We start from the raw sequence: 115,343 nt of genomic DNA, 5'->3' as shown, positions 1-115,343 counted from the left end.
CGCGGGCCAGCCGGAGGCGGTTGCGCACCGTGTTCTCCTTCACGTCCAGGTCGCGCGCGATGTCGGCGGTCGTCAAATCGAGCAGATCGTGCATGATCAAGACCACGCGTCGCTCGGAGTCGAGCGCGCCGAGCAGCCTGCCGACGAGCTGGCCGCTTTGCTCGCGCGCGAGCAGCTGTTCCGAGGTCAAGCCGGGGTCGGCGAGCTCGAACGGCCAGCTCGCCCCGGCGCCGACCGCGATCTCTCGGCGGCGGTGGGCGCGCCCGCGATAATGGCCGACCTGTCGCCACGCGATGCCGAACAGCCAGCGCCTGAGGGGCTCGCCGAGCGGGCTCGCCGTCGGTGGCGCCCCGCGTTCCAGGCTCGGGGCGCGGTCGCAGGGGGGATGTCTGGCGCGCGCCTCGTCCGAGCAGCGCCTCGGATCGAAGCGATCCAGCGCGTGATACGCAGCGATCAGGACGTCTTGCAGGACGTCGTCGACGTCGCGCTCTGCCACCCCGAGCCAGCGGAGCGCTTGTCGGAGGAATGACAGCCCGACAGTGTACACGGTCTCGAAGCTGGGCCGCTCCAGGAGGGGCCCATGCTCAACAAGCTGTTGCATGCCTGAACTTACGTGCAGCAGCCCCCTCTGATTTGAAAATCGTCCACCCCTCCGACGCCACCATTAAAAAGTAATTTTTGTCACATTCTAGGCGGTGTCAGCCTGGTCCGGCTGCCCACGGAGAAGAACGGCGAGGCAGCGCGCTGGTCGACGTGCGGCGTGCGCTCGGTTTGCGCTCGGTTTGCGCTCGGTTTGCGCTCGGTTTGCGCTCGGTTTGCGCTCGGTTTGCGCTCGGTTTGCGCTCATTTGCCTTGGAACACCGGTTTCCGCTTCTCCATGTACGCGGCGAGCCCCTCGCGCGCGTCCTCCGACGTGAACAGCTCGGCCTGGAGCTCTCGTTCGAGGGCGAGCCCCTGTTCGAGCCCTACCTCGCAGCCCGTCTGAACGGCGCGCTTGATGCGCCCGACCGCCAGCGCCGCGCGGTCCGGCAGCGTGAACGTGTGGCTGTACGCGAGGATCCGGTCGATGAACTCGTCATGGGAGGCCGTCTCCCAGACGTCATTGATCAGGCCAACCGCGAGCGCTGTCTCGAAATCGAACGTCTGCCCCTCGCACATCAGCTGGATCGCGCGTGATTTGCCGATGAGCCTGGCCAGGCGCTGGGTGCCTCCGGTGCCAGGCAGGACGCCCAGCGTGACCTCGGGGAGGCCGATCTTGCCGGCGCCTTTTCGGGCGATGCGGAGGTCACAGGCCATCGCGATCTCGAGACCACCGCCCACCGTGTGGCCGTTCAGCGCGGCGATGCAGAGCTTCGGCGTGTGCTCGAGGCGGCTCAACGTCTCGTTCGCGTGGAGACAGAAGTAGTATTTGAACGTCGGGTCCGACTCGCGGAGCATGTTGATGTTCGCTCCTGCGCAGAAGAACTTTTCGCCGTGCCCGGTGATGACGATGACATGGACATCGTTGTCGAAGCGGGCCTCGAGGATGGCCGCGTCGAGGTCCTTCATCATCTCGTGGGTGTAGCCGTTGACGGGCGGATCATTGAGCGTGAGCAGCGCGACGCCTGCAGAGGTGGCGTAGTCGACGAGGGCCATGGGCGCTCTTTACCAAACCGTCAGAAAAAGCGCTGCCCCCTGGTGGAAAGGCGCGGGGTTGTGCTACCCCGCAGGGACGTGCTCATGAACGCGCAGGACGTGCGGCAGAAGTTAAAAGAACTCATGGTCGAGGAGCTGAACCTCGAGGGGAAGACGCCGGCCGACATCGACGACGCCGCGCCGCTGTTCGGCGCGGGGCTGGGCCTCGATTCGCTGGACGCGCTCCAGCTCGCCATGAGCGTGGAGGAGCGCTTCGGCGTCCGCATCCCGGAGGGCGACGAAGCGAGGCCGATCTTCGCATCGGTGGACGCGCTCGTGGCCCACATCGTCAAGTCGACCGCGGCGGCGTGAGCGCGCCGCAGAGGGCCGTTCGGGCGTGCGAATCTGGGTGACGGGCATCGGGGTCGTCTCGCCCCTGGCGCGCGGGGCGAACGAGACGATGGACCGGCTCATCGCAGGAGAACGGGCCTTCGCGCCGCTCTCCTTGTTCGAGATCCCCGGGACGCGCGGGCGCATCGCCGCGGAGGTCCGCGACCTCTCCCCCGAGGAGGTCGCTCCGCCCGGCGAGGCGGAAGGGTGGTCTCGGACCGACGCGATGGCCGTGCTCTCGGCCCGCGAGGCGCTCGCGCACGCGGGCATCGACCCGAGGGGTGTTCCGGTCGACCTGGTGGTCGGCGGGACGACCGCCGGGATGTTCGAGACGGAGGACTTGCTCGCCTGGCTATCGCACGACCCCAGCGCGATCGCCCCCCTGAAGCGGATGCTCTCGCATCCCCTCTCATCGACGGCCGACCACGTCCGCGCCGCCGTCGGTCCGTTCCGTCGGGTGAGGAGCGTCTGCAGCGCCTGCTCGAGCGGCGCGAACGCCATCCTGCTGGGCGCGGCCTGGCTCCGCGCCGGCCTCTCCACCCGCGTGCTCGCGGGGGGCGCCGACGGCCTGTGCCGGCTGACGTACACCGGCTTCGGCGCGCTCGCGGCCGTCGATCCGGAGCCGTGCCGCCCGTTCGATCGGCGGCGCGCCGGCCTGAACCTCGGCGAAGCGGCGGCGTTCCTGCTCCTCGAGTCCGAGGACGCCGCGCGCGCGCGCGGGGCGGAGCCGATCGTCGAGCTCCGCGGATGGGCGACCGGCGCCGAGGCGCATCACATCACCAACCCCGAGCGCGAGGGGCGCACCGCCGCGCGCGTCATGCGCGACGCTCTCCGGTGCGCGGCGCTCACGCCCTCGGATCTCGATTACGTCAACGCGCACGGCACCGCGACGCCGCTGAACGACGTCATGGAGAGCGCCGCCCTGCGCGCCTGCCTCGGCCCCGAGGTGGACCGCATCGCCGTCTCCTCATCGAAGGGGCAGATCGGGCACACGCTCGGCGCAGCGGGCGCGGTCGAGGCCGCGATCACCGCCCTCGCCATCGCGCGCGGCGTGATGCCCCCGACCGGCGGCCTCGAAGAGGTCGACCCGGACTGCCAGCTCGTGCACTTGAAGGAGGCGCGCGAGGCGCCGATCCGGTCGGCGATGTCGAACTCCTTCGGCTTCGGCGGCACGGACAGCGTGCTCGTGCTCGCGCAGCCAGGCCGCTTTCCGCCGCCGCTCGACGCCGGCAGCGCGCCCCGGCGGCGCTCGGTCGTCGTGACGGCGGCCGCGACGATCGGCCCGCTCGGCGTCCTCGCGTCCCGCGGCGGCGCCGCGTATCTCGAGCCTGGCCCTCCGCCGGCGGAAGGGGCCATCCCCTTCAACACGGCCGCGCACCTCGATCTCGCGCGGGCGAGGCGGCTCGACCGCGCTGGCCGGCTGACGACGGCCGCGATCCTCACGGCCCTCTCGGAGGCCGGGCTCGGCGGCGCGGTTCAGGCCGAGGCCGGCGCGGGCGATCCAGCGGCCGACGTCGCGCCGAGCCGCACCCTTCCAGGCGCCATCGTCGGCGCGTCCTTTGGCAGCGTCGACGCCTCGACCGCGTACATGCGGCGCATCTACGACAAGGGCGCGAAGTACGCGAGCCCCGCCGATTTTCCGAACCTGGTCCCCTCGTCGCCGGTCGGGCATGCCTCCATCTACCTGGGCCTCCGTGGCCCGGTGTTCGCGATGGCCGATCTCGGAGCGACCGCGGAAGCGGCCATGGTCACGGCCATCGAGCTCATCACGGCCGGGGAGGGGGAGGCGCTCGCCGCGGGCAGCGTCGAGGAGACGAGCCCGATGATCGAGCGGTGCCTCGGTCCGATCTGCTCGCAAGTCGTCAGCAGCGGTGTCCGCAGCGAGGGCGCTGCCGTGCTGCTCTTCGAGAGCGCCGCGCGCGCGCGTGAGCGAGGGGCGCGCCCGGTGGCGATGGTGTCCTGGTGGAACTCCTGGCGGGGTGACGGCGTGGGGATGCTGGCGGGAGCGCCAGCGCCGGCGCGCCTCGGCGCTCCGGGAGAGGTCGCCCTGCGAGCGCAGGCCACCGTCCCGTCGCCGGCCGCCGTCTTCGTCGGACGGGAGGAGGAGCGTCTCGTCGCCTGCCTGCAGGGCTCACCGTGGGCCGAGGTGCCGCGCTCCACGCTCGCGTCGCGCTCCGGCGATCACGAGGGCGCCGGCGGGTTCGCCGCTGCTGCGGCGGTCGCGGCGCTCGCCAGCCGCGACCTCGCGAGCGTGCTCGTCGTGGGCGGCGCACCCGACCGGGGATACGCCATCCTGCTGGTCGCTCCCGGCGACGCGTGACGACATCGCCGCCCGCTCCCCGCCGTCGTGCGCGGCGCCTCGTCAGCGCCGGGCGCCTCCTGCTCTTGCTCGCGAGCCTCCCGGCCTGCGCCGCGGGCGCCCCGCGGCGCGGCGGCGCGCTCGACGCCGAGCTGGCGCGCCTCCTGCCTGGCCCATCGGCGGGCACGTCCACGGCGCGGCTCGACCCCTCCGCGTGGCGAGAGGGGCGCGAGCGCCTCGCAGGTCTCCGCCGCGAGGTCGAGGGGGCTGGCCCGCGCACGCTCCGCGTCCGCCTGGCATTGCGGGAGCCGCGCACAGGCCACGTGCTCGAGGCGCGCGGCGCGATCGCGGTCTCCCCGCCGGCGATCGACGGGCGCGCACGCGCGGCGGGGAGCGACATTCTCGAGCCCGAGGGCGCGCTGCGGATGATCCTCCTCGGCCCCGGCGGCACCACCGCGCTCGACCTGTGGGCCCGCGGCGATCGCTTCCGTTTCGCCGTTCCCGCGCTCGATCTGCTGAGGCGCGGCGACGCCTCGACGCCACGGACCGCGCTCCGCGGTCTGCCGGTAGATTTTCTGCGCTGGTGGATGCTCCACCCGGCCGCGGGGACGCTGCTCTGGTACTCGCGCGCCGAGAGCACGGATTCCTTCGTCCTGCGCGACGGCGACGCCGTGATCGATCTGCGGGTCGACGACCGGGGCGTGATCGGCGCGCGCCGCACCACGTGGTCGACGGCGGAGGGCGCACGCCGGCGCCGGCTCGACGAGGAGGTCGTGATCGCCGAGGGCATGGGCTGCGGCAACGTCCGTTACGCGCAGGCCTCGACCGGGCTGCTCATCACGGTGATCTGCGAGGCCGAGGAGCGGGATCGCGCGCCGGATCCGCGCGCGTTCGTCGATCCCGACGCGCTCCGGCCGGGAGGCGGCCCATGAGCGACGCCTGCGTCATCGCCTCGGGCGCTGTCTCGGCGCTCGGCCTCGGCCCCCTCGCCTACCGCGTCCCTCGGGCCGGCGAGCCTGCGCCTGTCGCGATCGCGCGCGACGCGGAGCTGGCTCGCGCCGGCCTGCTGCGGCCCTTCGCCGCGCGCGCGCCCGCGGAGCTCGGCGTCGCTCCAGGCGCCGATCGCGCCGCGGACCTGCTGAAGGCGGCGCTCTCCCAGACCCTCGCGGCGCTGGAGGGCGTGCGTCCGGGCTTTCGTGGCGAGCGCATCGGCATCGCCCTCGGCACCTCCAGCGGCGGCATGCTCACCGCGGAGCGGTTCTTCGCCGCCCGCGCCGAGGGCGCCGACGCCGGATCGCTCGCCGCGCTGGCCTCGCGCGCGACCTATTTCGCGCCGTTCAACGACGCGCTCGCGGCGTTCGGGCTCGAGCGGACCCCGCTGCGCACGCACCTGCTCGCGGCGTGCGCGGCGAGCACCCTGGCGATCGGCCTCGGTCTCCGCTGGCTCGATCGCGACGCCTGCGATCTCGTGCTCGCCGGCGGCTACGACGCCCTCAGCATCTTCGTCGCCGCCGGCTTCGAGGCGCTCCGCGCGACCACGGCGTCCAGGTCGCGCCCGTTTCGGGTCGGCCGTGACGGCATGGCGCTCGGCGAGGGCGCCGCCGTCGTTGCCCTCGTCCGCGAGGACCGCCTCCGCGGCGCCCCGGTGATCGTCCGCGTCGCCGGCTTCGGCGCGTCCACGGACGCGGTGCACATCACCGCCCCGGATCGGACCGGCTCGGGGCTCGCGCGCGCCGGCGCCGCGGCGCTCGCTGACGCCGGGTGGCCTGCCTCGCGCGTCGGTCTGATCAGCGCCCACGCCACGGCGACGCCTTACAACGACGCGATGGAGTCGCGCGCGATCGCCGCGCTGCTCGCGCCGCGCGGCGCCGCGGAGGGCTCGGGCGCGCCGCCGGGCGCGGATGCGCCTCCGCCGGTGGTCCACCCGTTCAAGGCTCAGATCGGGCACACGCTCGGGGCCGCGGGCGTGCTCGAGGCGCTCGCCGCAGCAGCCGCCCTCCAGGCGTCCATCGCGCCGCCGGCGGCCTCCGAAGGCGAGCTCGACCCCGACGCGCCGGCTCACCTGCTCGAGCGCGCCGAGCCCCGCCCGCTCTCTTCGGCGCTCAAGCTCTCGGCGGCGTTCGGCGGCGCCAACGCCGCCCTCTTGCTCACGTCCTCCGCCAGCGGGCGCCGCCCGCGTCGCCCGCGCGCCGTGGTCCTCCGCGCGCACGCGCACGTGACGGGCTCCGATCTCGGGCGCCTCGCCGAGGCGACCGGCATCGCGCGCGATCGCCTCGCGCGCCTCGACGCGCTCTGCCGGCTCGGCCTGACCGCGGTGGCAGCCCTCGCCGCCATCGTCGGCGCCGATCGCTTGCGGGGCGCCGGCATCGTCGCGGGCCACGCGCTCGCCACGATCGACACCAACGACGTGTACGACGCCCGCCGCCGCGCCCGCGGAGCCCGCTTCGTCGAGCCGCGCCTCTTCCCTGCGACGTCGCCGAACGCGATCGCGGGCGAGTGCGCCATCGCGTACCAGCTCACCGGGCCGAGCTTCGCGGTAGGCGCCGGGCTCGGCGGCGCGCTGGAGGCGCTCCGCGCCGCGGCCGAGCTCGTCGCGTCCTCCGACGCCGACCGCATGGTCGTCCTCGCGGCCGACGACGCGGGGCCGGTCGCGCGCGAGCTGCTCGGCCTCACCGGCGCCCAGCACCGCGCGCTCGCCGGCGGCGCCGTCGCGCTCCTCCTGCAGGCGGATCCCGGCGACGAGGAGCGCCTGCGCAGGGTCGATCCGGACCTTCCTGTCGACCACGAGGGGCCGGTCGGCCATCTCGCGCTCCTCCGCTGGCTCGAGGAGCACGCGTAGCGGCGCGCCCGTCCCCGTCATCCTTCGGTGGTCGCGATCGCTTCGCTTGCCGATCCGCGCCTCGATCTGGCAAGGTTCCCAGCTGGAATCAGCTGCTTCCCCCGAGCGTTGTCCTGCCCGCGTATGTTCTGCCGCCAAACAAAAGCTGTCGCTTCGCTCCTCGTCGTTGCTTCGACCGTCCTCGCCGGGTGCGCGACGCACTACATCCCGAACACGGACGTGGAGGACAACGACGACAACCGCAAGATCATCTCGTTCTGCGAGAAGTACCGCAACGCGGTGGAGAGCAAGAACGTGGGCGAGCTGCTCAAGCTCGCGTCGCCCAAGTACTACGAGGACGGCGGCAACATCGATGCGGCGGACGATCTCGATTACGCTGGCCTGCGCGCGTACCTCACCGGCAAGTTCCAGGACGCTCGCGCCATCCGCTACGAGATCCGTTACCGGCGCGTCCTCAAGGGCGATGACGTCATCTACGTCGACTACACCTTCAGCGCGAGCTACCGCATCCCGGGGGGCAAGGGCGAGGAGTGGCGCCGCAAGGTCGACGACAACCGGCTGGAGCTGGTGGAGTACCAGGACGGGTACCGCATCGTCGCGGGGATGTAGCGGGCGGTCGCTGCGCGACGGCGCGGTCGACGTACGCCAGGGCGTGCGGCGGGAGCTCCGCCCGCTCTAGTTCAGCGCGCTCCTCGAGGAGGGGGCGTCGAACACGCCCTTCTCCTTCGCGGCGGCGAGTATGCGGAGCGCGGTGCGGTAGCCGCGCAGGACGAGCGGCTTGGCGGCGAACCGGTTCATGTAGCTGTACCGGCCGATCGCGGGCGCCACGTCCAGGAAGGTGACGTTCGGGTAGAGCTTGGAGAGGAGCTCGACGCCGCGGCGCTCCTTCTCGGCCAGAAGGATGCTGAGCGACTGCCGGACGACGCTGGGCGCGCCGCTCCTCGCGATCGAGCGCTGCGACTCATCGCGCTCCTCGGGACGGTAGATGTTGGAGATGATCACGATGTTCGCGCCGGCATTCACGGCCACGTCGGCGGAGAGCGTCCGGATCACCTCGCCGCTCAGGTGATAGCGGCCGTTGATGCGGTAGGGCCGGAACAGGCCGGGCACGCAGCAGCTGGCGGCCACCGCCTGGCTGATCGGCGTGGCCTCGTCGTGGCCCGGGCCGAACACGACGCGCTTGGCGCTGTCCACGTCCACCGCCGTCACGTAGACGGCGTGCGGCAGCTGCCGGAAGTCGTTGATCGGCAGCGTCCGGCGCACGTAGCGCTCGAGCCTGTCGATCGAGAACACCCCCGAGCAGAGGTATCCCGGGTCCAGCAGATCGCGCAGGGCGGGAGCGCCGAAGAAGCTCGACACGTGGAGGCGAGGCCCGCGGTGACGTCGTCTCCAGGGGAGGCGGTAGGCGTCGAGCAGCACATCGAGCGGGATGTCTTGCCCGTACGTCGCGCTGACCAGCGCGCCCGCTCCCGCGCCCACGTAGATCTCTGGATGGATGCCCAGCTCCTCGCAAGCCTTCAGCACGCCGAGGTGCGCAAGGCCGCGCGCCGCTCCCCCGGAGCCCACGAACGCGATCTTGAGGCGGCTCATCGAGCCCCGATCTTGTCGGAGAGTTGGCACAAGCGCAAAGCCTACTGTAACTGGAAGTCCTCGAGCAGCCGATAGATCCTGAATCGCGGGCCGTCGCGGCGCAGCCAGACGACGATCTCGTCGCCGAGCAGGCGATCCGTTGCGACCCGCGCGGTCGCGATCGGCACGCGGATCACGACGTCCTGGTCGTCGAGCGTCTCCGGCTGGATCGCGGGGTGTTGCGGCGTCGCGAGCACGTCCTCGGCGCGGAAGATCTGGAGCTCCGACTCCCGATAGAGCGGCTCTCCGGCGAGCTTTCCGTACTCGAGTCGCCGGAACCGCTGCTCCCACCAGAGCCCGGCGCTCGGCGGCTGCCCCGATCCACCCGAGCCGGTGTGGATCGCGAGGGCATCGCGCGTCAGCAGCTCGCTCAAGGCTTCGCTGTCCTCGGCGACCACCCGCCGGAAGAACTCGTCCACGACGTCCAGCGCGGCGCCGACGCCGAGCGGTGTCCGGAGGGTCACGACGCTGTCCTCGACGTCTGCCTGGTTCGTCGGTGGCGGCGGGGTGCTCGCCGGATCGAGCGCCACGCCGTCGGGGCGGCGGCGCTCGTCGGAGAGCTCGGCGGCGGTGGGAAAGGAGGCCGGTCCTCCGCGAGCGCACCCCAGGAGCGACCCGCCCGCGATCACGGCGACGAGCAGCGACGGACACGCTCGCGACGGCCGAGAGGTGTCCGGAGCGCCGGCCGGCGGCGCATGGGCCCTGGGCTCCTGCGGGCCCTCCGGGCGTTCAGAGCGGCTCGATCGCGGGAGCATCGGCGCGGGTGAACGTCACGATCGCACGCTCGCCAACGTGGGTCCACCCCGCGGGGGCCTGGTCGTCATCGAAGTCCGACGCGACGAGCGTCAACCGGCTCGCGGCATAGTCGGGCATGCGCATCCGGCCCAACCCGCCGTCGCTGAGCAGCCGCTCCATGTCGTCGCTGCCCTGGTAGATGCGGTACGCCATCGACGTGCCGCCGTGGGCGGCGAGCAGGTACTCGGGGTTCGTGACCACGATGTTCATCGCGCTCGGCCCCGCCCCTTCCTCCGCGCAGAGCCGGTCCACGAGCGCGATGGAGGACCGCAGGGCCGTCCGCGCGCTCGCCGCGTCCACGTTGGGTCGATCGAGCTGGCCGCTGTCGTGGAGGAAGGACAGGAACAGGTGGAAGAGGATCTCGCTGTCCGTCTCGCCGCGAACGTCGCGCTGGAGAAACTGCGGCAGCGAGTCGCTCAGCTGGCTCCGCAGGCGGGCGAACCCTTCGACCGTGCCCGTGTGGGCGAACAGCCACTGCCGATAGCGGAACGGGTGCGTGTTCTCGGTGCGCAGGCTGCCGACGGTCGCAGCCCGGACATGCGCCACGAGGATGTCGGCGCGCACGTCCTTGGTCATGTCGGTCAGGCTGATCTCGGGTCGATCGTCGATCGGCCTGCGCTTGAGGAGAATCTCTCCTCCCTGGTAGAAGCCGACCCCCCAGCCAGGGATCACGCCCTCCCTTCGGCGAACCGTGAGGGCACGTTCTTCGAGCTCGATCGCACGCGCGCCGAGATCCGGACGGTTACCGATAAAGCCGACGAGACGAGCCATAGCTTTGTCCTCGCGAGTTGGGTCGGGGAGGCGGGGGCAGGGTCCGGCTCGCCGGTAGAGCGCTCCCTCATCTGCAAGCAGGGGTGGCTCCGTCGGTCGGCCGAGTGAGCGTGGGTCGCGGGTTGCGCCCTATGCTTTCTTGATACGACAGAGTCGCCCTGCAAGCAGAGCAAAAACGGATCCCCTGCGGCGAGGCGGGGCGCGGGCACGGCCTGACCACACTGCCCGCCGTTGTCGCGCGTCGCGTGGGCTTGCCTATCGCGTGACCTCTTACTCACGCTCCTCGCACAGCGTCGCGATTCCGACGCGTGGGTGCGCGCGAGGAGCGGCTAGCCTCGTCTGCTCCTACGCTTCCACGCTTCCACGCTCCCACGCGTCGGCCCGCCGCGTCGGCGCCGTGGCGCATCGCGCCGTGAACGAGGCGCTGCCAAGCAGCGCCCGGGATTTCCCGCAGGATCTCTGACGCGCGGCACTAAGGCGAGAGCCGATTCAGCATGCGCGGGAACGGGATCGTCTCGCGCACGTGCGGCAGACCGCAGATCCAGGCGACGCTCCGCTCGACGCCGAGCCCGAAGCCCGCATGCGGGAAGGTGCCATACCGGCGCAGATCCAGGTACCAGCCGAACGCCTCGGGGGGCAGCTGATGCGCCTCGATTGCCCGCTCGAGGGTGGCGAGATCATCCTCGCGCTGCCCGCCCCCGATCACCTCTCCATAACCTTCCGGCGCCAGGACATCGACGCAGAGCGCGAGCCGGTCGTCCGTCGGATCGCGCTTCATGTAGAAGGCTTTCACCCGAGCCGGATAGCGGTGAATCATGACGGGGCGATCGTACCGGCCGGAGATGATCGTCTCGTCCTCGCCGCCGAAGTCCTCCCCCCAGGGAAAATCGGGAATTTCGGCTTCTCCGGCCATTTTACGTTTCTCCGCGCGCGCCTCGTTCAGGATGGCGACGGCCTCGTCGTAGCGGATGCGCGGGAACGGCTTCTTGACGGCCTCGAGCTTCCCGACGTCGCGCTCGAGCACCGCGAGCTCGGGGCGGCGCCGCTCGAGGACCCGCTCGACGATGAAGCAGAGGAAATCTTCCGCGAGGTCCATGTCGCCCGCGAGGTCCATGAACGCCACCTCGGGCTCGACCATCCAGAACTCGGCCAGGTGGCGGCGGGTCTTCGACTTTTCCGCGCGGAACGTGGGCCCGAAGCAGTACGCCTTCCCGAACGCGGCCGCTGCCGCCTCCATGTAAAGCTGCCCCGACTGGGTGAGGTACGCCTTCTCGCCGTGGTAGTCGGTCTGGAACAGCGTGCTCGTCCCCTCGCACGCGTTCGGCGTGAAGACCGGCGCATCGACGAGCGTGAACCCGCGCCCGTCGAAGAAGTCGCGGATGGCCTGGATGATGGTGTGACGAACGCGCAAGATCGCGTGCTGCCGCTTCGATCGCAGCCAGAGGTGGCGGTGATCCATGAGGAAGTCGGTCCCGTGCTCCTTCGGGGAGATCGGGTACTCGCCGGCGGTGGGGCCGAGCACACGGAAGCCGGATGCGGCGATCTCGTAGACCCCGGCGCGCTTCGGGTGCGCCTTCACCTCGCCGACGACATCGATCACGCTCTCCTGGGTGACCTTGTCGGCGGCCGCGAAGACCTCGTCGCCGACGTCGCTCTTCGCCATCACGCACTGGACGGTGCCGAAGCCGTCGCGCAGCTCGAGGAAGTGGAGCTTGCCGCTCGATCGCTTGTTGTAGAGCCATCCGCGGAGCACGACAGTGCTGCCGACGTGCGCGCTGAGGTCGCTGGTAGCAATGACGGGCTGATCCTGCATGGGCGCCCGAAATAGCACGGTTTAGTTGCGGCTGACGCCGGCTCCGGCCAAAAATGGCGCCATCTTGGTCCTCCAACGGCATCGCGCGCTATCGCTCTGCTTGCCCGCGTTCATTCTGCTGCTCGCTGCAGGTGGCACGCCGCTCGCCGCGGGCGGCTGCTCGGCGCTCTATCCCGAGCTCTCGACCCGCCTGCACGAGCCTCCTTCAGGCCAGGAGCTGCATCCTCCGCCGCCCGAGAACGTCCGATGGCTGCGGGTCGTCCGGGCGAGAATCCCGGAGCGCACTCGGGACGGCCGAGCCTGGGATTCCGGCGTCGGCGGCCTCCCGGACCCCTATGTCCGCGTCTTCGTCAATGGCGCGGAGATCTTTCGGACGGCGGAGCAAGCGAACACGCTCGAGCCGACCTGGCCCGAAGGACCCAGCGGCAACTTCCTGATCTTGCCCGAGGACCGGCTCCGGGTGGAGGTCTGGGAAGCGGATCCGCTCATCGACAGGCCGATCGGGGTGCGCGACATCGGCCGTCCGAGCGATACGCACCGGGCCGCAGGCGAGATCGAGATCGAGCTCGACGCAGGCGGCTCGCTCACGCTCGCGTTCGAGCCGGCGCACGCCAAGCTCGGCCTCGGCCTCTGGTACCAGCTGCACTCCGGCTCGGCATTCATCTCGCGGACCATGGAGGGCGGACCTGCAGAGCGCGCCGGGCTCCGCAAGGACGACGAGGTGCTGGAGATCGCCGGGCAGCCGCTGCGGCGCATGTCCGTCGCGGCGATCCGGGGCGCGCTCGACGCCGTGCCGCGCGCCGGGCTCGTGCTCCTGGTCAAGCACGCCACGGGCACGACCGAGCGGATCAGGGTCCACGAGGGGCCCATCTATCCGCTGTTCGATCGCTTCGCCGCCGAGTAGGGGAGCCAGCGCGCCGTGAAGATCCCGCCCTTCGGGCTCACCACCCGGGAGATCCGCGAAGAGCTCGCCCCCTTGCGGAACGACTTCTCCATCGCCGTCTGCCGCGCGAAGAACCCGTTCAACATCGGCGCCATCATCCGCGTCGCGCACTCGTTCCTGGTGCGGGAGATCTTCCTGATCGGGACCGAGCCCTACTACGAGCGCGCTTCGATGGGCATGCAGAAGTACGAGACCATCGTCGAGTGCCCCGACGAGGCGAGCTTCCTCGAAGCGGCGCGCGGCCGCCCGCTCATCGGCGTGGAGCGCGATCACGCGCGGCGCACCCTCTGGGAGGCGCCGTTCCCCCGCGGGCTCGTGTTCCTCTTCGGCAGCGAGGATGACGGGCTGCCGCAGGCGCTGCTCGACGCGTGCGAGGACGTGATCGCGATCCCCATGTACGGGATCAACCACTCGTACCCCGTGGCGATCGCGGCGGGCATGACCCTGTGCGAGTGGGCTCGTCGGCGCGACCCGCGCGGCGGCGTGAGCCGCGCAGGAGGGTGAGCGGCGCCGGGGCGGGCCCCCGTCCGTGGACGGAGGGGCGCTACTCGGGGTAGCGCTCGAAGACGAGGAGCTCGCCCAGGAGGTCGTGATCGAGCGTTCCAGCAGGGCGCATCCCGAGCTTCTCGATCACCCGGAGCGACGCGCGGTGCCAGGCCGGCGTGGTCGCGATGACGCGCCTCACGCCCGGCTGCTGCAGCGTCCAGCGCAGGACGGCGCGCGACCCCTCCGTCGCGTAGCCTTGGCCCTGGGACTTGCCCTCGACGCCGTAGCCGATCTCCACCGTGCCGGTCGCGTCGGGCCGGCCGTTCAGCACCACGCTGCCGACGACGACGCGCTCCTCCTGCTCGCGCGTCACCATCAGCCGCGTGCCCCACAGGAACGCCTCTGGATCGTCGCGCAGCCGGTCGAGCGGCGAGCTGAAGGCGCGCTCGACGAGCGCGCGCCCGGGCCAGGCGCCAGGGAAGCGCGCGCCGGACAGGGCCTCGGCCTCGGCGCGATCTCCGCGGATGACCGCCTCGAGCAGGGGCAGCGAGACCGGGGTGAGCGCCAGGCGCTCGGTAGTCAGGGTGCTCATCGCGAACCTGCGCCGGATCAGATCATGCGCCGCGGCTCGCCGGAAGTCGAAATGGCGAAGGGCCGACTTCCCGAGGAGGAAGCCGGCCCTCGCCCGCCGGGCTTAGCGGTCAGCGCGGCGCGTCGCGATCAGAAGTCGTGGCCGTGGCCCGCGTGGCCGCCACCAGCCGCCGCCTTCTCCTCCTTCGGCCGCTCAGCGATGAGCGCCTCGGTGGTGAGCATCAGGCTGGCGACGCTGGCCGCGTTCTGGAGCGCCGACCGGACGACCTTGACCGGATCGATGACGCCCATGTCGAGCAGGTTGCCGTAGTCGCCCGACGCGGCGTTGTAGCCGTACGAGTCCTTGCCCTCGCGCACCTTCTGCACGACGATCGAGCCCTCTTCCCCGGCGTTGGCCGAGATCTGGCGGAGGGGCTCCTCGATGGCGCGGCGGATGATGTTCACGCCGAACCGCTGCTCGTCGTTGACCTTGAGCTTCTCGAGCGAGCTCTGCGCGCGGATGAGCGCCACGCCGCCGCCCGGGACGATGCCCTCCTCGACGGCCGCGCGGGTCGCGTGGAGCGCGTCCTCGACGCGGGCCTTCTTCTCCTTCATCTCGGTCTCGGTCGCGGCGCCGACCTTGACGACCGCGACGCCGCCCACGAGCTTCGCGAGCCGCTCCTGGAGCTTCTCGCGGTCGTAGTCGCTCGTCGTGTTCTCGATCTGAGCGCGGATCTCCTGCTGCCGGGCCTTGATCTTGTCCTTCTTGCCCTGGCCGCCGACGATCGTGGTGTTGTCCTTGTCGATGATGACGGTCTTGGCGCGGCCGAGATCGCTGATCGTGACGTTCTCGAGCTTGAGGCCGAGCTCCTCCGCGATCACCTGGCCGTCCGTCAGGGTGGCGATGTCCTTCAGCATCTCCTTGCGGCGATCACCGAAGCCCGGCGCCTTGACGGCCGCGCAGTGCAGCGTGCCGCGGAGCTTGTTCACGACGAGGGTCGCGAGCGCCTCGCCCTCGACGTCCTCGGCGATGATGAGGAGCTGCTTCTGGCTCTTGGCGATCGCCTCGAGCACCGGGAGCAGGTCCTTCATGTTGGAGATCTTCTTCTCCGAGATGAGGATGTAGCAGTCCTCGAGGTTCGCCTTCATGGCCTCGGGATCGGTCACGAAGTACGGCGAGAGGTAGCCGCGGTCGAACTGCATGCCCTCGACCACGTCGAGGGTCGTGTCGGCGCTCTTGGCCTCCTCGACCGTGATCACGCCCTCCTTGCCGACCTTCTCCATGGCGTCGGCGAGGAGCTTGCCGATCGTCTCGTCGCCGTTCGCGCTGATCGTGCCGACCTGCGCGATCTCCTTCGCGTCCTTCGTCTGCTTGGCCGAGCTGTGGAGGTGCGCCACGATCGCCTCGACCGCCTTGTCGATGCCGCGCTTGATCTCCATCGGGTTGTGCCCGGCCGCGACGAGCTTGGAGCCCTCGCGGTAGATCGCCTGGGCGAGCACCGTCGCGGTGGTCGTCCCGTCGCCGGCGATGTCGCTCGTCTTCGAGGCGACCTCGCGGACCATCTGGGCGCCCATGTTCTCGAAGCGGTTCTCGAGCTCGATCTCCTTGGCGACCGTCACGCCGTCCTTGGTGACCGTCGGCGAGCCGAAGCTCTTCTCGATGACGACGTTGCGCCCCTTCGGGCCGAGGGTGACCTTGACCGCGTCGGCGAGGGCGTTGACCCCCGCGAGGATCATGCTGCGGGCGGACTCGTTGTAGATGATTTCCTTGGCTGCCATGGTGTCTCTCCTAAGTTCCTTCTGTCGCCCGCGTCACTTCTCGATCACGCCGAGGATGTCGTCCTCGCGGAGGATGAGGTGCTCCTCGCCGTCGATCTTGACCTCGGTGCCCGAGTACTTGCCGAAGAGGACGCGATCGCCCTCCTTGACGTCGAGCTTCCGCACGGTACCGTCCTCGGCGACCTTGCCGTTGCCGACGGCGACGACGGTCCCCTCGATCGGCTTCTCTTTCGCGGTGTCCGGAATGTAGAGACCTCCCTTGGTCTTCTCTTCTTCCTTCACGCGCTGAACGATCACGCGGTCCTGGAGCGGTCGAATCTTCATCTTTGCAAGTCCTCCGGGGACGAGCGCCGCGTCCCACGAACGGCGAGACCCAGCCGGCGCGACGGAGCGCGCCGGAAGGCCCCCTACGGTTGCAGTCTGGGCACTTTGCTAGCACTCACCTGAGGCGAGTGCTAGCGAGCGCGCGGAAGATAGCCACCCCCTGGAGGGTGTCAAGAGTGGCTCCAGGCCGGCACTTTGCGTGTTGGCAGCCAGGCGCAGAGGTGGCTGTAAGTTCTGGAGATCGCAGGGGAAGGTGCGTGGCGCAAGGCTGGGCTCGGCGGAGCCCCTCGGCTAAAATACGCTTATGAGGGCAAAGCTGCGGCAGCACAGTGACGCGATGCCCTCAGGGCCTCCAGCCCGAGGGAGGCCGTCAGGACGTGTCTGGTTGACCTGAGCGCGCGGTGGCCCGGGTTACGTCGGTATCCAGGGCACCCGCAGAGGTGAGGTGCCGCTGTGAGCCAAGCGATCTCTCTGTCCCCGAGCATGACCCGCTATTTCCAGGAGGTTGTGGACGAGGCGCTCCGAGTTCGGAACGTCGCCGCCACCGAGGCGGCGTCGAGCTACCTCGTCGGTCTGCTCTGTGCTTTTGCTCACCCGGACGAGCATGCCGAGTCTGCCTTCAACCAGCCCCTGACCTTTCTTCTGCGCGACGCGCTGGAAGCCTCCGGAGCCGAGCGCTTCCAGCGGCTGCGTAACCTGGGAGACAGCGTGCTCTACGTGGTCGGTTTCTTCGGCGGCCACATCGAGCTCAAGGGGGTCGATCGCGGCTACGTGGTCGGGGTCGGGTCGACCGCCTACCACCATGCGGCCGCTATGCTGCGCCTCAATGCGCGCGTCGGCCAGGGGCCCGATGTTCTTTCGGAGATGGCCGAGAAATTCGAGCGGTTCGTGAGCGTCCTGAACGATGTGGCCGACGGCACGCTCGCGTCGGGGGCCCGGGACGAGCGCTCGGTGCTCCGGCTGTACGAGCGCTGGGTTCGTACGGGATCGAGCCGCCTCGCGGATGAGCTCGGGGCACGAGGGCTCGTGCCGAGCCGTGGTACGGGCGGGCTCAACTGATGCGGGGGGCGACCTTCCCGTCCCGGATCCAGCAGCACCTGGCGCGCACCTATGCGCTCGATGACGCGCCCGCGGTCGACGATTTCATCCGGCTGACGGACGGCAGCGCACGCGAAGCGCTGCTGATCCGGTACGCCGACGGGGATATCGAGATCGCGCTGCACCTGCCCCGCCGGGCGATCGCGCGGGGGCGAGAGCGGACGTTCGACGAGATCTGCCAGATCGTCGAGGGCGTGAGCCACTTCCTCTATGTGGCCGAGCGGGCCCGCAGGGAGCTGCCGGCGACCCAGCTCGAGCTCGAGCTCCAGGCCGAGGTCGACAAATACGTGCTGCTCGTCCATGGCGATCTGGCTGACGAGGTCGAGCCGCCAGGCCCGCCGCTCCGGCGCCGCCACGAGGCGGCCCCGCCGGGGGCGGGGCGCTTCGAGCCCGAGCGCGCCGCGCGGATCCGCGCCCATCTCTTCGAGCGGGTCACCTTCATGGATCCGCCGGGCACGGAGACCGGCGACCGCTACCGGATCGCGAACGATCTGGCGGCGCGGTTCGCGGGCCGACTCGAGGCCGAGTTTGCCCGCCACGGGCGTCATGCCGAGCTGCTCGCGGCGCTGCGACGCTTCTACGCGGCGGGGCAGACGGAAAAGATCGCCCTCGCGCGCGCCGCGTGAGCGCATCCTCCCGGTCGCTCGGGGTCGCTCGGGAGGCCGGCGAACGGGCGGCGGCGACGAAGAGCGCTCGCCGCGGCCGCGCGCTCTCGTTCTCTCTTGACCGGTTCGCGCGCACGTACTCTCATCCGCATCCACGATGCCTTCCGCGAGCACGATGCCGCCCCGGGTGCTGGTGGCCGAAGACGAACCGGCGATGTTGAGCCTCGTTGCGCGTCACCTGAGGAACCTAGGGTTCTCTGTGATCGAGGCTTCCGAGGGCGATGCCGCCTGGGAGCTCGCGCGTGAGCACCGGCCGGATCTGGTGATCCTGGACGTGATGATGCCCGGCATGAGCGGCTGGGAGATCTGCAAGCGGCTGAAGAGCGACACGTCCGACGGACGGCCGTTCGCGAGCACCGGCGTCATCATGCTCACCGGGATCGGCGAGAACCTGAACGAGATGACCTCGCCGCTCTTCGCCGCGGACGCCTGGTTGAACAAGCCGTTCGATTTCGGGGAACTGGACGCGCGGGTGCGCGAGACGCTCGCGCGTTATGCGAAGCAGGTTCCCGATGCGAACGGCGCCAGGGCTCAGGCGAGCGCGGTTGGCGAGGAGCGTGAGGCCGCGGAGCTGCCGTCTTCCAGAGAGCGGGCGACGGGGGCGAAGAAGTCGGCGGCAAACGGTGCCATGGCGAGCAGGGCGGCTGCGAAGCGGTCGGCCGTGACGAAGAAGCCGGCCACCAAGGCGGCGAAGAAGCCGGCCGCCAAGGCAGCGAAGAAGCCGGCTGCGAAGGCGGCGAAGAAGCCGGCTGCGAAGGCGGCGAAGAAGCCGGCCGCCAAGGCAGCGAAGAAGCCGGTCGCGGCGAAGAAGCCGGCCGCGAAGGCGGCGAAGAAGCCGGCCGCCAAGGCAGCGAAGAAGCCGGTCGCGGCGAAGAAACCGGCCGCCAAGGCGGCGAAGAAGCCGCTCGCGGCGAAGAGGCCGGCCGCCACGAAGGCGGCGTCCAAGAAGAAGTCGATGAAGTGATCCAATCCGAGGCGGGCGCCGTGCGCAGTGGCCCGTCACCTCGTTCCCACGCAACGTACGCGTGCCGCCGCCGAGCCGGGCGCAGAAGAGCCGTCCGAGCAGCGCCCCGAGGGAAGACCCCACCCACCACCGGCAGCGCGCATCCATGCCGGCGGCGCGCTGAGCGCAGAGGCTGCCCTGCACGGGAATCATCAGGGCTCGCCGCGCGTCATTCGCACGTACGTCGCGCGCAGCCTCCCACGTACGTCGCGCGGAGCCTCCCAGGAACTTTCGGGCGCCTGACCCGTCAGCAGGTACAATGCTGCGACGTTTCCCCTTCGAGGGCCCCCGCGGGGGGCGCCCGGAGCGCTGAGCACCGTGAGCGACTCTCGCACGAAGCAACTGGACCGCATTCGCAGCGCCGCGCTCGCGGTTGAGCTGAGGCTCCGGTTCGGGCGCGCGCTGCGCGCGCTGCCGAGCGCGCTGACCCTCGCGCTCGCGCTCGCCGCCGGGACGCTCGCGGTGCACAAGGCGCTCCCGGCGTACCTCGGCGAGCCGCGCGCGCGCCAGCTCCTCCTCGGCGCGGGGTTGCTCGTGCTGGCCACCCTCGTCGTGGCGATGCTGCGCCGCTTGCCTCCCCGCGCCGGCACCATTGCCCTCGATCGGCACCACGGCCTCCACGACCGGCTGACGATCGCGCTCGCCTTCGACGCGCTGCCCGCAGCGCAGCGCACCCCCCTGATGGAAGCGGCGATCGACGACGCCTGCGAGCACGCTGCAGGGCTGCGCCCCGCCGGCGCCGCGCCGCTCGCGCTCCCTCGCGAGCTGTGGACCTCCGCCGCGGTCGGCCTCGGCGTGCTCGCGGTGGCGCTGCTGGAGGTGCGCACCCCGCGGAAGCAGGCGCCCGTCGCGGCGACCATCGACGCGCTCACCATGTCGCCCGACGACATCGAGCTCTTCAAGGACGCGGCGAAGGCGCTCGATCGACAGGACCAGAGCCCGGAGATGAAGTCCGCGGTCGAGCGGTTCAACCAGCTCATCGAGGACATCGCCAACAAGCGCCTCGATCGCACCGAGGCGTTCCGCCGCATGGAGGCGCTCGAGCGAGAGCTCCTCAAGGGCGCGGAGGCCGACCTGAAGGCGCTCGAGGAGGCGCTGAAGGAGACGGGGCTCGACCTCAAGAAGAGCGACCTGGCGAAGGGCGTGGGGGAGTCCCTCGAGAAGAAGGATCTCGAGAAGGCGAAGAAGGACCTGAAGGAGCTCGCCGAGAAGCTCCGCGACAAGAAGCAGAAGTTCGACAAGGCCGAGATCGAGCGGCTGCGCAAGGCGCTCGCCGAGGCGGCGTCGCGCCGCAAGGAGGCCCTCGCCGCGATCAACGAGAAGCGCGCCGAGGCGCGCGAGCAGCTCCTCAAGCAGAAGCAGAAGGCCTCCGCGAACGATCGGCAGCGATCCGAGCAGGAGAGGCTGCTCAAGAAGAAGGAGCGCGAGCTGGAGCGGCTCGACCGCGAGGCCGAGCAGAAGGAGCGGACCGGGCGCCAGCTCGACCGGCTCGATCGCGAGCTCGCCAAGGCCGCCGAGGATCTGATGCGCGACCTCGGGATGTCAGCGGACGATCTCGAGCAGGCGGCCGAGGACATCAACCGGATGCAGCAGGAGGAGATGTCCGAGCAGGAGAAGGAAGAGCTGCGCCAGCGGCTCGAGGAGCTCCGGGAGCTCGTGCGCCAGCAAGGGCAGGGGGGCAAGCAGCGGATGGCCAGGATGCTCCGCTTCGGAAAGCGCGCGCGCGGCAGCCAGGGCGGCGGCGAGGAGCAGCAGGGGCAGGGCCAGCAGGGGCAGGGCGACGGCGAGCAGCAAGGGCAGGAGGGCCAGCAAGGCCAGGGCGGTCAGGGCAAGGGCGGGCAAGGCCAGGGGCAGGAGCTGGTGATCGGGCCCGGCGGCAAGAAGATCCTGATGCCCGGCGGCGGGCAGGGGCAGGGGCAGGAGGGGCCGGGGAGCGGCCAGGGCAACAGCAACGGCGGCAACCAGCCCGGGGGCGACGGCGTCGGCTCCGGCCGTGGCGGCGAGATCGCGGGCAAGCGCACCGACCCGAAGATGGGGACCCAGGACGTCCAGGCGCAGGGGCTCGACACGCAGCAAGGGCCCTCGAACAGCGAGGTGATCCTCAGCGCGGCCGAGCGGGGGTTCAAGGGGACCGGCTACAAGAAGGTCTTCACCGACTATCACACGGTCGCAGAGCAGCAGATCAACAAGGACCAGATCCCTGATGGATACCGGTTCTACGTGAACCGGTATTTCCAGCTCATCAGGCCGCGCGAGTGAGTCGAGCCGGCGGCTCGAACGCGACCGCGCCTCACCAGGCGCCCCGCGACAGCGGGCGCGAAGCAGGAAGTCATGGCCGAGAAGACGAAGGAAGCAGCGCGGGCCGAGGTGGACGAGTTCCGCGCGAGCATCGGAGAGCTGCGCGAGGAGGTGGGGAAGGTCATCGTCGGCAACCGTGAGGTGGTCGACGGCGTGCTGACGTGCATGCTCGCGGGCTCGCACGCGCTGCTCGAGGGCGTGCCGGGGCTCGGCAAGACGATGCTCGTCCGCACCATGGCCGAGGCGCTCGAGCTCCAGTTCTCGCGCATCCAGTTCACGCCCGACATGATGCCCGCGGACATCATCGGCACCACGGTCATCGACGAGAACGCCGGCGGGCAGCGGTCGTTCTCGTTCCGCAAGGGGCCGATCTTCGCGAACATCGTCCTCGCCGACGAGATCAACCGGGCCACGCCGAAGACGCAGAGCGCGCTCCTCGAGGCCATGCAGGAGCACCGGGTCACGGTCTCGCGGCAGAGCTACACGCTGGAAGAGCCGTTCTTTGTCCTGGCGACGCAGAACCCCCTCGAGAGCGAGGGGACGTACCCGCTGCCCGAGGCGCAGCTCGATCGGTTCTTCTTCAAGCTGCACGTGCCGTTCCCCAGCCGCGACGAGCTGAACTCGATCCTCGAGCGGACGACCGGCACCGATGCGATCGAGGTGCGGCCGGTCCTGAACAAGGAGCGGATCATCGCCATGCAGCGGCTCGTCCGCGAGGTGCCCGTGGCGAAGCACGTCCAGGACTACGCGGTGCGGCTCCTCCAGGCCACCCACCCCGCCGAGGGAGGCAGCCTCGACGAGGTGAAGCGGTTCGTGAAGTTCGGCGGGTCGCCGCGCGGGGCGCAGGCGCTGCTGCTCGCCGCGAAGATCCGCGCCCTCTTCGAGGGGCGGTTCGCGGCGTCGGTCGACGACGTGCGCGCGTGCGCGCTCCCCGCCCTCCGGCACCGCGTGCTGCTCAACTTCGAGGGCGAGGCGGAGGGCGTGAAGACCGACGAGGTGCTGCAGGCGATCCTCAAGCACCTTCCGGAGAGCAAATGAGGCGCCGTCGAAGGTAGCATGGGGCTCTTCGACGCGTTCAAGAGGGCCGCCGCGCCGCTGCGCCGCTTCTCCGCGCTCTCCGCGAGCGCCCCCGACGAGGAGCTCTTCGACGACGAGTTCCAGCGCAAGCTCGACTACCTCGCGATGGTGAGCCGCCGCGTCTTCTCGGGGGCGATGCGCGCGGAGCGGCGAACCAAGAAGACCGGCTCCGGGGTCGAGTTCGCCGACCACCGCGACTACGCGCCCGGCGACGATTTCCGTTACCTCGACTGGGCCGCGTACCAGCGCTTCGACCGGCTCCTCATCCGGCTCTACGAGGAGGAGGAAGACCTCTCGATCTACTTCATCCTCGACACCTCGGCGTCGATGGCGTTCGGCGACGGCGAGAAGCTGCGGCACGCAAAGCGCCTCGCCGCAGCGCTGGCGTACGTGGGGCTCGCCAACCTCGACCGCATCGCGATCGTCACCGCGACCGACGAGATCAGCGGGCGCATGCAGTCGACCCGCGGCAAGGCGCGCATCTTCAGGATCTTCCGCTTCCTCGGGCAGGCGCGCGCCGAGGGCCCGACCGACCTCGGCGAGGCGATGAAGACCTTCGTGGCGCAGCACAAGCGGCGCGGCCTCGCCGTGATCCTCAGCGATCTCTATGATCCGGCGGGCTTCGAGCGCGGCATCAACGTCCTCCGGTACAACCGGTTCGAGCCGTTCGTGCTCCACGTCGTCGACGCGCGCGAGGCCCGGCCCGCGCTGCGCGGGGACGTGCGCGTCTACGACTGCGAGACCGGCGACGAGCGCGAGGTCACGGTGACCCCCAAGGTGCTCGAGCGCTACGCCGAGGCCTACGAGCAGTACCTCGACGAGATCCGCCGCTTCTGCACGTCGCGGCAGGTGAGCTACTTCCGCGCGGACGTGTCCGTCCCCTTCGATGAGCTGATCCTTCGCGTGTTCCGCAGAGGCGGCTTCCTCCGGTAGCGATGCTGCACTTCACCGGCGTTCCGCTGCAGACACTGCTCCAGATCGGCGCCCTCGCCGGGGCCGTGGTCGTCGTGTTCTACATCCTCAAGCTGCGCCGGCGGCCCGTCGCGGTCCCCTTCTCGAGGATCTGGGAGCGCATCCTCCGGGACAAGGAGGCGACGAGCCTGTTCTCGCAGCTGAAGCGGCTCCTGTCGCTGCTGCTGCAGCTCGCGCTCCTCGCGCTGCTCCTGCTCGCGCTGGGGGATCCGCGCCCGCAGGCGAACCTCGTCGAGGGGCGCAACATCGTCGTCCTCATCGACGCGAGCGCGAGCATGCAGGCCATCGACGTCGCGCCCTCGCGCATCGAGCTCGCGAAGGAAGAGGTCAGGAAGATGGTCCGCGGCCTCTCCGGCAGCGACCGCATGCTGCTGGCCCAGATGGACGCGGCCGTCACGCCCCTGTCGACGCTCACCGGAGAGATCTCGGAGCTCGAGGCGGCCGTCGCGGCGGTGAGGCCGACCGACGCCACGGCCGACTTCGCGCGCGCGCTCCGCTTCGCGAGCGACACCCTGAGCGGGCTCCCGTCGCCGGAGGTCATCGTCGTGAGCGACGGCGCGCTCGGCGAGCCGACCGACGCCGGCGGGCAGGTGCGCCTCGGCGACATCAAGCTCTCGTACCTGCCGATCGGCAAGGGATCGAGGAACGCTGCCATCACCGAGTTCTCGGTGCGGCGCTACCCGCTCGACAAGAGCCGCTACGAGGTGATGCTCGAGGTCACCAACACGAGCGACGAGCCCCTCGATCTCGAGCTGTCGCTGCTCGGCGACGGCCAGCTCACGGATCTGACGCGCATCCGGCTCAAGCCCAGGGAGAAGCTGCCCCGCTTCTACCCGAACCTCTCCGGCGCGTCGAAGACGCTCGAGGCGAAGCTCGCGCTGGCCGACGGCAGCTCGGACGACCTCCCCGCGGACAACCGCGCCTACGCGCTCCTCCCCGAGCGGCGCCGCGCGCGCGTGCAGGTCGTCTCCGCGGGGAACATGTTCCTCGAGGCGGCGCTGCTCCTCGACGAGTACCTCGACGTGACCTTCGTCGATCCGCAGCGGTACCCGGCGGCCTCCTCGTTCGACGTGACCATCTTCGACGGCGTGGCGCCGAGCGTCGCGCCGGGGAGCGGGAGCCTGCTCTACCTCAACCCGACAGGGACCAGCGTCCCGTTCGAGGTGGGCAAGGAGGTCCTGGACGACGACCCGAACTACCGCCTGGGCTTCGACGAGCTCGACGCGAAGCACCCGCTCCTGCGCTACACGGCGCTCAGCGACGTGAACGTCGCGCGCGCCCACGTGCTCAAGGGCAACAAGGAAGACAGGGTCGTCGGCCGGAGCTACAAGGGCCCGCTGCTGCTCGAGGGGCGGCGCAGCGGCGTGAAATTCGTCGCGCTCGGCTTCGACGTTCGCGAGAGCGATTTTCCGCTCCGCATCGCCTGGCCGCTCTTCCTGCTGAACGCGATCAACAACTTCGTCGAGGAGGACACGAGCTACATCTCCTCGTTCCGCACGGGCTCCGTCTGGCACATCCCGGCGTCCTCGTCCGCGGAGGTGGCCAGCCTGGAGCAGCCCGACGGGACGACGCGCGCGGTCCCCGTCCAGGAGGGGCGCGCCGTGTTCCTCGGGCAGCACGCTGGCTTCTACACGCTGCGCGTCGGCGCCGCGGGCGCGCAGGAGGAGAGCATGTTCGCCGCGAATCTCTCGGCGCCGGAGGAGAGCGCGATCGCCCCGGCCGCCGAGCTCAAGGTCGACGGCCGCGGCGCGGGCGCGGTGAGCGAGTTCAAGATCGGCGTTCGCCGTGAGCTCTGGGTCTACCTGCTCGCGGCGGTGCTCCTCGTGACCGCGATCGAGTGGTTCACGTACCACAGGAGGGTGACGGTGTGAGCGCGTTCCGTGGTCGCAGGCTGCGCATCGCCGCGTGGGCCATCACATGCGCCGCCCTCGGCGGGATCCTGTTCTGGGCGTACCGGAGGTATGTCCTCCTGCACCCGGATCCGACGCTGACGTGGGTGCGCGAGGGGGTGACGTACGAGCTCCTCAACCCGAAGATGCTCGGCGCGATCCTGCTCGCGCCCTGGTTCGTCGGGGTCCTCGCGGGATCCCTCGCCGACCTCCCCCTGCCGCAGCGCGTGCTCTCGGTGCTGCTGCGGGTCGCGTTCGTCGCGCTGATCGCGCTCGGGCTGTCGCGGCTCGCGAGGTCTGCGACCACGGAGAAGGTCGCCACCATCTACCTCATCGACGTCTCCGAGTCGGTCACGGACGAGGCGCTCGACGACGCGCGAGCGACGCTCGACAAGGCGTTCGCCGAGAAGCCCGAGGACGGCGTCATCAAGGTGATCACCTTCGCGCGGCGGCCGCGGCTCGCCGAGCGCGCGGCCGGCGGGGCGGCCGGTCGCGAGGAGGAGCGGCGCGCGCCGCCCATCGGCCGCCACGTCGACGCGAACGGGCAGCGCGGCGATCTCGGCGCGGGCTCGAACCTCCAGGCCGCGCTGCAGCTCGCGTACGGGCTGTATCCGCCTGGCTACCTCAAGCGCGCCGTGCTGATGTCGGACGGCGTGCAGACGGACGGCGACGTGCTCGCCGAGGCCAACCGGGCGCGCGACGTCGGGGTGCGGCTGTTCTCCATCCCGTACCGGCGGCCCGCGCCGCCCGAGGTCGCGGTGCGAGAGCTCAGGATGCCCGACCGGGTCAAGGTCGGGGAGACGTTCGAGATCCACGCCGACATCTACGCCAGCCGCGCCACCAAGGCGCGCGCGCGGCTCTTCCAGGGGGAGGCGCTGAACGGCCTCGAGGGCATCCGGGACCTCGAGCTCAAGGCAGGGCCGAACGACGTCGTGTTCAAGAGCGTCGTGCGCATCGCGGGGCAGGTGACCTACGCGCTCGAGCTCGACCAGATCGCGGACGACAAGTTCAAGGAGAACAACCGGTACGCGACCACCATCGACGTGCCAGGGCGCCCGTCGGTGCTCTACGTCGAGGGGACGCCGCAGCACGCCGGCCCGCTCTCGAGCGCGCTCACCGCGCAGCAGTTCGACGTCGACGTCAGGCCGCCTGCAGGCTTCCCCGGCTCCCTCAAGGAGATGGAGCGCTACGACTTCCTGATCGTGTCCGATACCCCGAAGGAAGCGCTCAGCCTGCAGGGGCAGGAGATCATCGAGAGCTACGTGCGGGATCTCGGCGGGGGGTTCCTCTTCGCCGGCGGCGAGTCGGGGTACGGCCTCGGCGGCTGGTACCGCACCACCATCGAGCGGATCCTGCCGGTGCGGATGGACAACGAGCGAAAGAAGGACATGCCGAGCGTCGCGATGGCGCTCGTCATGGACCGCTCGGGATCGATGACCGGGCTGCCCCTCGAGATGGCCAAGGCCGCGGCGAAGGCGACCGCCGGGGTGCTGTCGTCGGACGATCTGATCGAGGTGATCGCGTTCGACTCGGCGCCGACCCGCTACGTGAAGATGCAGCCCGCGCGCAACCGCTCCCGGATCGCCGGCGAGATCGCGCGCATCCAGCCGGGCGGCGGGACCGAGATCTTCTCCGCGCTCGACGCCGCCTACCAGGACATGACCGTCACGCAGGCGCGCAAGAAGCACGTCATCCTCCTCACGGACGGCAAGGCGTCGACGGGCGGCATCCGGGACCTCGTGTCCGCCATGATCGCCGAGTCGATCACCGTGACCACGGTGGGGCTCGGGAACGATCTCGACGAGCAGCTGCTCAAGATGATCGCCGACGTGGGCGGGGGGCGCTTCCACGCGGTCCCGGATCCGAACAACCTGCCGCGGATCTTCACCAAGGAGACCGAGATGGTGGCGCGCGCCGCCGCCGTCGAGGAGTGGTTTCCGGTGACCCAGGTCGGCGACGCGGCGTTCCTCCGCGGCGTCGACGTCCGCACGGCGCCCAACCTGCACGGCTATGTCTCGACCAAGCTGAAGCCGCCGCCAGCCCAGGAGCTGCTCACGAGCGACACCGAGGAGCCGATCCTCGCGCGCTGGCGCGTCGGCCTCGGGTGGACGCTGGCCTGGACGACCGACGTCAAGGCGCGCTGGGCCGTCGAGTGGCTGAGGTGGCCAGGCTTCGAGAAATTCTGGGGGCAGCTCGTCCACGAGCACATGCGCCAGAAGCACCGGCGCGAGCTCGACATGAAGGCCGAGATCGTCGACGGCGAGCTGCGCGCGTCCGTCGACGCGTTCGGGGCCGACGACCGCTTCGAGAACAACCTGACCTCCCGGCTCACCCTCATCGGGCCCGAGCCGGGCGGCGCGACGCGGGTCGTCGACATGCGTCAGACCGCGCCGGGGCGCTACGAGACGGCGCTTGCGCTGGATCGGTACGGCTCGTTCCTCTTGCGGGCGGAGCACCTGCGCGAGGCCGAGGACGGCTCGCTCCGGCCCGTCGCCGTCAGCTACGGCCACGTCTCGAACCCGTACCCCCGCGAGTACGCGAGCTTCGAGCCCGAGCTCGCGATCCTCGAGAAGGCCGCGACGTCGACGGGCGGGGCGGTCGATCCGAACGGCGTGGCGGCCATCTTCGACCCGGCAGGGGAGAAGGTGACGTTCCACGAGGAGCTCTGGCAGCAGTTCATCTACGCTGCGATGGTCGTGTTCCTGCTCGATCTGTTCGTCCGCCGGGTGCGGCTCTTCGACCGGAAGTTCGTCGCGCGCCGGGGCCGAGGGGTGGGGGGCCGGCGCCTCCCGGCCACATGACGGCTCATGGCAAAGCGGAGCCCCTTGTGACGGCCGATCCCCCGTTTCTCCCCGGTGCCGCGCCGAGCGCCGGTGCGCGTCCGTCAGGTTGTCCCCGACTCCGCTGCGTGGAACGCTGTGCTCCAGCCCGCTGGCCTGCACCATTTCGCGACGCGGAAGGGCCGTCTTGGGCTAGTTTCCCCTTATAGACCGGTGGTAGAGGAGCCCTGGAAAGCAGCGAAGGACGTGAATGCGCTCGAGGCCTCCACCTCTCGGCCTCCCGTGGGTCGTCCGCTCATCATCAGCGGCGATCCGCTCGCTTCGCTCCGTGGACGAGGCACCGCGGTCTCCTCCACCGCCGCCCTCGGCCGGCTGCTCCGCGAGTCGCCGCGGGCGATCGCTGAGCTTCACGAGCAGGAGATCGCGCTGGGGATCGACGTGGTCCGGGCGCTCACGTCCGCGACGACGACGCGCGCCCTGGCGCCCATCGGCATGGCGTTCCGCGCCGCCGCGCTGACCGGAACCGCGGTCGAGCTCGCTACGGAGGCGGCGGGCGCGGCCGCGCGCCGCGTGGCGGTGGCGGGTATCCTGGGCCACACTGCTGCCGCGCCCATGGCCGACCGGATCGCGGAGGATTACGCCGTCCATGCGGCCAGGCTGGCGGCGGCAGGCTGCGAGATCCTCGTCGCGTGCGGCTTCGATCCAGTCCAGGCAGCGAGCGTGGGCCCCACGGTCGCGCGGCTCGCGCGCCGCGCGGCGGTGGTCAGCGCCAGCACGACGCAGCTGGCGACGTGGGCGTTCGTGGAGCTCGACGGCGCAGGGCGCACCGCCGATGGCGAGGGGTTCGAGGAGGTCGCCCGGTCGGCCCTCGACAGCGGCGCGGACGCGTTGCTCTTCGAGGTGCCGTCGGCCGAGCTCGGGCTCAACGTGCTCCGGCGCCTCGAGGGCGTCGCGCACGAGGTTCAGGTCGGCGTGCTGCTCGGCGCGGAATCTGTGCAGGCGGACGGCGCCGAACGCATCGCGCCCGCCGAGATCTGCGATGCTTGGGCGGTGTCGGCGGCGCGGCTCATCGAGGCGGGCGCGCGAATGCTCGGGGGAGGGACGGGGACAACGCTGGCGCACCTGGGGGCGCTGGCGAAGATGCTCCGTACGACGCAGCGCGCGCCCCTTCTCAGGCGCGCGCTCTAAGCGAGAACGAAACCCAACCGGAAACGTGATGATGGCCGATGCAAGCCACGGGAGTGAGTCGAAGTCTCAATCGCTGGAGACGTTCGACGATCTGCTGTTTCCCTTCCACGAAGCTACGAAGCCAGAGGACCTTCACCGGATCGGCGCCGAGGCGGAGAAGTTCGGGGTCGACGCCAGGACGGGCGCTACCCTCCCGTACGAGGGCGAGCGGAGCGTCCTCACCGTGCTCCAGGCGCTCGTCGAGCGGCACGGGTGGACACCCGAGCACGAGACCCCCGGCGGTCCGCTGATCGCGCTCGCCCGGGCTGGCGCCTCGGTGACCCTCGAGCCTGGCGGGCAGCTCGAGCTGTCCGGAGCGCCCCTCGAGAACATCCACCAGATCTGTATGGAGATGAGCGGGCACCTCGCGGAGCTGCGCGACATCTCCGCCGAGCTCAAGCTGACCTGGCTCGGCATCGGGTTCCACCCCTTCGCGTCGCAAGCCGATCTCTCCTGGGTGCCCAAGGCGCGCTACGCGGTCATGCGGCGCTACCTGCCGACGCGCGGCGCGCACGGCCTCGACATGATGCGCCGCACCGCCACCGTGCAGGCGAACTTCGACTACGCCAGCGAGGAGGCGGCGATGCGCGCGCTCCGCGTGTCGCTCCGGCTCTCCCCGCTCGTGACAGCGATCTTCGCCAACTCCCCGTTCTACGAGGGGGCGCTGTTCGGCGGGCGGAGCTACCGCGCCAAGGTCTGGCTCGACGTCGACGCCGCGCGGCAGGGGCTGATCCGCAACGTGCTCGAGCGCGGGCGCCGCTTCTCGGACTACGTCGCGTGGGCGGTCGACGCGCCGATGTTCCTCTTCAAGCGCGACGGCGAGGTGATCGAGAACACGGGGCAGACCTTCCGCGACTTCCTGCAGCACGGCTTCGAGGGGCACCGGGCCACCCGCGGCGACTGGGAGATGCACCTCAACACCCTCTTCCCGGAGGTCAGGCTGAAGCGGACCCTCGAGGTCCGCGGCGCGGACTCGCTGCCGGCCAACCTCGTCTGCGCGCTCCCGGCGCTCTGGGCGGGCATCCTCTACGACGCGCGCGCGCTCGACGAGGCCGACGCCCTGTCCGAGAGCTTCAGGTTCGACGAGCTCGAGGCCGTGCGCCCGAAGATCGTCGAGCGCGCGCTCCGCGCCACGTTCCGTGGCAAGCCGCTCGCGGCGCTGGCCGAGCGGCTCGTCTCGATCGCCTCGGGCGGCCTCGAGCGGCGCGCGCGCCTGAACAAGAATGGCAAGGACGAGCGCGTCCACCTCGATCGGCTCAGCGCGCTCATCGCCAAGGGGCAATCCCCGGCCGATGCTCTCGTCGATGGACTCAGCAACGACGACCCGGACCTGCGAAGCAAGATCCTCGAACGTGCGAGGATCTAGCCGCGGCTCGTCGCCGAGGAGGCGCGGGGCGGCGGGCGCACCGGGGGGAGGACGTCGACCGGCATGACGCTCGTCTACCTCCTGGGCACCTTGCTCCTGGTGCTCCTCAACGCGTTCTTCGTCGCGTCCGAGTTCGCCATTGTCAAGATGCGGCCGACGCGGCTGGAGCAGCTCGTGCGCGAGGGGGACGCGCGGGCGCGGCTCGCGCTGCAGATGTCGCAGCGGCTCGACGCGTACCTGTCCGCCAACCAGCTGGGCATCACGCTCGCGTCCCTCGGGCTCGGCTGGATCGGCGAGCCGGCCATCGCCCAGCTCATCGAGCCGTTGCTCGCGCCGCTCGACGCCTGGTCGGGGATCGGCGCGCACGCCATCTCCATCGGCATCGCGTTCATCCTGATCACGTCGCTCCACACCGTGATCGGCGAGCTCGCCCCGAAGTCGCTCGCGATCCAGCGGACCGAGAAAGTTACGCTCTGGGCGGCGCGGCCGCTGCACGGGTTCTTCGTCCTGATGTGGCCGGTCATCTGGGTGCTCAACTCGATGGCGAACGGGTTCGTCCGGCTCTTCGGGCTCCGGCCTGTGGGCGAGGAGGAGATCGCGCACACGTCGGAGGAGCTCCGGCTGCTCTTGACCAAGAGCCCCGCGGGGCTCGATCCGGCGCTGCGCAGCATGCTCGTGCGCATCTTCGACCTGCGCCGGCGCACGGCGAGGCACGTGATGTCGCTCCGCTCCGACGCGGCGACCCTGCGCGCGAACATGACGATCGACGAGGCGGTGCGGATCGTGGCCGACGCCGGGTACTCCCGGTACCCGGTGCTCGACGAGCAGGGCAAGAACGTGCTCGGCTACCTGCACCTGCGCGACCTGTTCGACGTGCTGAGCCAGCGCCGCCGCGCGTCGCGCGTCGCCGAGCTGCTCCGCAAGCCGATCTTCGCGCGCGAGAACACCTCGGTCGAGCGCCTCCGCCTCGAGATGCAGGCGCGCCAGGTGCCGGTGGCGATCATCACGTCGGCCTCGGGCGAGTTCATGGGGCTCGTGACGATGGAGGACCTCATCGAGGAGATCGTCGGCGAGATCCGCGACGAGAACGACGAGGAGGTGCCGCCCATCCACCGCCGCGGCGGCGGCATCGTCGACGTCGACGGCCGCGTCCTGCTGACCGACCTGGAGCGCGACGCGCACATCGTGCTGCTGCCCGAGGTGAAGACCGTCGAGACGGTCGGCGGCTACATGCTCGGCCGGCTCGAGCACCCACCCGAGGCGGGCGAGCGCGTCGAGTGCGAGGGCTACACGCTCGTGGCGATGGACGTCGCCGGCCGGCGGGTACGGCGCGTCCGCATCGTCCCGACCGACGCGGCCGGGGGCGAGCGGTCATGACGAGCGCGGCTCCCCGCTCCGCGGAGCCGCGCGCCGGCGCCGTCCGTCAGGGGCGCCGCCTCCGAACGTACGCGGCGAGGCGCGCATCCTGGAATCCGTCGCCCCGGGGACGAGCGGCGCGCGGATCCAGGTACAAACTTCGGCGGACCGGTACTACCCTGGCTTCGTAAGTGGAAACGCTTGCAACTCGGATCTTGCGCGATGGCCCGGTGAACGAGCTCGACGCCGTCGGCTGGGCCATTCGTCTTGCGAAGCGGATCGAGGCGCTTCACGCCCTCGGCGTCGCGCACGGCGCGATCTCGCCGGAGTGCGTGCTCACGACCGCGGTCGATCGCACCTCGAAGGCGATCCTGGCCGACCTGCGCCAGACGCCGAGCCGCATCGCCTACCAGTCGCCCGAGCGGGTCGGGGGCGGGACGCTCTCGGCCGGCGACGACGTGTGGGCCATCGCGGCGACGCTCTACGAGGTGCTGACCGGGGCGAGCGCCTTCGGCGGCGGGAGCGACGCCGAGACGCGGCAACGGATCTCGAGCTCCTCGCCGGCGCCGCTCGCCGTCTTCGACGTGGGCGACGACGATCTCCAGCGGGTCCTCGACGATGCGTTCCAGCGCGATCGCTCCGCGCGCACGACGAACGCCGCCGCGTTCCGGCGCGCTCTCGAGGAGTGGCACCCCGATCCCGCGGTGCGCACGCTGCTCCCGCTCGACGACGAGGACGCGACGAACGACGAGGACGACGACGAGGTGCGCACGCTGATGCGGGTCTCGCCGTTCAGCTCGAGCCAGCTCGACGAGGTCATCGCGCAGCGCGCGGCGGCAGCGGCCGCGGGTCAACCGGCGCCGCCCCTCCCGGCCGAGCGCGCGCGGCCCCCGGCGGCGCAACCCGGCGCGCCGGCCCCCAGGCTGGGCGCCGCCCCGATCCCCAGGGCGCCCGCCGCGGCTCCGGCCGCGCAAGGGCGCGCCCCGGTCGCGCGAGCGCGCGTTCCTGGCGTGGGGGCGGTCCCGGTGACCCAGACGTCCGGCGACGCCCGCGAGGGCTCGGAGCCCAGGATGGCCACGCGGGAGGCGACGCCCCTGAACCTCCGCGGGCCCGCTGGGTCAGCGGCCGCAGCGCCTGCGCGCTCCGGAGGAGCGGCGCCCGCCGCGCTCCGCGCGCCCGACGCGGGGCGGCCCGCGCCAGGCGCCGCGCCGCCGGCTGGAGGGCCTCGAGAGCCGCCCGCGGTCGGGGCGCCGGCGCCGGCGTTCCCTGGGCGCGAGCGCCCGGACGCGGAGCCCGAAGCTGTCGCGAGGCCTCGGCCCCGGAGCGGCGAGCTACCTTTCCTCGGCGATCTCGACGGGGAGATGCTCGACGAGCCCACGCTCGATGCGCCCACGGTCGTCGACGACCGCGACGACCGCGACGACGATGACGACGACGTCCCCACGCGGACGCGGGAGGCTCCCACGCCGGTCGTTCCGGCCCCGGTCGACGCGACGCCGACGCTCGGCGCGCCCCTGGCGCTCGCCGATGCGGCGGCGACAGGTCGCTCCGCTGCGGCGCCGCTCGAACGAGCCGCGGGGGCGCCCGCGGCCGCGTCGTCCACGAGGGCCGACGCGGTCGGGCCGAGCGCCGCCGCGGCCGGCGCGCTCAGCCCGTCGCAGCAAGCCTCGGCGGCCACGCGCGGCGCCGTCGCCGCGCAGCAGAGCGCGGCGCCCGCTCGGAGCGCAGCGCAGGGCTCAGCCGCGCCGGCGCCGTCGCCCCTCGGCGCTGCCGACGGTTTCGGCCTGATCACCGACGCGCCGCCTGACCGCTCGGGGCGGCTCGGGATCATCATCGCGGTGGCCGTGGCGCTGCTCCTGGCGGGGGGGGCGATGCTGTTCGCCGCGCAGCTCGGCCTGCTGGGGGCCGCGCCCACCACCGCGCCCGGCAGGGGGGCGGTCGAGCCGGTCCCCGCGCTGGCCGTCGCGTCGATCGTGGCCCGCTCGCGGCCGGAGCGCTTCCTTGTGGAAGCTCTGGATCTGCGCGTCGAAGCCGCCCATGTCCACGCGCAGGAGCGTCTCGGGCCGGAGGCCTGAGCGGCGCGCGACGGCCTCGGTCCGCTCGGGGAACGGCGAGATCCACACCATCCTGCCGCCCGGCGCGAGCGCGCGCGCGGCGCCCTCGACGAAGCGCTCGAGCATGGCGTCGAGATCTCCCGTGCGCTCGACGCGCCGCCCGAGGGGCGGGTTCGTCAGGATCAGCGTGGGCGCCTCGCCCGGGGGCGGCGCGCCGCCCGCGTCGCGCTGGAGGAGCTCCGCGCCCCGCGCGCCCGCGGCGTCGAGGTTCTCGCGCGCGATCTGCAGGGCTCGAGGATCGCGATCCGAGCCCACGAGCCGCCGGTACGGTCCGAGCAGGGCGCGCTCGCAGAGCTCGAGGCCCGAGCCGACGAACGGATCCCAGACGACGTCGTCGCCGCGCGCCCCCGCGATGCGCGCGAGCGCGGCCGCGATCGTCGGGTGCGACGCCGCGGGCACGTCGCCCCGGCGGTACGCGAACCGTGGGTCGGGCAGGCGCGGCGCGAGCTCGACCCGCACCCGGCCCGCGCCCTCGTAGACGACCACGTCCCACGTGCTCTGGGTCGGATCGTTCACGAGCTCCGGGGCCTCCGCCTCCACGGCGGCCGCGGCGCGGAACACCGCTGCCCGGCGCTTGCCGCCGCCGGCCCAGTCGATGCGGTAACGGATCGCGCCCTGGGTGAAGCGGCGCAGGATCTCGCGCGCCTCCCGCGAGAGCAGCCGCTCCGCGACCGCCGCGGCGAGGTCGGCGCCCTGGTCGAGCTTCCGCAGCGGCAGCGGGAACGCGAACGACAGCATCGTGCGCGCCCCGAACAGGGCGTCGAGGCGGCCGCTCAGCACCGCCTCGACCCGCGCGCCGCCGCACGGATCGCTCCGGAGCTCGGGGACGAGCGCCCCGCCGGGAGAGCCCGCGTCGAGCGCCGCGAGCTCCTCGGCGAGGATCGCCTCGAGGCCGCGCCGGCAGCGCACCGCCACCCGGAGGGGGCGCTCCGGCGCGCGATCGCCGGCGATCTCGGACGGCTCGCCGCGCGTGAGGGTCCTCCTGGCCAGGAGCTCGGCGCGCGCGCGCACGCCGGCGATGTCGTCGCCGTCGAGCTCGGCCAGCGCCTCGAGCGCGGCGCCGCCGCCGACCTTGCCGAGCGCGTCGATCAGCGCGCGGCGGACGTCGGGCGAGCGCTCGCTGCGCGCCGCCTCGGCGAGCGCCTGCTCGACGAGCGATCGCCCGGCGTCCGCCGCGCGCGGCTTGCCGAGCGCCACCGCCGCCATGCGGCGCGTGCGGCGATCGTCGTCGCCGAGGCAGGCGAGCAGGTGGTCGCGCGCCCGCTCCGAGACCTCGGGATCGATCGGCCCCGCGGCCATCAGCTTGCCGACGAGCCGGGTGAGCGGCGCGCGCAGCGCGGGCGGCGCGCCGGCCGCGCGCTCGAGCGCGGCGGGCAGCGCCGCAGCGCCAGCGCGCCGCAGCGCCCGCTCCGCCAGCTCGGCGGGCTCGTCGGCCGTCTCGAGCAGATCCATCAGGGCGGCGAAGTGGCGGCGGCCCGGCGTGAAGCCCGGATCGGAGAGGGCGCGCCGGAGGTCGGGGTCGAGCGGGGCGGGGGGGGTCATCGTGGCTTGTAACTCCGCGTTTCTATGTGGATCCCGCGGTCACGGCGGACCGGGATCTCGGGGGACGCCTGCGCCGCTCTCCGAGCGCGCTCGACTTTCGCGACAAGCGCGGCGTTCCAGCAAGCTCTTTCGGCGCCGGGGCTCTCGGCGCTCTCGTTTTCGGTCGCCGGGTCGCTAGAGTCTCAATCATGCCGGATCTGAGCCAGGTCATCCCGAGGACGGCGTTCCCGCACGACGTGCTTCGGGCGGCCCTGGACGCGCTCGAGGCGGGGCGGCGGGTGGTGCTCGCCTCGGTGGTGGCGCGGCACGGCTCGGCGCCGTCGACGCCGGGGCAGAAGCTCTGCCTCTTCGACGATCTCACCGCGATCGGCACGATCGGCGGCGGCGCCGTCGAGCGGGCGGCGCTCGGCATCATGGGGCGCGCGCTCGACGAGCTCGCCAGCGCGCCGAAGCTCGAGACGTTCCGCCTGGGCCCGACGCTGGGCATGTGCTGCGGCGGCTCGGTCGAGGTCCTCATCGAGCCGATGCTGCCCGCCGTGCACGTCCTCGTGATCGGCGCCGGGCACGTGGGCGCGTTCGCCGCGCCGCTCCTCGCGTCGCTGGGCTTCCGCGTGACCCTCTGCGACGCGCGCGCCGCCGCCGCCGACCCCGCCCGCGTGCCGGCGGCGGCGCCGCTCGCCCGCGCGCCGTCGGCGTACGACGAGGCGCCGCGGGATCTCGCGCCGGCGCCCGGGGAGCAGGTGCGGCTCGTGCTCGCCGAGCACGACGACCCGGAGGTGCTGACGGGCCTGCCGAGGGAGCTCGGCGAGGCGGCGGCGCTCGTGATGACGCACGACCACGCCCTCGATCAGGAGGCGCTCGCGTGGGCGCTCGCGCGCGGCTTCGGGTACGTGGGCGGCGTCGGGAGCCGCGCGAAGGCCGCGCGCACGCGCGCGCGGCTCGAGGCGAAGGGGGTGCCGGAGGGCGACGTCGCGCGGGTCAGGATGCCGGTCGGGCTCGACATCGGGGCGCGCACGCCGGCCGAGATCGGCGTCGCCATGGCCGCGGAGCTCGTCGCGTGGCGCGCGGGGCGGCAGCGCGCTCGATGGTCATCGGCCGGCACGACGTCCGCCGGAGAGGAGCAGGCTGGATGAATCGAGTGACCACGATCGTGCTCGCCGCGGGCGCGGGCAAGCGGCTCGGGGGGCCGAAGGCGCTCCTGGCCTGGCCGTCATCGACGAAGGGCGGGGCCGAGCGGCCCCTGGCGATCGCGCACGCGGAGGCTCGCCTCTCGGCCGAGAGCGCGCGGGTGCTGGTGGTGGTGCGCAGCTCCGTCTTTCACGCGCTGCTGGCCCATGTGCAGCCGGGCATCGACCTGGTCTCGTGGTCCGCGCCGGACGATCTCGGGCCGGCGGGCTCGCTGGCCGTCGCCGCGCCGCGCATCGGCGACGCCGACGCCGTCATCGTGACGCCGGTCGACGTGCCCCCCGCGCGCGCCGCGACGGTGGCGCGGCTGCTCGCCCGCCTCGAGGCGGGCGCCTCCTCGACGACGCCGCCGCTCGCGGTGCGGCCGCGGCACCTCGGCCGCGGCGGGCACCCGGTGGTGCTGCGCACCGAGGCGCTCCAGCGTTACCTGGAGGCCGATCCTCCGCCGCTCCGGGATCACCTGAGGGCGCTCGGCGACAGGTGCGTCGACGAGGAGGTGGACGATCCAGGGGTGCTGCACGACCTGAATGTCCCGGTCGATGTTATCCGCGTGCTCGGCGGCCCGCCGCGCTTTCTCGCCTGAAGGCGGCCCGCGATCGTCCCCCTGCGCGGATCACGCCGCGCGGCGCGCTCGTGTCGACGCGTCCCGGGGGACCGGGCTATCGTCGGTGAGGAGGAGCATACGAATGGCGACGAGCCCTCCAGCGTCAGCGAGCACCGTGGGGAGCAGCGTGCCCCGTACGGACGGCCCTCCCAAGGTCACGGGGGCGTCGCGCTACGTCGACGACATCCCGGCGATGCCGGGGGAGATCTTCGGGCGCACCGTGCGGAGCCCCGTGCCCCGCGGGATTTTGCGGGGAGTGCGGCTCGACCCCGCGTTCGACTGGAGCGACGTCACCGTCGTGCTCGCCGAGGATGTCCCGGTCAACGTGGTCGCGCTGATCCTGGACGATCAGCCGATCCTCGCGACCGGAAAGGTCAACCACGCCTACGAGCCGATCGTCCTGCTCGGCTGCGCGGACCGGCTGAAGCTCGCGCGGGCGGTCCAGGCCGTCGCGCTCGACATCGATCCGCTGCCGCCGGTGCTCGACGCGCGCGCCGCGCTCGATGGCGGGGAGATCATCTGGGGCGCCGACAACGTCATCAAGCGGTACCTCATCACGAACGGGCGCGCCGACGCCGCGCGGGAGCGCGGTGAGGCGAGCGAGGCCGCGATCGACGCGGCGCTCGCGCGCTGCGAGGTGGTCCTCACCGGGACGTACGCCTCGCACCACCAGGAGCAGCTCTACATCGAGCCGCAGGGGGTCATCGCCTGGTGGGACGAGGCCGGCGCGCACGCGACGGGCTCGATCCAGTGCCCGTTCTACATCCACAAGGCGTTCCTGAAGGCGTTCGGGCTCCCTCCCGATCGGATCCACATCACCCAGTCGGTGACGGGGGGCGGCTTCGGGGGCAAGGAGGAGTACCCGTCGATCATCGCGCTCCACGCGGCGCTGCTCGCGAGGAAGAGCGGCCGCCCGGTGCGCATGATCTACGACCGGACGGAGGACATCGAAGCGACGACGAAGCGCCACCCGGCGTCCTGCGAGATCACGAGCGGCTGCGATCGCGATGGCGCGCTGCGCGCGCTGAAGATCCGGATCCTCATGGACGGCGGCGCGTACGCGACGCTGACGCAGGTGGTCCTGTCGCGCGGCGCCCTCCACGCCGCGGGCGCCTACCGCTGGGACGACGTGTGGATCGAGGCGACCGCCGTCGCCACGAACACGCCCCCGAACGGCGCCTTCCGCGGCTTCGGCGCGCCGCAGACGATCTGGGCGATCGAGCGGCACCTCGACCGCGTCGCGCGGGAGCTCGGCTGCGATCCGCTCGAGCTGAAGGCGAAGAACGTGCTTCGCCCCGGCGACTCGACCGCGACGGGGCAGGTGCTCCGCGTGAGCGTCGCGGGCGAGGAGTGCATCACGCGGGCGATCGCGGCGAGCGGTTACCGGCAGAAGCGCGCGGCCGGGCCGGTCGTCCGCGGGCGCGTGGCGCGCGGGATCGGGCTCTCGGTGTTCATGCACGGCGCGGGCTTCACCGGGTCGGGGGAGCGCTACTACAAGGGAAAGGTCGCGCTGGATCTCGCGCCCGGCGGGCGGCTCCGCATCCGCACGGCGTCGACGGACATCGGCCAGGGGACGGAGACGGTGTTCCGGCAGATCGCCGCGGACGCGGCGGGGCTGCCGCTCGATCGGGTCGAGTTCGCGGTGCCGTGCACGACGACGGTGCCCGACTCGGGCCCCACGGTGGCGTCGCGTACGGTGATGGTGGTCGGCTCGATCGTCGAGGCCGCAGCGCGGGATCTGGCGAGCCGCGTGCGCGCGGAGCAGGCGTCGGCGCAGGAGCCCCGCGTCGCCGGGGAGGGCGGCGCGGGCGCCGCGGCGGGGCCGTCGGCGCTGAGCTTCGAGGAGGCGGCCGACCGGCTGCTGGCGCGCGAGGGCCAGGTGACGTCGCTCAAGCAGTACGAGCCGCCCGGCTACGTGCGCTGGGACGACGAGGCGTACAAGGGAGACGCGTACCCGTGCTTCGGCTGGGCGTGCGACGTCGCCGAGGTCGAGGTGGACCTCGACACCTTCGAGGTGACGGTCGTCGACTTCTGGTCGGCCACCGACGTGGGCAAGGCGATCCACCCGGTGATGTGCACGGGGCAGATCGAGGGCGGCAGCCTCCAGGCGATCGGCTGGGCGCTCTCCGAGGAGATCGTCTGGCAGGGCGGCAAGATCAGGAACCCGCGGATGACCAACTACATCATCCCGACGTCGCTCGACGCGCCGCCGTTCCACGTCGTCCTGGTCGAGGAGCCGTTCCCGTTCGGTCCGGGCGGCGGGGCCAAGGGCATCGGCGAGATGCCGATGGACGGCGCCGCGCCCGCGATCGCCGCGGCGGTGGAGCATGCGACGGGGATCGCCGCGCGCGCGCTGCCGCTCACGCCGGAGCGCCTGTTCGAGGCGGCGCGCGCCGCCGCAACGCCGCGGCAGGCGGCAGGGGGAGGGGATCGCGCATGAAGGTATCGCTCGTCGTCAACGGCTCGCCGCGCGAGGTCGATCTGCCGCCGCTCTCGCGGCTGCTCGACGCGCTCCGGGGGCCGCTCGGGCTCACGGGCACGAAGGAGGGGTGCGCGGAGGGCGAGTGCGGCGCGTGCACGGTGCTGCTCGACGGCGATCCCGTGAACGCGTGCCTCGTCGCGATCGGGCAGTGCGAGGGGCGGCACGTGACGACGGTCGAGGGGCTCGCCTGCGCCGGACACCTGTCGCCGCTGCAGCGCTGCTTCGTCGAGGAGGGGGGCGCGCAGTGCGGGATCTGCACGCCGGGCATGCTCCTCTCGGCGGAGGCGCTGCTCGCGCGGAGCCCGGATCCGTCGGAGCTCGAGGTGCGCGAGGCGCTCGCTGGCAACCTGTGCCGCTGCACCGGCTACCAGCGGATCGTCGAGAGCGTCCGCGCCGCCGCCGCGCTGCGCCGCGGCGGGGGAGGGGCGGCGCCGTGAGCCTCGCCGATCTGCGCCTGTTCGAGATGCGGCGCGCCGCCGGGCTCGGTCCGCTGTGCGAGATCGTGGCGGAGCGGGCCGCGCTCGGCGCGCCGGTCACGCTCCTGGCCGGCGGCACCGACTGGGTCGTCGAGCAGGAGCTCAGGCCTCCGCTCGAGGTCGCGGCAGGGAGCTCGGCGGCGCCGCTCGTCGTCGACGTGTCCCGGCTCCCGGAGCTGCGAGGCGTCTCGCTCTCCGGCGACACGCTCCGGGTCGGCGCCGCGACGACGTACCTGGAGATGCTCCGGAGCGACGCGATCGCCGCGCGGGCGCCGCTGCTCGCGCGGATGAGCCGCGACGTGGGCGCGGTGCAGATCCAGGCGCGCGGCACGCTCGGCGGCAACCTGGCCACGGCGTCGCCGGCCGCCGACGGCGTGGCCGCGCTCGCCGCCTACGACGCGACCGTCGTGGTGCAGAGCGTCCGCGGGGAGCGGCGCATCGCGATGAGCGCCCTGCAGACGGGCTACAAGCGCACGTCGCGCGCGCCGGACGAGGTGATCGTCGCCGTGGAGATCGCGCTGCCGGCGCCCGGGTCGCCCTGGTACTGGCGGAAGATCGGCGCGCGACGGGCGCAGGCGATCTCGAAGGTCGCGCTCGCGGGCGTGGCCGAGGTGCGATCCGGGCGCGCCGCGCGGCTCGGGCTGGGGATGGCGTCGGTCGCGCCGACGACGGCGCTCCTGCCGAGCGTGCGCGCGCTCTGCATGTCCCGTCCGCTCGCCGAGCTCACCGCGGCGGAGATCGACGCGGCCGTCGCGCAGGACATCTCGCCCATCGACGACGTGCGCTCGACGCGCGCCTACCGGGAGCACTGCGCTCGCGGGGTGGTGCGGGAGCTCCTTCGCCAGCTCGGCGCGCCGGTCTGATCATTCCATCCAGTCGAGCTGCGCGGCCTCGGCCCTCCGGCTGCGCCCGCCGGGGAATGCCGGCCGCTCGTACGACGGTGGCGGGAGCGGAGCCTCCGCGTCCATGTCGTGGCAGCGCGCGCATCGCCGCGGGGTGGTGGTGCCGGCCTGGAAGATGGTGACGCAGCCGCAGGCTGGACAGATCATGCCGATGTCGTAATTCATGAGCACTCCTCGACGACGAACGCTCCGGGGCGGTCCGAGCGGCGGGAAGATGCGCTGAAGAGGCGACGTGGTCGCGACGGCGCGGCAACATCGCGCGGAAGCCTCGGCCCTGCGGCGCAGCCCATCGGGGGCGCGTCGTCGACGAGACGCCCGCCTTCTTCCATTCCGAACGCGCTCCTGCGCCTTGAGAACGAGGCGGCCTCTCTCGGACCGGCGCAGACCTCCTGTGGCTGCGCGGACGGCGGTGCGCGCTCCTTGTCGTCTGCGCTGCCGTCTGGCGTGAGCGCACGTCGGCATGCGCTGTTCAAGGGCTACTCGATGTTGACTTTCATTTGTAGTAGGCCCCTGATGACCGTGAGTTCGACACGCCGCGAGCCCACCGAGCTCGCGATGCGGCGTGATTCGGTAGATTCGTAATACATATTACATGTCAACGCAGATCCGTCCTTTCCGGGCCCGTCTTGGGCTCGCTGTTCCCGTGCTTCTGATCACCGTGGCCGGGGTCGCTCATGCGCAGTCTCCTGAACCGAGCGCGGAGGCCCCGGGGGATCCAGCGATGCCGGGAGCGCCTCCGGGCACGGGAGCGCCGGCGGCGGGCCGGGACGCACCTGCACCGGCGCCGGCGGCGCCTCCCGGCGATGCGCCGGCGGCGCCTCCCGGCGATGCGCCGGCGGAGGACCAGGATGCTGCTGCGCCAGCGCCGGCGGCTGCTCCCGGCGATGCGCCGGCGGGGGACCAGGATGCAACTGCGCCAGCGCCGGCGGCTGCTCCCGGCGGTGCGCCGGCGGCGCCCCCCGCGCCGGCGGCGCACCCCGGCGGCGGGCCGGCAGCGAGCCAAGAAGGCGCTGCACCGGCGCCGGCGGCGCCTGCAGGCGATGCGCCGGTGGAGGTGACGGTCGCGGGCACGCGCGTGACGCGGACCGCGGGCTCTGCTCATGTGATCAAGAGCCGCCAGCTCGAGCGCTTCGAGCACGACGATCCCCACGCCGTGCTGGTCGGCGTTCCCGGCGTGTACGTGCGGGGCGAAGACGGGCTGGGCCTGCGGCCGAACATCGGTGTTCGCGGCGTCAACCCCGATCGCAGCAAGAAGGTCACGCTCATGGAGGATGGCGTCCCCATCTCTCCTGCGCCGTACTCCGCGCCAGCCGCTTATTACTTCCCGCTCATCACCCGCATGTCGAACGTGCGCGTGATCAAGGGGCCAGGGGCCATCGCCTATGGCCCGCAGACCGTGGGTGGCACCGTGGATCTCGTCACCCGCTCCGCCCCGTCGCTCGCGTCGGGCGCGCTCGATCTCGCCCTGGGCCAGTACGGCTACGGCAAGGCGCACGCCTATCTCGGGACGAGCGACGGGCAGATGGACTTCCTCGTCGAGGGCGTGCACCTGCGGAGCGACGGCTTCAAGGAGCTCCCGAGCGGCGCGGACACAGGGTTTTACCGCAACGAGGTGATGGTCAAGGGCAGTTACCTCGTCGACCCGGCCGCCCGCATCAAGAACGAGCTCCGCCTCAAGCTCACCTACTCGGAAGAGCTCTCCAACGAGACGTACCTCGGCATCACGGACGGGGATTTCGAGGAGAACCCGCTCCGCCGCTACGGGGTGAGCGGGCTCGACCGCATGCGCAACCACCGCACCGCGGTCGCCGTGACCCACGTGATCGAGCCGTCGCGCGACCTGTCGGTGACGACGACCGTGTACCGGAACGACTTCTCGCGCGTGTGGCGCAAGGTGAACGGCTTCCGCGGGGCCAACCTGTTCGACGTGCTCGCCGCCCCGGACACGCCGCAGAACGCGGTGTACTACGCCGTGCTGACCGGGCAGCTCGACAGCTCGACGCCGGGCGAGGCGCTGCTCATCGGCCCCAACGAGCGCGACTTCGTGTCGCAAGGCGTGGAGACCCGCGTCCGCTGGAACGTCGCCACGGGGCCCGTCTCGCACCGCGTCGAGTACGGCCTGCGCCTGCACCACGATCGGGTCGAGCGCCGCCACAGCGAGAACGGGTTTCTCGTGCTCGGGGGCGCGCTCGTGCCGGACGGCGGACCGACCATCGTGACCCAGTTCAACGAGGCATGGACCGAGGCGGTCGCGCTCCACGCGAGCGACGCGATCACCTGGAGAGCGCTCACGGTGACGCCGGGCGTCCGGGTCGAGCTCATGCGCTCTGCCCTCGTGGATCGCGCGGCGGGGCGCGAGCAAACGCGGCTCGCGCAGGCGCTCCTGCCCGGCGCCGGCGCCTACCTCGCGCTCACCGAGGCGCTCGGCCTCCTGGCCGGGGCCTACCGAGGATTCAGCCCCCCGGCCCCGGGGAGCGACGAACACGTCGAGCCCGAGCTCAGCGTGAACTACGAGGGCGGCGCTCGCTTCGCCGACGGGCCGCTGCGCGCGGAGATCATCGGCTACTTCAACGATTACTCGAACATCACGGATGTCTGCACGCTCTCCAGCGGCTGTCTCGACGCGGATCTCGACCGCCAGTACGACGCGGGCGAGGCCCGGATCTACGGAATCGAGGCGTATGCGGAGCACGAGGTCCCGCTCGGCCAGCTGAAGCTGCCGATCACCGCGGCCTACACGCTCACCCGGACCGAGTTCCTCTCGAGCTTCGCCTCGGACGACCCCATCTTCGGCCGCGTCGTGAAGGGGGACGAGATGCCCTATGTCCCGCGGCACCAGGCGAGCCTCTCGGTCGGGGTCGAGCACGAGCGCGCCGGCGTCGCCGTGGGCGCCACCTACATGTCCGCCATGCGGGAGAAGGCCGGCAGCGAGCCGATGTCCCGGGCGCTCGCCACCGACGAGCAGCTCCTCTTCGACGCGAGCGCCAGGGTGCGCGTCGTCGGGCCGCTCGTGCTCTACGCGAACGCGCGGAACGTCCTCGGCTCCCAGTACATCGTGTCGCGCCGGCCCTTCGGCGCCCGGCCGAACGCGCCGCGCTGGATCCAGATCGGGGCCAAGGCATCCTTCTAGAGCGGGGCGCCCGACGTGGACGCGCGTGTCGATCAGAGCGGGCGGATGTGGGGGGGAGGCCCCTCTGGAGCTGGAAGGATGTAGGGCGCCGGGCCGAGGCCGTCGCGGACCGCGGCGAGATCGACGCCGGGATCGATGAGGCGCGCGATGCGGCGGCCGTTGAGCGAGACGAGGGCGTCGGCGCGCACCTCCACCGGCCCGCGGCCGCGGCGCTCGAAGTCCTCGCGGATGTGATGGGAGAGCTGCAGGATGAGATCGGGCTGGCCCGCCATCTCGCGCTCCTGCAGGCGCGTCAGGTACGCCCGCGGGCTCACGTGCCATGTCCGGCCGGTCTGCCTGCTGCGGACAATGAAGGTGACGCTCCCGTTCTTCTCGCGCACCATCACGCGCCAGGAGAAGCGCATCCCCTGCTCGTGCCAGCGCACGTTGCCGCCGTACGCCAGGAAACGGAGCGGCATCGCGAGCTGAACCGCGCAGTAGGCGGCGCCCAGCGCGAGCCCGAGGGCGCGCAGCGATCGCGAGGACGGCGCCGCCGGGGGGAGGGCGGGTTCGTCTGTGGTCGCTTGCGGCGCTTGCGGCGCGCCGTCGCCGCCGCGGGCGGGGAGCGCGCGCGCTCGGAGCCGGGAGAGGAGCCGCCGGGGCCACTCCGGGGGGAAGAACACGAGCGCGGAGAGGACCATGATCACCGGGAACATCCCGATCGGAAACAGCGCGCGCGTGACGACGTGGAACAGGATCACCGCGGCGTACGCGAAGGGGCGGAGCCTCCGGCAGAGGAGGAGCCAGACGATGCTGGTGTCGAACAGGAAGCCCGCCCAGCTCATGAGCGGCGCGGCCCACGGGTGCGTGAAGAGCGGGCCGAGGACGGGCATGTCCGTGCGCGAGCCGAGCCAGATGCGGAGCGGCTGCGCGTGCAGGAGCCAGTCGGCGTGGGCCTTGGCGAGCCCCGCGAACGTGTACACGACGCCGACCTGGAAGCGCAGCAGGTAGAGCCACGCGGCGGAGACGGAGCGCTCGCTGCGCCGCGAGAGCAGCGCGTCGATGGACCAGGCGCGGTGCGCCGGCGACGCCGCGAGCAGGAGGCCCAGCAGGCTCGCCAGGTAGTAGTGGTTGAGGTACGTCGTGACGTCGATGACCTGCAGGTAGGTGAAGCCGACGACGAACAGGGGCGCCGCGACGCGGAACATGAAGCCGAGGGCGAGCGCCAGGGCGAGCGCCGCGAGCGCCCAGAACAGGGCGTGCATCCCGGCCGGCGAGAGCGGCTCGACCCAGGCGAGGCCCCAGTACCTGAAGTGAAAGCCCGGCTTGACGAAGAACTCGTCGATCCAGCCATACGCGATGAAGCGCGCCATGCTCACGCACATCGTGAGCCCGAACAGGGCGCGGAACGCCGCGAGCCAGGCGATGTCGATCGGGCGAAACAGCGCTCGATGCAGCGCCGCGGCCGCGCGCGACCACGCCGCCGCGAGCCCGAGGGGGCCCGCGCACCCAGGGGGATCAGTCGTTGTCACCTTCGGACGACTGGGGCAGCTCGAGGTTCAGCGCGCTGACGAACTCCGTCTTGAGCAGGTCCGTCAGGGCCTTCACGGCGGTGTAGACCGACTCGACCTTCGCCCTGTCGGTCGAGAGCGCCTGCTCCATCGGCAGGCCGAGCGCGTCCACGGCCGACTGGGCCTCCGACAGCGCCGCCAGCATGCGATCGGCGAGATCGGCGGAGTCGACCGCGCGCAGCCAGTCGTCGAACCCGACGCCCTGGCCGCCCTCGCCGCAGCCCTGGAACAGGCGCCGGAAGCCGCGCAGGTTGGCCCGGATGTGCGCCGCCGAGGCCAGGGCGAAGCGGGACTCGAGCGCCTCCGGGCAGGTGGGCGTGACGCAGTCCTCGGTGAAGCCGAGCGGGCGCCCGAGCTTCCAGTCCTTCAGCTCCTTCTCGACATAGAACATCGCGTCGCTCACCGCGTTGAGCGCGTCCTGCTCGGTCGCGAAGACGGGGCTCCCCTGGCCGGCCTGGGTGAGCTTCTCCCGGAAGCTCCCCGCCTCGGGCGCCCATGCGCGCGCGAGCGCGCCCGCCTGGGCGAGCACGTCGGCGGCCGCCGCGGCCGCGTAATCGGCCTTGCGCTGCGCGAGCTCGCCCGCGCCGAGCGCCGCCCAGGTGCGGTTCGCGTTGATGGGCGAGTACTGCGAGCAGGCGTTGTCGCCGCCGCCGTGGAAGACGAGGTACTCGAGCGCCGCGAGGCCGCGCCCGTTGATGAGCGACGAGGAGAAGCTCGGCTGCGCGTAGGCGCGGCTCACGATCTGCTCCTCGACCTTGCACCGGCTCACGAGGGGCCAGGAGTAGATCTGATCCCGGAGGTCCTGTCCTCCGGGCTGCGTGGAGCTCGCCGCGGGGCCGAAGCGGAAGAGCTCCGCCTCCTGCCAGACCGCCATGGCGGCGAGCCAGGCGTCGCGCGCGGCGGCGGCGCTCGGCTCGCCCGGGCCGCGGGCGAGGGCCGCGGCGCTCTCGTGCAGCGCGCGCGCCTGCGCCTCGAACTCGCAGGCGCGGTTCAGCGCGCAGTCCGCCGCCGCGGTGAGCAGCTTGGCCTTGCTGAAGGGGCCTTCCGCGACGGGGACCGGGGGGCACACGTCGCCGGGGACCGGCTCGCCGCCCCCCGCGCCCCCGGCGCCAGCGGTCGTGGCGATCGTGGAGGAGGCCGCCGTGGTGCTCGTGGCGCCGCTCCCGGTCGAAGGCACGGGCGCGGACCCGCCGCTGCCCGGCGGCTGCGCGGCGCCTGGCCCCGCGCCCTGGCCCGTATAGACCACCTCGTCCGGGGGCGGCTTGCGGCACCCGGCGGCCGCGGCGACGCCGACGAGCGACAGCAGGAGCGCTGTCGAGAGGCGGCGGCCCGCCCTCTCGCGCCGGGCGCGGTTCATTGTCGGCCTCACGCTGTTCATGCAGCCTCTCCGAGATACGGGCGCTCGCCCGGGGCCCGCCGGCGTCGCGGCGGCCCCGAGCTCATTTCGCGCGAGAATCGTCCGTCGTACCCTGCCCGTCAACACGCAGGGAGCGCTCCGCCGCCTGTCCGCACGGCGCGGCGGGGGGCGCCTCCCGGCGCGCGTCGGTCGTGTGAGCGTCAGTCCCTCTGGGCCGGGACCGGCAGCAGGACCAGCGTCGCGTCGTCGTCCTCGGGCCCGTCGCCGTCGGACCGGTACCCGGCGGCCGCGAGCCACGCGCCGTTCGGCGACAGCGCGACGCCGTAGAGCGAGTCGTCGGGGCGCTCGAAGCTGTAGCGCCGGTATCCGCTCGGATCGAAGCGCGTGTCCAGGGCGCCGTCCTTGTCGAACAGGGCGATCATCCCGTCGACGTTGCCCGTCGCGGGGGTGGCGCTCCCGACCATCACGACGCGATCGCCGGGCAGGGCGAGGAGGTTGCGCCCGCGGTCGTTGTCGCCGGCCACGTCGAGGAGGACGCCGCCGCCCACGCCCCAGGAGGGGTCGAACCCGCCCGTGGCCGTGACGCGGAAGGACACGAGATCCACGGCCCCGCTCTCCTCGGAGCGCCCGTATCCGGTGGTCACGTACTTGCCGTCCGACTGGCGAGCCGCGCCGTAGGCCTCGGCCATGCCGACCGGGAACGGCGCGAGCCTCACGACGCCGTCCGACGAGAAGGTCGTGTCCGGGGTGCCGTCCTGGTTCAGCCGCAGCAGCACGATCTGGTTCCTGCCGCCCACGCTCGTGTAGCCGGAAGAGAAGATCTTGCCGTCGGCCTGCACGAACCCGTTGCGCGGGTTGTCGCCCAGGTTCAGCCCGTCGACGTCGAGCGTGTGGACGCCCTCCGTCGCGAACGTGGTGTCCAGGGCGCCGTTCGCGGTGAGCCGCACGATCGCGCGATCCCGATCGGCGCGGGCCGCCGCCTTCCTGCTGGCGAAGAGGACCAGCCGATCGCTCGCGTCGCGGTCGGCGCCCCAGAGCAGATCGCCCGTGTTGCCCTCGCCGGCGCCGAGATCGTGGATGGCGATGCCCCCGGTGCCGAACGTCGTATCCAGCGTGCCGTCGGTGTTGAACCGCACGACCGCGAGATCCGCGTCCGACGGCGTTGCGCTCGGGTCGTGCTCGACCTGGCCGGCGAGCACGATCTTCCCGTCCGACTGCAGGACGATGCCGCGCGCGGTCTCCGTGGTCTTGCCTGCGACCACGTTGACCCTCGCGACCCCGTTCGTGCCGAAGGTCGTGTCGAACGAGCCATCGGTCTTGAAGCGCGCCACCGCCATGTACGCGTCGCCCGCCACGGCCACGTGCCCGGCAGCGTAAGCTCTGGACTCGGCGTCGAACGCGACGGCCCAGAAGCGGTCGTCCGTGGCTTCGTCGAGCGCCACGACCCCTGCGAATCCCGTCGACCAAGGCTCCTCGCCTGTGTCGCTGCCGCCGGTGCCGCCGCCCTCGCCTGCGCCGCCGCCGCCCGTGTCGCTGCCGCCGGTGCCGCCGGTGCCGCCGCCCTCGCCTGCGCCGCCGCCGCCCGTGTCGCTGCCGCCGGTGCCGCCGCCCTCGCCTGCGCCGCCGCCGCCTGTGTCGCTGCCGCCGGTGCCGCCGCCCTCGCCTGCGCCGCCGCCGCCTGTGTCGCTGCCGCCGGTGCCGCCGCCCCCGGAGCTCGCTGCGTCGCCGGAGTCGTCTCCGCACGCAGCCACTCCGCCGAGCAGCACGCACCAGGAAAGTCCGAACGTCGCGAGCGCGGTCCGCTGCGCGGACAACCAGGTTCTCTTCACAGGCATGGTCGGCAATCCCTTCATGAATATGAAAATGAAAGTCGTTATCTTTGTTGGATATAGTCTTGCATGCCGTCCACGCTGTCAAGAGGTTCCGCTGTTGCCATCCCGCCAAGGCCTTTCCTTGCCGGAAATGCCGCCTGGACGTGAAGGTGTGGGAATGGCGCGGTGGGTTGGAAGCGCGGCGTGTGACGCGCCTTTGACGATGCCCGCACCGCGCTGCGCGACGCTGTCTGGGGCACCTCGCGCGCGGGCAGGCCTGCTCGGCGATCCGACCGCGCGGCGCGCAGCGGCGGAGCGACTTCGCCTAGGGGGTCGGTTTCCCTCCGGAGCACGGAGGATCGCGGCCGGCCGGCCGGAGAGGGCGGCCGGCCGAGGTCGCAGCGGGAGTCCCGGCGGCGGCCGGGCCAGCGGCGTTCGGGCGCCGCGCAGGCTGCGTCAGAGCAAGGTCAGGAGGCGTCGGGCGCGGGCCTCGGCCGCCTGGATGATCTCCGCGGACTCCGGCTCGGGGAGCTCGAGCTTCTTGCTCAGCGCGGCGATGTACTGCTTCTCCGCGTCGTGCTGCTCGCCATCGACGAACGTGAGCAGCACGGCGTGCTGCAGCAGCGCGCGGCGGTCGTCGCCGCCGAGCTCGCCGAGCGGCACGTCGTCCAGGGTCCTTCGCTGGGAGGCGTAGGCGCGGATCTCCTTCGCCTGGTCCTCGTTCGCCTCGAACGCCGCGATCAGCCCCTCCACCATCTCGCGCTCGGCCTCGTGGAACTCGCCGTCCGCCCACGCCACGCTCACGAGCGACTTCACGATCGCCATGCTCTGCTCTTGCATGGCGACGAGTGTCGTCGCTCCCCCGGGGCAACGTCAATCGTGAGGGGAGGGCGCCCTCGCCTCGGCGCGCGGGACGATCTGGAGCGCTCCCCGTGCGAGCGGCTCCGTCAGCGAGGCGAAGACCTCCGGCCGCAGCGTTCCAGCGAGCCCGGCGCAGAGCAGGGCGAGCGCCAGGAGCGCAAGCCACAAGGACAGACCTCGCCGGCGCGGAGCCACCAGCGGCACAGGCGGCCTGCTGCCGTCGTCCATCAGGGCGACCGGAGCGGATCCGGGCGTGGCGCGCTCGGACGCAACGGGGCTCAGCGCCCCGGCGAGCGGCGGGCGCGCGCCGGGGATGGCGCGCGCGGAGGTGCCGGAGACAGCAGCGACCGGCGGCGGCGTGAGGGTGAGGTCGAGGCCAGCGAGCGCCTTCATGCTGCGCGCCGCGCGGCGCTGCGCGCTGCGCTCGGACTGCGCGGCGAAGCGCGCGACGAGCTCGTCGACCCGGGAAGCGCCTGCACCGACGCCATCCGCGGGAGGGCGCGCGCTCCGGGATCGCCGCGAGGCGTTCCACACGATCGCGTCGATGGGACCGAGCTCGGCCGGGCACGGCGTCTCTTCCGGTTCTGCGTCGGCGGGAGGCTGCTCGGGAGCTGCGTCCTCGGGCGCGAGGTCAGCGGGAGGCTGCTCGGGAGCTGCGTCGGCGGGCGCGAGGTCGGCGGGCGGCTGCTCGGGAGCTGCGTCCGCGGGCGGCGCGCCGGCGTGCGCGGTTTCCGGGCCGTCTGCCTCCGCAGCCAGCAACGGCTCGATCGACGCGGCCGGAGCCGTCGGGTGCGGCGCAGCCGGAGCGTCGCCGTCGCGCTGCGCCGGAAGGGGCCAGGGCAGCGTGTGACGCGCCGCGGGCGTCTCGTCGAACGGCGCGACGGCCGCTCGAGGAACGACAGGGCCGGCGAGGTCTGCCCGACGAACGAGCGGCCAGGCGCCGTAGGCCGGTGTGACCTGGAGCGCGGCGTCCGTCGTCATGAAATGGATGGCGGGCGCGCGCGACGTCTCGATGGACTCCGGGACCTCGCTCGCGCTGGCAGGCGCGTACGCCAGGTGCGAGGGCACGGCCCTGTCGGCGGCCTCCCTCTCCTCCCAGACGGCCGTGGCCACCGTCGGCGTCGGCTCCTGCGAGAGCGGCGCGACCTCGACGGGATCCGGGGAGAGCTCGACGAGGATCGAATCGGTCGGCGTCGGTTCCCGGGAAGGCAGCGCGGCGGCGGCGGAATCCGGGGAGAAATCGACGAGGAGCACCTCGATCCCCTCGGGGCTCGTGAGCGCTTCGCTGCAGGCAGAGGGGCCGCAGGCGACGGGCGATGGCGCGGGCACGGGCCGCGCTTCTTCAGGAGCGATCTCCGCCGCCGCGCGCGCGAGCGGCGCCACCGGCGCGATCGTCCGAGCAGGCTCGATGAGCTCCGGGACGACCGGGATCTCGGCCGGCGCTGCGGCCTCATGGAGCTCAACCACCGCCTGCACGACGGTCGGGGTCGGCTCCGGCAGCGCCTCGACCTGCTCGCCGGCGTGCGCAGGCGCCGGCGGGCTCTCGGGACACGGCTCGACAGCTGCCGCCCCGGCAGCATCGCCTGCGCTCGCAGGCGCCGGGAGCGCCACCCCGGCGATTGCACTCGCGACGAGCCCGGGGCTGAGCGTGAGCTCCACGACCGCAGGTGCGACCGGGCCGGGGCTGAGCGTGAGCTCCACGATGGGATTCGGCAGCGGGGCAGCGGGGGCGTCGCTGCGCGCGGCAGCGGGGGCGTCGCTGCGCGCGGCAGCGGGGGCGTCGCTGCGCGCGGCAGCGGGGGCGTCGCTGCGCGCGGCAGCGGCGGTCGGATCGCGCCGCGCTTGCTCCGCTTGCCGCGGCGGCATCTCGTCCGCTTCCGGCGCCGCAGGCTTCGCCTGGACCCCCGGGCGCGGGCGCCTCAGCCGGCCGGCCTCCTTGGCGCGCAGCGTCTCACGGGCGAGCCGCGCCAGCGCCCGCCGGGCGGCGTTGCGGTTCACCGGGATCAGCGCGGCCTCGAGCTCCCGCGCGACCGCCTCCGGGTCCTGCTCGTGCGCGGGGCGCGGGCGCGCGGTCGCCGTGAGGTTGGGCATGCTGCCGGCGGACGCGGCGAGGAGCCGGGCGAGCAGGTCGCGGAGCAGCCGCGCCGCCTCGGCCGGCGCCACCGCGTCGCCGCGCGTGCGCACCGTGACGGTGCCCTCGGTCGTGAGCAGCAGCGCGCGATCGTCGAGCCTGAGGGGCAGGCGCGACGTCGCGTCGCTGACGGCAAGCGCGAGGTACCCCGAGGTCTCCGGCGCCAGCGAGGCGCTCCGCGCGTGCGCCGCCGCGACGACCTCCTCCAGCGTGACGCAAGCGCTCACGAGCGCCCCCGGTCCGCCGCGTCGCCCGGCCCGCCCGCGCGCGCCGGCCTGACCGGCACCCCCGCCGCCTCGAGGTACGCCTTTGCTTCGCCGATCGTGTACTCGGCGTCGTGGAAGATCGACGCGGCGAGCGCGGCGTCGGCGCCGCCCTCGACGAGGCCGGCGCGCAGGTGATCCAGCGTCCCGACGCCGCCCGAGGCGATCACCGGGACCGGCACGGCCCGCGCGATGGCGGCGGTCAGCAGGAGGTCGTAGCCGTCCCGCGTGCCGTCGCGGTCCATGCTCGTGACGAGCAGCTCGCCCGCGCCCGCCCGCGCGATCTCCTCGGCCCACGCGACCGCGTCGCGCCCCGTGTCCCGGCGGCCGCCGTGGGTCACCACGGTCCAGGCCACGCGCGAGGGATCCGCGATCCGGCGCGCGTCGATCGCCACGACGATCGCCTGCGCACCCCAGCGGTCCGAGGCGCGCCGCACGAGGTCGGGATCGTCGACGGCGGCCGTGTTGATCGCGACCTTGTCCGCCCCGGCGTCGAGGAGCGCCTTGATGTCCTGCTCGGACTTGACGCCGCCTCCGACCGTCAGCGGCGTGAACAGCACCTCCGCGGTGCGCGCCACGACGTCGAGGATGATCCCGCGCTTCTCGTGCGACGCGGTGATGTCGAGGAACGTGATCTCGTCCGCGCCCTCGGCGTCGTAGCGGCGGGCGGCCTCGACGGGATCGCCGGCGTCCCGCAGCCCCACAAAGCGGACGCCCTTCACGACGCGGCCGTCCTTGACGTCGAGGCACGGGATGATGCGCTTCGCGAGCATGCGTCCCGCGTTAGCCTACCTGCCACGCCAGGGCCAACTGTTGCGCTGTGCGCCCGCTCCGGCGCCGCGGAGGGGCGTCCTCGCGCGCCTCTCGCACGTTTTGCCGGCATTTCCGGCCGCCGGGGAGGCGCCGCGCGCCGGCCGCAGCGCCCGGAGCCTGACCGCGCCGCGGTTCCTCGCTACCATGGCGCCATGCACTGCCCGCACTGCGGGAGACCCGTACCCGAGGGCTCGATCGCGTGCCCGCACTGCGGCGCCGCGCTCGCGCCGCCGGGCGGAGCGGCCGGCTACTACGGCATGAGGCCCGCGGCCCGCACCATGGTCGGCGTCACGCTCCCCGACCTGCTCCGACAGACGCCGTCCGCCCCCGCTGCTCCGGGCGGCGCGGGCCCCGGCCAGGCCGCGCTGCCGCCCATGGCCGGCGGGCCGGCCGCCGCCTCGCGCACGATCGTCGGCATGCCCGCCGCGATCTTCGGGGCGGCGCCGGCGCCGGCGCCGGCCGATCCGCGCCTGGCAGGGGGCACGCTCGTCGTCGGGACCCCGGCTGCAGTGGCCCCGGGCGCGCGCCTCGACGCGCACGCAGCGCCGGCCGCGCCGCTCCACGCGGCGCCGGGCTCACCGCTCCACGCGGCGCCGGGCTCACCGCTCCACGCTGTGCCGGGCGAGCTGCGCCTCGACCACACCGTGCCGATCGGCCCGGGCCTCGCGGCGCCGCGCGCCCCGGCGCCGCTGCCCGCCGTGTCGCGGACGCTGGTCGGCGTCGCCCGGCCGGGCATCGCGCCGCTCGCGCCCGGCGCCCCGGCCGACCCCGAGCCCGATCCCGAGCTCGACGCGCGCTACCAGCCGGCCGGAGAGCTCGGCGCCACGATCGCGCCGGCGCGCTTCCGCGCCCCTCCGCTGCAGAACCCGGCGCTCATGCGCCCTCATCGCCTGAAGCAGCGGCTCCCGCCGCCGAAGGGCGAGAGGCGCCCGCGCACGTCGCGCCGGGCCGTCGCCGTCGTCGTCGCGGGCGGCGTGCTCGCGCTCGGCGCGGTCCTGTTCGCGCTCCTCTGGCCGAGCGCGCCCCCGGTGACCGCGCGCGCCCGCGCCGACGCCGGGGGCCGCGAGGTCATCGAGCTCCGGTGCGACAGCTGTCCGGACGGCACCGCGGTCTCCATCGGCGAGGGGCGCGCGACCACCGCCGGCCGCGTCGCGCAGATCCCGCTCGCGAGCCCGCTCTCCGTCGGCGAAAACCGGATGAAGGTCGCCATCGACCGCCCCGGCAGCGGGCGCGATGAGACGGTCGGCGTCTCCATCCACGTCGCCTACCGGATCCGGCCCGACCTCGGCACGCTGCAAGGGGAGCGGCCCTCGATCCAGGTCGTGGTCGAGGCGAGCAAGGGCACGCAGGTGCTCCTCGACGGCAAGGAGGTCGCGCTCACGAGCGGCCGGGCCATCGAGTCGATCGACGTCACCGACGCGGTCGTGGGGCCCTCGGACGAGACGAAGACGCTCAGCCGGCAGGTGCCTTACGCCGTCACGCCGCCCGACGGCCCGCGCGAGCAGGGCATGGTGAGCGTCGCGGTCGGCATCGTCCCGCTCACCATCGAGTCGCCCGGCCCGAGCGTGGTCATCGACAAGGAGAGCTTCGTGCTCGCCGGGCGCACGGCCCGCGGCGCGCAGATCTTCGCCGGCGCGCACCCGATCGCGGTTCGCCCCGACGGCACCTTCGCGCACGTGATGAACGTCTCGTCCGTGGGTGCGACCCAGTTCGAGGTGCGCGCGAAGATGCCGGGGATGGCGCCGCGCATCGCGAAGCTCGCTGTGCGCCGCGTCGACCGGCTCGACACCGCCGCGAAGGAGTTCGCCGCCCGCGGCGCGATCGGGTACGCCGAGCTCGCCGCCGGCGGGAAGGACCCCATCGGCAAGCCGATCGCGCTGACCGGCGAGGTCCTCGAGGTGCGCCGGCAGGGATACTCGACGCTGATCCTGCTCTCGATCCCGCCCGCGTCCGGCTGCGCGGGCGGGAAGGCGAGCGGCGCGGCCGCCGCGCCGCGCCCTCCGGAGGCGTGCAAGGTCCGCCTCGTCCATGGCGCCGACAACCCCGCCCAGCGCGGGGACACCCTCACCGCCTACGGCAGCGTCGCGCCGCCGTTCGTCGCGCCGGGCGGCGCCGAGATCCCCGAGGTGCAGGTCGAGTTCACCGTGAAGGGCGGCCGATGAGCGCCGCGCGCACCACGGCGCCCGGCCCTCGAAGGCCGCGTCGCGCCCGGACGGCGGGCCTCGCCGCGGCCGCGCTCCTGCTCTCCGCCGCGGCGCCGCTCGCCTTCGCCGACGCGGTCGACACGAGCCGGCCGCACACGATCGTGGTCGGCGCGCCCCGCGGCTTCGCCCCGAGCGAGCGGCTCGACGCGCGCCGCACGGGCCGCTCCGCCGCGCGGCTGCCCTTCCCGGCGCGCGAGGCGTGGCGAAAGCAGCTCCGCGGCGGGATCGACGCCGCGCCACTCGTGGACGCCGCGGGCGATCTCCTCCTCACGCTGACGGTCCCGGAGGTCGTCAAGCTCGGCGCGGACGGCCGGGAGCGCTGGCGCGTGCGCATCGGCGACAGCGCGCCGCTCGCGCCCGCCGTGCTCACGAGCGACGGCACCCTCGCGCTGATCACCTCGTCCGGCGTCGCCGTCGGGCTCACGCCTGCGGGGAGCGTGCGCTTCGCCGTCCCCCTCGGCCTCCGGGGGCGCGACGCCGACGTGACGCCCCTCGCGCTCGACGACGGCGGGCTCGTGGCGGCCCTGGGGCGCTCCCTTGTCGAGCTCGCCGCGGACGGGGCCGTGCGCGCCCGCGCCGAGATCGCGGAGCGCGCGACGGGCGCCTTGCTCGCGGGTCCTGAAGGCACGCTCGTGACCACCGAGTCGGGCGCGGTGCTGACCTGGCGTCCGCCCGGCGCGCCGAGGCGGCTCGGCTCTCTCGGGGGCGTGCCTCGCCGCGGCGCGGCCCTCGCCGACGCCCGCACGCTGCTCGCGGTCATCGACGCCCGCCGCCTGGTCGCGCTGGATCTGCCGACAGGGACCGCCGGGGTCCGCGTCGGCGCGGCCTTCAGCGCGCTCGACGGGCCGCCCGCCATCGGCGCCGGGGGCGTGGCCGTGGTCCTGTCGACGACCGGGCTGCTCCTCGGGGTCAACGCGTCGGGCGACCTGGCGTTCCGGGTCGCGATCGACAGGCCTCCGGGGTCCCCACCCGCCGACGGCGGCCTCTCCGGCTTCTTCGGCCCGGTGGACGCGAAGCCGAGCCCGCCGGTGGTGATCGATCGCACCGGCCGCGTCGGCTTCGTGCGCGCGGGCGGACGCGCCGGCGTCGTCGAGGCGGACGGCAATGTCTCCATCGCGGCCGAGCGCGTCTGCTCCGCGCCGATCGCCGTCCTCCCTGCCGGCGAGGAGCGGATGGCGATCGCCTGTCGCGACGGCACCGTGGTGATGCTGGCGCGCTAGCGCCGGCCGTCGCTCGTGCCCAGAGCTGCGTGCCGACGGCCGAGCTGGCCGGCAGCGCTGGCCGCCCAGCTCGATCGATGGATCCTGCGTCCTAGCTTGCGGTGCCCGGGCTCCACTGCTTCCAGGTGCCCCCGTCCTCCCAGTACAGCCCGGACTCGGCCGCCGTCGTCTTGTACCGCGCGATCGTGATCTGCTCGTCGAGCGCCGCCGCGCCGGTCTCGTCGTACAGGGGGGCGGCGAGCGCGTCTTCGGGGATCATGTGCATGCTCACGACGAACTCGTCGGCATTCGCCTCGACGACACAGAACCCGTTGCTCGTGGTGTTGCTGAAGGCCAGGTACGGATTGGCCTTCTGCATGCTCTCGTCGAGGTCGATGTCCTCCGCCCCCAGGACGTCTTTCAGCGTCGGATGGCTCGCCAGCTGCTTCGCCAGCACCGAGCGGTACGTGGTCGACGAGATCGCGGCGCCGCCGAATTCCACGATCTCGGCCGTGGCGCCCTCCACAGCCGCCGTCCCTGCGAGGAAGGCGCCGAGATCACCGGTGATCGACACCACGTTGCCCTCGACCGCGGCGAGCATCCCGATGAGCTCGTCCCGTTCCTTGCGGAAGCCGTCCCAGCCGTCACAGCTCAGGTAGAAGTGCCGGGTGAGCGTCTCCTCCTCGAGCTCCGTGGTGTGGGCGAGGACGAGCTGTGAAAGGGGGTGTTCGTTCCCCCATACCTTCCAGGTGCTCCGGGACTCCTCCATCGTCTTCTGGAACCACGCTCTCTGCGCGTCTCCCATGACGACCCCGCGCGCCACGTCGGCCTCGACAGCGATCCTCGAGATCGGGTCGAAGGATTCCTTGACGACGAGGTAACGCGACCCGAATGCGCTGTAATAGTCCGTCTTTCCGAGATCGGCGTAGGCGAACCCGACCTCCATGAAGCTCATCTCGGTTGCGCTGATGAGGGGCACCGGCTCGGCCTCGGGCCTCTGCGCGTTCAGCTTCGCGACGATCTCGTTGACGACGCTGGCGCTGATGGGGCGCAGCGACTCGTTCTGAGCGAACCCGAGGAGCGGGTCGAAGCCGAACAGGTCCGCAGCATCCTCCAGCGCCTTCTCGTAGCGATCCCAGGTGGGGCTGTTGATGTCCCCGATGTAGCGGCTCGCATAGGGCAGCAAGCTGGTCGAGCTCGCCCCGAGATCCAGGAACTCCGGCTGCTGAACGATGACCTTCCCCGGGAAGGCGTCCTCCGGGATCAGGTGATCCGCGCGGTAGGAGCGGAGATCCGTCATCACGAGGTGGACGTGCTTCCCGAACGGGAAGTCCCGGTAGATGGTGATGTCGTCCGGGTACTCGACCGCGCTGTCGTAGCGGAACTCGTCGCCCTTCGGATCATTCGGGTATTCGGCCGGCATGTACTCGAACCAGGCCTGGTTCGCCGCCTTGCGCCGGTCCTCGTCCGTCTCCGGCTCCCGGCCGTCCAGGTAGGTCGCCGTCGCGCCGTGGCCATCGTCGGAGAACTCGTGATCGCCCCAGACAGCGATCATGGGAAAGAGCTCGTGTACCCGCTGCAGCGCCCGGTCGGACCGGTATGTCTTGTAGAGCTCCCGGTAATTGCTCAGCGACTTGGCGGCGTGGTAGGCCGCGCCCTCCGCCGGCTGGAAGGCGATGGCGCCGTCCACGTCGGAGAAGGAGATGCTGCGCTCCCCCGGGGGGGCCTGGAGGCTCGGGTTCCCGGTCGTCTCGTGGATGTAGCCACCGAGGTGGACGACGAAGTCGAGCTCCTCTTTCGCCAGGGCCACATACGCGTTGTAGTAGCGACCGATGTAGTCCTGGCCGGACACGAAGGCGAAGCGCACCGGCACGTCCGCGTCGAGCGCGGGCGCCGTCCGCGTCCGCCCGACGCGCGAGCTGACGCAGCCATCATCTGGCCTGTAGTAGAAGCGGTAATAGTACGTGGTGCCGGGGCTCAGGCCGCTCACCTTGACCTTGACGCAGTGATCGAACTCCGCCCGGGCGGTCACGCGGAGCTGCGTGCTGCCCGACCCCGCCGTGACCACGTTGTCGGAGCTCGGTGTGAGCTCCACGAGCTGCGTGAACCCCTCGTCGAGCGCGACCACGAGCGCCAGGTTGAGATCCGCCTGCGGCTGCTTTCTATCGATGAGCCGGGTCCACAGCACGACGCTATCGTGCCGCGGATCGCCGGAGGCCACCGACTGCGGGAAGAACGCGTCATCCTGGTGCACGTCGCATGCGCCGATGGCGTCCCCCTCCTCGGAGCAGGCAGTCGGCACGACCACCGAACCAGCGGTCACCAGGGTGGCGCGAAGAAAGTCTCGGCGTCTCATCATCGATTCAAGTCCTCCAACGACGGATACACCCCGAGCGCTGCGCGCGCAACGGCGGCGCCGGCGCCGCCGTTGCGCGCGCAGCGCCGCCGCCGCGCGCGGCGCTCCTCGCGCTCGCTCGAGCGGCGCGGGTCGCAGCATGGCGCCTCCTCGCGAGGAGCGCGAGCGCCACTTGACGTGCCGAGTCAGGCGGCATCTCGTGTGCGCCCCACCCGCTGAAGGCACACCATGTTCCAGACGAGCCTCTCCTCCGAAGCGCTGCGCGGCGCGCTCTCGCGCCTCCGCAGCGGGCGTTCTGTCTTCGACCACACGGGCGCGCGCCAGCCGGTCCACACCGTCTACGGCGGCGCCCACCTGTTCAAGGCCGACACGGCCCGGAAGCTCGGGGCGGTGGCGCTCCGCGCCGTCGAGGAGCACGCGCCCGACTTCGCCGCCTTCGCGCGGGCGATCGGCCTGCCGGGGGCCGAGGGGCTCCCGGAGGGGCGCGCCGACGCCCTCGCGCTCGCGGCCGCGATCGAGGCGGGCGGAGGCGCGGCCGAGGGCGCCTCCGGGGCTGCGCGGCTCGCGCACGCGGTGCACGCGCGCGTGCTCGACAAGCTCCGCCGCGAGCCCGTGGAGGACCTGCGCATCGATTTCGAGGACGGGTACGGCGTGCGCCCCGGGAACGAGGAGGACGCGCACGCCGCCGCCGCCGCGCGCGAGGTCGCCTTCGGCATGGCCGCGCGCAGCCTGCCTCCGTTCCTCGGGATCAGGATCAAGCCGCTCGGCGACGGGTGCGCGGAGCGGAGCCTGAGGACGCTCGACGTCTTCTTCTCCGCGCTCATCGCCGCGTCGGGCGGCGCGCTCCCGCCCGCCTTCGCGGTGACGCTGCCGAAGGTGGTCGCGCCCGAGCAGGTCGCCGCCCTGGCCGACGCCCTCGACGCGCTCGAGGGCGCGCTGCGGCTGCCGGCCGGCTCGATCCGGATCGAGCTGATGGTCGAGACGCCGGCGTCGATCATCGGCCCGCGCGGCGAGATCGCGCTGCCCGGGCTGGTCGAGGCGGCCCGCGGGCGGTGCGTGGCGGCGCACTTCGGGGCCTATGACTACACCGCGAGCTGCGAGATCACGGCCGCCCATCAGCACCTCGCCCACCCGGCGTGCGACTTCGCGCGGCACGTGATGCAGATCGCGCTGGCCGGCTCGGGGCTCTGGCTCTCCGACGGTGCGAGCAACCTCCTGCCCGTCGGCCCGCACCGCGCGCGCCCCGGCGGCGCGCCGCTCACGCCGCAGCAGAGCGAGGAGAACCGTCGCGCCGTCGTGGGCGCGTGGCGGCTGAAGTACGGCCAGGTTCGCCGCGCGCTCGAGGGCGGCTACTACCAGGGCTGGGACCTGCACCCCGGGGAGCTGCCGGTCCGCTACGCCGCCACGTACGCGTTCTTCCTGGAGGGCGTCGATGCGGCCGCCGCGCGGCTGCGGAGCTTCGTCGAGCGGGCCGCCCAGGCGACCGTCGCCGGGACGGTGTTCGACGACGCCGCGACGGGGCAGGGCCTCCTGGGCTTCTTCCTGCGTGCGATCGGCGCGGGGGCGATGACGGAAGGCGAGGCGGCCGAGAGGACCGGGCTCGCGCCGGACGAGCTCAGGGGCCGATCTTTTCAGGCCATCGTGGCGCGCCGGAGCGCGTGATAGGAGAGCACCGGAATGGCCCGGTTCGCGGAGGGCCCGAGCGGCGAGGAGGACCGATGAGCGCGATCACGACGCACGTGCTGGACACGTCACGGGGCTGCCCGGCGAGCGGCGTGCTGGTGGTGCTGGAGGTCGGCGACGACGGCGGCTACCGGGAGGTCGGGCGGGGCACGACCGACGGCGACGGCCGGCAGAAGGGGCTGCTGCCGCCCGGCGAACGGCCCCTCCAGGGCCGCTACCGCCTCACCTTCCACACGGGCGCCTATTACGCGGCGCTCGGATGCGAGAGCTTCTATCCCACGGTGTCGATCCTCTTCGAGATCCGGGACCCGGCGCAGCACCATCACGTCCCGCTGCTGCTCAGCCCTCACGGCTACACCACGTACCGAGGCAGCTGAGCGCGCGTCCACGCGAGGGCGCCGTCCCGCGCGGCGAGCGCGACGCGTGCGCCTGCCGTCCGTGGTGCGCCCGGAGGCGCCGCGTGGTCGACGGTCGGGCGGGGTGAAGGAGGTGTCCCACATGATACGATGGCAGGTGCCCGTCGGTGGGCGACTGTGAGGGTGAACGGTGGGCGCTCTACGGATTCGTTCGGGTGAAGCTCGGGATCGCCGGCGCGGTGCTGGCTGGCTGGCCGTCGCGATGGCCGCGCTCGGGCCGGGCTGCGAGCAGCAGGTGCGGAGCTTCGTCGACGGCGACGGCGGCGCTGGCGCCGCTGGCGGCGGAGCAGGTGGTGGGTCGGGCACGGCGGTCGGCGGCGGCGGGGCTGGCAGCGGCGGCGCTGGCAGCAGCGCGACGGGGGCCGGTGCGGCTGGCGGCGGCGCGACCGGCGGCGGCGCGAGCGGCGGTGGCGCGGCGGGTGGTGGGGCGGCGGGTGGCGGCGAGGCCGGCGGCGCAGCGGCTGGCGGCGGCGAGGCCGGCGGTGACGCAGGCGGGGGCGGGGGGACCCCTGTCGAGTGCTCTCCCGACGAGGCGCGCTGCGCCGGCGATCGCATCGAGGTGTGCGGGAGCGATGGGCGGTGGGGTCTCGCCGGTTGCGCCGGGTGGTGCGGCGCGGGCCGGTGCGTCCTGCCGCCGAGCTGCCGCCTGGGCGAGACCGGGGCGGGCGAGGCCTGCGGGCCGGAGCGGAACCAGCCCTGCTGCGCGAGCCCGCGCGTTCCGGGTGGCCGGTACGACCGGAGCGACGACGCGGCGTATCCGGCAGAGGTGAGCGACCTGCGCCTGGATCGCTACGAGGTCACCGTCGGACGGTTCCGCAAGTTCGTCGAGGCGTACCCCGCGAGCCGACCCGCGGCCGGCGCTGGAGCTCACCCGGCGATCCCGCGGAGCGGCTGGGACGCGGCGTGGGACTCCCGTCTGCCCGCGAGCCAGGCGGCGCTGAGGGATGACTTGAAGTGCAACCCGGGATTGCACTCGTGGACTGACGACGCGGGCGGGAACGAGCTCAAGCCGATCAGCTGCGTGAGCTGGTTCGTCGCGTTCGCCTTCTGCGCCTGGGACGGCGGGCGGCTCCCGACAGAGGCGGAGTGGAACTACGCGTCGGCTGGCGGGAGCGAGCAGCGGGCGTATCCGTGGGGCAACGCGTTTCCGAACTCGACCTACGCCGTGTTCGACATGACGGGCAGCGCCGTCGTCGGATCGAGATCGCCGAGGGGTGATGGCCGGTGGGGGCAGGCCGACCTCGCGGGGAACGTGTGGGAGTGGACCCTGGACTTCGAGGGGGCCTACCCCCAGCCGTGCCGTGATTGCGCGAACGTCGAGCGCGGCTCCGCGCGGGTGATCCGCGGCGGCAGCTGGTGGCAGCCTGAGCCGGAGGAGCTCGCCGCTCGCTTGCGGACCGGCTGGGACCCGACCGATAGGACGGACGCGCTCGGCGTGCGCTGCGCAAGGAAGCTGTAGGGCACGCAGCCCCTCGTGGGGCCGGCGCGCGCCGGGGAACGGGCGGACGCGCGCCGTTCAGGGAGAGATGAGGTAGATGACCGAGAAGGCCACGAGGAGCGTCGTGAACGCGAGCGCGATGAGCTTGGGCATGGTCCAGTCGTCGTTGTCGGTCTTCGAGATCTCTGTGCTCATCGTGTGCCTCCGCCGTGCTCTCCGCGCGCCTCGCGCGCGTCCGTCTCCTGGCAGAAGGCGGACTCGTCGTCAACCCTGAGCCCCCGCCCGCGACGGACCGGGCGTGCTCATGCGCATGCCTCCACCGCTGCTCTGGCCGCGCCCGCGGCCTGTCCGCCCGCGTGGAGCCGGGGCCGCCTCGCCACCTCGCGCAGGCGACGCCGATCCCCGCGTCGTGTGCTGATCCGGGTCCGCTGTCCGCCTCTCTCTCTCCAGCGCGCCTCGGCGATCGGGGCGAGTCGCCGTGTCCGTCGCGGCCTCCTCGCCGCCCCCGCGATCGACCGACGTGCGGGGCGGCTCGCGGCGCGTCGGCGGCGTCGTCTTTGCTCTTCGTGGCGCCCTCGAATCGCACATCCCGTGATGTGCAGGAGGGAGACATGCAACACCTCACGATGCTCGCGCTGGGCGCCGGCCTCCTCGCGACGGCGCTGGCGCGCGCGGCGTTGCCTGAGCGCCCGGTCCACCCGCTCACGGCGGCGCTCACGGGGCAAGACGAAGTGCCCGGCCCCGGCGACCCGAAGGGGAGCGGCACCGCGCGCGTCACGCTCGATCTCGACCGCGGCGAGGTCTGCTTCGACCTCGCGGTGGCCGGCATCGCGCCGGCGACCGCGGCGCGCATCCACGAGGGCCCCGCCGGCCGCGCGGGCCGCGGGATCATCACGCTGATGCCGCCGACCGGCGGCAGCTCCAGCGGCTGCGTGAGCGCGGCCCGCGACGATCTGAGCGCGTTGCTCGGTGATCCGGAGAGGTATTACGTCGCCGTGCGCACCGCCGATTTCCCCGACGGCGCGCTGCGAGGACAGCTCTCGCGCTGAGCGCCCCACGCCCGGACACCCGATCGCCCGGACACCCGACGCGCTCCCTCCTCGGGGGCCGCGCCCCGGGGCTCTATCCGCCCCACAGGAGCTTCTTCAGCCGGATCGCCGTGATCTTCCGCTGCTCGTCCGCGGCGATGGGCAGCTCCTGCTCCGGCGTGTGCTCGAGCCGCGCGCGCAGCGCCTCCAGCATCTCGTCCGCGCTCTTCCCTGTGGCGCAGACGATGTAGATGAACCCGAACTTCTCGTCATAGACGCGGTTCAAGCGCGCGAGCGCCTCCCGCGTATCCACCGCCGCGGCGCTCATCCCCGCCTGTTCCTGGCTGGAGAAGCGCGTCGCCGCCGCGCTCGCCTCCGCGGCCTCCGCCTGCGGCCTGGCCTCTCCGATGCGGGGGTGCGCGCGGAACGCCTCGAGCCAGTCCTCCGGCGCGAGCCGCGCGAAGGCCTGCGCCGCCGCCGCGGAGAGGTGCTCCTCGCCGCGGAACGGCCGCGCCGCCGCCATCTGCGACGCCCACGCCGACGCGCCGCACGCCACGCGGAGCTCCGCCTCGGCCTCCGGCGCCGTGAGCGCGTTGAGCCAGCGGAGCCGCTGCTCGGCCGCCCCGCTCCGGGTCGCCTTGCCGAAGATCCGGAGCCGGCTCACGCCGCCGTCAGGATAGATGTTCAGGCGCACGTGCGTGAACGGCCCCGCCGCGCGGAGCTCGTCCTCGAAGAGATGACGCGTGTGCGCCTGGAGCTTCGTCCGCGGCACGATCTCCCGCCACTCGCCCGCGCCGGCGAGCTCCGCCGCGGAGCGCCCCGCCGCGTCGATCCCCTCGAGCATGCAGCTGTCGGGGTAATTGCCCTTGAAGTGGTTCGTGTCGACCTCGATCCGCGCGATCTCGCCCTGCGCCGCGAGCGCCACGAGCGCCCAGTCGTACCCGGGCCCCCTCCGGCGCCGCGTCTCCCAGCCCTCTCCCATGTTCGCCGCCCGGCCGGGCATGATGAGGTTGTGGCGCACCCCGAAGAACATGTCGCTGCACGAGAGCACGCGCCCGCCGTTCTCCGCGGCCGCGAGGTCGAGCTCCGCGCCCGGGCGGCCCTGCCGGCGAACGTCGGGGAGGGCGTCGCCGTGCACCCGGAGCCGCGCCACGCCGCCGTCCGGGTAGATGTTGAGGCGGAGGTGCGTGAACCGCGAAGAGCTGCTCAGCTCGAACGCGTTCTGCGCGTCGCCGGCCAGCGGCGAGCGCGGCAGGATCTCGACCCAGTGCGACCGTGGGTCGAGCAGGTCCTCGACCCGCGCGTCGGGCCGCGCCGCGCACGCCTCGATGGAGCAGTGCTCGGGGTAATTGCCCCGGAAGAACGCCGTATCGACGATGACCCCGCGGAGGATCCCTGGCAGCCCCAGCCGGACGAGGCACCAGTCGAACCCGGGAGTCCGGCGCCTGCGCGTCTCCCAGCCATCCATCCACTTCCCGCGATCGGTGTACTCGTGCTCCAGGAACACCGCTCTCCCTGCCTTGAGCAGGTTCTCCTTCGGCGCGAAGAACTCGTCGTTCGCCGCGAGCACCGCGCCGCCCAGCCGCTCCGAGGCCAGATCGAGCGCCTCGGTGAACGCCGGCCCCGTCACCCCTCTCGCTTCAGCCATCGCCCTCTCGCCTCCGCGGGGAAGCTCCCGCGCTCATGGACCTTCTCGCCGCGAAGGTAGGTGGCCTGGACGACGCCGTGGAGCTCCTCTCCGGCGTAGGGCGTCACCTTGTGCCGGTGCTGGAGGAGCGGCGGCTCGACCCGGAAGCTCGCGTCGGGATCCCAGAGCACCAGATCGGCGTCGAACCCGCGCGCGATCTCCCCCTTGCGGCGCAATCCGGCGAGCTTCGCGGGCCCGCGGCACAGCCAGTCCGCGAGCCGCTCGAGCGGGATGCCCCGGCGGCGGGCGTCGGTCCAGACGATCGACAGGCCGAGCTGCAGGCTCGAGATCCCGCCCCAGGCGGCGTCGAAGTCGCCGGCTTCGACCCGCTTGAGCTCGGGGGTGCACGGGGAGTGATCGGAGACGACGAAATCGATGAGGCCTCCCGCGAGCGCGGCCCAGAGCTCCTCGCGGTTCTGCCGCTCCCGGATCGGCGGCGCGCACTTGAAGGGGGTCGCGCCGTCCGGGATCTCCTCGGCGGCGAAGTGCAGGTAGTGCGGCGTCGTCTCGGCGGACAGCGCGGCGCCGCCGTCGCGCGCCCGCCGCAGGATGTCGAGCGCCGTGGCCGACGAGAGGTGGACCACGTGCGCCGCCGCGCCCGTCGCCTGGCAGAGCGACGCGAGCAGGGCGATCGCCTGGTCCTCCGCCTCTCGCGGGCGCGAGCGCAGGTAGGCCGCGTACGTGCGCGGATCCAGGCCGGCGATCGCCGCGCGCGCCGCGTCGATGGGGCCGGGGAGCTCGGCGTGCACGAGCAGCGGCGCCCCCGTGCCCGCGAGCACCTCGAGCGCGGCCCTGAGGTCCGCCTCGGCGACGTGGCCGAACTCCGCCACGCCCGAGTCGACCATGAAGCACTTGAAGCCGAGCGCGCCGGCCTCGAGCAGCGGGACCAGCTCTCCCGCGTTGCCCGGGACGGCGCCGCCCCAGAAGCCCACGTCGACGAGGCACCGGCCCTCCGCCGCGCGCGCCTTCTTCTCGAGGTGCGCGACCGTGGTCGTCGGCGGGATGCTGTTGAGGGGCATGTCGACGAGCGACGTGACGCCGCCCGCGGCCGCGGCGCGCGTCGCCGTCTCGAAGCCCTCCCACTCGGTCCGCCCGGGCTCGTTGATGTGCACGTGCGCATCGACCAGCCCGGGCATCACCACCGCGCCCTGAGCGTCCACGACGGGGCAGCCCTCCGGCACCTCGTCGTAGCCGGCGACGGAGACGATGGTGCCGCCCTGGATGTGCACCGAGGCCGGCCGCAAGGCGCCCCCGGTGACGACCCGCAACCCGCGAACGATGAGGTCCGGCGTCATCAGGTACGCGATCGTACCACGGCGCCCGGCGGACCGAGGCGGGTCGCTCGTCGGCCTGCCCGCGCGGGGCCCGCGCGCACGTCGAGGCGCGCGTGGGCCTGTCCGCGCGTCACGCCCTCTTCATGCGATCGATGAGCTCGGCGAGCTCGGCGCGCATGGCGTCCTCGGAGGGAGCGCGGTACCGGCGGAGGTGGCCGGGCAGGACCCACGTGAACCGGTGCTGGAGGAGGCGCTCCATCGAGCCGATCTGCTCCGCCCAGGAATACCAGCAAACGTCGCGCGACGCGTCGAGTCGCCCGAGCTCGCCGGAGAAGAAGAGATGGTCCCCGGTGAAGAGGTACCGGTCCCGGAAGAGGAGCGCGACGCTGCCCCGCGTGTGGCCCGGGACGGGGATCAACGTGAGATCGGGCGCGAGGGCCACCGGGGCGAGCCCCTTGATCTTCACCTCGGCGAGCGCTGTTCCGTCGTCGATGTCGTCCTCGTGGATCACGCGATCGCACCCGAAGTTGTCGCGGAAGATCCGGTGATCGGCGACGTCGTCGCGGTGGGTGAGCACCAGGGTCCGGACGCCGCCGAGCTCACGGATGCGCTTCGTGAGCGGCCTGGCGGCGCGGGGCGAGTCGACGAGCACGTTGCCCTCGGGTCGCACGATGAGGTAGCTCGCCGCGCCATAGGAGGAAGACGAGGTATAGCCGCAATAATAGACATCCTCGTCGATCGGCTCGGGGAAGGCGAAGGTGGCGGCGGCCATCCCCGCCGCCGGCGCGGCGGTGCCGATGGAGGCGGTCGGACACGACACCAGCGCCATGGCCGCGCGGAGGTGCTCGTCCGGCGTCGCGGGCTGGCGAGCGACGATGCTCTGATCGACGGCGGGCGCGCGCGCGAACACGGAGGGGGCGAGCTGGCGGCATACGTCGCAGTCGATGCACGACCGGTCGACGAAGTAATCGCCGGGGGCGTTCTCTGGCAGGCGATCCTCGAGGCGGGCCATCTCGTTATCTCAGGATGACACGCGGGCGGCGGGCGTGGGGGCAGATCCGTCGTAACCACATCCACGGCAAACACCTATCCTTCCAGGCTTGGCGCGAGTTCTCGTTGCGTGATGTTCGTGGGATGGCCAGCGTGGATATCCGGGGAAACCGGGTGAGACGAAACAGGGAGTCTCGGGATACCGGCGCCTTGCCGTCCAGCTCGGAGCGCTCGGTGCACCGCGGGCCTGCCGGGCGGCCGGCGGCGCTGGTCCCGGCGCGAGGCCGCCGCCTCGCGCTCGACGCGTCACGGCGCCGCCTTGCGCGCGGCTTGAGCTCCCGCCGCGCTGCACCTACGCTGCGCCGCGTGAGCGCCGCCGGCCGAGCTGCGCCGCACCCGAGCGGCGCGCCAGGGAGCACCCCCGTTCCCTGGGAGCCGCTCTTCTACGAGAAGAGCCGGCTCTACTGGCCGATCCGCCCCCTGGCCGAGGCGTTCGCGGGGTGCGCCGGCTGGCCGCCGGTCGAGGACTACAACCGGGCGCTCGGCGAGGCGTTCCCCGTGCGCTTTGCGGAGCAAGAGCCGCGGCCTCGCCGGCGCGGGCGGCGCGGGCCCGTCGACCCCTCGGCGCTCTACGACGCGCGCATCCACGTCGAGGGCCGCGTGCCCACGCGCCCGAGCAACTGGCACGACTTCCTCAACATGCTGGTGTGGGGCGCCTTCCCGCGCGCGAAGGCGGCGCTCCACGCGCGCCAGCACCGGGCGATCGCCGCGCGCATCGATCCGGGCGCGGAGGCGCTCCCTCCGGCGCGCACGCGCGAGCTGGACGGGCTCGCGCTCCTCGACGAGGGCGGGCTCCTGCTGCTCTACAACAACGCGCGCGAGGCGCCCCTCCTCGGCGATGCCTCCGATCTGGAGCGCTGCGCCGGCGAGGTGCGGGACGCCGTGCAGCGGGGCGAGGCCGCGGCGCTCGTCTTCGGCCACGCGCTGTACGAGAGCCTCCTCCAGCGCGGCCCGATGGTCCACGCGATGGTGCAGCCCATCCCGTGCGACGGGCCGCTGCCCGCCGCGCCTGCCGCGCTCGTGGCGCTGGCCGACGCGCGCCTCGGCGACGTGCTGCGGTCGCCCGACAGCTTCGCGCGCCCGGAGCGCAGCCCGCGCCTCCCCCTGGACGAGCGCGTCCTGTGCCCGTGATGGCGAGTGACGGGAGCGCCCGTGTCGCGCCCCGCAAGACCCGACGAAACAAGGAGACGAAACGTGAGCGCCCCCGAGCTCCACCTGGTTATCGGCAGCAAGCGCTTCTCTTCCTGGTCGCTCCGGCCGTGGCTCGCGGATGTCCCACGCGGCGCCGCGGGGGGAGCGACCGCGCCCTGAGCGTGCGAGGGGCGCGCGCCGCTCTCAGGGCCGCCGCCGCGCCGCCAGCGCATAGACGAGCGGCAGCCGGCGCTCGAACTTCTTCATGCGGAACTGCCCTGGCGGTCCTTCCACCATGTCCGGAAAGATGTCGTAGGGGGACCAGTCGAGCTCGCGCAGGCGCTCCAGCGTGAGGCCCGCGTCGAGGAGCGCCGACACCACCGTCCCGATCCCGTGGTTGAAGCCGACCTCCTTCAGCGTCACGGGCGCGCTCCTGTCGGCGTACGTGCCTGTCTCCTCGGTGACGATCGGCTCCCCGTGTCCGTCGTAGGCATAGGCGATCTGCTCGAATGCATCGTCGAAGGTCCACACGAGGGGGTGGAACTCGACGAGGTGCAGGACGCCCCCGGGCTTCAGGCACGCCGCGGCCGCGCGCGCCCAGCGGGTCATGTCCGGGAGCCACCCGAGGACGCCGTACGAGGTGAAGACGACATCGAACGTCTCGCCGCCGAGGGCCGCGGGGGCGTCGTAGACGTTGGCCTCGACGAAGCGCGCGTCCACCGAGAGCTCCTTCGCCAGTGCGCGCGCCGCCGTGACGGCCTCGTCGGAGAGGTCCAGCCCGGTGACGCGGGCGCCCAGCCGCGCCCACGAGAGCGTGTCCTGCCCGAAATGGCACTGCAGGTGGAGGAGCGTCTTTCCGCGCACGTCGCCGACCTGCTCGAGCTCGATCGGCTTGAGAGAGCTGGCGCCGGCCCGGAACGAGGCCAGATCGTAGAATTTGGACGCCATGTGCACGCGGGTGCGCGCGTTCCAGGCGGCGCGGTTCAGCGCAAACCAGTCGGCTTCGGACATGAGGAACTTGTTATCACGACGTCCGTCGCGCGGGCCGCATCGGATCTCCGCCGCGCTCGGGCGCCGCCCCTGGGCTGGAGCGTGCGCCCCTGGCCTCATCGCCGCTTCCGCCCGCCGTCACGCCGCCACGACGGCGCTCACCTCCTCGACAGCCGCCTTCGGGTCATACCCCAGGTTCGGCGACAGCCACCGTTCCACCTCCTCGACCGTCATCCCCTTGCGCTTCGCGTAGTCCGCGACCTGATCCTTGCCGAGGCGCCCCACCATGAAATACCGCGCCTTCGGGTGCGCCAGGTAGATGCCGCTGACGCTCGCCGCCGGCGTCATCGCGCAGCTCTCCGTCAGCTCGATGCCGACCGACGGCGCGTCGAGCAGCGCGAACAGCTTGCGCTTCTCGGTGTGATCCGGGCACGCCGGGTAGCCGAACGCCGGCCGGATCCCCCGGTACTTCTCCTCGATGAGCTCCTCGCTCGTCAGCGCCTCTCCCGCGCCGTACCCCCAGTCCTTGCGCGCGCGCTCGTGGAGCAGCTCGGCGAACGCCTCCGCGAGCCGGTCCGCCAGCGCCTTCGCGATGATCGCGCTGTAGTCGTCCTTGTCCTTCTCGTACGCGCGCACGATCTCGTCGAGCCCGAGCCCCGCCGTCACCGCGAACGCGCCGACGTGGTCGGCGAGCCCGCGCTCCCGCGGCGCCACGAAGTCGGCGAGCGACAGGTGCGGCCTCACCCCGCCCGCGGCCTTGTCGCCGCCGTCTCCGTCCTCCTCGGCGCCGCCCTGCCCCTTCACCTGCTGCTGGCGCAGCATGTTGAACCGGAGCAGCTCCCGCTCCCTCGCGTCGTCCGCGTAGAGCACGATGTCCCGCTGCTCGCCGCTCGCCGGCCAGAAGCCGTAGACGCCCCGCGCCGTGAGCAACCGGCCATCGATGATCCGCTGCAGCACCTTCTGCGCGTGATCGAACAGCTCGCGCGCCGCCTCGCCGTACTGCGGGTGCTCCAGGATCTGCGGGAACGGCCCCCTGAGCTCCCACGCGGTGAAGAAGAACGTCCAGTCGATGTACCTCGCGACCTCCGCGAGCGGCACCTCCATCACGCGGCGCCCCGTGAACGACGGCCTCGCGATGTCCTCCGGCCGCCACGCGATCTCGAGCCGCCCCCTGTCCGCCGCCGCGAGCGTCACGAGCGGCTTCGCCCGCTTCCTCGCGAAGAGCTCGCGCAGCCGGGCCTGCTCCTCCCGGTTCTGCGCGTCGAAGGCCGGCCGGTTCGCCCGATCGAGCAGGCTCGACACCACGCCCACGGCCCGCGACGCGTCGAGCACGTGCACCACCGTCCCGCTGAACTCCGGCGCGATCTTCACCGCCGTGTGCTGCCGGCTCGTCGTCGCCCCGCCGATGAGCAGCGGCAGCCGGATTCCGCGCCGCTCCATCTCGCGCGCCACGCTGACCATCTCGTCGAGCGACGGCGTGATGAGGCCGCTCAGCCCGATCATGTCGGCCTCCTCGCGCAGCGCCGCCTCCAGGATCCTGTCCTGGTGCACCATCACGCCGAGGTCGATCACCTCGTAGTTGTTGCACCCGAGCACCACGCCCACGATGTTCTTGCCGATGTCGTGCACGTCGCCCTTCACGGTCGCCATCACGATCTTCCCCTGCGACGACGAGCCCCCGGCGGCCTTCTCGGCCTCCATGAACGGCAGCAGGTGCGCGACGGCGCGCTTCATCACGCGGGCGCTCTTCACCACCTGCGGCAGGAACATCTTCCCGGCGCCGAACAGCTCGCCGACGACCTTCATCCCGTCCATCAGCGGCCCCTCGATGATGGAGAGCGGCCTCTCGTACTTCCTCCGCGCCTCCTCCACGTCCGCCTCGATGAAGTCGACGAGCCCCCTCACGAGCGCGTGCGAGAGCCGCTCCTCGACCGGGCCGTCGCGCCAGGCGAGGTCGAGCTCCTTCTTCTTGCCCTTGCCCTTCACCTGCTCGGCGAGCTCGACGAGCCGCTCGGTCGCGTCCGGGCGCCGGTTGAAGAGGACGTCCTCCACCCGCTCGAGCAGGTCCCTCGGGATGTCCTCGTAGACCGCGAGCTGCCCCGCGTTCACGATGCCCATGTCCATTCCGGCCCGGATCGCGTGGAACAGGAAGGCCGAGTGCATCGCCTCGCGGACGACGTTGTTCCCGCGGAACGAGAACGACAGGTTCGACACGCCGCCGCTCACGCGCGCCCCCGGGCAGGTCGCCTTGATGATCCGCGTCGCCTCGATGAAATTCTTCGCGAAGTCGCCGTGCTCCTCGATGCCGGTCGCGATCGCGAGGATGTTCGGGTCGAAGACGATGTCCTGCGGATCGAAGCCCGCCTCCTCGGTGAGCAGCCTGTACGCGCGCTGGCAGATCGCGACCTTGCGCTCCACCGTCTCGGCCTGGCCGATCTCGTCGAAGGCCATCACCACGACCCCCGCCCCGTAGCGCCGCACGGCGCGCGCCTTCTCGAGGAAGTCCTCCGGCCCCTCCTTGAGGCTGATCGAGTTGACGATCCCCTTGCCCTGGATGCACTTGAGCCCCGCCTCGATGACCGACCACCTCGAGCTGTCGACCATGATCGGGATGCGGGCGATCTCGGGCTCGGTGGCGACGAGGTTCAGGAAGGTCGTCATCGCCTGCTCGGAGTCGAGCATGCCCTCGTCCATGTTCACGTCGAGGAGGTTCGCCCCGCCGCGCACCTGATCGAGCGCCACCTCCAGCGCGGTCGTGAAGTCGCCCTTCTTGATGAGCTCCATGAACCGGGCCGAGCCGGTCACGTTGGTCCGCTCGCCGATCATCAGGAAGTTCGTGTCGGGCCGGATGACGAGCGTCTCCAGGCCGGCGAAGCGCCCGAAGCCGTCGCGCTCCGCGGGCACGGGCCTCGGCCGCAGCTCCGCCGTCGCCCGGGCGATCGCGCGGATGTGATCCGGCGTCGTCCCGCAGCAGCCGCCGACGATGTTCACGAGCCCGCTCTCCGCGAACTCCGTGAGCAGCCGCGACGTCGTCTCCGGGAGCTCGTCGTACTCGCCGAACGCGTTGGGGAGGCCCGCGTTCGGGTAGCAGCTCACCCGCGCCCGGGCGAGCTTCGCGAGATCCACGAGGTAGGGCCGCATGTCGCTCGCGCCGAGGGCGCAGTTGAGGCCGACGCTGAGCGGGCTCGCGTGCTCCACGCTCGTCCAGAAGGCGTCGATCGTCTGGCCGGAGAGCGTCCTGCCGCTCCTGTCGGTGATCGTCACGCTGAGCAGGATCGGCAGGCGCCGCCCCTTCTCCGCGAAGACCTCCTCCATCGCGACGAGGCACGCCTTCATGTTCAGCGTGTCGAGGAACGTCTCCGCGAGGATCACGTCGACCCCCCCGTCGACGAGCCCGCGCGCCTGCTCCGCGAACGCCCGCCGCAGCTCGTCGAAGCCGACGGCGCGGAACGACGGGTCGCTCACGCTCGGCGAGATCGACAGCGTCTTCGGCGTCGGCCCCATCGCGCCCGCGACGAAGCGCGGCTTGCCGGGCGTGCGCGCCGTCCACGCGTCGGCCGCCTTCCGGGCGATCCGGGCCGCGGTCAGGTTGATCTCGTAGGCGAGCGACTCGAGCCGGTAGTCGGCCTGGGCGATCGAGGTGCCCGTGAAGGTGTTCGTCTCGATGATGTCGGCGCCGGCGTCGAGGTACGCGCCGTGGATCTCGGAGATGACGTCCGGCCTCGTCAGCACGAGGAGATCGCTGTTGCCCTTGAGGTCGATCGCATGATCGCGGAAGCGCTCGCCGCGGTAGTCGGCCTCGCCCAGGCGGTAGCGCTGGATCATCGTGCCCATCGCGCCGTCGAGGCACAGGATCCGGTGTTCGAGGATCTCCTCGAGGCGCGCGGGGCGTTCGCTTCCGTTCATGGCTCTGCTCATGTCCTGGGCTTCTTTCCGTGGGCGCTGCGGCCGCAGGGCAGCCGCTCTCTGCTGCGAGGGCGGCCCGGGGCCCGCCGTCGCCCGGCTCGCGGTCCGGAGGGCCTTCGAGGCCGGTCCCGCGCGGCGGGTGGGGACCGAGAAGTTAGATCTCTTAATCCGGATTAACGGATTGAAGCCTGCCGGGCCTGCCAGCCGGCGTCAAGCGTCGGCTGCGAGCGGGCGAAGGAGGCGGTCCCTGCGGCGGGCTCATCTGTGCCCACTGCGCGACGCTGCTGGATGAGCGGCCGGGTGCTCGCGTCTGGGCCCACTTGCAGCAGGGCGCGCGCGGGGCGAACGGCGAGCTCGTGCTCATCCCTGGACAAACGGGTGGCCAGGGCGCCGCCTGATGCCGCTCCGGCTGAGGCACTGGCGGACATCGCTGAAGGTGCGTATCTTTGGCGAGCCCTGAGCACCCCACCCCAGGGCACGGCCGGCCGGGCTCACCGCATGGTTCGCCTTGCTGCGGGCGAGCGCCCCTCGAGACAGGACCTGCCGTCCCCCGCCGACAAAGCACGCAGAGGAGATTCTAGGATGATCACGATCACAGAGAAGGCAGCCGAGAAGGTGATGGAGATCGCGACAGCGGAGGAGCTGCTGGGGCAGGGGTTGCGCCTGCGCGTCGTGGGCGGTGGGTGCGCCGGCTTCTCGTACGACCTCTACTTCGAGGACAAGCCGACGGAGTTCGACGAGGAGTTCGAGGACAGGGGAATCAAGCTCTACATCGACCCGCTGAGCTTCCAGTACCTGGACGGGACGGAGATTGATTACGTGGAGGGCCTCCACGGCTCGGGCTTCAAGTTCAGCAACCCGTCGGTGAAGAGCACCTGCGGCTGCGGCTCCTCGTTCTCCGTCTGATTCCGTCTGATCGGGTGCCCGCTCTCTTCGCGGGCTTCGCTTCCGTCCTGGCTCGCGCCGCTCGTCTCTCGAGCGGCCTACGCGAGATGCACACGGGCCGCGTGAGCGCGTCTGCCCGGAGCATCGCGGCCCTCCTGGCTCTCTAGCGCCTTCGGTTTGGCTCGTCCTTCGCCCGGGCGCGCCTGAGGCGCGTGCGCCAGCGCTTCGCAGCCATGGTGTACAAGCTGCCCGCCCGGGGCGGCATGCCAGCTGCATCGCAGCCTGGGTGGGCTGCTCTCTTCGGAATCTCGAACCAACCACGTCGGCGGCAAGTGCCGGCGAAGCGATCAACGCGATCGAGGTCCGGCCCCGGCCGACCTCGACAGCAGGAGACGGGGTCCGGCGTCGGCCGGCCTCACCAACCGAACCGGGGTCTTCGGACCTCGAAGGAAACCCTGTGCAAACGTCCCGAGATCAGGCCAGCGCGGTTTCGCGCTACATCACGCATGTTCGGCAGATCCCGGAGCTGTCGCGCGAGGAAGAAGTCGAGCTCGCTCGACGGTGGCGGGACAATGGCGACGAGCAGGCCGCAGCCGCGCTCGCGCTCGCAAACCTGAGGCATGTTGTCTCGATAGCGATCAGCTACCGGCGTTACGGGATCCCGCTCGCCGACCTCATCGCCGAGGGGAACTTCGGGATCGTCCACGCGATCCGCAAGTACGACCCGGACCGCGGAAACCGCTTCGTGACCTACGCGGCCTACTGGATCCGGGCGTACATCCTGAACCACGTCATCCACTCCTGGAGCCTGGTCGGCGTCGGCTCGGGCCCGCTCCGCTCGAAGATGTTCTTCCGGCTGCGGCGGGAGCGGGCGCGCATCGCGGGCCTCGTGGGCGAGGGGGAGGAGGGGGATCGGCTGCTGGCCGAGAAGTTCGGCGCGCCCGCGGAGAAGGTGCTGGAGATGGCTCACCGGCTGGAGGCCCGGGACGTCTCGCTCGACACGAAGGTGTTCGAGGACGGCGCCCGGTCGCTGGTCGACACGCTGCCCGCGGACGATCAGGACCAGGAGGAGCGCTTCTCGCGCGCGGAGGAGGGGGCCCTGCTCCGGGAGCGGCTGACGCAGGCGGTGGAGAACCTGGATCCGCGCGAGCGGTACATCGTCGAGACCCGGATGATGGCGGATCCCGAGGAGGAGCTGTCGCTCGCCGAGATCGGGCGCCGTCTGGGCGTGTCGCGCGAGCGGGCTCGGCAGCTCGAGGCGCGCGCCAAGAAGAAGCTGCGCGACCGCCTCCAGCCGCTGGCGGCGTAGCGACTTGCCACAGGTGAGCGGCGGGCGAGCACAAAAGCACGAAGCCCCGCCGGGGCGGAGCTTCGTGGTCGCAGGAGACGTAAGCCGAGTTCTGTTGCGCGGGGAGTCGCCCCCCTCGCGCCGACGATCATTCCTCTAGGACGCGCGTCGCCGCGCGCCTCAAGCAGCCAACCCGGAGGCCTGGGGCGGGCAACCCTTGCCGCAGCGGCTGTCGCCGTCGCGGACGCCTCCCTACGCGGCCTTGCTCCAGGTGGGGTTTGCCGTGCCGCCCTTGTTGCCAAGGGCGCGGTGGGCTCTTACCCCGCCGTTTCACCCTTGCCGCGCGGCGAGCCAGCGGAGGCTCCGGAGCCCAGCCCATCCGGGCAGGAGGCTCGTTGCCCTCGCGAAGCGCGCGGCGCGGCGGTCTGTTCTCTGTTGCACTTTCCTCGAGATCGCTCTCACCGGGCGTTACCCGGCACCCTGCCCTGCGGAGCTCGGACTTTCCTCCCGCGGCCGGGTTTCCCCGTCCGCCGGCGATCGCCTGTCCCGCTGCGACGCGGCGAACATAGTCAAGAGCCGGCCGAACGCCAACACCTGAGGTCGGAGAACGGGCGCGACTGCATGCCATGGAGTGTCCCGCCTTGTACTTTCAAGGCCAAGCTCCGGCGGTGACACTGCGCGCGGCGCGGCGGCTCCCCTGCTCGTGGTCAGCATTCGGGGACAGGCCCGTTCCTTGTCGGGTTCAGGTGCGGCGGAGCTTCTGCGCCATCTGGGCGCCGAGCTCCGCCGAGCGGTTGGACGCCGCCTCGACCGCGTCGATCAAGGTGCGGCGGAGGCCGCCAGCCTCCAGCGTGTGGAGCCCCGCGATGGCCGTGCCGCCGGGGCTCGTCACCATGTCCTTCAGGCGGCCGGGGTGCTCGCCGGTCTCGAGCTGGAGCTTGGCGGCGCCGTACACCGTCTGCGCGGCGAGCAGCAGCGCCGCGTCCCGGCCGAGGCCGACCTTCACGCCGCCGTCCGCGAGCGCCTCGATCATCAGCATGACGTAGGCGGGGCCGCTGCCCGACAGGCCGGTCACCGCGTCGAGCAGCGACTCGTCGAGCACGACGACGCGGCCGACCGCCTGGAACAGGGTCCGCGCGATCTCGACGTCCTCGCTCGTGGCGTGGCTCCCGGCGGCGATCGCCGTGGCGCCGGCGAGCGCGATCGCCGCGGTGTTCGGCATGCTGCGGATGACGCGCGCTCCCTCGGGCAGGCGCGCCTCGATGGCGTCGATCGGCACGCCGGCCGCCACCGAGATCACGACGTCCGAGCGGCCGAGCCCCGACGAGATGGGGGCGAGGATGCGATCGACGATCTGCGGCTTGACGGCGATGACGAGGACGTCGGCCCACCGGCAGAGCGCGTCGTTGTCCTCGGTGGTCTCGATGCCGTAGCGCCCGTGGAGAAAGGAGAGCCGCTCGCTCTTGAGATCGCTCGCGCGGATCTGCTCCGCGCCCACGGCACCCCCCTGGACGAGGCCGCGGATGAGCGCCTCCGCCATGTTTCCGCCGCCAAGAAACCCGATCTTGCGCCCTCGCAGCAGACCCTCATCGCTCGCCATGGCTCGCCTCGCTTCCAGGAGCGCGCACCCTAGCAGCCTTGCCGAGCGCGCGGCTCAAATCTCGACGGACACCGCCGCGCGGCTGCATGCCGCGCGTGCCGCGCGTGCCGCCGTGGACGTGCAGACCGGCGCGGGGCCCGCTCGCCCGGACCGAGGCGAGCGCCCTTGTCAGCCGAGCCTGCGGCGTTATTGGTGCGGCGGAATGAACGCAGTCGGTCCCATGTTCGTCGATGGCAGGACGGGACCCTTCGACTGCCCGACGGAGATTTCATGATTCAAGCGGTTTTCTATCGCCCTCGCACTTCGGTCCTCGCGCTGCTCACGGCAGCGGGGCTGGCCCTCGGCGGCTGCGGTCAACAGGCCCACGCCACGCCTCCTTCCACCCAGGCCGCCGCCTCGCCGCAGGCCGCGACGCCGCCGGTCGCGACCGTGACGCTCCCGCCGACGACGGCGCCGGTGCCGGCCACCTTCGATGTCGCCGCCCTGTCAGAGCGGGTCAAGCCGATGGTCGTCAACATCACGACGACGCATGAGGTCAAGGGGCCCGAAGGGCTCGACCCCTTCCAGTTCTTCTTCGGCCCGCAAGGCGGCGGACGGCTCAACCCGCGGGGCCAGCAGCCGACGCAGACGGCGCTCGGGACCGGCTTCATCATCGACCCGAGCGGCTACGTCGTGACGAACGAGCACGTCATCCACGACGCGTCCGGCGTCCGCGTGCGGCTCGCCGACGAGCGGGAGTTCGAGGCCGAGGTCGTCGGCCGCGATCCCAAGCTCGATCTCGCGCTCCTCCGCCTGAAGGGCGCGAGCGGCCTGCCTGTGGCGCCGCTCGGGGCGAGCGAGCAGCTGCGGGTCGGCGAGCACGTGCTCGCGGTCGGCAACCCCTTCGGGCTCGGCCACACGGTCACGCTCGGCATCGTCAGCGCGAAGGCGCGGGCGATCGGCGCGGGGCCGTACGACGACTTCATCCAGACCGACGCGTCGATCAACCCGGGCAACAGCGGCGGCCCGCTGTTCAACTGGCGGGGCGAGGTCGTGGGCATCAACACCGCGATCCGGGCGGGCGCGAACGGGATCGGCTTCGCGATCCCGATCGACGCGCTGAAGGATGTGCTCCCGCAGCTCCGCGAGAAGGGCTTCGTCGAGCGCGGCAAGCTCGGCCTCCTGTTCCAGCCCGTCACGCGCGATCTCGCCGCGGCGCTCCAGCTCGACGGGCCCCGGGGCGCGCTCGTCGCCGAGGTCGAGCCGGGCGGCGCGGCGGCGCGCGCCGGCATCAAGCCGGGCGACGTGATCGTGAACGTGAACGGCGTCCCCATCCACCACGCCGAGGAGCTGCGGCGCAACGTGGCGCGCAACGCGCCCGGCTCGGAGATCGCGGTGACGCTGGTGCGCGCCCAGAAGCAGCAACAGGTCGTGGCCAAGCTGGACGCGCTCCAGGACGAGGAGGGCGACGCGGCGGGCCGCGCGCGGCCGAGCCAGGGCGCCCGGCCCGAGCGCCAGCTGAGCGCCGAGAAGCTCGGCATCCAGGTCTCCGAGGCCCAGGGCGGCGGGGTGCGGGTCGACGGGTTCGCCTCGGGCAGCAAGGTCCAGGAGATCGAGGTGGGCGACGTGATCCTCGAGGTGAACGGCGCCCCGGTGAAGGACGTCGCCGGCCTCCGGGCGGCCATCGCCAAGCTCAAGGACGGGTCCGTCGCCCTCCTCAAGGTGCGGCGCGGGAAGCTCGTCCAGTTCGCGGCCGTGCCGATCTCCGCGCGCTGATCCTGCGCCGGGCGCGGCCGGCGCGAGCCGGCCTGCGCCAGCCGCGCCGACCCCGTTCCCGCGTCACCCCACGCCTTGCTGCCGGTCGGTGGTGTCCTCTCCACCCAGCGGCGCCTTCGCGGCGCGCGCCGCCTCCGCGAGCGCGCGCTTCTCCGCCTCCGTCTGCTTGACGCGCTCCTCGAGCACGTCGGTGCCGAGGTAGCGGAAGACGTAGACCCCCCCGACGAACATGCAGAGGAACAGGGTGAGCACCCGCCAGAGGACGACGTACGGCACCACGAACGCGCCGTGGACCCAGGGCGACATGAGCGCGTTCGAGCCGAGCTCGGCGACGCCGCTCGCGCCGGGCGTGGGGGTCATGTAGAGCGCGAAGTTGAGCAGCGTCTGGATCAGGACGACCTGCACGATCGGCGGGCCCACCGAGACGAACGTCGAGGGCGAGGTCGGAATGCCGAGCCCGAGCAGGATGAAATAGGCGACGGCGAACCGCGAGCAGAAGAAGCCGAACGTGAGCAGCAGCGCGGTGGCGTAGGCGCGCTTGCCGCGGCGCATGTAGATGCGGAAGCCGCGGTGGAACTCGTCCACGCCCAGCAGCAGGCGCGCGGTCGTGGCGCCGGGGGTGGCGAGCGCGGCCTCGGCGCGGGCCCGCAGCCGGGGCACGCGCCGGGCGCCCAGCAGGGCGGCGCGCAGGACCTTCCCGAGCGGCACCGACAGCGCGCGGACGATCCCCTTGAGGAGGGGCGGGTACGCCGCCGCGGTGATGAGCGCGACGAGGGCCGAGCCGAACATCGCGACGGTGAAGAGGAGCAGCCACTCGATCTGCGCGCCCGCCTGCACGACCAGCATCCCGTTCTGCTGCAGCACGAAGATGACCACGGCAGACAGGAGGAAGAAGGTGATCGTGCACGAGGCGGTGAGCAGCTCCGCCGTGGCCACGTCGACGAGCCGCATACCGCCGTGCACGAGCACGGCGGCCTGCGACGGCGCCGCGCCGGCCTGCCCGGGGGTCACCCCGGCGCAGAACATCAGCACGAACTCCGAGGTCACCGCGGTGCGGACGCGGAGCTCGGGCCAGAGGACGCGCCCGAGGGTCCAGATCCTGAGGCCTCCGAACACGCCCTCTTGCAGCGCCAGCACGGCGCCGACGAGCAGCCAGCCCGGGCGCACGTGCGCGAACGCGGCGGCGAGGCTCGCCTGCTTGTCGTGGATCTCGCTGTAGAGGACGTAAGCGAACGACGCGAGCGTGAGCGTGACGATGACCTGGATGCCTCGGATCAGGGTAGCGCGGTTCATACGGGGGCACGCAGCCGGGGTGATCGCATGCGCACGCCCCTATACCCTGCCGCCGGCGCTCGCGACCGTCATGCCTGCGCTCCTCCGGATCGACACCCCTCCCGTGGCGGCCCCGACCACACGGCGCGCGCGCCGGGTGCGAAGGCCGCTTCGCGCAGGCGCTCCTCGCTCGCCGCGCTCCCCGGGCTCCCCGGGCTCATCCAGCGCGCCGCTTTCGCCGCCGTCCGCCGCCGAATCGTCACGCGCATCCGGGCCTTTCGAGGCCAGGTCGAGGAGATGTCTATTGCGTCGCCGGGGGCGGCTCGCGATGCTGCGAGCCTCATGGCGGCACGAAAGATCGCTATCAGTACCGGCGGAGGCGACGCGCCGGGGCTCAACGCTGTGATCCGCGCGGCCACGCTCGGCGCGCTCGAGCGTGGCTGGGAGGTCTGGGGGATCCGGCAAGGGTACCGCGGGCTGCTCGACGACGCTCCGGACGGGCTCATCCGCCTGGATCGCGAGCGGGTCCGGGGCATCGCGCACCTCGGGGGCACCATCCTGGGCACCGCGAACCGCGGCGACCCGTTCCACTACCCGACGCCAGGCGAGCACGGGCTCGTCCCCCGGGATCGATCCGAGGATCTCGTGCGGCGGTTTCGCGCGGAGGGGTTCGACGCGCTCATCTCGGTGGGCGGAGACGGATCCATGTGGATCGCGCACCAGCTGCTCCAGCGCGGGCTGCCCCTCGTCATCGGCGTACCGAAGACGATCGACAACGACGTCTGCTGCACGGACCTCACGTTCGGCTTCGACACGGCGGTCTCCATCGCGACCGAGGCGCTCGACCGGCTCCACACCACGACCGAGGCGCACGAGCGGATCATGGTCGTGGAGGTGATGGGGCGGCACGCGGGCTGGATCGCGCTCAACGCCGGGATCGCCGGCGGAGCCGACGCCATCCTGATGCCGGAGATCCCGTTCCGGTTCGAGGCGATCGCCGAGAAGATCCGCCTGCGGGAGTCGCGCGGGCGCCGCTTCTCCATCGTCGTGGCGGCCGAGGGGGCGTACGCGCAAGGGGGTGAGCTGATCATCAAGGACGCGGGCGACGCGTTCCGCCGCACCGCCGTGCTCGGGGGCGTGGCCGAGCGCGTGGCCAAGGAGCTCGCGGCCCGCACCGGCAAGGAAGCGCGCTCGATGGTGCTCGGCCACCTCCAGCGGGGCGGCGGACCCACGACGGCGGATCGCTTGCTCGCCCTCCGCTTCGGCGCGGCCGCGGCGCGCTGCCTCGTCGAGGACTGCGGCAGCGGGATGGTGGCGCTGCGATCGAACCGGATCGAGCTCGTCCCCCTCGAGGACGTCGCCGGCAAGACGAAGACGGTGCCGCTCGACTCGGACACGGTCATCACGGCCCGTGAGATGGGGCTGTGCTTCGGCGACGAGGCGCCCGGCCACTTCGTCGCGCCCTGATCGGCGAGCGCGCGGGTCTTCCGCTGGCTCCCTGCTCCTCGGCAAGCGTTATGTAGGATTGTGCGGTGTCGCCCCCGCGCCGGGCGATTTCCGCTCGGCGCCCCGCCGGCAGGATTGGCAGGCGGACGGCGGCCGCGCGATCTGAGCTGCGCCGCCAGCCTCGTGTTTGACACTCGTTGAAGGGGGCCGATATCTTGGTTTCCCCTCCGAACCCGCGCACACCCCGGAACATGACGAAAGTCCTCGTATTTGAGAGCGATCCGGCGTTTGCCGGGGAGCTCCGCACGGAATTGGGCCGCCTCGGCTGCACCGTTCAGGTGGTCGACGACGGCAACGTCGGCCTGCAGGCGGCCGCGACCGAGCGCCCCGACCTCATCCTGCTGTCGATCGAGCTGCCGCGCATGAACGGCTTCTCGGTCTGCAACAAGCTCAAGAAGGACGTGCAGCTCAAGGACGTCCCGCTCGTCATCATGTCGAGCGAGTCGAGCGAAGAGACGTTCGAGCAGCACCGCAAGCTCAGGACGCGCGCGGAGGACTACATTCACAAGCCGATCGCGTTCGGCGAGCTCCTCGAGCACATCCGCAACTACGTCCCGATCGACGGGGACGACGCCGAGGCCGATCCGATCATGATCGACGAGGCCGAGGTGCTCGAGGCCGACATCGACGAGGACTCCGGCGATCCCACGATCATCACGGCCGCCGTGGGCTCGGACGGCACGCCCGGGAGCGCCGCGCCTCCGCACGCCGCTGCGCCGTCGGTCCCGCCGCCGGTGCCGAGGCCGCCGTCCGCGGCGCCGCCGCCTGCCGGAGCCGCCATGCCGTCCGCGGTGCCGCCGCCCCCCGCGCCGAGGCCGCTGTCCGCGGCGCCGCCGCCCGCGCCGAGGCCGACGTCCGCGGTGCCGCCGCCTGCCGGCACACCGCCCGCCGTGCCGTCGGCGCCCCCTGCCGCCGCTGCGCAGGATCGGGCTCGGGCGTCAGCTCCGCCGAGGCCCCCGCAGGGCGCCGCGGCACGCTCGGACGCCCGCAAGTCGGACGAGGACATCGAGGAGTTCATCGGCGGCGCGTTCACCCGCCTGATCCGCGACGAGGAGGAGGAGCGCACCGACGTCAGGCCCTCGGTCGCGCCGTCGTCTCGGACGCTGGCGCCCACGAAGACGCCCGTGCCGGCCTCGGCGCCGCCGCCCGTGAGCTCGTCGCCGGTGGCTGCGTACCGGGCTCCGGTCTCCGAGCGCGGGGCCGCGTACCGGGCTCCGATCTCCGAGCGCGGGCGGCTGACGCCTGCGCCGCCTGCGCCGCATCGCTCCGACGCCGACGCGGCCGAGCTCGAGCGTCTGCGTGGCGAGCTGGACAGGTCCAAGGGAGAGATCGTCCGCCTCACCAAGGAAGTCGCGGCTGCGCGCGCGACCTCGCTCCGCCTCGAGGGCGAGCTCTCCTCGGCGAACGACGGCAGCCAGGAGGCCGCCCGCCTGCGGCGCGAGCTCGACGAGCTCAAGGTGAAGCTCGCGTCCGGCGCCGGCACCGGCTCCAGGCCCGGCGGCGTGTCGAGCCGCGACTTCCTGGATCTGCGCGAGGCGCTGAACAAGAAGGACAAAGAGATCCTCGCGCTCCGCGACCAGATGTCGCGCAAGGACAAGGAGCTGCTGGAGCTCCGGGATCAGTCGCTGTCGCTCGAGCGGGAGAAGGCCGACCAGGTCGACAGGATCCTGGAGCTCGAGCGCGCGAGCGAGGATCTCGACGGACAGGTCGCGTCGCTCCGCGCGGACAAGGAGCTCGCCGCGAAGCGCGCGGACGACTTCAAGGCGCGCTCGGAGAAGCTGCAGGGGCAGATCGCGGCCCGCGACGCCGATCTCTCGTCGGCCCGGCAGGCGCTGATGGACGCGGAGGCGGCGCACACGGAGGCGCTGCGCGCGGCGGCGGACGAGAAGACGCAAGCGATCGCCGCCGTCGAGGCCTCGGCGCAGCGCGAGCTCGAGGAGAGCGCGCAGGCGGAGCGCGAGCGCTTCGAGCAGGCGGCCGCGGGGCACCGGGCGGAGGTGGAGCGGCTCAACGCCGAGCACGCGGCGGCGGCGGAGGGGGCGAAATCCGAGCACGCCGCCGCCATGGAGGGGCTGCGGGCCGAGCACGCCGGGGCGCTCGATGCGTCGAGGCGCGAGCGCGAGGCCGCCGTCGAGGCGCTGCGGCGCGAGCACGAAGCCGCGACGGAGCGGCGCGAGCGGGAGCACGCCGCTGCGCTGGACACGGCGCGAAGCGAGCACGCCGCCGCCCTGGAGCGCGCCCAGGCGGAGCACGCCGCCGCGCTCCAGGGGGCGCGCGACGAGCATGCCGCCGCGCTCGAGAAGCAGCAGGCCGCGCACGCGTCCGCGCTGGAGTCGCTGCGGGGCGAGCACGCGAGCGCCGTCGAGGGGCTCCGGAGCGAGCACGCGGACGAGATCGGACGGCGGGATCGCGAGCACGCGGGCGCGCTGGAGCGCCTCCAGACCGAGCACGCGCGCGCCCTCGAGGGGCAGGCCGAGGAGCATGCGCGGGCGATCGCGCAGCAGACGGAGGAGCACGCGAGGGCGCTCGCGGCCGCGCGCGAGGGCTTCGCAACGCAGCTCGCGGCGCGGGAGCGCGAGCTCATCGAGGAGCGCGAGCAGGCCGTCCGCGACGCCGAGCAGGCCCACGCGAAGCGCGTGGCAGAGCTCGAGGCGGGCGCCGCCGAGCGGCAGGCGCAGCTCGAGGCCGCGCACGCGCAGGCGCTCGCCGACACGCGCGCGGCGCACCAGGCCGAGACCGCCGAGCGGGAGGCCGCCTGGGCGGCGCAGCGGCGTGAGCTGGACGAGGTCGCCCGCGGGCTCTCCACGGAGCTCGGGCAAGCGCGCGGCCAGATCGCGGACCTCGAGGCCCGGACGCAGGAGCTCGATCGGCAGCTGGAGCAGCGCGCGGGCGAGCTCTCCGCGGCTGCCGCGGAGCGCGAGCGCTTGCTGGGCGAGCTCGCCGAGCGGGCGCAATCCATCGAGGCGCTCCAGGGCCGGCTCGCGGAGGCCGATCGGCGCGGGAGCGAGCTCGGCGCTCAGCTCTCGCAGCGGACCGAGGAGCGCGACGCCCTGCGGGCGCACGGCGAGCAGCTCACCGAGCAGCTGGCCGTCGAGCGCGCCCGCCTGCAGAAGGCGCGCTCGAAATGGGGTGAGGACCGCGTCTCGCTCGAGCGCGCGCGGGAGGCGCTCGCCGCGGCGCTGTCGCAGATCGATCAGGCCGAGGCGCTCTCGCTCGAGTGAGCCCTCGGCGCTCCCTGGAGGGCGCTCGGGGCGATCAGCGCGAGAGCGCGGCCGCCCCGAACGCCTCGGGGAGCAGCGCCGACAGCGAGGTGGTCCGCGGCGCCACGCCGCCGGCCTCGGCGGCGATGAGGCGGATCGGCAAATCCACCGCGAACTCGGCGAGGGTTTGCCTGCACATCCCGCACGGGCTGCCGAGCACGGGCCCGCTGGTGGCGACGGTGAGCGCGATCGGATCGCGCTCGCCGGCCGCGACCATCTGCACGATGGCGGAGCGCTCCGCGCAGATGGTGAGCCCGTACGAGGCGTTCTCGACGTTGCAGCCGGTGAACACGCGGCCGGATCGCACGAGGATCGCCGCGCCCACCCGGTAGCTGGAGTACGGTGCGTGCGCCCGCGTCCGGACGGCGAGGGCGGCCTGGTCGAGCGCGTCCCAGTCGATCGCCTGCGCCGCTTCATCCGAGGCGAGCGCGTCGCCGGCGTCGCGCGGAGGGCGGCTCACGACGCCGAGCTCCCGGCTGCGACGTCGGCGCCGACGCGGCGGACCCACGCCGAGAGCAGCGCCGTGAACCGGGCGCGCGCCTCCCGGGCGGTCTCCTCGACCTCCTTGTGGTCGAGCTCGCGCTTGGTCAGCCCCGCGGCGAGGTTCGTGACGCACGAGATGGCCGCGGCCGGCACGCCCATGTGCCTGAGCGCGATGATCTCCGGGACCGTGCTCATCCCGACCGCATCGGCCCCGAGCGTGCGCAGCATCCGGATCTCGGCGGGCGTCTCGTACGTCGGCCCGAGCAGCGCGGCGTAGATCCCCTCGCGCAGGGCGACGCCCGCGTCGCTCGCGGCCGTCCTCGCGAGCTCGAGCAGCCTGGGATCGTGCGCGTAGGTCATGTCGGGGAAGCGCTTGCCGAGCGCCTCGTCGTTCGGCCCGACCAGCGGGTTCGCTCCCATCAGGTTCAGGTGATCGGTGAGCAGCATGAGATCGCCGGCGGCGAATCCCGGGTTGATGCCGCCGGCCGCGTTGGTCAGGAGAACGGCGCGACAGCCGAGCCGGGCGAGCACCCGCACGCCGAACACCACCTTCGCCGGCGGGTGCCCCTCGTAGAGGTGCGCGCGCCCCTGCAGGCAGGCGACCTGCACGTCCCCGACGCGGCCGGCGCAGAGGAAGCCGGGGTGCCCGGCGACGGCCGGCCGGGGCATGCCGGGGATGTCCGCGTAGGGCACCTTCACGAGCTCGGCGAGCTCGTCGCCCCAGCCGCCGAGCCCTGATCCCAGCACCACACCGACGCGCGGAGGCGCTTGAATTCGTTCGCGAATGACGCGCGCGGCTTCGTCGAGCTCAGGCAGGAGGGTCACCGTGACAAGCTACCCCAGGGCGGCGCAAAGGGTAAACGTCGCAGCGTAAACGTCGCAGCGTAAACGTCGCGGATGCACGGCGGCGCCGCGCGTGGTAGGGTCGCCGCCCTTTCGGGGCAAGTGACGACGATGGGCACCAAGATCGAAGATTTCTTGAAGGAAAAGAAGATCGACCCCCGCCGCATCATCGCGGCGTCGGTGAAGATCGAACGGCTGCAGCCGGAGGATCGGGCGATTCGCCTGATCAAGCGGCTGGCGCGTGGCAGCGAGGACGCTGCCAAGAAGAAGGAGGCGTCCAGCGCCAAGAAGCCGCGCAGCGGTCGTCCCGTGACCGACCGCACGCTGAGCGCCGCGCTGCAGGGCAAGCCGATCAGCGGCCCCGCGAAGACGCGCGTGCTTCGCGCGGTCAACCGGCTCCTCGAGCAGAAGAAGCAGGAGAAGGTCGAGCTGTCGGCGCTCTTCGAGCTGCCCAAGAAGGGCGGCGCGGCGGGGGCCGAGGCCGCGGGCTGAAGCCGACGGGGACGACCCGGACGGCGCCGCGATCTCCTCGATTCGCCCGGCTGGAGCGCGCGTCGGCCTGAGGCCGGCGCGGGCTCCAGCCGGGCCCCTTTTTGTCAGGGGCTGAAGCGCTCGCTAGACACGCTCGCGGCGGCGGGAGCCCAGATCGAGCAGATCGGCGGCGACGAGGGCCACGGTCAGCGATACGGCGATGAAGATCATGCGCCGGAAGGTCGCGCCAATGTGGCTCAAGGAACAACTTTTCTGCGTTCGGCGTAACCGCCGCCTGGGAGAGCAGCCGTGCGGCGTCATGAATGATCCGGCGGCTCGGCGCATCAGAGCCCTCCGTGCATACCGTGGCGGTCGAGACGGGGGCGCTGTGGGTGCACCTCTCGCGGTCGTTCTTCCCGGCTGATACGGCTGCGCCGGACGGCCGTGGCGACGAGCTGCCCGAGTGCGCTGCCAGAGACGCCCACGCGCCGCTCCATGTCGCGTTCGCGGGCGGTGACCGCTCTCGTCGTCTGGCGCTCCTCGTCTCTCCGTCGAGCTCCATGAGCGCCGACGGGGCGGGTAGGCTTCCGCAGGTGGCTCAGCCCGACGACGTGGGCGAGTGGATCCGCCGCTTCCAGAGCGGCGACCCGGCGGCGTTCGCGGAGATCTTCCGCCGCTACCGCCGCGACGTCGCGCGCCTCGTCTTCAGGATGCTCGGGCCGACCGCCGACGCAGAGGACGTCATCCAGGAGGTGTTCATCCAGGTGCACCGGAGCCTGGGTGACTTCCGGGGGCAATCGAAGTTCACGACGTGGCTCCACCGGGTGACGGTCAATGCCGTGCTGATGGCGCGGCGCGCTGCGCGCTGCCGGCCGGTGTTCGTGGGCGAGCTCGGCGTCGATACCGAGGCGGACCGCGGCATGCTCCCGGACGAGGACGCCGCTCGCGCCCGCAGGATCGACGCCTTTCGGCGGGTGCTGGAGCGCCTCCCCGAGAAGAAGCGGGTCGTCTACGTCCTGCACGAGCTCGAGGGGATCCCGCCGAACGAGATCGCGGAGATCGTCGGCGCGCCGGTGCTGACGGTGCGGACGCGCCTGTTCTATGCGCGCCGCGAGATCGAGGCGATGATGCGCGCCGAGCCCGCGCTCGCCCAGCTCGCCGCCGAGCTGGCCGAGGGCGGCGCGGACAAGGCGGATGGCGCCGAGCCGGCAGCGGCGCGCGCGCGCGTTTCCGTGGGGGGCGCCGCCGTGGGATACCCCGCGGCGGATCCATCGGCTGTCGACGCGGAGGACGCATGAGCGGCGCAAAGCACTACGACCGGGCGCGCGAGCACATGGAGCGGCTGCTCCGCGCCGAGCAGCCGCCCGAGCCGCGCTGGGAGACCATCGAGCGCGAGCTGTTCGCGCGGATCGAGCGGGCCGCTCCGGTCCACCGCGCCGCGCCGCCGCAGCGCTCGCCGCTCGGGCGCGCGCTCGGGTTCGCGGCGGCGGCGGCGGCCATCGCGTTCGCGGTCCTCGCGGCCGGGCGCTCCGCTCCGCCCGTTACGGCGACGTCGACGCCGCCGCGTGCCCGCGATCTCGCCGAGGTCCCCGCGGCGGCCGGCGGCGACCGGGCGTCCGGCGACCTGGACTTCCGCGCCCTCCGGCCTGGCGACTCCGTCGAGGCCGCGGGCCACGCGGTCTCGTTCGTCGATGTCGGCTCGGTGCGCTGGACGCTCCTGCCGGACAGCCGCGCCGTCGTGCGCGCCGTGGGCGCGGCGGGGGTCGGCCACGTGATCTCGCTCGAGCGGGGCTCGGTGCGCGCCGACGTCGTCACGCGCGCGCCCGAGGAGGGGCTCGTCGAAGCGTTCGCCGTCGAGGTGGACGGCACCCGCGTCGCGGTGCACGGCACGCTCTTCACCGTGACCCGTCTGGAGGGCCGCGTGGAGGTCGACGTGGAGCACGGCACCGTCGCGGTCGGCCCTGCGGCGTACCGCGGCGCGACCACCGCGCACCTCCTCGTCGGCCCGTCGCGCGGCACCTTCTCGCTCGACGGCGGCCGCGAGGCGCGCCTCCTCGATCGCCTCGCGCCGCAGGAGGGCGCCGCCGCGGTCGCGTCGCCGGAGCCTGCGCCTGCGCCCGCTCCGTCCCAGCCGGCCGTCGGCGCGCGTCCGCCGGGCGGAGCCGTTCTGGCCCCGGCGGTCGTGGCTCGCGCGGAGGAGCCCGCCGCCTCTGCGGCCGCCGAGCCGACTGCGCTGCTGTCGCCGCTGACGACCGAGCCCCCGCCCGTCGCCGCGTCGCCGGTCCCGGAGGCGCAGGAGGCGTCTGGCCCGACGGCGCTCACCCCGGCCTCCGCGCAGTCGCTGCTGTCGAGCTGCTTCGCGCGGGAGAGCGCGAGCGGCAGGTCCTCGGTCCGCCGGTCGATCGTCTCGACGCTGCACGTCTCCGTGCGCCCCGACGGCAGCGTCGCCGCCCTGCGCTTCAACCCGCCGCTCCGGCCGGCGCTGCAGGCTTGCGCCGAGGGCCTCTACCGAGGGCGCTTCGCGGGAGGCCCGAGGCAGATCGAGATCCCCCTGACCATCGACGACTGAGCGGGTGACCGCCGCTCTAGAGGGAGCCGAGGAGCTGCGTGAGCGCGTAGGTTTCTCGCGCGCCCATCACGCCGAACTGTACGCCCATCCCCTCAGGGGTGGTCCATCGCACCACCGACGGGATCACGGCGACCTGCTTCAGTCCTTGCAGGGACAGCAGCACCTCGACGGTCGCGCCGAAGGGAGCCGGCGAGCTCGTCTCGATGAACATCCCGCCGAGGCTGAGGTCGCGGCATATCGCGTCGACGCGCGGGCCGTCACCGATCCGGAACGCGATCGAGAGCTCGATTTGCTTGCGCGGGTGCTTCCGGTGATCTCGCACGTTCCTCGCTGGCTAGCTGCGCGGCGCTGAAGCGCGCCGCGTGGGGTACTCTGGAGCGCAGAGGAGACGATCAATGTCGCGAGCCGAGAGCGTCGCTGTCAAGCGCCGGGAGCCACGCTCGAGTTCTTCTTCGAGTGGCTCGAGTGGCTCGAGTCGCTCGAGTCGCTCGAGCCGATCGAACAACAGCGGCAGCAACACCCCCGTGGTCGCGGTCGCGTCGTCCGCGAGGGGCGACGCGGGGGCGCGCCGCGGCTGGAAGCGGCACCTCGAGGGCTGGGAGCCGGGGCTCGTGGCCGTGTTCATCGCGGGCTCCGCGGCGATCCTCGCCGTGCCGCGGTCGGTCGAGCCGGCCGAGCTGCCGCTGCCGCTCGCCGACGCGCGAGCCCTCGCGCGCGTGCGCGACGCGGACATCACCCGCGCGCGCGAGGCCGAGGAGCTCGGGCTCGACGCCGAGGTGCGCGAGCTCGGCTCCGCCGTCCGCGCGTTCGGGCTCGTGGACGCCGACGCGGATCACACCGAGGCCGAGCTCCTCGCCGCGCGCGCGCGCGTGATCGACGCCGTGAGCCGCGCGCTCGCCCAGGGGGACGAGGCGGTGCTCCGGCTGCGCGCCTACCAGCTGAGGGCGTTCGTCCGCGAGGTGCGCCGCTTCGAGGCGACCGGCGAGGAGTCCGACGAGCTCCGCGAGCTCGGCGGCGACTTCCTCGGGCTGCTCCGCCGAAACGCCTGGCTGGGGCAGGGGGACGCGGCGCAGCGCGGCGGCGCGGAGGGGGCCCGCCGCGTCGCCATGGATGGCGTCGTGCTCGGTGTGCTCTTCAAGAAGCGCTGGAGCGCCATCGTCGGCGTCCAGCGAGATCCGTTCGCCCCGGCGCTCGACGAGGAGCGCGCGCTGTTCAAGTTCTTGCTCGCGCACCCGCTCGTCGCCGCGAGGAGCGCGCAGACCCTCCCGGCTCCTCCCGACGAGGAGACGGCGGCGCGCCTTGCGCAGGCGGGCGGGTCGGGGCCGCGCTCGCCCGCGGCGGCGCTCCGCGCCGCGGAGGCGCGGCGCGCCGAGGAGCAGTATCGCCTGAAGAAGATCGACGAGCTCGCCGCGCTCGACCCCTCCTATCCCAGGCACCTCGCCCGCGGCGTCAGCCTCTATCGGCTGGGGAGCTTCATGCAATCGGCGGAGGCGTTCCGCAGCCACCTCGAGCAGCACCCCGACGGGGCGTACACGCTTCGAGCGCAGAACTACCTGCGCGCCGCGCTCGAGCGCGCGCGCGAGGAGCAATTCTAGGAGCGGCCTTCCGTCGGCCGCGCCGATCGATCGCGCCCGCGGCGCACCCCGCAGGGAGCCTACGGGCCCCTGCGCATCCCGCCGGGGCGGTAGGGGCGCCCGCTGATGCCCTTGGCCGGGTTGCCTTGCCCGCCGCGCCCTCGGCGCGTCTCCATCTCGTTCCAGATCCCCTGCCTGGCCGAGGCCTGCAGGAACCGGCGAGCGGCCGGAAATACCTCCTGCTCCTCGCTCTCCACGTGGCGCTGGTGCGCAGCGCGCAGGTCCTCGATGAGCTGGGGGATCGTCTCCACGACCTCGGGGCCGCCGTCTCTTTCGATCGCCGCGCGCAGCGCATCGATCGCGCGCTGTTGCGCCTTGTGCTCCTGCCGGAGGCGCTCGAGGGTCGGCGCGATCGCCTCGAGCACCGCGAGCCGCGGGTACAGCGAGCGCTCCTCGTCCTCGCGATGCCGGCTCATCGACCGCTCGAAGTAGGACACCACGCTGGAGAGACCCTCGAGCGCGGCGGCGCGCCCGCGGGGATCGCTGAGCGCGCGCGCGGCGCGCGCGAGGTCGTTCAGGTTCTCTTCCAGGCTCCGGTGAGCGGCGGCGAGCTTCTCGAGCGGATCGATCCGGTCATCGGACATTCATCGATGATCGAACGACAAGGCGCACACGTGGAAGCCCTTTATTCCTTCCGCGCGCGATTGGCGCTCCGCGTCGCGCGCGCGGCGTCGCGCGCTGGTCATCCGACCAACTCGCCACCTGACCAGCGGAGACCGTATCGCACCTCCGGCGCCGGTCATCCCGCGCGGGATCGCCGGTGCGTTCTACGGAAGGCCCGCGTTGCGGGGCAGATCGAGGTGCAGCGCGGGCGCCAGCATCTCGCGCGCGAGGTGCACCTCGAGCAGATCGATCACGGGGCTCTTCGACACCGCGCGGAGCCGCTCGTCCGCGCCGGCATCCCCCGCCGCCTTCCTGGCCATCGCGGTGTAAAATTGCGCCTCTACCCGCTGCGCTGTGTTCCGGGCGAGCCTGCCGAGATCCGCGTCGCTGAGCCCACCGTTCGCCCAGGCCGCGAGCTTTCCCGTCCAGGACGCGCGGCTCGTCGCGCTGTCCAGCGCGCGGCCCGCGGTGCCGTCGGTCGCGGCGCCGAGGGCGCGCTCCAGCAGCAGGACCCAGAGCCCGCCGTAGATGAGATCGTCCTCGTCCACGTTCGCCTCGAGGCCGCGCTTCAGCGCCCGCCGCGCGGCGGGGAGATCGCGCTCCACGAGCGCGCGCCCCACGGCGTCGAGCATCGTGGCGCCGAGCTGCGGCGGCTCGGCCGCCACCAGGGCGAACGCCCGATCGTACGCCCGGGTCGCGCCCTTCTCGTCGCCATAGCCGTCGAGGATGCGCCCGAGCAGCCGCTCCGTCCGCGCCTTGGCGCCGGGATCCCGGGCGCGCTGCCGGGTGTCGAGCGCGGCGGCGAGCGCGGCGTCGAGCGACTCCTTCGCCCGGTCCTGCGTGCCGGCGTCGCGGTGGAGCTCGAAGGCGAGCAGGTGCGCCTGGATGATCTCGAGCGGCGCGCTGCGCGCGTCCGGCGCTCCCAGCGCGCGCCGCACGTCCTCGAGCGCCGCCTGGGGCTCGCCGGACTGCCGCTCGGCCATCGCGAGCACCGTGAGCCCGTTGACCGTCGGCTCGGCCGCCGTCGCCGCGCGGAGCAGCGGCAGCGCGGCCACGAGGTTGCCGGCGCGCAGCTCGAGCGACGCCATGAGAGAACGGACGCGGGCGCCCGACGGATCGAGCGCGCCGCCGCCGCGCGCCGCCCGATCGGCGAGCACGAGCAGCGGCCCCGCCGCGTTGTAGGTGCGCCGGGCCGCGTCGAAATCGTCGTTCGACGCCTCCTCCGAGAGCGCGCTCAGCACGAGCCCGAGCGCGGCCCCGAGCGCGCCCGGGCTCGGTCGGTCGCCGAGCGCGCCGGCGATCACGAGCGGCGTCGCCTCGGACATGCCGAGGCGGATCATCACCTGGGAGAGGAGCGTGGCGCTGTCGTAGTTCTGCGGGTCGCGCCGGTAGGCCTCGAGGGCCGCGCCCCAGATCGCCCCGTCGAGCAGATCCTGCCGCATCCCGGTCTCGGCGTCGCGCTCCTGCGCCTCGTGCTGCGCGAAGGCGGCGGCGAGCGCCTGCCACGAGACCGCGTCGTCGTCGGAGGCGGCGGCCTTGAGCCGCTGGTACAGGCCGGGCGGGATCACCCGGCGCACGCTCGTCCGGTCGATCTGATCGATCGCGCCCTTCGCGTCGCCGAAGCGGAGGAACAGCGCCGCCAGGCTCGCGCCGCCCGACTCGAGCGCGCGCGCTGCCTCGACCGCCTCCTCGCGCTCCGGCCTCGCGCCGCCCTGCCGGTACTCGATGTTGAACTCGATCGCCCGATCGATCCACGCCACGGTGGCGGCGGCCGCGCGCTGGATCGACTCCGCGCGGCCGTCGACGAGGGCGCGCGAGACGGCCGCGCGCTGATCCGCGCCGAGCTGCTCGAGCGGCCCGCCGGTGCGCGTCTCCTTCATCCACTGCTCGAGCGCGGCGAGGTGCTCGTCGCTCTCGGCGCGGGCGCGGCTCCCGCTCGGCAGCGCGGCGGAGCGGAGCTCCATGAGGGCCCGCACCCGCCCCTCGTCGCCGCGCGGGCTGAGCCGCTCGATCGCGCCGGCGATGGCGCGCTCGCCCACGGCGTCGATCATCTCGGCGCGCCCCTCGCCGGGACGGACGAGGGAGAGCGCGCCCAGGACGCTCTCGACGGCCCGGTCGGGCTGCCCTGCGTTGAAGCGCCCCGCGGCGTGCGCGAGCTGCCTGCGGACCACGCCGATGAGCAGGCCCGTGCGCTGCGGGCTCTGCTTGCCGTCGCGCACGACCGCCAACAGGCTGGCGGAGAAATCGGCGTCGCGGACCTCGACGGCAGCGACGCGGCCCTCGGCGCCTGGCGGCCCCTTCGCCCCCGGCGAGCCAGAGGCCCCGCAGGCGACGGGAGAGAGCGCGAGGGCGAGCGCGGCGAGACCCCGAGCGAGACGGCGCCGAGGGAACAGGGGCGGCAGCGACATTGCGAGCCAGTGTACACGGGGGGAGCGTGAGCGCACCCCTCGGAGGCGCTACCGCGAGCCGTCGCCGAGCTTGCGGCCGAGCAGCTTGGAGGCGAGCGTCTCGCCGAGCTCGCTCATCATCAGCTGCTCGACCACCGCCTCGGTGGCGGCGCTCTCCTCCTCGCTCGCGTACTGGAACTCGATCCCCATCCCCGCCGGAGCCGACTCCGTCGCCTCGGCGGTCGTGACGATCCACTTCACCCGCCCGCGAAGGCGGAGCGGCTCGGCCAGGTTCCGGATCGAGAGGGCGAACACAAACTCGGTGCCGATCGCGAGCGGGCGATCCGTCCGGATGAACGTCCCGCCTTTCGAGATGTTGCGCGTGTAGTCGGCGAAGAACGTGTTGAGCCGTTTGTACTCTACGCTCAGCTCGATCGCGGCACGCTGGGCTGAGCGGCGGTCAGCTTCCGTCACGGGACCCACCCTACCACGGCGCATGCGGGCCAATGCGGGCCAGAGTAAAGTCGCTGGCCATGCGACTCGGAGGGGTCAGGGCCGCGCTGGCGAGCGGGCGAGGCACGATCGACGCGACGCTCGCCGCCGGGCGGGCGGTGACGCAGGCGGGGCTGCTCGCCGCGCTGCGTTGGCCGGGGCTCAAGGTGCTCGCGCGCGAGCTCGCGCGGGGCAAGGCGAACCCGTCGCTCTTGTTCCGTTTCCACGCCGAGAACAGCCCGCACCGGATCGCGGTGATCGAGCCGCTGAGCCTCGCGCCCCGCGCGGCGGAGCGAGGCGCGGGGCCCCCGGCCGAGGATCGGGTCGACTCCTTCTTCGCGCTGAACGAGGCCATCGATCGGCTGGGCTACGCGCTCGACCGGCGCGGCGTCGGCCCGGGCGTCGCCGTGCTGCTCGCGCTCAAGAACCGCCCCGAGTTCCTGACGTGCCAGGTCGCGCTGGCCCGCGTCGGCGCGTCCGTGGTGGCGGCCTCGTGGCGATCGACCCCCGCGGAGCTCGCCTACCTCGCCGGCCACTCCGGGGCGCGCCTGCTCCTGTTCGACTCCGACATCGCCGGCGTGATCCGCGAGGCCGCGCCGCGGCTCGAGGGGATCCCGCCCGGGGAGATGATCGCGATCGGCGAGCGCGCCCCGGGCTTCTCGCACCTCGACGACCTCCTCGCCGAGCGCGGCGCCGCGCCGGATCGGAGCGAGCGCGCCGCGGTGGTGATGTACACGTCCGGCACCACCGGCAAGCCGAAGGGCGCGGTGCGCGGCTTCGGCGGCGGCATCGTCCTGCCGGCGCTCGGGGCCATCGGCGCGACCCCGATGCGCGCGGGGGACGTGCACCTCGCCGTGTGCCCGCTCTACCACCTCACGGCGCTCGGCTTCGTCAACCTGTCGCTCATCGTCGGCGCCACGATCGTGATCCTCCCGGAGTTCGAGCCCGAGCTCTTCCTCGAGGCGATCCAGCGGTACCGCGTGACCACCACGGCCGTCGTCCCGACGATGCTCCACCGCGTCCTCGAGCTCGGCGAGGCGCGGCTCAGCGCTTACGACACGTCGTCGCTCACCGCGATCTTCGTTGGCGGCGCGCCGCTCTCGCCGGCGCTCGCGGCGGAGGTGATGGCGGCGTTCGGCGACCGGCTCTTCAACTTCTACGGCGCGACCGAGACGGGCATCGTGACGATCGCGGGCCCCGGGGATCTGCGCGCCTCGCCGGGCACCATCGGGCGCCCCGTCGCCGGCAGCGAGCTGCTGCTCCTGCGCGAGGACGGGACGCCGTGCGAGGACGGCGAGGTGGGCGAGCTTTACGTGAGGAGCTCGTTGCTGGTCTCCGGCTACCACAGGGACCCAGGCGCCACGCGCGAGTCGACGCGCGACGGCTACTTCTCGGTCGGCGACCTCGCCCGCCGCGACGCGCGCGGCTGCTACCACCTCGAGGGCCGCAAGCGGGAGCTCATCATCTCGGGGGGCGTGAACGTGTACCCCGCCGAGGTGGAGTCGGTCCTCCACGAGCACCCGGCGGTCGCCGAGGCCGCGGTGGTGGGCGTCCCGGATCGCGCCTTCGGGGAGCGCGTGCGCGCGGTCGTCGCCCTGCGCCCCGGCGCGACCGCGAGCGAGGGCGACATCCGGGCGCACTGCCGCGCGCGGCTCGCGGGCCCGAAGGTCCCGCGCGAGGTCGTCTTCGTCGACGCGCTGCCGCGCAACCCGACGGGCAAGGTGATGAAGCGCGAACTCGCCGGGCCCGAAGGGAAATCAGCGGATTAGGCGGCCCGGTAGCCGCTGTCCCGGGAGGGCGATCGATGCTATTTCGCACGTCGTGCGGGATCCGTACGAAGTATTGGGCGTCGAGCGTTCCTCGACGCAGGATGAAATCAAGAGCGCCTTCCGGCGGCTCGCCGGCCAGCACCATCCCGACAAGAACCCGGGGGATCAGGGCGCGCACGTCCGCTTCAAGGAGCTGAACGCGGCCTACCAGATCCTGAGCGATCCGCAGAAGCGCGCGGCGTTCGATCGGTTCGGCCCCGCCGCCGTCGGCGCCTCCGCCGGCTCGGGGGTCCCGGGCGTGCCCTTCGACATGCAGGACCTCAACCTGGACGCCATCTTCGGCGATCTCCTCGGCGCCCTGGGCATCCGGGTCGGCGACCGCGGGACGCTGCAGAAGGAGGTGCGGATCACGTTCGAGGAGGCGGCGTTCGGCTGCGCGAAGGAGATCACCTACGATCGCGTCGAGCCGTGCGGCGACTGCGCCGGCTCGGGCTCCGCGCCGGGCGCGTCGACCGAGCGCTGCTCGGCGTGCTCGGGCCGCGGCCGCGTCCGGATGCAGCAGGGGATGTTCCCCATCGCGATCGAGCGCCCCTGCGGGCGGTGCCGCGGCACGGGGCGGATCGTGACCGACCCGTGCAGGACGTGCCGCGGCGCCGGCCTCGCGGCGAAGCAGAAGACCATCGAGGTGACGATCCCTCCGGGCGTGGAGAACGGCGCGACGCGGCTCGTGGAGCGCGGCGGCAACGCCGTCCGCTCCGACCGCGGTCCGGGCGATCTGGAGCTCACCATCCGCGTCTCGCCGCACGAGCTCTTCCGCCGCGTCGGCGACGACGTGGTGTGCTCGGTGCCGATCTCGTTCGCGCGCGCGGCGCTCGGCGGCGAGCTGGAGATCCCGACCCTGGAGGGGAAGGGCCGGCTCCGCATCCCCCCGGGCACGCAGCCCGGCGCGGTGCTCCGGATCAAGGGCAAGGGCATACCGCGTCGCGTCGTGGGCGGGCGCGGCGACCAGCTCGTCGAGGTGAGCGTCGAGGTGCCGACGCAGCTCACCGCGACGCAGCGGGAGCTCATCGCGCAGCTGGCGAAGGACCTCGGCGAGAACGTGCAGCCTCAGCAGGCCACCTTCATGGAGAAGCTGAAGGGGCTGTTTGGTTGACCTGGCGCGCGGCCGCGCGCGATCCTCTGCGCTCTGCTGAACGCCGAGGCACGAGCCCTGCCTCGAGCGCCTGAGCCGACATGGCGACGGAGGCATTGGACATGGACAAGGCGAAGTTCATCGACGTCCTGAGCGACTCCACCGGAGAGACGGCAGAGAAGGCCGTGCGCGCCGCGCTCCTCCAGTACCCGGACGCGGGGGTGCAGATCCGCCTCCACACCCGGGTGCGCACGCCGGAGGTCGCGCGGCCGGTGCTCGAGCGCGCGGCCCGGGAGGGCGCGCTCGTCGTGTTCACCGTGGTGAGCCCCGAGCTGCGCGAGTTCGTGCATGCGTCCACCGCCGAGCTGAACATCGAGGCGATCGATCTGATCGGCTCGCTCATCGTCCGGCTCGGCACCTTCCTCGACCGGGAGCCGATCAACCTGCCGAGCGCGATGCTCCCGCTGAGCGAGGAGTACTTCCGGCGCATCGAGGCGGTGGAGTTCGCGGTGAAGAGCGACGACGGCAAGGAGCCGCGGAACTTCAAGAGGGCCGACATCGTCCTCGTCGGCGTCTCGCGCACGTCGAAGACGCCGCTGTCGACGCTGCTCGCGCAGCGCGGCCTCAAGGTCGCGAACCTGCCCCTGGTGCTCGGCGTCCCGCCGCCGCTCGAGCTGATGGAGGCCCCCCAGGATCGGGTCGTCGGGCTGACCATCGGGCTCGATCAGCTCTGCGAGATCCGGCAGGCGCGGCTGCGCCAGCTCGGGATGCCCTCCGAGACCAACTACGCGATGCGCGAGCACGTCCGCCAGGAGCTGGACTTCGCGAACCGCCTCTTCGCCGCGCACCCGGAGTGGCCGGTGGTCGACGTCACCAAGCGCGCCATCGAGGAGACGGCGGTGATCATCCTCGAGCACCTGAAGGAGCGCGACGAGCGCGCCAAGGTCGCGCGCTCCTCGCTCGTGTGAGACCGCGCGGCCGAGCGGCGCGCCGGGCACCGCGGCACGGCGCGCCGGCGGGGCGGGGGCGTGTCCTGATGGGGCGCGGCGTGTCCTGATGGGCGGGTGGGGTGTCCAGATGCGCGGGTGGGGTGTCCTGATGGGCGGGTGGGGTGTCCTGATGGGCGGGTGGCGCGTCCTGATGGGCGGGTGGCGCGTCCTGATGGGCGGGTGGCGCGTCCAGACTTTCGTGCCACGGGCGCCGCCTCGACATGCCAAGATCCAGCACGGGTAAAGGAGCAGCAAGAGGACACACTTCGGGAGGGCGGGCGAGTACTACGCGATGTCGGAGCTGCTGCTGCGCGGCTGGAACGTCGCGGTGCCGGTGGTCGATGTGGGCGACGACGCGTTCGTGATCGACGATCGCGACAAGACGACGCGCCGGGTTCAGGTGAAGACCGCGAAGGCGGCGCCGATCGAGGGCTCCACGGAGAGCTCGGGCGCGAGGCGCGTGCGTGCCACGTTCAAACTGTCGCGTCAGCAGATGCGGACGCAGCAGGCGATAGAGCTCTTCTACATGCTCCTCGTGCGGCTCCCGGCGAGCTGGAGATTCCTCGTCATCCCGCGCCGGGATCTGTTCCAGCTGAGGGAAGCTTGTGTCGCGATGGCGGGAACCAGCTCAGGGCGGCGTCCGCGCTCCGACGAAGACGCGACCACGGACACGCTCATCTTCGCCGTGGATCTCGAGCTCGAAACGAACGTTGCACACGCCTGGGGGGGCGTCCTCGACCGTTACCTCGACCGATGGCCGGACGAGCTGTGTGTCGTCGAGGGCGGTCCGGGCAGCGTCGGGAACGGCAGCGCAGCCGAGCCTATGCCGCCGTCCGCGGGAGATCCTTCTCGCTGACCGGGTCGCGGAACACGACGCCGCCGAGCGGCCGCAGGCGATCCTCGCCGAGGCCCGTCAGGAGAATCACGATCTGCGGCGCGATGCTCCCCCGCACCTCTTCGTAGTCAGCCTGCGTCTCGTGCGCGATGAAGATCCGGTCGCGAGCGCGCACCGCCGATCCGAACGTGGCGCGGAGTCGATCGAGCGACCGCGGCTCGAGCGCGAACGTCGCGCCGTCTCGGTTGACGCTGCGGTAGATGACGATCGGCTCGGCCGTGGCTTCGCTCATGGATCGAGTATGCGGCGAGCCTCACAGCGTGGCAACGGACGCGAGGCCACGGTCACCCGCTCGGCGCCGCGTCATGGGCCGCGGAGGCCGCTCTCCTCGGGCGCTCGGCGGAGCGCCGCGAGCTGCGCGCTCTGCGGCTCCAGCGAGATCAGCTCACGATCTTGAGGGCGCGGCCGACGAGGACCTCGTTGTGGCTTCCGGTCCTGTACCCGCCGAGATCGAGCGTCACGTACCGGAAGCCGTGCCGCTTGCCGGCGGCCACGATCTCGGCGCGCACGGGCGGATCGGCGGCGCGCGCGAGCTCGCCCGCGTCGAGCTCGATGCGCGCGAGGTCGTCGTGGTAGCGGACGCGGACCTGGCGGAACCCGAGGCCGCGCAGCGCCGCCTCGAAGCCGCCGATCTGCGCGAGCCGCTCGCGCGTGACGCTGGTCCCGTAAGGGATCCGGCTGGAGAGGCAGGCCGCGGCCGGCTTGTCCCAGATGGGCAGGCCGACGCGCGCCGCGCCGGCGCGCACGTCGGCCTTGCTGAAGCCGAGCTCGACGAGGGGGCTCAGCACGCCCGCCTCCCGCGCCGCCTCCAGCCCGGGGCGGTAGTCGCCGAGGTCGTCGGTGTTGGTGCCGTTCACGATCGCCGCGAGCGCCCACTCGGACCGCTTTCGCGCGGCGATCCGGTAGAGCTCGCTCTTGCAGTGGAAGCAGCGATCCGGGTTGTTCGCGACGTAGCGCGGATCGTCGATCTCGGACGACTCGACGAGCCGGTGGTCGGCGCCGATCAGCCGGGCGATCGAGGTGGCCTCTTCCTTCTCGGCCGGCGCGAGGCTCGGCGAGACCGCGGTCATCCCGACGGCCCTCGGGCCGAGCTCCTGGTGCGCGACCGCGAGGACGAAGGCGCTGTCGACCCCGCCGGAGTAGCAGACGAGGACCGATCCGAGCTCCCGGAGCCGGGCGCGCAGCCCGGCGAGCTTGGGATCGATGGGCGAGCCCTCGGGCGTGGACGGCAGCGCGGACATGGCGATCCTCTTACCATAAGCCGCGTTCCGCGCCGGTCGGCCCGGCGTCCGCCAGGTTACTTGCGGTCCGAGCGCCGGTTCTGACACCCTGCAGGGCGAGATGGACCCGAAGAGGAAGCAGGCCGCCCGCACCTCCCTGCCGTCCGCGCTCGCGGCGGCGCTCGCGGCCGCCGCGTTCGCTGGCCAGGGGTGCAGCGACAACCGGCTGCCGCCGCGGGAGCTGCCGCGCGCCGAGGAGCAGCGGGCGCTCCCGCGATGGTACCCGGAGAAGCCCTGGTCGGAGCAGGGCGGGGAGAGCCAGGTCTACATCGAGGGCAAGATCGTCTTCGACACGAGCAAGGCGACGATCCGGCCGGGCAGCGAGAAGACGCTGGAGACGCTGCTCCAGTTCATCAAGGAGCACCCCGAGGTGACGCGGCTGCGGATCGAGGGGCACACGGACGCGCAGTCGAGCGAGGAGCACAACCAGTCGCTCAGCGCCCGGCGCGCCCTCGCGGTCGCCGACTGGCTGGTCGATCACGAGGTCGAGAGCGACCGGCTGATCGCCGTGGGCTTCGGCGAGTCGCGCCCGCTCGGGCCGAACGAGATCGCGGCAGGCCGCAGCGAGAACCGGCGGGTCGAGTTCCACGTGGCCGAGGTGAACGGGCGCCCCTTCCTGGGGCAGGATCCGTACAGGGGCGGCCTGGCGCTGGAGGTGCTGAGCCTCGAGCAGCGCAAGCAGCGCGCGGAGCAGGCCGCGCAGCTCAAGGCGCCCCCGCCCCGCAAGGGCTTCGTTGCGACGGGCGACGAGATCAAGCCGGTGCAGGTCAAGCCGCGGGCCACGTCGGAGGCGCAGGAGGGCGAGCCCCCCGCGCCGAGCGCGCCGGCCAAGGAGAGCGCGCCGCCGCGTGACGGCGGTGGCGCGGCGCCCGCGGGCGGGGGCTGAGCGACCTCAGGGCGCGAGGTGCCGCGCGCGCGGCGCCCGCGTCCTGTAACGCTCGAGGAGCGCGAGCGTCGCGTCGAGCGACGCGCCGTACGGGAGCACGTTCCCCTTCGGCGTGGCGTACTCGAGGTAGAGGTTGTCGTCCGTGGACAGGATCGGGCCGCCGTCCTCGGCCGCGTCGGCGACGAGGCGGTCGAGATCGTCGCCCGAGGTGACGAGGGCGTCGAGGAGGTCCTCGAGCCGCGCGCCGGCGAGCGTCGCCTGGAGCGACGGGCGCGCGTCGAGCCCGGCGAGGCGCGCCCCCGAGGCGACGAGCGGCGCGCCGCTCGCGACGAGGATGCCCTGCGCGCCGCCCACGAACAGCGCGACGTGCGGGAACGCGCTGCGCATCGTCCTCACCACGACGGCGAGCTCGCGCCGCCGGATGTGGTGGAGCTGCACCCACTGCTGGAGGACGCCGCCCTCGGTGAGCCGGGACCGGGCCAGCTCGTAGAACTCGTGGCTGTAGAGGCTCGCGGCGCCCGCGAACCAGACGCTGGTGAGCTCGATGGCGATGAGATCGTAGCGGCCCGGGGCGGCGACGAGCAGCTCGTTCCTGCCGTCGTTGAGCGAGAGGCGGACGCGGGGATCGTCGAGCGCGCGGAGGCTCGGGCCGGCGAAGAAGCGCCGAGACGCCTCGACGATCGCGGGCGAGATCTCGGCGACGTCGATGCGCTCGAAGGGGTAGGCCGCGATGGTGCCGGTCGTCGTGCCGGTGCCCAGGCCGATGACGAGCGCGGCGCGCGTGTCGCGGAGGAAGAGCGAGGGGAAGTGCGCGAACCGCCGCTGCGCCGTCATCTCGGGGCCGTCGTCGCCCTGGAACTTGCCGTTCGTGTACATGGTCGTGACGCCGGCGAGGTGCGCGACCGTGGTGACGCCGCCGTGCACGTCCTCGCGCACGAAGTCGATGCGCTCGGGGCGCGGCCCCATGGCGAAATAGACGTTCGCGCCGCTCGTGAGGCGGGCCATGTCCCAGCGGGGCGCGAGCACGGCGAGCGCCCCGGCCGCCGCGGCCAGCGCGAGGGCGCGGGGGAGCTCCGCGCCGGCGCGCGCGGCGGCGAGGACGGCCGTGAGGGCGAAGGCGAGCGCGATCGCCAGGAGCGCGCGCTCGGAGCCGAGCGCGGGCAGGATGAGGTAACCGGTGACGATGGATCCGGCGATCGTGCCCAGGGTGTTCGCCGAGGTCAGCCTGCCGACGCGCGCGGCGACGTCCGCGTGCGCGGCGGCGCGCGCGAGGAGCAGGGGGAAGGTGGTGCCCATGCACAGCGTGGGCAGCGCGAGGATCGCGAGGGCGGCGAGCGCGCGGCACGCCTCGCGGCCGGCCCACCCGTCGACGTGCTTGCCAGCGAAGGCGAAGAGCCGCGGGAGCTGGTCCCAGAGCGGGACGGTGGCGGCGAGCGAGAGCGCGGCGGCGGCGAGCCCCCGGGAGAGCGCGCCCTCGCCGTGGCGGCGCGCGAAGGCAGGCGAGCGCGCGGCGCCGGCCGCGAGGCAGACGAGGAAGACGGCGAGCATCAGCCCGAAGGCGTAGGCGCTGTTGCCGATGAGCAGCGCGAGCAGGTGCGTCTGGACCACCTCGGCGGCGAAGACCAGGAAGCCCGACGCGAACGCGAGCAGGAGCAGGAACGGCGGTTCGGCCCGGCCGGCGGCCGCAGGGAGCGGAGCGTCCGCGGGGCGGGCCTCGGGGGAGCGCGCCTCGGAGGCGGCGGCAGCAGGCGCCGGGCCGCGCAGCCCGGCGGAGATCGCGACGACGCCGAGGACGAGGTTGGCGATCGCCGCGGACCAGAGCGCGCCTCGGATGCCGAGGTGCGGGAGGACCACGTAGGCGCCGGAGAGCGCGCCGGCCGCGCCGCCGGCCGTGTTGATGGCGTAGAGCGAGGCGAGGCGGCGCGCGGCGTCGTGCTCGGCGGGGGGCGCGCCGCCGTCCGGCGGGGCGCCGGCGCGGAGGATGCGCGAGAGCACCGGGAGCGTGGCGCCCATCGCGACCGTGGGGACGACGACCACGAGCGCGGTCAGCGCGGCGCGCGCCGCGGTGAGCAGCGCGAGCGAGTCGGGCGCGGCGCGGGCGACGGCGACGTAGGCCGAGGTCAGCGCCTCGAACAGGAACGGCGAGACGGCGCAGATCGCGCCGACGATCGCCTCGAGCGCGCCGTAGACGACGAGCGGGCGGCGCGCGGACGCGGCGTGGCGGCCGCCGAGGTGCGCGCCGAGGGCGAGGCCGCCCATGAAGGCGGCGAGGACCGTGCTCACGGCGTACGCGGTGGCGCCGAAGACGTAGCCGAGCAGCTTGGAGAAGGCGACCTCGTAGAGGAGGCCGGTCGCGCCGGAGACGAAGAACAGGGCGGCCACGAGCGGGAAGCGGGAGCGCACGGGCGCGCACGCTAGTACAGGCGCCCGGCGAGCAGGCACCTCAGAGCGCCGAGGACGACATCCCTCGCCAGGCGGCCGAGGGCGGGCGCGAAGCGCCGCGCCGTCACCAGCCGAGCCGCTGCAGCCGCTCTCTGGCCCCCTTCACCCCGAAGATCGTCTCTTCGCCGGGCGGTACCACGGGCGCGAGCAGCACCGCCGCGAGCACCGCGGTGACGACCAGCGGCGCTCGCGCGTCGTCGCCGGCGATCGGCGGCTCTCGCACCTGCCAGACCCGCCGCGCCCGCGCGAGCAACGCGTCGAACCCGCGGCCGCCGATCGCCCGCACCCCCGCCGCGGCCGCCGCGCGCACGAGCGGCGCGCGATCCAGCGGCACCGTCATGACGAGCACGCGGCTCGGCGTGCGTGGCGTCGAGGAGGTGCGCGCGATGTCCACCTCGACGGCGTCGGCCATCGGCGTGGTCCCCGACGGGTACGCCTTCTTCTGCACGAGCGTCAGCTCCGCGCCGAAGAAGACGCGCGCCTGATGCGCCCAGCGGTGCTCGTCGATCCGCGCCTCGGGCTCCGGCGACAGCAGCGACCACCCCTGGCTCGGAGGCAACAGCTCGATACGTCCTTCCGCCCACCCGCTGCCGTCGAATTCCATATGCGTGCCCGCTGCCACGGTAATCCCTGGTTTGACCTGGTCCGGATCGCACGAACGCGCGGCCGGTGGTCTATAGTTCGTGCCATCTAGGGTAAAGGTGAGCCCTGCATGCCGAAGTCCGATCAGGCGTCGGAAGAGCAAGGCCGGGCTGCCCTGAGGGCGGCCCTCTTTGTACACCGGCGCGCGCCGCTGTCCCGTCTGCTCGCGCGCCGCGGGCTCGGTCCGTACCGCGGGTACGGCGAGCTCCTGGAGGCGATCGAGCGCCTGGCCGACCGCGGGGCGCAGGTCACGCTGATCGGGCGCTCGATCCGGGGCGAGCCGCTGCTCGCCGTTCAGCTGGGCGCAGGCAGCCTGGCCGCTGCGCGCGGCGAGAGGCAAGCCGCGGGCCTCCTGGCGCTGAGCGCCCAGGGAGGACGGAGCGTTGCGAACGGCGTCTCGCTCCGTCCGCTCGATGGCACGCCGGATGGCACGCCGGATGCCGATACGGATGCCGATGGCAGCCGCGCGCCGGGCGGCGCGGACGATCCGGCGCAGCGCGACGCCGCCATCGCTTCGTTGGCCGAGCGCGCCGAGCGCGCCAGCCTGCGCCCCTCGACGGGAGCCGGGTCGCGCGAGCGCGTGCGGACGACGGTGATCCTGTCCGGGATCCACCCCCTCGAGTGGATCGGCATCGAGGCCCACCTCGCGCTGCTCGATCGCCTCGCGACCCAGGACCTCGGCGGCCGGTCGATCCTCGCCGTCCCGATCGTCAACCCGGATGGGCTCCTCCGCGTCGAGATGAACCTCCGCGCCGGGCGGCACCGGTACGTGCGGGGCAATGCCCGGGGTGTCGACCTGAACCGGAACTTCGACGCGGGATGGTACGAGCGCGGCCTCATCCAGCGCTTCATCGGGCTCCTCTTCTCGCCCGGCAGCCGCCCCGCCAGCGAGCCGGAGGTGGAGGCCATCGCGCACGCGCTGTCGTCGCGCCGGATCGACCGCGCCTTGTCGCTGCACAGCGCCGGCGGCGCCGTGCTGTACCCGCCGGCGCACAGCCTCTGGCCCGTGGCCGACGCCGCCGAGCACCGCGCCTTCGCGATGCGCGTCGCGCGCGCCGCGGACCGCAGGCCGTACCGCGCCATGTCCTACGTCCGCTTCGCCTGGGGCGTCCGCAAGGCGGGCCTGGAGATCGACTGGCTCCACGATCGCCACGGGGCGCTGTCGCTCCTCGTGGAGTGCTCGCGCGGCGAGCTCGGTTTCCGGCCGTCGCGCCTCGTCGAGCCGTTCGCCTGGCACAACCCCCGGCGGCTCGACGACGCCACGCCGCCGCTCGTCGACGCCCTCCTGCCCTTTGTGAAGGGTGCGCGCGCCTGAGCAGGCCGCTCAGAGCTCGACAGGCTCGCTGACGGGGAGCTTCTGCAGGCCGAGGAGGACGCCGATGGCGGCGAAGCTCGCCGCCATCAGGCCGTAGGCCGCGAGCGCCCGGTGCTCGATCAGCCAGCCGGCGCCGATGGGGCCGATGATCTGCGAGATGCTCGCCAGCGACTGGCTCACGCCGAGCGCCGCGCCCTGCTCGTCGCGGCCGACGCTCTTCGTGAGGAGCGTGGTGACGGCCGGCCGCACCACCGCCGCGCCGAACGCCGCGATCCCCACGAGCGTGAGCAGCACGGGCAGGGTGTACGCGACGCCGAGCAGGCCGTAGCCGACCACCATCGCGCCGAAGCCGAGCAGCGCGAGCCGCTCCTCGCCGTACCGCTTCGCCAGCCGGCCGATCAGGCCGCCCTGGATGCTGCCGCCGATGAGCCCGGAGAAGGCGTAGAGGTAGCCCGTCTCCTTGACGCCGAACGCGAAGCGCCGCTCGAGGAAGAGCGCGAGGCCGCCGATGAGCGTCGAGAAGGAGAGGGAGAAGGCGAAGAACTCGAGCAGCCGGCGGCGCGGGAGCGGCCGGTCGAAGTACCGGCGGAACGCGTCTCCGCGGCGCATCGACGCCGGCCGGGCGGCCCCGGCGGCCGCCCCTTCCTGGGCCGCCGGCAAGGGCGGCTTCGCCGGGAGCAGCGTGGCCGTGAGGAGGACCGACAGGAGCGACAGCGCCGCCGCGCCGTACGCCGGCGCGCCGTAGCCGAAGCGGCTCGCGAGCTCCCCCGTGATGGCCGGGCCGAGCAGGAACCCGGAGCCGAAGGCGATGCCGATCAGGCCGAACGCCTTGGTGCGCTCCTCGGGCCGGGTCACGTCGCTGATGTACGCCTGCGCGATCGTCAGGTTCCCGGCCGTGAGCCCGTCGATGATCCTCCCGAGGAACAGCATCCAGAGCGAGCTCGCCGAGCCGAGCACCAGGAACCCGAGGAACGTGCCGGTCTGGCTCACGAGCAGCGTGGGTTTGCGGCCCACCCGGTCCGAGATCCGGCCGAGGATCGGCCCGGAGACGAGCTGACAGACCGCGTAGCTCGCCGCGAGCACGCCGACCACGAGCTCGCTGGCGCCGAAGTGCTCGGCGTAGAACGGGAGGAGGGGGAGGACGAGCGTGAGGCCGAGGACGTCGACGAAGACGGTAAGGAAGATCGGCAGGAGCGGCGAGCGGAGCATGGTGGCTTTCGGTGGCGATGGACTGCGGTGACGGCCGCCGGCGACCGGGCCGGCGATGGCCGGGCCTCCGGACGGGCCTCCGGACGGCGTTGTCCTCATGACGCATCTGCGCCGCGGCGGGTACCCTCCAGCGCGCGTCCAGCGCTCGCGCGGGGCACGGGCCTGGCCGCGGGCGGGCCCAGGGACGCCCGCGCCGCGGCTCAGCGCTCCGACGGGGCGACCGCGCGCGGGTCGGGAGAGCGGAGCGCGAGGGTCATCTGGATGTCATCCAGGATGGCGCCGTCGACCCGGAACGCGTCCTCCCGGGTGCCGATCGGGACGAACCCCATCCCCACGTAGAGCCGCCTGGCGCGCTCGTTGTTGGCGAAGACGCCGAGATCGAGGTACTCGAGGCCCGCCTCGTCGCGGGCCCACGCGATCGCGGTCTCGAGCAGGCGCCGGCCGTGGCCCTGCCCGGTGTGGGGGCCGAGGATGCCCATCGCGACGACGGCGCGGTGGCTCTCGGACCAGACGCGGCCGCCGCGCAGCTCGATGTGCCCGATGATGCGCGCCCGAGGCTCGCTCGACCGGAGCAGCCAGGCCCGCCCCCAGAGCGGCTCGTCGAGCCCCTTGCCCCAGCGGTCGCGCGCGCTGTGCTCGACCTCGTCGGGGGCGAGCGACGTCGCGATGGCGAAATGGGGCACGCCGCGCCGGCCGGACTCGGCGATGTGCTCGATGAGGTAGGCCGCGAAGGCCCGCGCGTCCGAGCGGTGGGCCGGGGCGATGGCGTGGAGGGCGGGGGAAGGGATCATGCCGCGGCGCGCGCAGCGCCACGGCGAGCGTAGTGCCGCCCTGGCGCCCGCGCGACCTCCAACGGCGGCAGGGCGGGGCCGGCCAGGCGATCTCGGGCCGGAAGGGCCGGACGTCCGGACGTCGCGCAGGGCGTCACCAGCGTGAACGTTCGGATGCAGGAGAACGCGGCGTGAAGCTTGGTTAACGCTTACGAGGGGGGAGAGGAGAAGAGAGGAGCGCGGGGCCCCCGCGCGGGGCCCCGGCGCGGGGAGGCGCGGATCAGTCGAGGAAGAGGCCCAGCTGCTCCGGGTCGGCGAGGCCGAACTGGGCCATCATCTTGAGCAGGTAGTCAGGCACCGACTTGTAGCCCTTCAGCTCGTACGCGTAGTGGTTCTTGTAGATGGTGAGCTGGGTGCAGCTCTCGTTGATGTTCTGATCGCACGCCGGCACCTCCTTGAGCGGGCCGACCGCGGGCACGTCCTTGATGGCCGGGTCCGGGATGATGATCGCGGTGCCGTCCGGGTGGTACGTGATCATCGCGCGACCGTACTTGTTGAAGCCGGGGCCGTAGTTGGCGACGTACGCGGGATCCGCGGGGATGCTGTCGGTCGGGTTGCCCGGCTGCGCCTCGTGCCTCGTGTCGAGCTGGTAGCCCTTCGCGGTGAGGGCGTTGGCGTACTCGAGCACGCGGGCCGCGATGCCCTTCTGCACCCACCTGCCGCCCGAGTCCTCGCAGGCCGCCCTGTTCTTGCCGGCCCCGAAGAGGCACTCCATGCCGTACGTGCGGGCGTAGTAGACCTGCCCGGACGTCGGGTCCTGCCACTCGATGCGCTGCTCGAAGCCCGGGTCCGCGTCGCTGCCGAGCCGGTAGACGCGCATCATGTCGAGCCAGTTCGTCTTGCCGTTCGCGGGGATGTTCGCGAGCGTCCACGCGATCAGGAACTTCTGCACCTCCCAGCCGATCTGCGGATCGACCGCGATGGTCCGGTCCACGACGGCCGGGTCGAAGTCGTCGCCGATGTAGTTCGAGCAGAGGTTCTTCCCGTCGGTCGGGAAGCAGACCTTCGGCCCCTCGTTCGGCCACCAGCTGACCCAGCCCATCGGGCGCGCCGGGAACTCCTTCGCCAGCGGGTCGGGATCCTTGCTCTCCGTGTCGAGCACCGGGAAGCCGTCCGCGCCGGCCTCGAGGCGAGGCGCGAGGAGCGAGCGATCGCCGGTGAGGGCGTTGGCGAGCACGCGGCGGTAGCCCTCGGGCAGCACGTCGGCCATGCCGACCGCGCGGAAGCGGGCGTCGTAGAAGTCGCGGCGGGACTGGCTCACGAACCGGTCCTCCGACTCGGAGAGCAGGATGGCCGTGTTGATCTTGTCGTAGTAGCTGCCCGCGTTGAACGAGTAGTCGGTGTCGAAGTCGCCGTTGGTCTCCGAGTTCCTGTTCTCGAGCGGGTGACCGCCGAACCCGACGTCCTTCAGGTAGCCGGTCGAGCCGTTCGGGATCTGCACCAGCACCGGGGTGTTGACCGTGCCGCCGAAGCCGCGGAAGTCCTCGCCAGCGCCGTAGTCGTCGCCGTCGAGGTTCGAGCGCAGGACGTTCCACTCGGACCACGGGTTGGACCGACCTTCGGCCTCCCAGTTGCGCAGGTAGTGCGGCCCCTCCTCCGGGCGGGCGAGCTGCCTCGTGAAGTGATCGAACGCCACCGTCGCGGCCACGACGTTCTCCTGCAGGCTGCCCTCGACGAGGAGCGGCCACAGCGTGTCGAACGACAGGCCCTGGTTCGTCGCGAGATCCTGGTAGATCGTCCCGTAGAACCCGATGCCGCCGGCGATGCCGAGCATCTTCTCGTTGTAGCGGCTGTAGGACCTGTCCGCCGCGGCGCGGACGCTGAACGTCGTGCGGTTGCGCCGGAAGTTGTCGAAGATGTGCCTGTTCTCCTGGGTGGTGAGCAGGAACATCAGCTGCTCGTACGGGTCGGCGCCGTTGTCGTGACGGAAGACCGAGACGTTGCCGGTGTCGGCCCAGTTGTCGGTCGCGAACCCGTACGGCACGCGGACGCGGCTCTGGGCGTCGACCGCCGGACCGCCGCGGAAGGCGCCGATCGCGGTCTCGCTGTCCTGCGGCTTGCGCAGCTGCTTCCAGCCGACGTAGTCGACCGGCTGCTGGCGGCAGCGCTTCGTCTCCTCGCCGACCGTGACGATGCCGCCGTCGAGGAGCGGGTGCCACTTGCCGTCGAGCTGCTCGTTCCACGTCGCGGGCGGGGTCGCCTCCACGTCGTAGCAGTCGCGGATGACCTCGTACTGCGATTGCAGCTGGGAGTAGTGGAAGTCGTTGACGCTGGGCGCGTTCGTGGCGTTGCCCTTCGCGAACATGCCGTACTTGATGCCGGCCAGCCCGCCGAAGTTGTCCGTCGCGGCGAGGAGCCCGCCGCCGATCCTGCCGCCGGCGAGGTAGTTGCGGTTGCCGTTGTCGTAGACGCTCACGTTGTCGCCGTAGAAGAAGCGCGCCGCGGCGAAGTCGTAGACGCCCAGGCCGACCAGGTCCTGCGAGACGTCGCCCGGGTAGTCCATGACCGTGGAGTGCTGGAACATCCAGATCATGTTCTTCTGCTCTTCGTCCGTGATCGCGTCGAAGTAGCGGGGGCCGACGCACTCCTCCGGGCTCTCGCCCGCCTCACCGGTGCACGCCGCCTTGACCTTCCCGTTCTTCGTCCTGAGCTGCCAGTACTGGGGCCGGAAGAAGAGCGAGGCGTAGCTGCTCACGAAGTTGTGCCGGAGGCCGATGGAGTGCCCCATCTCGTGCGCGATGACCGCGTACTGGTAGCGGCGCTGGATGTACTTGAACATCTTCTCGTAGCGCCCCCGCTTCTCGTCGGCCGTCTCGCCGTCACCGGCGGGGAACTTCTCGCGGAGCGCCTCCGCGAGGCCCGTCATCGCCGAGGCCTCGGGGGCCTCGTGCAGGATGCAGGCGCCGCGCTCGGCGAGCGCGTTGTCGTGCATGCGGCGGAGCTGCGAGTGCATCTTCGGGTTGTTCATCGCGAACGGCGACGCCGCGTCCGCGAGCGGGCCCTCGATGGGCAGGCCGGCGGGGACGCCCGCCCGCTTCAGCATCGCCGGGTTCAGGAGCTCCGACTCGGCGAGGCTGCCCCGGGCGGCCTTCATGCGGGCGCCCACGACCGCCTGCTGCGGGGACGGGACGTCGCCCCGCACCGCGATGTCGGCGACCTTCGCCTTCATCGGCTCGATGAGCGCCTTGAGCTGGGGGGAGACGCCCTGCGCGACGAGGCCCGCGTACGCCTCGGCGTCGAGCTTCGTCGCGCTCGCGAGCCGCGACGTGACCTCCTGCTTCGTCATCGTGGGCCCCTGGCCGCCGCCGGACACACGGCTCGCCTGCGCCCAGTCGCGGACATACTTGCCGTCGGTGATCTCGGAGGTCGGGATCTCGCCGTTGATGTAGCGGACGAGGTCGACGAGCTGCTGCGCCGCGGAGTCGGTGACGTGGCTCCAGATGTTGATGCTGGCGGCCACCTTCTCGCCCGTGAGCGGGTCGTCGGCGTCGACCATGATGCCCCAGGGCGACGGGGTCTGCGGCTTCTCGACGATGAGCACGCTGTTGTAGCGGAGGTCGCCGAGCCGCGGGGCGACGCGCTCCTCGAGGGGGACGCTCGTGTCGCCGCAGGCGGGGTGATCGCCCTCCACGATGGGGTTGTGGCAGAGCACGATCACCGAAGGCTGCGTGACGACGCTCCCGATCGCGAGCGTCGCCGGGTCGCCGCCGCGCCGCTGAGAGAGCTGCTCCACGGCCTGCCTGGCCTGGTCGTCGCACGCCGGCGCGTCCCAGCCCTGCTCGCGGCGGCACGCGTTCAGCGCGCGCGAGAGCGCGACGGCCTCGTCGATGTCGTCCTGCTGGCCCTTCCACATCGGGAACTTCGCGTCGCAGTCCTGGCCGCCCGTCTTCCGGCACTCGACGAGGCGCGACGTCTGGATCGCGGTCTTCATCGCGAGATCCCACTCCTCGGTGGCCCACTCGGTCGCCTCGAAGATGTCCTCCGACGTGTCGCCGCCGACGTACCAGGGGATGACGACGGCCTCGCGCTCCGCGTAGGGCAGCGTGCACTTCTGCTTGTACACGTCGCACTGCGAGCCCGCGCCGGCCGCGGCGCACGCGTCCGCGGTGCCGTCGCTGACGAGCGTGCCGTCCTTGTCCCGCTCGTCCAGGTTGGGATCCAAGGTTCCGTCTTTCGCGACGGGAGTCGTCTCCTCGGTCGCGCAGGCGATCGCGCCCTCCATCGTCTCGGGGTTCTCGTAGAAGTGGCTGCGCTCCCAGAGGTTGTAGCGGGACGCGAAGCGCCGCCACTGGTTGTCCACGATCCCGTAGTTGCGCTCGTAGCCGTAGCGGGAATCGGCGGTGAAGATGCCGAACGCCTGGAACCTCACGCCGTCGACGTCGACCGGCTCGTAGTCTCGGTCGACCACCTTCTTGAACGACTGCCGGATCGTGATCTCGACCGGGTTGCAGTTGCCGTACGGGTCGGTGCCGCCGGCGAAGTCGCCCGGGAGCATGCAGGCCGGGAACTTGTCGATGCCCCAGCCGAGGCTCGAGAGGTCGAGCAGGACAGGCGTGGCGAACGCCTTCGTCGTGACGTCGAAGTAGCCGTTCTCGGCGTCGAACTGTGGAGCGTCGGCGGACGCGGGATCGCTGACGTAATAGGCGAGCGGCTCGTACTCGACACCTCCGTAGAGGCCGACCTGCGACAGGGTGTCGAAGTTGTAGGCGTCGGTGGCCAGGTTGCGCGACCAGTCGACGCGGAAGTACTCGCGCTCGTACCAGAGCCGGTCGCTCGTGTTCTCGACGATGACGTTCGACTCCTCGCCGGTCGACGGGTTGTAGTCGCGCACGATGTCGAAATGCGACTCGATCGCGTAGCTCGCGACGATCTGGCCGTCGTTCGTCGTCTTCTTGGCGAGCCCGTTGTAGTTGTTGCCCTTGCCGTCGGTCCCCTCGATGCGCTCGTAGGCGAGCCGAGCGTTGAGCTGGTGCTCGGTGATCTCCCACTTGATCCGGGAGACGGGCTGGGCGTAGGTCGACGTGAAGAGGCCATCTTGGGCTGCGCCGTACCCGACGTCGACGACCGTACCCCGCATGTAGAACTCGGGGTCATCGACGATGTCTCTCAGGTTCCCTCCGGCGAAGAAGGACTTGGCGAGCGCATCGCTCTGCACCCTTCTGATGGACGGCCGCTCCTCGGCGCAGCCCGCCCCCACGACGGTCAGCGCGACGGTGCCGAGGAGCACCGCGCGCCTAAAAATTCGATTCATCAACGATCCTCCGGAAGCTGCCTGTCGAGATCGACGCACAAGCTGACCCTTCACGGCGCACAGGGCGCAGCGCGAGGTAGTCCCCCTAAGGCAAGAACGTTGCCAACGCTCGCCAGCGCTCGAACGCGAGCTCTTTCGATAAGTTAAGCCCCTGTCGCACATGCGCACCGGGGGCGGCGTTAAAGAGTTAACTGTTGCCGGACGAGCTTGCGGCCTGCGCCCGTCTCCGGGGTGACGGCGGCCGGAGCGGCGCCCGGAACGGTCGGTGGCGCGGGCGCGAGGGCGCGCGGCGCGCGCCGCGCGCCGCGCCACCGACCGCGCGCCGCCGGGGGCCGACAAGTCGTCGGCTGTCGAGTTCTTTGGTATGGTCGCCGCGTGCACTCTCCCTCGCATCGGACGCGCGGGTCGCGCGGGCGCGCGGACAGCCATGGGCGCAGCGCTCGCCTGCGCGAGGGGTGCGGCCGCCCGGAAGCGGGCGAGCGGGGCAGACGCCGGCAGGTGCCGGGCGCATGAGGCATGAGGCGCTCCTCGGCCGCAAGGTGGCCGGGCGGTTCACGATCACCCGCTTCCTCGGCGAGGGCGGCATGGCCAGCGTCTTCATCGCCGAGCGCGACGCCGAGCCCCGCCGGGTGGCGATCAAGATCATGAACCCGGAGTTCACCGGGGACCGCGCGTTCATCCGGCGCTTCCAGCGCGAGGCGAAGGCCGCGGCGCGGGTGAAGCACCCGAACTCCGTCAAGATCTTCGAGTACGGGGTCGAGGGCGCCCTCAGCTACATCGTGATGGAGCTGCTCTCGGGGGACGACCTCTACGTCCTCCTCGAGCGCCACGGCGCGATCGGCCAGGCGCGGGCGGTCCGCATCCTCTCGGAGGTGTGCGAGGCGCTCGCGGTCGCCCACGAGATGGGCGTCGTGCACCGCGATCTGAAGCCCGAGAACGTCATGGTGGTCCCCGATCCCATGCACCCTCACGGCGAGCGGGTGAAGGTGCTCGATTTCGGGATCGCCAAGATCCTCGACACCGGCTCGTCCGGCGAGGAGCCCGAGCTCCACCACGGCGACCCGCTGTCCGTCGTGACGCGCGCGGGCACGTTCGTCGGCACGCCGGCCTACATGGCTCCGGAGCAGTGCGGGCTGCTGCCGGTGGATCAGCGGGCCGACCTGTACACCTGCGGGGTCCTCTTGTTCCAGCTCGTCACGGGGCGGCTGCCGTTCGAGGGCGAGACGCCGCTCCACACGGCGACGCTCCACATCCATGCGCCGGTGCCGGCGCCGAGCAGCTGCGCGCCCGGGATCCACCCGCGCCTCGAGGCGCTGATCGTGAAGGCGCTCGCCAAGGAGCCGGCGGACAGGTACCAGACGGCGCGCGAGCTCGGGTACACGCTGCACTGCCTGCTGGCCGAGCTGCCCGACACGGCCGTGGGGCTCGGGCCGATCTCGCGCCGGCAGCCGAGCTCGCTGTTCTCGCGGGACGCGTCGCTGCAGCGGGGGCCGATGTCGCTCCCGCCGCTGACGTCGCTGCCGAGCTCGACGTCGGCGCCGATCTCCGGCCAGGCGCCGAGGGCGGAGATCTCGATCGAGTCGGCCAGGACGCTCGTCTCCGGGGGGGCCGGCCGGGGGGCGGGCGCCGAGGTCGCGCGCACGCCGCCGGTGGTGCTTCACCACGCGCCGCCCCCCTCGGAGCTCCCGCAGACGCTCGATCCGCAGGCGGTCGCGCCGGGGGAGGGCGCCGAGCCGCAGCGCTGGGCCGGGGAGTCGGTGCCGGAGATCTCGCTGCAGCTCCCGTCCTGGTCCCACGGCCCCAGCGAGGCGCTGCTCTCGGGGAACGGCCTGGCCGAGCCGGGCGCGTACGACGACGCGAGCGGGGACGACGACAGCACGCTCACCATGGTCCGTCGCGACGAGCTCCTCGGTCCGGCGAGGGTGCGAGTCCACACGGCGACCTATGACGAGGGCGACGAGCTCGACATCACGCCTCCTGGCCGCGAGGTGAAGGCGACGCTCCGCTCCGCCGAGGACTTCGGGCTGGGCACGCCCGAGAAGCGGGCCGAGGTCGGCCTGGTGCGCGTCGATTCCGTGCCGGTCCCGGC

85 protein-coding genes and 1 other RNA gene (2 of these 86 running past the window's edge) are annotated in these 115,343 nt (G+C 72.6%); 47 read left to right on the top strand and 39 right to left on the bottom strand.

The annotated features are described in order from the left end of the window. Together WMF27_RS29465 and WMF27_RS29460 are read right to left on the bottom strand one after the other, a co-directional pair. A protein-coding gene (locus WMF27_RS29465) for an RNA polymerase sigma factor (RefSeq protein ID WP_437765547.1) crosses the window boundary here: on the bottom strand, positions 1-601 show its 5' portion. It extends 248 nt beyond the left edge of the window; 601 of the gene's 849 nt are visible here — the first part of the coding sequence; its start codon is at positions 599-601; its stop codon lies beyond the left edge, outside the window. Between the two features lie 242 nt (positions 602-843). Continuing rightward, positions 844-1,635: an enoyl-CoA hydratase/isomerase family protein gene (locus tag WMF27_RS29460; RefSeq protein ID WP_437765548.1), complete on the bottom strand. Its 792-nt coding sequence runs from the start codon at positions 1,633-1,635 to the stop codon at positions 844-846. Between the two features lie 84 nt (positions 1,636-1,719). On the opposite strand from WMF27_RS29460, the gene WMF27_RS29455 reads away from it, so the two are divergent. From WMF27_RS29455 to WMF27_RS29435, 5 genes are all read left to right on the top strand, one after another. Further along, positions 1,720-1,986 carry a phosphopantetheine-binding protein gene (locus WMF27_RS29455; protein ID WP_044969499.1) on the top strand — a complete coding sequence of 89 codons (267 nt, stop codon included), beginning with the start codon at positions 1,720-1,722 and terminating at the stop codon, positions 1,984-1,986. A 25-nt stretch (positions 1,987-2,011) separates the two neighbouring features. Continuing rightward, positions 2,012-4,324, top strand: coding sequence for a beta-ketoacyl synthase N-terminal-like domain-containing protein (locus WMF27_RS29450; RefSeq protein WP_437943181.1), 2,313 nt, complete (start codon positions 2,012-2,014; stop codon positions 4,322-4,324). Beyond that, positions 4,321-5,235, top strand: a complete 915-nt coding sequence (locus WMF27_RS29445) for a hypothetical protein (protein ID WP_437943180.1) — start codon at positions 4,321-4,323, stop codon at positions 5,233-5,235. The genes WMF27_RS29450 and WMF27_RS29445 overlap by 4 nt, the downstream gene beginning before the upstream one ends. Continuing rightward, positions 5,232-7,142, top strand: a complete 1,911-nt coding sequence (locus WMF27_RS29440; RefSeq protein ID WP_437943179.1) for a beta-ketoacyl synthase N-terminal-like domain-containing protein — start codon at positions 5,232-5,234, stop codon at positions 7,140-7,142. The genes WMF27_RS29445 and WMF27_RS29440 overlap by 4 nt, the downstream gene beginning before the upstream one ends. A 123-nt stretch (positions 7,143-7,265) precedes the next feature. Beyond that, complete coding sequence (locus WMF27_RS29435) at positions 7,266-7,751, top strand: hypothetical protein (protein ID WP_437765552.1); 486 nt, start codon at positions 7,266-7,268, stop codon at positions 7,749-7,751. Positions 7,752-7,817: 66 nt separating this feature from the next. Here WMF27_RS29435 and WMF27_RS29430 read toward each other — a convergent pair whose 3' ends face one another. From WMF27_RS29430 to asnS, 4 genes are all read right to left on the bottom strand, one after another. Further along, on the bottom strand, positions 7,818-8,732 hold the full coding sequence (locus tag WMF27_RS29430; RefSeq protein ID WP_437765553.1) for a patatin-like phospholipase family protein: 915 nt from the start codon (positions 8,730-8,732) through the stop codon (positions 7,818-7,820). Between the two features lie 41 nt (positions 8,733-8,773). Further along, positions 8,774-9,400, bottom strand: a complete 627-nt coding sequence (locus tag WMF27_RS29425) for a hypothetical protein (RefSeq protein ID WP_437765554.1) — start codon at positions 9,398-9,400, stop codon at positions 8,774-8,776. A 100-nt stretch (positions 9,401-9,500) separates the two neighbouring features. Further along, a complete protein-coding gene (locus WMF27_RS29420) occupies positions 9,501-10,238 on the bottom strand; it encodes a class II glutamine amidotransferase (RefSeq protein ID WP_437765555.1) in 738 nt (245 codons plus the stop codon). Positions 10,239-10,809: 571 nt separating this feature from the next. Next, positions 10,810-12,150: an asparagine--tRNA ligase gene (gene asnS, locus WMF27_RS29415; RefSeq protein WP_437765556.1), complete on the bottom strand. Its 1,341-nt coding sequence runs from the start codon at positions 12,148-12,150 to the stop codon at positions 10,810-10,812. Positions 12,151-12,250: 100 nt separating this feature from the next. On the opposite strand from asnS, the gene WMF27_RS29410 reads away from it, so the two are divergent. Both WMF27_RS29410 and WMF27_RS29405 read left to right on the top strand, forming a co-directional pair. After that, a complete protein-coding gene (locus WMF27_RS29410) occupies positions 12,251-13,054 on the top strand; it encodes a PDZ domain-containing protein (protein WP_437765557.1) in 804 nt (267 codons plus the stop codon). 15 nt (positions 13,055-13,069) lie between these two features. Next, positions 13,070-13,597, top strand: a complete 528-nt coding sequence (locus WMF27_RS29405; RefSeq protein WP_437542947.1) for a TrmH family RNA methyltransferase — start codon at positions 13,070-13,072, stop codon at positions 13,595-13,597. Between the two features lie 40 nt (positions 13,598-13,637). On the opposite strand, the gene WMF27_RS29400 is transcribed toward WMF27_RS29405, so the two are convergent. The 3 genes from WMF27_RS29400 to groES all read right to left on the bottom strand — a co-directional run bounded on the left by WMF27_RS29400 (position 13,638) and on the right by groES (position 16,252). Then, positions 13,638-14,171: a GNAT family N-acetyltransferase gene (locus WMF27_RS29400; protein WP_437765558.1), complete on the bottom strand. Its 534-nt coding sequence runs from the start codon at positions 14,169-14,171 to the stop codon at positions 13,638-13,640. A 128-nt stretch (positions 14,172-14,299) separates the two neighbouring features. Beyond that, on the bottom strand, positions 14,300-15,928 hold the full coding sequence (gene groL / locus WMF27_RS29395; protein WP_437765559.1) for a chaperonin GroEL: 1,629 nt from the start codon (positions 15,926-15,928) through the stop codon (positions 14,300-14,302). A gap of 33 nt (positions 15,929-15,961) precedes the next feature. Beyond that, complete coding sequence (groES, locus tag WMF27_RS29390) at positions 15,962-16,252, bottom strand: co-chaperone GroES (protein ID WP_012238539.1); 291 nt, start codon at positions 16,250-16,252, stop codon at positions 15,962-15,964. A 453-nt stretch (positions 16,253-16,705) separates the two neighbouring features. On the opposite strand from groES, the gene WMF27_RS29385 reads away from it, so the two are divergent. From WMF27_RS29385 to WMF27_RS29335, 11 genes are all read left to right on the top strand, one after another. Beyond that, positions 16,706-17,311: a hypothetical protein gene (locus WMF27_RS29385; protein WP_437765560.1), complete on the top strand. Its 606-nt coding sequence runs from the start codon at positions 16,706-16,708 to the stop codon at positions 17,309-17,311. After that, a complete protein-coding gene (locus WMF27_RS29380) occupies positions 17,311-17,976 on the top strand; it encodes a hypothetical protein (protein ID WP_437765561.1) in 666 nt (221 codons plus the stop codon). Before WMF27_RS29385 ends, WMF27_RS29380 begins: the two co-directional genes overlap by 1 nt. 136 nt (positions 17,977-18,112) lie before the next feature. Next, entirely contained in the window at positions 18,113-18,979 is an 867-nt protein-coding gene (locus WMF27_RS29375) for a response regulator transcription factor (protein ID WP_437943178.1), read from the top strand. Positions 18,980-19,336: 357 nt separating this feature from the next. Beyond that, positions 19,337-21,277: a hypothetical protein gene (locus WMF27_RS29370; RefSeq protein WP_437765562.1), complete on the top strand. Its 1,941-nt coding sequence runs from the start codon at positions 19,337-19,339 to the stop codon at positions 21,275-21,277. A 72-nt stretch (positions 21,278-21,349) separates the two neighbouring features. After that, entirely contained in the window at positions 21,350-22,354 is a 1,005-nt protein-coding gene (locus WMF27_RS29365) for an AAA family ATPase (protein WP_012238534.1), read from the top strand. 18 nt (positions 22,355-22,372) lie between these two features. Then, on the top strand, positions 22,373-23,326 hold the full coding sequence (locus WMF27_RS29360) for a DUF58 domain-containing protein (RefSeq protein ID WP_437765563.1): 954 nt from the start codon (positions 22,373-22,375) through the stop codon (positions 23,324-23,326). A gap of 2 nt (positions 23,327-23,328) precedes the next feature. Further along, the gene (locus WMF27_RS29355) at positions 23,329-25,236 is read left to right on the top strand and encodes a vWA domain-containing protein (protein WP_437765564.1); all 1,908 of its coding nucleotides are present in this window, start codon (positions 23,329-23,331) and stop codon (positions 25,234-25,236) included. Next, complete coding sequence (locus WMF27_RS29350) at positions 25,233-28,055, top strand: VWA domain-containing protein (protein ID WP_437765565.1); 2,823 nt, start codon at positions 25,233-25,235, stop codon at positions 28,053-28,055. The genes WMF27_RS29355 and WMF27_RS29350 overlap by 4 nt, the downstream gene beginning before the upstream one ends. Positions 28,056-28,172: 117 nt before the next feature. Further along, the gene (locus tag WMF27_RS29345) at positions 28,173-29,222 is read left to right on the top strand and encodes a homocysteine S-methyltransferase family protein (protein ID WP_437765566.1); all 1,050 of its coding nucleotides are present in this window, start codon (positions 28,173-28,175) and stop codon (positions 29,220-29,222) included. Positions 29,223-29,250: 28 nt separating this feature from the next. Beyond that, complete coding sequence (locus WMF27_RS29340) at positions 29,251-30,627, top strand: glutamate--cysteine ligase (protein ID WP_437765567.1); 1,377 nt, start codon at positions 29,251-29,253, stop codon at positions 30,625-30,627. A 63-nt stretch (positions 30,628-30,690) separates the two neighbouring features. Then, positions 30,691-32,004 carry a hemolysin family protein gene (locus WMF27_RS29335; RefSeq protein ID WP_437765568.1) on the top strand — a complete coding sequence of 438 codons (1,314 nt, stop codon included), beginning with the start codon at positions 30,691-30,693 and terminating at the stop codon, positions 32,002-32,004. A 1,715-nt stretch (positions 32,005-33,719) separates the two neighbouring features. Here the strand turns inward: WMF27_RS29335 and WMF27_RS29330 are convergent. Further along, positions 33,720-35,639 (bottom strand): HEAT repeat domain-containing protein, encoded by a 1,920-nt coding sequence (locus tag WMF27_RS29330; RefSeq protein WP_437765569.1) that lies wholly within the window; start codon positions 35,637-35,639, stop codon positions 33,720-33,722. A 188-nt stretch (positions 35,640-35,827) separates the two neighbouring features. Here WMF27_RS29330 and WMF27_RS29325 point away from each other — a divergent pair, with 188 nt between their 5' ends. The 5 genes from WMF27_RS29325 (at position 35,828) to WMF27_RS29305 (ending at position 41,249) form a co-directional block, all read left to right on the top strand. Beyond that, the gene (locus WMF27_RS29325) at positions 35,828-36,772 is read left to right on the top strand and encodes an XdhC family protein (RefSeq protein ID WP_437765570.1); all 945 of its coding nucleotides are present in this window, start codon (positions 35,828-35,830) and stop codon (positions 36,770-36,772) included. Further along, positions 36,769-37,407 (top strand): nucleotidyltransferase family protein, encoded by a 639-nt coding sequence (locus WMF27_RS29320; RefSeq protein ID WP_437740289.1) that lies wholly within the window; start codon positions 36,769-36,771, stop codon positions 37,405-37,407. The genes WMF27_RS29325 and WMF27_RS29320 overlap by 4 nt, the downstream gene beginning before the upstream one ends. 103 nt (positions 37,408-37,510) lie before the next feature. Next, on the top strand, positions 37,511-39,868 hold the full coding sequence (locus WMF27_RS29315) for a xanthine dehydrogenase family protein molybdopterin-binding subunit (protein WP_437765571.1): 2,358 nt from the start codon (positions 37,511-37,513) through the stop codon (positions 39,866-39,868). Next, on the top strand, positions 39,865-40,347 hold the full coding sequence (locus WMF27_RS29310) for a (2Fe-2S)-binding protein (RefSeq protein ID WP_012238522.1): 483 nt from the start codon (positions 39,865-39,867) through the stop codon (positions 40,345-40,347). Before WMF27_RS29315 ends, WMF27_RS29310 begins: the two co-directional genes overlap by 4 nt. Then, positions 40,344-41,249 carry an FAD binding domain-containing protein gene (locus WMF27_RS29305; RefSeq protein ID WP_437765572.1) on the top strand — a complete coding sequence of 302 codons (906 nt, stop codon included), beginning with the start codon at positions 40,344-40,346 and terminating at the stop codon, positions 41,247-41,249. The genes WMF27_RS29310 and WMF27_RS29305 overlap by 4 nt, the downstream gene beginning before the upstream one ends. Here WMF27_RS29305 and WMF27_RS29300 read toward each other — a convergent pair whose 3' ends face one another. Beyond that, complete coding sequence (locus tag WMF27_RS29300) at positions 41,250-41,453, bottom strand: hypothetical protein (protein ID WP_437765573.1); 204 nt, start codon at positions 41,451-41,453, stop codon at positions 41,250-41,252. A gap of 556 nt (positions 41,454-42,009) precedes the next feature. Between WMF27_RS29300 and WMF27_RS29295 the strand changes: the two genes are divergently transcribed. After that, on the top strand, positions 42,010-44,418 hold the full coding sequence (locus WMF27_RS29295; RefSeq protein ID WP_437765574.1) for a TonB-dependent receptor family protein: 2,409 nt from the start codon (positions 42,010-42,012) through the stop codon (positions 44,416-44,418). Between the two features lie 32 nt (positions 44,419-44,450). Here WMF27_RS29295 and WMF27_RS29290 read toward each other — a convergent pair whose 3' ends face one another. The 6 genes from WMF27_RS29290 to hisF all read right to left on the bottom strand — a co-directional run bounded on the left by WMF27_RS29290 (position 44,451) and on the right by hisF (position 53,164). Then, positions 44,451-45,929, bottom strand: coding sequence for an HTTM domain-containing protein (locus WMF27_RS29290; protein ID WP_437765575.1), 1,479 nt, complete (start codon positions 45,927-45,929; stop codon positions 44,451-44,453). After that, on the bottom strand, positions 45,916-47,346 hold the full coding sequence (locus WMF27_RS29285; RefSeq protein ID WP_437765576.1) for an imelysin family protein: 1,431 nt from the start codon (positions 47,344-47,346) through the stop codon (positions 45,916-45,918). The genes WMF27_RS29290 and WMF27_RS29285 overlap by 14 nt, the downstream gene beginning before the upstream one ends. 179 nt (positions 47,347-47,525) lie before the next feature. After that, entirely contained in the window at positions 47,526-49,160 is a 1,635-nt protein-coding gene (locus WMF27_RS29280) for a delta-60 repeat domain-containing protein (RefSeq protein ID WP_437765577.1), read from the bottom strand. Between the two features lie 432 nt (positions 49,161-49,592). Next, positions 49,593-49,976, bottom strand: a complete 384-nt coding sequence (locus WMF27_RS29275) for a TerB family tellurite resistance protein (RefSeq protein ID WP_437765578.1) — start codon at positions 49,974-49,976, stop codon at positions 49,593-49,595. Between the two features lie 33 nt (positions 49,977-50,009). Then, positions 50,010-52,355, bottom strand: a complete 2,346-nt coding sequence (locus WMF27_RS29270; RefSeq protein WP_437765579.1) for a hypothetical protein — start codon at positions 52,353-52,355, stop codon at positions 50,010-50,012. Beyond that, a complete protein-coding gene (gene hisF / locus WMF27_RS29265; RefSeq protein WP_437765580.1) occupies positions 52,352-53,164 on the bottom strand; it encodes an imidazole glycerol phosphate synthase subunit HisF in 813 nt (270 codons plus the stop codon). The genes WMF27_RS29270 and hisF overlap by 4 nt, the downstream gene beginning before the upstream one ends. Before the next feature lie 192 nt (positions 53,165-53,356). Between hisF and WMF27_RS29260 the strand changes: the two genes are divergently transcribed. Together WMF27_RS29260 and WMF27_RS29255 are read left to right on the top strand one after the other, a co-directional pair. Beyond that, the gene (locus WMF27_RS29260; RefSeq protein ID WP_437765581.1) at positions 53,357-55,366 is read left to right on the top strand and encodes a zinc-ribbon domain-containing protein; all 2,010 of its coding nucleotides are present in this window, start codon (positions 53,357-53,359) and stop codon (positions 55,364-55,366) included. Then, positions 55,363-56,628 (top strand): hypothetical protein, encoded by a 1,266-nt coding sequence (locus tag WMF27_RS29255; RefSeq protein ID WP_437765582.1) that lies wholly within the window; start codon positions 55,363-55,365, stop codon positions 56,626-56,628. The genes WMF27_RS29260 and WMF27_RS29255 overlap by 4 nt, the downstream gene beginning before the upstream one ends. A 91-nt stretch (positions 56,629-56,719) precedes the next feature. Here the strand turns inward: WMF27_RS29255 and WMF27_RS29250 are convergent, their stop codons facing one another. Further along, complete coding sequence (locus tag WMF27_RS29250; RefSeq protein WP_437765583.1) at positions 56,720-58,966, bottom strand: alkaline phosphatase D family protein; 2,247 nt, start codon at positions 58,964-58,966, stop codon at positions 56,720-56,722. A gap of 225 nt (positions 58,967-59,191) precedes the next feature. On the opposite strand from WMF27_RS29250, the gene WMF27_RS29245 reads away from it, so the two are divergent. The 4 genes from WMF27_RS29245 to WMF27_RS29230 all read left to right on the top strand — a co-directional run bounded on the left by WMF27_RS29245 (position 59,192) and on the right by WMF27_RS29230 (position 63,549). Further along, positions 59,192-60,625 (top strand): DUF6986 family protein, encoded by a 1,434-nt coding sequence (locus WMF27_RS29245; RefSeq protein ID WP_437765584.1) that lies wholly within the window; start codon positions 59,192-59,194, stop codon positions 60,623-60,625. Between the two features lie 56 nt (positions 60,626-60,681). Next, positions 60,682-61,023: a hydroxyisourate hydrolase gene (gene uraH, locus WMF27_RS29240; protein ID WP_012238509.1), complete on the top strand. Its 342-nt coding sequence runs from the start codon at positions 60,682-60,684 to the stop codon at positions 61,021-61,023. Positions 61,024-61,264: 241 nt separating this feature from the next. Further along, positions 61,265-62,521 carry a formylglycine-generating enzyme family protein gene (locus WMF27_RS29235; RefSeq protein ID WP_437765585.1) on the top strand — a complete coding sequence of 419 codons (1,257 nt, stop codon included), beginning with the start codon at positions 61,265-61,267 and terminating at the stop codon, positions 62,519-62,521. A 590-nt stretch (positions 62,522-63,111) separates the two neighbouring features. Next, positions 63,112-63,549, top strand: a complete 438-nt coding sequence (locus WMF27_RS29230; protein WP_437765586.1) for a CHRD domain-containing protein — start codon at positions 63,112-63,114, stop codon at positions 63,547-63,549. 73 nt (positions 63,550-63,622) lie between these two features. Here WMF27_RS29230 and WMF27_RS29225 read toward each other — a convergent pair whose 3' ends face one another. From WMF27_RS29225 to WMF27_RS29215, 3 genes are all read right to left on the bottom strand, one after another. After that, positions 63,623-65,176, bottom strand: a complete 1,554-nt coding sequence (locus WMF27_RS29225; protein WP_437765587.1) for an allantoicase — start codon at positions 65,174-65,176, stop codon at positions 63,623-63,625. Further along, positions 65,155-66,510: an allantoinase AllB gene (allB, locus tag WMF27_RS29220; RefSeq protein WP_437765588.1), complete on the bottom strand. Its 1,356-nt coding sequence runs from the start codon at positions 66,508-66,510 to the stop codon at positions 65,155-65,157. Before allB ends, WMF27_RS29225 begins: the two co-directional genes overlap by 22 nt. 109 nt (positions 66,511-66,619) lie before the next feature. After that, a complete protein-coding gene (locus tag WMF27_RS29215; protein ID WP_437765589.1) occupies positions 66,620-67,501 on the bottom strand; it encodes an MBL fold metallo-hydrolase in 882 nt (293 codons plus the stop codon). Between the two features lie 344 nt (positions 67,502-67,845). Here WMF27_RS29215 and WMF27_RS29210 point away from each other — a divergent pair, with 344 nt between their 5' ends. Further along, positions 67,846-68,670 (top strand): DUF3025 domain-containing protein, encoded by an 825-nt coding sequence (locus WMF27_RS29210; protein WP_437765590.1) that lies wholly within the window; start codon positions 67,846-67,848, stop codon positions 68,668-68,670. 204 nt (positions 68,671-68,874) lie between these two features. Here WMF27_RS29210 and WMF27_RS29205 read toward each other — a convergent pair whose 3' ends face one another. Next, a complete protein-coding gene (locus WMF27_RS29205) occupies positions 68,875-69,681 on the bottom strand; it encodes a class I SAM-dependent methyltransferase (protein ID WP_437765591.1) in 807 nt (268 codons plus the stop codon). 117 nt (positions 69,682-69,798) lie between these two features. Beyond that, a complete protein-coding gene (gene metH, locus WMF27_RS29200) occupies positions 69,799-73,566 on the bottom strand; it encodes a methionine synthase (protein ID WP_437765592.1) in 3,768 nt (1,255 codons plus the stop codon). Positions 73,567-74,148: 582 nt separating this feature from the next. On the opposite strand from metH, the gene erpA reads away from it, so the two are divergent. After that, the gene (erpA, locus tag WMF27_RS29195) at positions 74,149-74,472 is read left to right on the top strand and encodes an iron-sulfur cluster insertion protein ErpA (protein ID WP_061620261.1); all 324 of its coding nucleotides are present in this window, start codon (positions 74,149-74,151) and stop codon (positions 74,470-74,472) included. Between the two features lie 436 nt (positions 74,473-74,908). Next, positions 74,909-75,760 (top strand): sigma-70 family RNA polymerase sigma factor, encoded by an 852-nt coding sequence (locus WMF27_RS29190; RefSeq protein ID WP_437765593.1) that lies wholly within the window; start codon positions 74,909-74,911, stop codon positions 75,758-75,760. Between the two features lie 66 nt (positions 75,761-75,826). Here WMF27_RS29190 and rnpB read toward each other — a convergent pair. Together rnpB and proC are read right to left on the bottom strand one after the other, a co-directional pair. Further along, an RNA gene (gene rnpB, locus WMF27_RS29185) (RNase P RNA component class A) lies at positions 75,827-76,292 on the bottom strand. Positions 76,293-76,481: 189 nt separating this feature from the next. Beyond that, positions 76,482-77,339 (bottom strand): pyrroline-5-carboxylate reductase, encoded by an 858-nt coding sequence (gene proC / locus WMF27_RS29180; protein ID WP_437765594.1) that lies wholly within the window; start codon positions 77,337-77,339, stop codon positions 76,482-76,484. Between the two features lie 270 nt (positions 77,340-77,609). Here proC and WMF27_RS29175 point away from each other — a divergent pair, with 270 nt between their 5' ends. Then, complete coding sequence (locus WMF27_RS29175; RefSeq protein WP_437765595.1) at positions 77,610-79,094, top strand: Do family serine endopeptidase; 1,485 nt, start codon at positions 77,610-77,612, stop codon at positions 79,092-79,094. A gap of 63 nt (positions 79,095-79,157) precedes the next feature. Here WMF27_RS29175 and WMF27_RS29170 read toward each other — a convergent pair whose 3' ends face one another. Then, positions 79,158-80,387 (bottom strand): lysylphosphatidylglycerol synthase transmembrane domain-containing protein, encoded by a 1,230-nt coding sequence (locus WMF27_RS29170; protein WP_437765596.1) that lies wholly within the window; start codon positions 80,385-80,387, stop codon positions 79,158-79,160. 321 nt (positions 80,388-80,708) lie between these two features. Between WMF27_RS29170 and WMF27_RS29165 the strand changes: the two genes are divergently transcribed. Together WMF27_RS29165 and WMF27_RS29160 are read left to right on the top strand one after the other, a co-directional pair. After that, entirely contained in the window at positions 80,709-81,833 is a 1,125-nt protein-coding gene (locus tag WMF27_RS29165; RefSeq protein WP_437765597.1) for a 6-phosphofructokinase, read from the top strand. Between the two features lie 230 nt (positions 81,834-82,063). Continuing rightward, the gene (locus WMF27_RS29160; RefSeq protein ID WP_437765598.1) at positions 82,064-85,093 is read left to right on the top strand and encodes a response regulator; all 3,030 of its coding nucleotides are present in this window, start codon (positions 82,064-82,066) and stop codon (positions 85,091-85,093) included. A gap of 34 nt (positions 85,094-85,127) precedes the next feature. Here the strand turns inward: WMF27_RS29160 and WMF27_RS29155 are convergent, their stop codons facing one another. After that, positions 85,128-85,592 carry a cytidine deaminase gene (locus WMF27_RS29155; RefSeq protein WP_437765599.1) on the bottom strand — a complete coding sequence of 155 codons (465 nt, stop codon included), beginning with the start codon at positions 85,590-85,592 and terminating at the stop codon, positions 85,128-85,130. Further along, entirely contained in the window at positions 85,589-86,440 is an 852-nt protein-coding gene (locus WMF27_RS29150) for a purine-nucleoside phosphorylase (RefSeq protein ID WP_437765600.1), read from the bottom strand. The genes WMF27_RS29155 and WMF27_RS29150 overlap by 4 nt, the downstream gene beginning before the upstream one ends. A 72-nt stretch (positions 86,441-86,512) precedes the next feature. On the opposite strand from WMF27_RS29150, the gene WMF27_RS29145 reads away from it, so the two are divergent. The 3 genes from WMF27_RS29145 to WMF27_RS29135 all read left to right on the top strand — a co-directional run bounded on the left by WMF27_RS29145 (position 86,513) and on the right by WMF27_RS29135 (position 89,498). Further along, positions 86,513-86,950, top strand: coding sequence for a hypothetical protein (locus WMF27_RS29145; protein ID WP_437765601.1), 438 nt, complete (start codon positions 86,513-86,515; stop codon positions 86,948-86,950). 335 nt (positions 86,951-87,285) lie between these two features. Next, positions 87,286-88,227, top strand: coding sequence for an RNA polymerase sigma factor (locus tag WMF27_RS29140; RefSeq protein ID WP_437765602.1), 942 nt, complete (start codon positions 87,286-87,288; stop codon positions 88,225-88,227). Beyond that, positions 88,224-89,498, top strand: a complete 1,275-nt coding sequence (locus WMF27_RS29135) for a FecR domain-containing protein (protein ID WP_437765603.1) — start codon at positions 88,224-88,226, stop codon at positions 89,496-89,498. The genes WMF27_RS29140 and WMF27_RS29135 overlap by 4 nt, the downstream gene beginning before the upstream one ends. A gap of 16 nt (positions 89,499-89,514) precedes the next feature. Here WMF27_RS29135 and WMF27_RS29130 read toward each other — a convergent pair whose 3' ends face one another. Next, positions 89,515-89,820, bottom strand: a complete 306-nt coding sequence (locus tag WMF27_RS29130; RefSeq protein WP_437765604.1) for a PilZ domain-containing protein — start codon at positions 89,818-89,820, stop codon at positions 89,515-89,517. Between the two features lie 202 nt (positions 89,821-90,022). On the opposite strand from WMF27_RS29130, the gene WMF27_RS29125 reads away from it, so the two are divergent. Next, entirely contained in the window at positions 90,023-91,093 is a 1,071-nt protein-coding gene (locus tag WMF27_RS29125; protein ID WP_437765605.1) for a hypothetical protein, read from the top strand. Between the two features lie 59 nt (positions 91,094-91,152). Here the strand turns inward: WMF27_RS29125 and WMF27_RS29120 are convergent, their stop codons facing one another. From WMF27_RS29120 to WMF27_RS29110, 3 genes are all read right to left on the bottom strand, one after another. Next, on the bottom strand, positions 91,153-91,716 hold the full coding sequence (locus tag WMF27_RS29120; protein ID WP_437765606.1) for a hemerythrin domain-containing protein: 564 nt from the start codon (positions 91,714-91,716) through the stop codon (positions 91,153-91,155). A 183-nt stretch (positions 91,717-91,899) separates the two neighbouring features. Continuing rightward, entirely contained in the window at positions 91,900-94,143 is a 2,244-nt protein-coding gene (locus tag WMF27_RS29115; RefSeq protein ID WP_437765607.1) for a hypothetical protein, read from the bottom strand. A gap of 48 nt (positions 94,144-94,191) precedes the next feature. After that, entirely contained in the window at positions 94,192-94,596 is a 405-nt protein-coding gene (locus WMF27_RS29110; protein WP_437765608.1) for a PilZ domain-containing protein, read from the bottom strand. A gap of 59 nt (positions 94,597-94,655) precedes the next feature. Between WMF27_RS29110 and WMF27_RS29105 the strand changes: the two genes are divergently transcribed. The 4 genes from WMF27_RS29105 to WMF27_RS29090 all read left to right on the top strand — a co-directional run bounded on the left by WMF27_RS29105 (position 94,656) and on the right by WMF27_RS29090 (position 99,360). Beyond that, on the top strand, positions 94,656-96,383 hold the full coding sequence (locus WMF27_RS29105) for a class I adenylate-forming enzyme family protein (RefSeq protein WP_437765609.1): 1,728 nt from the start codon (positions 94,656-94,658) through the stop codon (positions 96,381-96,383). 52 nt (positions 96,384-96,435) lie between these two features. After that, a complete protein-coding gene (gene dnaJ / locus WMF27_RS29100; RefSeq protein WP_437765610.1) occupies positions 96,436-97,536 on the top strand; it encodes a molecular chaperone DnaJ in 1,101 nt (366 codons plus the stop codon). A gap of 101 nt (positions 97,537-97,637) precedes the next feature. Continuing rightward, entirely contained in the window at positions 97,638-98,483 is an 846-nt protein-coding gene (locus WMF27_RS29095; RefSeq protein ID WP_437765611.1) for a pyruvate, water dikinase regulatory protein, read from the top strand. 313 nt (positions 98,484-98,796) lie between these two features. After that, positions 98,797-99,360, top strand: coding sequence for a hypothetical protein (locus WMF27_RS29090; protein ID WP_437765612.1), 564 nt, complete (start codon positions 98,797-98,799; stop codon positions 99,358-99,360). Here WMF27_RS29090 and WMF27_RS29085 read toward each other — a convergent pair. Together WMF27_RS29085 and larE are read right to left on the bottom strand one after the other, a co-directional pair. After that, the gene (locus WMF27_RS29085) at positions 99,326-99,631 is read right to left on the bottom strand and encodes a hypothetical protein (protein WP_437765613.1); all 306 of its coding nucleotides are present in this window, start codon (positions 99,629-99,631) and stop codon (positions 99,326-99,328) included. The two genes, WMF27_RS29090 and WMF27_RS29085, sit on opposite strands and share 35 nt — an antisense overlap. A 148-nt stretch (positions 99,632-99,779) precedes the next feature. Further along, the gene (gene larE, locus WMF27_RS29080) at positions 99,780-100,640 is read right to left on the bottom strand and encodes an ATP-dependent sacrificial sulfur transferase LarE (protein ID WP_437765614.1); all 861 of its coding nucleotides are present in this window, start codon (positions 100,638-100,640) and stop codon (positions 99,780-99,782) included. A 100-nt stretch (positions 100,641-100,740) separates the two neighbouring features. Between larE and WMF27_RS29075 the strand changes: the two genes are divergently transcribed. Continuing rightward, the gene (locus WMF27_RS29075) at positions 100,741-101,565 is read left to right on the top strand and encodes an OmpA family protein (protein WP_437765615.1); all 825 of its coding nucleotides are present in this window, start codon (positions 100,741-100,743) and stop codon (positions 101,563-101,565) included. A 6-nt stretch (positions 101,566-101,571) separates the two neighbouring features. On the opposite strand, the gene WMF27_RS29070 is transcribed toward WMF27_RS29075, so the two are convergent. Both WMF27_RS29070 and WMF27_RS29065 read right to left on the bottom strand, forming a co-directional pair. Further along, a complete protein-coding gene (locus tag WMF27_RS29070) occupies positions 101,572-103,968 on the bottom strand; it encodes a fused MFS/spermidine synthase (protein WP_437765616.1) in 2,397 nt (798 codons plus the stop codon). A 103-nt stretch (positions 103,969-104,071) separates the two neighbouring features. Next, positions 104,072-104,611, bottom strand: coding sequence for a hypothetical protein (locus WMF27_RS29065; protein ID WP_437765617.1), 540 nt, complete (start codon positions 104,609-104,611; stop codon positions 104,072-104,074). 108 nt (positions 104,612-104,719) lie between these two features. Between WMF27_RS29065 and WMF27_RS29060 the strand changes: the two genes are divergently transcribed. Beyond that, a complete protein-coding gene (locus WMF27_RS29060; RefSeq protein ID WP_437765618.1) occupies positions 104,720-105,964 on the top strand; it encodes a M14 family metallopeptidase in 1,245 nt (414 codons plus the stop codon). A 9-nt stretch (positions 105,965-105,973) separates the two neighbouring features. On the opposite strand, the gene WMF27_RS29055 is transcribed toward WMF27_RS29060, so the two are convergent. The 3 genes from WMF27_RS29055 to WMF27_RS29045 form a co-directional block, all read right to left on the bottom strand. Continuing rightward, positions 105,974-107,173 carry an MFS transporter gene (locus WMF27_RS29055; protein WP_437765619.1) on the bottom strand — a complete coding sequence of 400 codons (1,200 nt, stop codon included), beginning with the start codon at positions 107,171-107,173 and terminating at the stop codon, positions 105,974-105,976. 200 nt (positions 107,174-107,373) lie between these two features. Continuing rightward, on the bottom strand, positions 107,374-107,964 hold the full coding sequence (locus tag WMF27_RS29050) for an N-acetyltransferase family protein (protein WP_437765620.1): 591 nt from the start codon (positions 107,962-107,964) through the stop codon (positions 107,374-107,376). A 259-nt stretch (positions 107,965-108,223) separates the two neighbouring features. Further along, on the bottom strand, positions 108,224-113,254 hold the full coding sequence (locus WMF27_RS29045) for a zinc-dependent metalloprotease (RefSeq protein ID WP_437765621.1): 5,031 nt from the start codon (positions 113,252-113,254) through the stop codon (positions 108,224-108,226). A 509-nt stretch (positions 113,255-113,763) separates the two neighbouring features. On the opposite strand from WMF27_RS29045, the gene WMF27_RS29040 reads away from it, so the two are divergent. Further along, positions 113,764-115,343: the 5' portion of a serine/threonine-protein kinase gene (locus WMF27_RS29040; RefSeq protein WP_437765622.1), read on the top strand. The gene runs 499 nt beyond the window's last position; only the first 1,580 of its 2,079 coding nucleotides appear in the window; it begins with the start codon at positions 113,764-113,766; its stop codon lies beyond the right edge, outside the window.

This window comes from Sorangium sp. So ce281, assembly GCF_051527395.1.
Classification (GTDB): domain Bacteria; phylum Myxococcota_A; class Polyangia; order Polyangiales; family Polyangiaceae; genus Sorangium; species Sorangium cellulosum_B.
Note: the sequence above shows the minus strand (reverse complement) of the source record. Positions and strands in the feature narration are given on the sequence as shown.

Coding starts and splice junctions, on each gene's coding strand:
- WMF27_RS29460 (WP_437765548.1), bottom strand. CDS start 1,635: ATGGCCCTCGTCGACTACGCCACCTCTGCAGGCGTCGCGCTGCTCACG.
- WMF27_RS29455 (WP_044969499.1), top strand. CDS start 1,720: ATGAACGCGCAGGACGTGCGGCAGAAGTTAAAAGAACTCATGGTCGAG.
- WMF27_RS29440 (WP_437943179.1), top strand. CDS start 5,232: ATGAGCGACGCCTGCGTCATCGCCTCGGGCGCTGTCTCGGCGCTCGGC.
- WMF27_RS29435 (WP_437765552.1), top strand. CDS start 7,266: ATGTTCTGCCGCCAAACAAAAGCTGTCGCTTCGCTCCTCGTCGTTGCT.
- WMF27_RS29430 (WP_437765553.1), bottom strand. CDS start 8,732: ATGAGCCGCCTCAAGATCGCGTTCGTGGGCTCCGGGGGAGCGGCGCGC.
- asnS (WP_437765556.1), bottom strand. CDS start 12,150: ATGCAGGATCAGCCCGTCATTGCTACCAGCGACCTCAGCGCGCACGTC.
- WMF27_RS29400 (WP_437765558.1), bottom strand. CDS start 14,171: ATGAGCACCCTGACTACCGAGCGCCTGGCGCTCACCCCGGTCTCGCTG.
- groL (WP_437765559.1), bottom strand. CDS start 15,928: ATGGCAGCCAAGGAAATCATCTACAACGAGTCCGCCCGCAGCATGATC.
- groES (WP_012238539.1), bottom strand. CDS start 16,252: ATGAAGATTCGACCGCTCCAGGACCGCGTGATCGTTCAGCGCGTGAAG.
- WMF27_RS29380 (WP_437765561.1), top strand. CDS start 17,311: ATGCGGGGGGCGACCTTCCCGTCCCGGATCCAGCAGCACCTGGCGCGC.
- WMF27_RS29375 (WP_437943178.1), top strand. CDS start 18,113: ATGCCTTCCGCGAGCACGATGCCGCCCCGGGTGCTGGTGGCCGAAGAC.
- WMF27_RS29365 (WP_012238534.1), top strand. CDS start 21,350: ATGGCCGAGAAGACGAAGGAAGCAGCGCGGGCCGAGGTGGACGAGTTC.
- WMF27_RS29360 (WP_437765563.1), top strand. CDS start 22,373: ATGGGGCTCTTCGACGCGTTCAAGAGGGCCGCCGCGCCGCTGCGCCGC.
- WMF27_RS29355 (WP_437765564.1), top strand. CDS start 23,329: ATGCTGCACTTCACCGGCGTTCCGCTGCAGACACTGCTCCAGATCGGC.
- WMF27_RS29340 (WP_437765567.1), top strand. CDS start 29,251: ATGATGGCCGATGCAAGCCACGGGAGTGAGTCGAAGTCTCAATCGCTG.
- WMF27_RS29335 (WP_437765568.1), top strand. CDS start 30,691: ATGACGCTCGTCTACCTCCTGGGCACCTTGCTCCTGGTGCTCCTCAAC.
- WMF27_RS29330 (WP_437765569.1), bottom strand. CDS start 35,639: ATGACCCCCCCCGCCCCGCTCGACCCCGACCTCCGGCGCGCCCTCTCC.
- WMF27_RS29325 (WP_437765570.1), top strand. CDS start 35,828: ATGCCGGATCTGAGCCAGGTCATCCCGAGGACGGCGTTCCCGCACGAC.
- WMF27_RS29320 (WP_437740289.1), top strand. CDS start 36,769: ATGAATCGAGTGACCACGATCGTGCTCGCCGCGGGCGCGGGCAAGCGG.
- WMF27_RS29315 (WP_437765571.1), top strand. CDS start 37,511: ATGGCGACGAGCCCTCCAGCGTCAGCGAGCACCGTGGGGAGCAGCGTG.
- WMF27_RS29310 (WP_012238522.1), top strand. CDS start 39,865: ATGAAGGTATCGCTCGTCGTCAACGGCTCGCCGCGCGAGGTCGATCTG.
- WMF27_RS29300 (WP_437765573.1), bottom strand. CDS start 41,453: ATGAATTACGACATCGGCATGATCTGTCCAGCCTGCGGCTGCGTCACC.
- WMF27_RS29295 (WP_437765574.1), top strand. CDS start 42,010: ATGCCGGGAGCGCCTCCGGGCACGGGAGCGCCGGCGGCGGGCCGGGAC.
- WMF27_RS29285 (WP_437765576.1), bottom strand. CDS start 47,346: ATGAACAGCGTGAGGCCGACAATGAACCGCGCCCGGCGCGAGAGGGCG.
- WMF27_RS29280 (WP_437765577.1), bottom strand. CDS start 49,160: ATGCCTGTGAAGAGAACCTGGTTGTCCGCGCAGCGGACCGCGCTCGCG.
- WMF27_RS29275 (WP_437765578.1), bottom strand. CDS start 49,976: ATGCAAGAGCAGAGCATGGCGATCGTGAAGTCGCTCGTGAGCGTGGCG.
- hisF (WP_437765580.1), bottom strand. CDS start 53,164: ATGCTCGCGAAGCGCATCATCCCGTGCCTCGACGTCAAGGACGGCCGC.
- WMF27_RS29260 (WP_437765581.1), top strand. CDS start 53,357: ATGCACTGCCCGCACTGCGGGAGACCCGTACCCGAGGGCTCGATCGCG.
- WMF27_RS29255 (WP_437765582.1), top strand. CDS start 55,363: ATGAGCGCCGCGCGCACCACGGCGCCCGGCCCTCGAAGGCCGCGTCGC.
- WMF27_RS29250 (WP_437765583.1), bottom strand. CDS start 58,966: ATGATGAGACGCCGAGACTTTCTTCGCGCCACCCTGGTGACCGCTGGT.
- WMF27_RS29245 (WP_437765584.1), top strand. CDS start 59,192: ATGTTCCAGACGAGCCTCTCCTCCGAAGCGCTGCGCGGCGCGCTCTCG.
- uraH (WP_012238509.1), top strand. CDS start 60,682: ATGAGCGCGATCACGACGCACGTGCTGGACACGTCACGGGGCTGCCCG.
- WMF27_RS29235 (WP_437765585.1), top strand. CDS start 61,265: ATGGCCGCGCTCGGGCCGGGCTGCGAGCAGCAGGTGCGGAGCTTCGTC.
- WMF27_RS29230 (WP_437765586.1), top strand. CDS start 63,112: ATGCAACACCTCACGATGCTCGCGCTGGGCGCCGGCCTCCTCGCGACG.
- WMF27_RS29225 (WP_437765587.1), bottom strand. CDS start 65,176: ATGGCTGAAGCGAGAGGGGTGACGGGGCCGGCGTTCACCGAGGCGCTC.
- allB (WP_437765588.1), bottom strand. CDS start 66,510: ATGACGCCGGACCTCATCGTTCGCGGGTTGCGGGTCGTCACCGGGGGC.
- WMF27_RS29215 (WP_437765589.1), bottom strand. CDS start 67,501: ATGGCCCGCCTCGAGGATCGCCTGCCAGAGAACGCCCCCGGCGATTAC.
- WMF27_RS29205 (WP_437765591.1), bottom strand. CDS start 69,681: ATGTCCGAAGCCGACTGGTTTGCGCTGAACCGCGCCGCCTGGAACGCG.
- metH (WP_437765592.1), bottom strand. CDS start 73,566: ATGAACGGAAGCGAACGCCCCGCGCGCCTCGAGGAGATCCTCGAACAC.
- erpA (WP_061620261.1), top strand. CDS start 74,149: ATGATCACGATCACAGAGAAGGCAGCCGAGAAGGTGATGGAGATCGCG.
- proC (WP_437765594.1), bottom strand. CDS start 77,339: ATGGCGAGCGATGAGGGTCTGCTGCGAGGGCGCAAGATCGGGTTTCTT.
- WMF27_RS29175 (WP_437765595.1), top strand. CDS start 77,610: ATGATTCAAGCGGTTTTCTATCGCCCTCGCACTTCGGTCCTCGCGCTG.
- WMF27_RS29170 (WP_437765596.1), bottom strand. CDS start 80,387: ATGAACCGCGCTACCCTGATCCGAGGCATCCAGGTCATCGTCACGCTC.
- WMF27_RS29165 (WP_437765597.1), top strand. CDS start 80,709: ATGGCGGCACGAAAGATCGCTATCAGTACCGGCGGAGGCGACGCGCCG.
- WMF27_RS29160 (WP_437765598.1), top strand. CDS start 82,064: ATGACGAAAGTCCTCGTATTTGAGAGCGATCCGGCGTTTGCCGGGGAG.
- WMF27_RS29145 (WP_437765601.1), top strand. CDS start 86,513: ATGCACGGCGGCGCCGCGCGTGGTAGGGTCGCCGCCCTTTCGGGGCAA.
- WMF27_RS29135 (WP_437765603.1), top strand. CDS start 88,224: ATGAGCGGCGCAAAGCACTACGACCGGGCGCGCGAGCACATGGAGCGG.
- WMF27_RS29120 (WP_437765606.1), bottom strand. CDS start 91,716: ATGTCCGATGACCGGATCGATCCGCTCGAGAAGCTCGCCGCCGCTCAC.
- WMF27_RS29115 (WP_437765607.1), bottom strand. CDS start 94,143: ATGTCGCTGCCGCCCCTGTTCCCTCGGCGCCGTCTCGCTCGGGGTCTC.
- WMF27_RS29105 (WP_437765609.1), top strand. CDS start 94,656: ATGCGACTCGGAGGGGTCAGGGCCGCGCTGGCGAGCGGGCGAGGCACG.
- WMF27_RS29095 (WP_437765611.1), top strand. CDS start 97,638: ATGGACAAGGCGAAGTTCATCGACGTCCTGAGCGACTCCACCGGAGAG.
- WMF27_RS29090 (WP_437765612.1), top strand. CDS start 98,797: ATGTCGGAGCTGCTGCTGCGCGGCTGGAACGTCGCGGTGCCGGTGGTC.
- WMF27_RS29085 (WP_437765613.1), bottom strand. CDS start 99,631: ATGAGCGAAGCCACGGCCGAGCCGATCGTCATCTACCGCAGCGTCAAC.
- larE (WP_437765614.1), bottom strand. CDS start 100,640: ATGTCCGCGCTGCCGTCCACGCCCGAGGGCTCGCCCATCGATCCCAAG.
- WMF27_RS29075 (WP_437765615.1), top strand. CDS start 100,741: ATGGACCCGAAGAGGAAGCAGGCCGCCCGCACCTCCCTGCCGTCCGCG.
- WMF27_RS29065 (WP_437765617.1), bottom strand. CDS start 104,611: ATGGAATTCGACGGCAGCGGGTGGGCGGAAGGACGTATCGAGCTGTTG.
- WMF27_RS29060 (WP_437765618.1), top strand. CDS start 104,720: ATGCCGAAGTCCGATCAGGCGTCGGAAGAGCAAGGCCGGGCTGCCCTG.
- WMF27_RS29055 (WP_437765619.1), bottom strand. CDS start 107,173: ATGCTCCGCTCGCCGCTCCTGCCGATCTTCCTTACCGTCTTCGTCGAC.
- WMF27_RS29050 (WP_437765620.1), bottom strand. CDS start 107,964: ATGATCCCTTCCCCCGCCCTCCACGCCATCGCCCCGGCCCACCGCTCG.
- WMF27_RS29045 (WP_437765621.1), bottom strand. CDS start 113,254: ATGAATCGAATTTTTAGGCGCGCGGTGCTCCTCGGCACCGTCGCGCTG.